At 67.4% G+C, this 115,343-nt stretch carries 96 protein-coding genes and 2 pseudogenes (2 of these 98 running past the window's edge); 47 read left to right on the top strand and 51 right to left on the bottom strand.

The window, feature by feature from the left end; translation table 11 throughout:
- The 7 genes from SY91_RS27235 to SY91_RS27270 form a co-directional block, all read right to left on the bottom strand.
- Positions 1-1,060 carry the 5' portion of a flavin monoamine oxidase family protein gene (locus SY91_RS27235; protein WP_260632455.1) on the bottom strand. The gene continues 899 nt to the left of window position 1, outside the view, so 1,060 of the gene's 1,959 nt are visible here — the first part of the coding sequence; its start codon is at positions 1,058-1,060; the stop codon falls past the left edge of the window.
- A gap of 311 nt (positions 1,061-1,371) precedes the next feature.
- A complete protein-coding gene (locus SY91_RS34895; protein ID WP_023474825.1) occupies positions 1,372-2,607 on the bottom strand; it encodes a Photopexin A in 1,236 nt (411 codons plus the stop codon).
- A 283-nt stretch (positions 2,608-2,890) separates the two neighbouring features.
- A complete protein-coding gene (locus SY91_RS27250; RefSeq protein ID WP_023474824.1) occupies positions 2,891-3,283 on the bottom strand; it encodes a fucose-binding lectin II in 393 nt (130 codons plus the stop codon).
- Between the two features lie 635 nt (positions 3,284-3,918).
- The gene (locus SY91_RS27255) at positions 3,919-4,266 is read right to left on the bottom strand and encodes a hypothetical protein (RefSeq protein ID WP_185921235.1); all 348 of its coding nucleotides are present in this window, start codon (positions 4,264-4,266) and stop codon (positions 3,919-3,921) included.
- 241 nt (positions 4,267-4,507) lie between these two features.
- Positions 4,508-5,242, bottom strand: a complete 735-nt coding sequence (locus SY91_RS27260) for a fucose-binding lectin II (RefSeq protein ID WP_011548596.1) — start codon at positions 5,240-5,242, stop codon at positions 4,508-4,510.
- A 162-nt stretch (positions 5,243-5,404) separates the two neighbouring features.
- Positions 5,405-6,226 (bottom strand): fucose-binding lectin II, encoded by an 822-nt coding sequence (locus SY91_RS27265; RefSeq protein ID WP_023474823.1) that lies wholly within the window; start codon positions 6,224-6,226, stop codon positions 5,405-5,407.
- A 117-nt stretch (positions 6,227-6,343) separates the two neighbouring features.
- Positions 6,344-6,733: a fucose-binding lectin II gene (locus SY91_RS27270; RefSeq protein WP_023474822.1), complete on the bottom strand. Its 390-nt coding sequence runs from the start codon at positions 6,731-6,733 to the stop codon at positions 6,344-6,346.
- Between the two features lie 959 nt (positions 6,734-7,692).
- Here SY91_RS27270 and leuA point away from each other — a divergent pair.
- A complete protein-coding gene (leuA, locus tag SY91_RS27275) occupies positions 7,693-9,402 on the top strand; it encodes a 2-isopropylmalate synthase (protein WP_185642966.1) in 1,710 nt (569 codons plus the stop codon).
- Positions 9,403-9,473: 71 nt separating this feature from the next.
- Here the strand turns inward: leuA and SY91_RS27280 are convergent, their stop codons facing one another.
- On the bottom strand, positions 9,474-10,187 hold the full coding sequence (locus tag SY91_RS27280) for an autoinducer binding domain-containing protein (RefSeq protein ID WP_011548593.1): 714 nt from the start codon (positions 10,185-10,187) through the stop codon (positions 9,474-9,476).
- A gap of 196 nt (positions 10,188-10,383) precedes the next feature.
- Here SY91_RS27280 and SY91_RS27285 point away from each other — a divergent pair, with 196 nt between their 5' ends.
- A complete protein-coding gene (locus tag SY91_RS27285; protein ID WP_027810160.1) occupies positions 10,384-11,199 on the top strand; it encodes an AraC family transcriptional regulator in 816 nt (271 codons plus the stop codon).
- A gap of 23 nt (positions 11,200-11,222) precedes the next feature.
- Here SY91_RS27285 and SY91_RS27290 read toward each other — a convergent pair whose 3' ends face one another.
- Both SY91_RS27290 and SY91_RS27295 read right to left on the bottom strand, forming a co-directional pair.
- On the bottom strand, positions 11,223-12,569 hold the full coding sequence (locus tag SY91_RS27290) for an aspartate aminotransferase family protein (protein WP_034175040.1): 1,347 nt from the start codon (positions 12,567-12,569) through the stop codon (positions 11,223-11,225).
- Between the two features lie 56 nt (positions 12,570-12,625).
- Positions 12,626-13,987, bottom strand: a complete 1,362-nt coding sequence (locus SY91_RS27295; RefSeq protein ID WP_112750900.1) for a condensation domain-containing protein — start codon at positions 13,985-13,987, stop codon at positions 12,626-12,628.
- 397 nt (positions 13,988-14,384) lie between these two features.
- Here SY91_RS27295 and SY91_RS27300 point away from each other — a divergent pair, with 397 nt between their 5' ends.
- From SY91_RS27300 to SY91_RS27320, 5 genes are read left to right on the top strand one after another with little or no spacing between them, the layout of a single operon-like run.
- A complete protein-coding gene (locus SY91_RS27300) occupies positions 14,385-15,167 on the top strand; it encodes a DUF3050 domain-containing protein (protein WP_006479991.1) in 783 nt (260 codons plus the stop codon).
- A complete protein-coding gene (locus SY91_RS27305) occupies positions 15,164-15,553 on the top strand; it encodes a hypothetical protein (protein ID WP_006479990.1) in 390 nt (129 codons plus the stop codon). The genes SY91_RS27300 and SY91_RS27305 overlap by 4 nt, the downstream gene beginning before the upstream one ends.
- Positions 15,550-16,476: a diiron oxygenase gene (locus SY91_RS27310; protein ID WP_006479989.1), complete on the top strand. Its 927-nt coding sequence runs from the start codon at positions 15,550-15,552 to the stop codon at positions 16,474-16,476. Before SY91_RS27305 ends, SY91_RS27310 begins: the two co-directional genes overlap by 4 nt.
- Positions 16,477-16,485: 9 nt before the next feature.
- Complete coding sequence (locus SY91_RS27315) at positions 16,486-20,052, top strand: amino acid adenylation domain-containing protein (protein WP_185921236.1); 3,567 nt, start codon at positions 16,486-16,488, stop codon at positions 20,050-20,052.
- 55 nt (positions 20,053-20,107) lie between these two features.
- A complete protein-coding gene (locus tag SY91_RS27320) occupies positions 20,108-20,596 on the top strand; it encodes an SRPBCC family protein (protein WP_006479988.1) in 489 nt (162 codons plus the stop codon).
- 28 nt (positions 20,597-20,624) lie between these two features.
- Here the strand turns inward: SY91_RS27320 and SY91_RS27325 are convergent, their stop codons facing one another.
- Together SY91_RS27325 and SY91_RS27330 are read right to left on the bottom strand one after the other, a co-directional pair.
- Entirely contained in the window at positions 20,625-21,611 is a 987-nt protein-coding gene (locus SY91_RS27325; protein ID WP_023478068.1) for a LysR family transcriptional regulator, read from the bottom strand.
- 119 nt (positions 21,612-21,730) lie between these two features.
- Positions 21,731-22,504, bottom strand: a complete 774-nt coding sequence (locus tag SY91_RS27330) for an AraC family transcriptional regulator (protein ID WP_006494477.1) — start codon at positions 22,502-22,504, stop codon at positions 21,731-21,733.
- Between the two features lie 116 nt (positions 22,505-22,620).
- On the opposite strand from SY91_RS27330, the gene SY91_RS27335 reads away from it, so the two are divergent.
- From SY91_RS27335 to SY91_RS27350, 4 genes are all read left to right on the top strand, one after another.
- Positions 22,621-24,114, top strand: a complete 1,494-nt coding sequence (locus SY91_RS27335; protein ID WP_185921237.1) for an efflux transporter outer membrane subunit — start codon at positions 22,621-22,623, stop codon at positions 24,112-24,114.
- 59 nt (positions 24,115-24,173) lie between these two features.
- Positions 24,174-25,298 (top strand): HlyD family secretion protein, encoded by a 1,125-nt coding sequence (locus tag SY91_RS27340; RefSeq protein WP_023477893.1) that lies wholly within the window; start codon positions 24,174-24,176, stop codon positions 25,296-25,298.
- A complete protein-coding gene (locus tag SY91_RS27345) occupies positions 25,295-26,878 on the top strand; it encodes a DHA2 family efflux MFS transporter permease subunit (protein WP_023477894.1) in 1,584 nt (527 codons plus the stop codon). The genes SY91_RS27340 and SY91_RS27345 overlap by 4 nt, the downstream gene beginning before the upstream one ends.
- 213 nt (positions 26,879-27,091) lie before the next feature.
- The gene (locus tag SY91_RS27350; RefSeq protein ID WP_052335012.1) at positions 27,092-28,087 is read left to right on the top strand and encodes a beta-xylosidase; all 996 of its coding nucleotides are present in this window, start codon (positions 27,092-27,094) and stop codon (positions 28,085-28,087) included.
- 7 nt (positions 28,088-28,094) lie between these two features.
- Here the strand turns inward: SY91_RS27350 and SY91_RS27355 are convergent, their stop codons facing one another.
- The 10 genes from SY91_RS27355 to SY91_RS27400 form a co-directional block, all read right to left on the bottom strand.
- Entirely contained in the window at positions 28,095-29,144 is a 1,050-nt protein-coding gene (locus SY91_RS27355; RefSeq protein ID WP_023477896.1) for a hypothetical protein, read from the bottom strand.
- Positions 29,134-30,429, bottom strand: a complete 1,296-nt coding sequence (locus tag SY91_RS27360) for a lipopolysaccharide biosynthesis protein (protein WP_023477897.1) — start codon at positions 30,427-30,429, stop codon at positions 29,134-29,136. Before SY91_RS27360 ends, SY91_RS27355 begins: the two co-directional genes overlap by 11 nt.
- Positions 30,426-31,589: a polysaccharide pyruvyl transferase family protein gene (locus SY91_RS27365; RefSeq protein ID WP_043888605.1), complete on the bottom strand. Its 1,164-nt coding sequence runs from the start codon at positions 31,587-31,589 to the stop codon at positions 30,426-30,428. Before SY91_RS27365 ends, SY91_RS27360 begins: the two co-directional genes overlap by 4 nt.
- Positions 31,589-32,809, bottom strand: a complete 1,221-nt coding sequence (locus tag SY91_RS27370; protein WP_023477899.1) for a glycosyltransferase family 4 protein — start codon at positions 32,807-32,809, stop codon at positions 31,589-31,591. The genes SY91_RS27365 and SY91_RS27370 overlap by 1 nt, the downstream gene beginning before the upstream one ends.
- Positions 32,806-35,079 (bottom strand): polysaccharide biosynthesis tyrosine autokinase, encoded by a 2,274-nt coding sequence (locus SY91_RS27375; protein WP_023477900.1) that lies wholly within the window; start codon positions 35,077-35,079, stop codon positions 32,806-32,808. Before SY91_RS27375 ends, SY91_RS27370 begins: the two co-directional genes overlap by 4 nt.
- Positions 35,076-35,561 carry a low molecular weight phosphotyrosine protein phosphatase gene (locus SY91_RS27380; RefSeq protein ID WP_185921416.1) on the bottom strand — a complete coding sequence of 162 codons (486 nt, stop codon included), beginning with the start codon at positions 35,559-35,561 and terminating at the stop codon, positions 35,076-35,078. Before SY91_RS27380 ends, SY91_RS27375 begins: the two co-directional genes overlap by 4 nt.
- A gap of 19 nt (positions 35,562-35,580) precedes the next feature.
- On the bottom strand, positions 35,581-36,837 hold the full coding sequence (locus SY91_RS27385) for a polysaccharide biosynthesis/export family protein (protein WP_124477773.1): 1,257 nt from the start codon (positions 36,835-36,837) through the stop codon (positions 35,581-35,583).
- Positions 36,838-36,963: 126 nt separating this feature from the next.
- On the bottom strand, positions 36,964-38,355 hold the full coding sequence (locus tag SY91_RS27390) for an undecaprenyl-phosphate glucose phosphotransferase (RefSeq protein WP_023477304.1): 1,392 nt from the start codon (positions 38,353-38,355) through the stop codon (positions 36,964-36,966).
- Positions 38,356-38,678: 323 nt separating this feature from the next.
- Entirely contained in the window at positions 38,679-39,533 is an 855-nt protein-coding gene (locus SY91_RS27395; protein WP_023477306.1) for a hypothetical protein, read from the bottom strand.
- Positions 39,534-39,561: 28 nt separating this feature from the next.
- Entirely contained in the window at positions 39,562-41,136 is a 1,575-nt protein-coding gene (locus tag SY91_RS27400; RefSeq protein ID WP_023477307.1) for a hypothetical protein, read from the bottom strand.
- A 351-nt stretch (positions 41,137-41,487) separates the two neighbouring features.
- On the opposite strand from SY91_RS27400, the gene SY91_RS27405 reads away from it, so the two are divergent.
- The 3 genes from SY91_RS27405 to SY91_RS27415 all read left to right on the top strand — a co-directional run bounded on the left by SY91_RS27405 (position 41,488) and on the right by SY91_RS27415 (position 43,982).
- Positions 41,488-41,802, top strand: coding sequence for a hypothetical protein (locus tag SY91_RS27405; protein WP_023477308.1), 315 nt, complete (start codon positions 41,488-41,490; stop codon positions 41,800-41,802).
- 2 nt (positions 41,803-41,804) lie between these two features.
- Complete coding sequence (locus tag SY91_RS27410; RefSeq protein WP_260632456.1) at positions 41,805-42,605, top strand: glycosyltransferase family 25 protein; 801 nt, start codon at positions 41,805-41,807, stop codon at positions 42,603-42,605.
- 534 nt (positions 42,606-43,139) lie between these two features.
- Entirely contained in the window at positions 43,140-43,982 is an 843-nt protein-coding gene (locus SY91_RS27415; RefSeq protein ID WP_023477310.1) for a peptidyl-prolyl cis-trans isomerase, read from the top strand.
- A gap of 66 nt (positions 43,983-44,048) precedes the next feature.
- On the opposite strand, the gene SY91_RS27420 is transcribed toward SY91_RS27415, so the two are convergent.
- The 5 genes from SY91_RS27420 to SY91_RS27440 all read right to left on the bottom strand — a co-directional run bounded on the left by SY91_RS27420 (position 44,049) and on the right by SY91_RS27440 (position 49,346).
- On the bottom strand, positions 44,049-44,531 hold the full coding sequence (locus tag SY91_RS27420) for an RES family NAD+ phosphorylase (protein ID WP_043888297.1): 483 nt from the start codon (positions 44,529-44,531) through the stop codon (positions 44,049-44,051).
- On the bottom strand, positions 44,528-45,034 hold the full coding sequence (locus tag SY91_RS27425) for an antitoxin Xre/MbcA/ParS toxin-binding domain-containing protein (protein ID WP_124477778.1): 507 nt from the start codon (positions 45,032-45,034) through the stop codon (positions 44,528-44,530). Before SY91_RS27425 ends, SY91_RS27420 begins: the two co-directional genes overlap by 4 nt.
- Positions 45,035-45,308: 274 nt before the next feature.
- Positions 45,309-45,701, bottom strand: a complete 393-nt coding sequence (locus tag SY91_RS27430) for a helix-turn-helix domain-containing protein (RefSeq protein WP_260632457.1) — start codon at positions 45,699-45,701, stop codon at positions 45,309-45,311.
- Entirely contained in the window at positions 45,701-46,036 is a 336-nt protein-coding gene (locus tag SY91_RS27435) for a SymE family type I addiction module toxin (protein WP_023477315.1), read from the bottom strand. Before SY91_RS27435 ends, SY91_RS27430 begins: the two co-directional genes overlap by 1 nt.
- 328 nt (positions 46,037-46,364) lie before the next feature.
- Positions 46,365-49,346 (bottom strand): sensor histidine kinase, encoded by a 2,982-nt coding sequence (locus SY91_RS27440; RefSeq protein WP_023477316.1) that lies wholly within the window; start codon positions 49,344-49,346, stop codon positions 46,365-46,367.
- Positions 49,347-49,833: 487 nt separating this feature from the next.
- Here SY91_RS27440 and SY91_RS27445 point away from each other — a divergent pair.
- From SY91_RS27445 to SY91_RS27455, 3 genes and pseudogenes are all read left to right on the top strand, one after another.
- Positions 49,834-59,409: pseudogene (locus SY91_RS27445) on the top strand (beta strand repeat-containing protein); the annotation flags it as partial.
- A gap of 95 nt (positions 59,410-59,504) precedes the next feature.
- Entirely contained in the window at positions 59,505-60,218 is a 714-nt protein-coding gene (locus SY91_RS27450) for an OmpA family protein (protein WP_077180427.1), read from the top strand.
- Positions 60,219-60,511: 293 nt separating this feature from the next.
- Positions 60,512-61,231, top strand: coding sequence for a response regulator transcription factor (locus SY91_RS27455; RefSeq protein ID WP_043888301.1), 720 nt, complete (start codon positions 60,512-60,514; stop codon positions 61,229-61,231).
- A 133-nt stretch (positions 61,232-61,364) separates the two neighbouring features.
- On the opposite strand, the gene SY91_RS27460 is transcribed toward SY91_RS27455, so the two are convergent.
- From SY91_RS27460 to SY91_RS27475, 4 genes are all read right to left on the bottom strand, one after another.
- The gene (locus SY91_RS27460) at positions 61,365-62,057 is read right to left on the bottom strand and encodes a response regulator (RefSeq protein ID WP_023477321.1); all 693 of its coding nucleotides are present in this window, start codon (positions 62,055-62,057) and stop codon (positions 61,365-61,367) included.
- 233 nt (positions 62,058-62,290) lie between these two features.
- Complete coding sequence (locus SY91_RS27465; RefSeq protein WP_185921238.1) at positions 62,291-67,255, bottom strand: ESPR-type extended signal peptide-containing protein; 4,965 nt, start codon at positions 67,253-67,255, stop codon at positions 62,291-62,293.
- 200 nt (positions 67,256-67,455) lie between these two features.
- Positions 67,456-70,491 (bottom strand): ATP-binding protein, encoded by a 3,036-nt coding sequence (locus SY91_RS27470; RefSeq protein ID WP_260632458.1) that lies wholly within the window; start codon positions 70,489-70,491, stop codon positions 67,456-67,458.
- A 96-nt stretch (positions 70,492-70,587) separates the two neighbouring features.
- Positions 70,588-71,382 (bottom strand): winged-helix domain-containing protein, encoded by a 795-nt coding sequence (locus tag SY91_RS27475; protein WP_023478174.1) that lies wholly within the window; start codon positions 71,380-71,382, stop codon positions 70,588-70,590.
- A gap of 412 nt (positions 71,383-71,794) precedes the next feature.
- Here SY91_RS27475 and SY91_RS27480 point away from each other — a divergent pair, with 412 nt between their 5' ends.
- The 12 genes from SY91_RS27480 (at position 71,795) to SY91_RS27535 (ending at position 81,043) form a co-directional block, all read left to right on the top strand.
- Positions 71,795-73,243: a sensor histidine kinase gene (locus tag SY91_RS27480; RefSeq protein WP_185921239.1), complete on the top strand. Its 1,449-nt coding sequence runs from the start codon at positions 71,795-71,797 to the stop codon at positions 73,241-73,243.
- The gene (locus SY91_RS27485; RefSeq protein WP_023478111.1) at positions 73,240-73,884 is read left to right on the top strand and encodes a response regulator transcription factor; all 645 of its coding nucleotides are present in this window, start codon (positions 73,240-73,242) and stop codon (positions 73,882-73,884) included. The genes SY91_RS27480 and SY91_RS27485 overlap by 4 nt, the downstream gene beginning before the upstream one ends.
- 107 nt (positions 73,885-73,991) lie before the next feature.
- A complete protein-coding gene (locus tag SY91_RS27490) occupies positions 73,992-74,708 on the top strand; it encodes an outer membrane protein (RefSeq protein WP_023478112.1) in 717 nt (238 codons plus the stop codon).
- A gap of 28 nt (positions 74,709-74,736) precedes the next feature.
- Positions 74,737-75,207 (top strand): hydroxyisourate hydrolase, encoded by a 471-nt coding sequence (locus SY91_RS27495; RefSeq protein WP_023478113.1) that lies wholly within the window; start codon positions 74,737-74,739, stop codon positions 75,205-75,207.
- A gap of 31 nt (positions 75,208-75,238) precedes the next feature.
- Positions 75,239-75,574, top strand: a complete 336-nt coding sequence (gene uraH, locus SY91_RS27500) for a hydroxyisourate hydrolase (protein ID WP_023478114.1) — start codon at positions 75,239-75,241, stop codon at positions 75,572-75,574.
- A gap of 233 nt (positions 75,575-75,807) precedes the next feature.
- On the top strand, positions 75,808-76,809 hold the full coding sequence (locus SY91_RS27505; protein WP_260632459.1) for a serine protease: 1,002 nt from the start codon (positions 75,808-75,810) through the stop codon (positions 76,807-76,809).
- Between the two features lie 102 nt (positions 76,810-76,911).
- Positions 76,912-77,259: an ArsR/SmtB family transcription factor gene (locus SY91_RS27510; protein ID WP_023477190.1), complete on the top strand. Its 348-nt coding sequence runs from the start codon at positions 76,912-76,914 to the stop codon at positions 77,257-77,259.
- A gap of 22 nt (positions 77,260-77,281) precedes the next feature.
- A complete protein-coding gene (locus tag SY91_RS27515) occupies positions 77,282-77,776 on the top strand; it encodes an arsenate reductase ArsC (RefSeq protein ID WP_043888202.1) in 495 nt (164 codons plus the stop codon).
- Between the two features lie 62 nt (positions 77,777-77,838).
- Positions 77,839-78,936: an ACR3 family arsenite efflux transporter gene (arsB, locus tag SY91_RS27520; protein WP_023477192.1), complete on the top strand. Its 1,098-nt coding sequence runs from the start codon at positions 77,839-77,841 to the stop codon at positions 78,934-78,936.
- Complete coding sequence (gene arsH, locus SY91_RS27525; protein WP_023477193.1) at positions 78,933-79,655, top strand: arsenical resistance protein ArsH; 723 nt, start codon at positions 78,933-78,935, stop codon at positions 79,653-79,655. The genes arsB and arsH overlap by 4 nt, the downstream gene beginning before the upstream one ends.
- A gap of 113 nt (positions 79,656-79,768) precedes the next feature.
- A complete protein-coding gene (arsN2, locus tag SY91_RS27530; protein ID WP_023477194.1) occupies positions 79,769-80,221 on the top strand; it encodes an arsenic resistance N-acetyltransferase ArsN2 in 453 nt (150 codons plus the stop codon).
- 150 nt (positions 80,222-80,371) lie between these two features.
- A complete protein-coding gene (locus tag SY91_RS27535; RefSeq protein ID WP_023477195.1) occupies positions 80,372-81,043 on the top strand; it encodes a MarC family protein in 672 nt (223 codons plus the stop codon).
- 72 nt (positions 81,044-81,115) lie between these two features.
- On the opposite strand, the gene SY91_RS27540 is transcribed toward SY91_RS27535, so the two are convergent.
- From SY91_RS27540 to SY91_RS27555, 4 genes are all read right to left on the bottom strand, one after another.
- Entirely contained in the window at positions 81,116-81,604 is a 489-nt protein-coding gene (locus SY91_RS27540; protein ID WP_023477197.1) for a GlcG/HbpS family heme-binding protein, read from the bottom strand.
- 204 nt (positions 81,605-81,808) lie between these two features.
- Positions 81,809-82,675 (bottom strand): ion transporter, encoded by an 867-nt coding sequence (locus SY91_RS27545; protein WP_023477198.1) that lies wholly within the window; start codon positions 82,673-82,675, stop codon positions 81,809-81,811.
- 295 nt (positions 82,676-82,970) lie between these two features.
- Positions 82,971-83,780: a TlpA family protein disulfide reductase gene (locus tag SY91_RS27550; protein WP_043888208.1), complete on the bottom strand. Its 810-nt coding sequence runs from the start codon at positions 83,778-83,780 to the stop codon at positions 82,971-82,973.
- Between the two features lie 541 nt (positions 83,781-84,321).
- Complete coding sequence (locus SY91_RS27555) at positions 84,322-85,326, bottom strand: hypothetical protein (protein WP_043888210.1); 1,005 nt, start codon at positions 85,324-85,326, stop codon at positions 84,322-84,324.
- 184 nt (positions 85,327-85,510) lie between these two features.
- Between SY91_RS27555 and SY91_RS27560 the strand changes: the two genes are divergently transcribed.
- The 3 genes from SY91_RS27560 to SY91_RS27570 all read left to right on the top strand — a co-directional run bounded on the left by SY91_RS27560 (position 85,511) and on the right by SY91_RS27570 (position 87,028).
- On the top strand, positions 85,511-85,762 hold the full coding sequence (locus SY91_RS27560) for a type II toxin-antitoxin system Phd/YefM family antitoxin (RefSeq protein WP_043888212.1): 252 nt from the start codon (positions 85,511-85,513) through the stop codon (positions 85,760-85,762).
- Positions 85,762-86,181 (top strand): type II toxin-antitoxin system VapC family toxin, encoded by a 420-nt coding sequence (locus SY91_RS27565; protein ID WP_023477201.1) that lies wholly within the window; start codon positions 85,762-85,764, stop codon positions 86,179-86,181. Before SY91_RS27560 ends, SY91_RS27565 begins: the two co-directional genes overlap by 1 nt.
- A gap of 121 nt (positions 86,182-86,302) precedes the next feature.
- Positions 86,303-87,028 (top strand): class I SAM-dependent methyltransferase, encoded by a 726-nt coding sequence (locus SY91_RS27570; protein ID WP_023477202.1) that lies wholly within the window; start codon positions 86,303-86,305, stop codon positions 87,026-87,028.
- 37 nt (positions 87,029-87,065) lie between these two features.
- Here SY91_RS27570 and SY91_RS35240 read toward each other — a convergent pair whose 3' ends face one another.
- The 3 genes and pseudogenes from SY91_RS35240 to SY91_RS27580 form a co-directional block, all read right to left on the bottom strand.
- Positions 87,066-87,245, bottom strand: a complete 180-nt coding sequence (locus SY91_RS35240; protein ID WP_023477203.1) for a hypothetical protein — start codon at positions 87,243-87,245, stop codon at positions 87,066-87,068.
- A 74-nt stretch (positions 87,246-87,319) separates the two neighbouring features.
- A pseudogene (locus tag SY91_RS35615) lies at positions 87,320-87,769 on the bottom strand (HipA N-terminal domain-containing protein); the annotation flags it as partial.
- Between the two features lie 2 nt (positions 87,770-87,771).
- On the bottom strand, positions 87,772-88,035 hold the full coding sequence (locus SY91_RS27580) for a helix-turn-helix domain-containing protein (protein WP_043888214.1): 264 nt from the start codon (positions 88,033-88,035) through the stop codon (positions 87,772-87,774).
- 224 nt (positions 88,036-88,259) lie between these two features.
- Between SY91_RS27580 and SY91_RS27585 the strand changes: the two genes are divergently transcribed.
- Complete coding sequence (locus SY91_RS27585) at positions 88,260-89,924, top strand: ABC transporter ATP-binding protein (RefSeq protein ID WP_023477205.1); 1,665 nt, start codon at positions 88,260-88,262, stop codon at positions 89,922-89,924.
- Positions 89,925-89,942: 18 nt separating this feature from the next.
- On the opposite strand, the gene SY91_RS27590 is transcribed toward SY91_RS27585, so the two are convergent.
- Positions 89,943-90,980 carry an aldo/keto reductase gene (locus tag SY91_RS27590; RefSeq protein ID WP_023477206.1) on the bottom strand — a complete coding sequence of 346 codons (1,038 nt, stop codon included), beginning with the start codon at positions 90,978-90,980 and terminating at the stop codon, positions 89,943-89,945.
- A 127-nt stretch (positions 90,981-91,107) separates the two neighbouring features.
- Between SY91_RS27590 and SY91_RS27595 the strand changes: the two genes are divergently transcribed.
- The 7 genes from SY91_RS27595 to SY91_RS27625 all read left to right on the top strand — a co-directional run bounded on the left by SY91_RS27595 (position 91,108) and on the right by SY91_RS27625 (position 101,041).
- Positions 91,108-91,989: a LysR family transcriptional regulator gene (locus SY91_RS27595; protein ID WP_023477207.1), complete on the top strand. Its 882-nt coding sequence runs from the start codon at positions 91,108-91,110 to the stop codon at positions 91,987-91,989.
- Between the two features lie 179 nt (positions 91,990-92,168).
- Positions 92,169-92,468: an ArsR/SmtB family transcription factor gene (locus SY91_RS27600; RefSeq protein ID WP_023477208.1), complete on the top strand. Its 300-nt coding sequence runs from the start codon at positions 92,169-92,171 to the stop codon at positions 92,466-92,468.
- A 20-nt stretch (positions 92,469-92,488) separates the two neighbouring features.
- A complete protein-coding gene (locus SY91_RS27605) occupies positions 92,489-93,841 on the top strand; it encodes a pyridoxal phosphate-dependent decarboxylase family protein (protein ID WP_023477209.1) in 1,353 nt (450 codons plus the stop codon).
- A 187-nt stretch (positions 93,842-94,028) separates the two neighbouring features.
- Positions 94,029-94,499 carry a cupin domain-containing protein gene (locus SY91_RS27610; RefSeq protein WP_023477211.1) on the top strand — a complete coding sequence of 157 codons (471 nt, stop codon included), beginning with the start codon at positions 94,029-94,031 and terminating at the stop codon, positions 94,497-94,499.
- A 333-nt stretch (positions 94,500-94,832) separates the two neighbouring features.
- Positions 94,833-97,325, top strand: coding sequence for a GH92 family glycosyl hydrolase (locus SY91_RS27615; protein ID WP_043888215.1), 2,493 nt, complete (start codon positions 94,833-94,835; stop codon positions 97,323-97,325).
- Between the two features lie 64 nt (positions 97,326-97,389).
- Positions 97,390-100,068 (top strand): GH92 family glycosyl hydrolase, encoded by a 2,679-nt coding sequence (locus SY91_RS27620; RefSeq protein ID WP_023477213.1) that lies wholly within the window; start codon positions 97,390-97,392, stop codon positions 100,066-100,068.
- Between the two features lie 151 nt (positions 100,069-100,219).
- A complete protein-coding gene (locus tag SY91_RS27625; protein WP_023477214.1) occupies positions 100,220-101,041 on the top strand; it encodes an SDR family NAD(P)-dependent oxidoreductase in 822 nt (273 codons plus the stop codon).
- A gap of 88 nt (positions 101,042-101,129) precedes the next feature.
- Here the strand turns inward: SY91_RS27625 and surE are convergent, their stop codons facing one another.
- From surE to SY91_RS27640, 3 genes are all read right to left on the bottom strand, one after another.
- A complete protein-coding gene (gene surE, locus SY91_RS27630; RefSeq protein WP_023477215.1) occupies positions 101,130-101,909 on the bottom strand; it encodes a 5'/3'-nucleotidase SurE in 780 nt (259 codons plus the stop codon).
- Between the two features lie 191 nt (positions 101,910-102,100).
- Positions 102,101-102,409, bottom strand: coding sequence for an AzlD family protein (locus SY91_RS27635; protein WP_023477216.1), 309 nt, complete (start codon positions 102,407-102,409; stop codon positions 102,101-102,103).
- Positions 102,402-103,136: an AzlC family ABC transporter permease gene (locus SY91_RS27640; RefSeq protein ID WP_023477217.1), complete on the bottom strand. Its 735-nt coding sequence runs from the start codon at positions 103,134-103,136 to the stop codon at positions 102,402-102,404. Before SY91_RS27640 ends, SY91_RS27635 begins: the two co-directional genes overlap by 8 nt.
- A gap of 125 nt (positions 103,137-103,261) precedes the next feature.
- Between SY91_RS27640 and SY91_RS27645 the strand changes: the two genes are divergently transcribed.
- Positions 103,262-103,720 (top strand): Lrp/AsnC family transcriptional regulator, encoded by a 459-nt coding sequence (locus SY91_RS27645; protein WP_006486309.1) that lies wholly within the window; start codon positions 103,262-103,264, stop codon positions 103,718-103,720.
- A gap of 235 nt (positions 103,721-103,955) precedes the next feature.
- Entirely contained in the window at positions 103,956-104,525 is a 570-nt protein-coding gene (locus SY91_RS27650; protein ID WP_011548437.1) for a hypothetical protein, read from the top strand.
- A gap of 82 nt (positions 104,526-104,607) precedes the next feature.
- Here SY91_RS27650 and SY91_RS27655 read toward each other — a convergent pair whose 3' ends face one another.
- From SY91_RS27655 to SY91_RS27685, 6 genes are all read right to left on the bottom strand, one after another.
- A complete protein-coding gene (locus tag SY91_RS27655) occupies positions 104,608-104,895 on the bottom strand; it encodes a helix-turn-helix domain-containing protein (RefSeq protein WP_012338842.1) in 288 nt (95 codons plus the stop codon).
- Complete coding sequence (locus SY91_RS27660; protein WP_310642881.1) at positions 104,882-105,160, bottom strand: type II toxin-antitoxin system RelE/ParE family toxin; 279 nt, start codon at positions 105,158-105,160, stop codon at positions 104,882-104,884. Before SY91_RS27660 ends, SY91_RS27655 begins: the two co-directional genes overlap by 14 nt.
- A 277-nt stretch (positions 105,161-105,437) precedes the next feature.
- Positions 105,438-106,070: a LysE family translocator gene (locus tag SY91_RS27665; RefSeq protein WP_023477219.1), complete on the bottom strand. Its 633-nt coding sequence runs from the start codon at positions 106,068-106,070 to the stop codon at positions 105,438-105,440.
- Between the two features lie 141 nt (positions 106,071-106,211).
- Complete coding sequence (locus tag SY91_RS27670) at positions 106,212-107,081, bottom strand: hypothetical protein (RefSeq protein ID WP_023477220.1); 870 nt, start codon at positions 107,079-107,081, stop codon at positions 106,212-106,214.
- Positions 107,082-107,190: 109 nt separating this feature from the next.
- Positions 107,191-107,523 carry a DUF2322 family protein gene (locus tag SY91_RS27675; RefSeq protein ID WP_023477221.1) on the bottom strand — a complete coding sequence of 111 codons (333 nt, stop codon included), beginning with the start codon at positions 107,521-107,523 and terminating at the stop codon, positions 107,191-107,193.
- Between the two features lie 207 nt (positions 107,524-107,730).
- Complete coding sequence (locus SY91_RS27685; RefSeq protein WP_023477223.1) at positions 107,731-108,435, bottom strand: flavin reductase family protein; 705 nt, start codon at positions 108,433-108,435, stop codon at positions 107,731-107,733.
- A gap of 231 nt (positions 108,436-108,666) precedes the next feature.
- Between SY91_RS27685 and SY91_RS27690 the strand changes: the two genes are divergently transcribed.
- Both SY91_RS27690 and SY91_RS27695 read left to right on the top strand, forming a co-directional pair.
- On the top strand, positions 108,667-108,993 hold the full coding sequence (locus SY91_RS27690; protein ID WP_006485487.1) for a thioredoxin family protein: 327 nt from the start codon (positions 108,667-108,669) through the stop codon (positions 108,991-108,993).
- Positions 108,994-109,003: 10 nt separating this feature from the next.
- Complete coding sequence (locus SY91_RS27695) at positions 109,004-109,423, top strand: secondary thiamine-phosphate synthase enzyme YjbQ (RefSeq protein WP_043888223.1); 420 nt, start codon at positions 109,004-109,006, stop codon at positions 109,421-109,423.
- Between the two features lie 38 nt (positions 109,424-109,461).
- Here SY91_RS27695 and atsR read toward each other — a convergent pair whose 3' ends face one another.
- The 3 genes from atsR to SY91_RS27710 form a co-directional block, all read right to left on the bottom strand.
- Positions 109,462-111,282: a hybrid sensor histidine kinase/response regulator AtsR gene (atsR, locus tag SY91_RS27700; RefSeq protein ID WP_023477225.1), complete on the bottom strand. Its 1,821-nt coding sequence runs from the start codon at positions 111,280-111,282 to the stop codon at positions 109,462-109,464.
- 1 nt (position 111,283) lies between these two features.
- A complete protein-coding gene (locus SY91_RS27705; protein WP_023477226.1) occupies positions 111,284-111,787 on the bottom strand; it encodes a molybdopterin-dependent oxidoreductase in 504 nt (167 codons plus the stop codon).
- 62 nt (positions 111,788-111,849) lie between these two features.
- A complete protein-coding gene (locus SY91_RS27710) occupies positions 111,850-112,722 on the bottom strand; it encodes a response regulator (RefSeq protein ID WP_023477227.1) in 873 nt (290 codons plus the stop codon).
- Between the two features lie 363 nt (positions 112,723-113,085).
- On the opposite strand from SY91_RS27710, the gene SY91_RS27715 reads away from it, so the two are divergent.
- From SY91_RS27715 to SY91_RS27725, 3 genes are all read left to right on the top strand, one after another.
- Positions 113,086-113,673, top strand: coding sequence for a tetratricopeptide repeat protein (locus tag SY91_RS27715; RefSeq protein ID WP_023477588.1), 588 nt, complete (start codon positions 113,086-113,088; stop codon positions 113,671-113,673).
- A gap of 120 nt (positions 113,674-113,793) precedes the next feature.
- Complete coding sequence (locus tag SY91_RS27720) at positions 113,794-114,621, top strand: hypothetical protein (protein WP_034175555.1); 828 nt, start codon at positions 113,794-113,796, stop codon at positions 114,619-114,621.
- Positions 114,622-114,757: 136 nt separating this feature from the next.
- Positions 114,758-115,343, top strand: the 5' portion of a protein-coding gene (locus SY91_RS27725; RefSeq protein WP_043888005.1) for a hypothetical protein. Its footprint extends 434 nt past the window's final position; the window shows 586 of its 1,020 coding nt (coding positions 1-586); the start codon lies at positions 114,758-114,760; its stop codon lies off the right edge, out of view.

The following is a 115,343-nucleotide window of genomic DNA, read 5'->3' on the forward strand; positions in this document are numbered from 1 at the left end:
TGCCGTCTTCCAGCCGCTGGAAATGCCGGACTTCTTTGTTGAGCGGTGTCGGGTCGTCCGGAAACTCATTCTGTAAATTTTCCCGGGTTGTTTCCCATACGGAAGTATTCGATGTGGCCGGATCGGATGGATCCCCGAGCTGTGCTGGCGTTTTCCGTATGAGACTGTCCGGCAGCGTGGTCGTGCCGTCGTACATCAGTTGGTGATCGACGTCGAGCCCGGTGTAAAGCACTCGCAGTACTTCGAGGAATCCATTCGGATAGTCGGTATTCCATCCGCCCGTGCCGAAGCCGATCTGGCCAAACAGGTCGATTTGGGCTTTGGTCCAGCGAGACTGGTTGATCAGTCCGCCGTAAAAGCTGACGTCGTCCCACCCGTGATCGTTGATCAGCGCGTTCCATACTTGTTTGATTTTCGCCTCATCGGGTGCCGCTGCCGACATGGCGTCCTGAACTGCGTAGAAGTCGATCGGCTTCTGGTCCAGCCAGCCGTCTCCTTCGCCGAACATCGCATTTTCGAGAGCATCGTATTCCGGCGGTTTCGGATACTCGGCGGCCCCTTCTTCATCACCGACTTCGTAGTACTTCGTCTCGCCCTGATAGTCGACGACCGTGCAGACCGCAGCCGGACTACCCGGATTTGGAAAATCCGCACATCTTCCGGGATCGGTCATGCCAGCTTTCCCGAAATAATGCAGACCGGCTTTGCCCGATTTCGGGAAGCGCATCGCACCGAGTTCGGCGATGACTTCTTCCGGCGTATCCGGTGCGCAGCGATGTGCGTTGAGGCGACCGCCGATGCGACCGGACCCCTCAACAAGAATCGGCTTTAGCCCCATGCGCAGCAATTCGTAGGCAGCGATTGCGCCAGCGACGCCGGCGCCGACGATGAGCACTTTTTTTTCTTTTCCGCCCGGTGGAAGCTCGAAAAGCGGCTTGTCAAGTCTTTTTGCCTCATCGAGAAAGGCGCCGTAGTGAAATGGAAAATCAGGAATCAGCGCTGCGATGTCAACTTTGCGGGCACGCGGGGTGTTCTTTTGGTGTGACGGGATCGACGACATCTGACCACTCCTGAAAGTGAAAATATCGATTTGATTGTCTAAATTTAAAGCATTGTGTCATTCAAGACTCATTCGATAATTTTCGATTTGTGAGTCAACGAAGCTTGGAAAATTGTTGTGTAAGTTTCAAGTTGTAATCGCTGATGCTGGTCGGCATTGAAATAAGAAACTAAACCTTTCGAGAGGCTGTTGTGCTGTTGTGAAATGTGAAGGTCAGCGCGGCGCTCGAAACCAATACAGAGATGACGGAAGTGATGCGGCCATTTCCGTCATTAACATTTCTCAATTAACGGGAAATAGAAATTAACGCGCTATATCGTCGATCGCAAGAATTTCCAGCTTCCCGTGCCTTGTCCTGCGCGATTCGAAGTGGCGTGCGTGTACACCGCATACTTCGTATTGGTTCCCCTGCGGAAGGCCTTGGTGGTTTGCCCCTCGAAGACATGGCAGGTGTCCAGGAAGCCGCCTTTGGCGTGGTTGTATTCGTTGCGTAACGTGACCTGGTCACCAATCTTCACCGGGGCACCCGCGGCACCGGAAAGCACGACCCAGTCCAGGGTCTTGTGGGCGCCGCGGCTTGTCTTGTCCGCGGTAGAGACGTTATAGAGTTCGGGGGCGCTGGCATGCCCGTTCGTGTCGAGATAGCCGCCGTTGTTGCCGTACGCGTTGAACAACCGGATGGCGTCGCCGCTGAGGACTGCCGTGCCTTTTGCCTTTCCGGTCACGGATTCGACGATCCAGGTGCCGCTGCCGCCATCCCGGGTCGGTGAGCCGGACGTGATGACGCCGTGTTTGGCGCCAGCTTGCCTGGCGTAGTCATAGGTATCGAGATAGCCGCCATTCCAGTTGTTGTAGCCGTTCAGGAGGTGAACCCTGTCGCCGTACTTCAACGTATTGGCGTCGATTTGCGGGACGCCGCCAGCTTGAGCGCCCGGACTTGTGCCGCCAGGCTGGGCTGGCTGACCTCCGCCGGCGACCTGATCTGCCGGACCGTTGCCGCCTGGCTGGGCCGCCGGGCCTTCACCCGGTGCTTGCGCCGCCGGCTTGCCATCGCCTGCCTCAGCCTGCTGACCTCCACCGGTTGCCTGGTCTGACGGACTTTCACCGCCTGTTTGCGCTTCATGCTCTCCGGTCGATTGCTCGACCGCTTTGTCGATCGGCCACTGGAGCAGGACGATGCCGTCGTTATAGTCGATGCCGGTCTGGCGATCCTCCGTGACGACGATGCCGAAATTGACGGTGAACGGCGTGCCATTTGCGGATTTGCCGCTGATGGGCGCCAGCCGAGCGTCGGCGGCGGACAGTTTGCCGTCGACCCACACCTCCACCCGGATCTTGCCGTTGCCGGAATTCAGGGTGGCCTCGCGCGTGCCGTCACGCGTGGTCAGTGTGTAGTCCGCGGCCGGTTCCGTGCTGTCGGCGATAAACAGCTTGATGTGCTGCTGCTGGTCCGGCGGCGAGTTGGCAAAAAAGATCGCGCGAAAATCGGTGTTGGGTGGCAGCGTGAAGTTGGCGTTGCGATCCGAGAACGGTTTGAATTCGGACATGATGGGCTCCGGAAATGGATAGGCGCGATACGGTCGGGTACCTGCTCGAAGGACCGCTGCTCATTGACGTTGCTGTCGTGGGCCTGGCGTGTCGGCACGTTTCTGGCCCGCGGCTTGCCGTCGTCAGTCGCTGCCTTGGCTATGTCGACATCCGCGCTGCAATCGGTCGACACCACAGGGAGCGGCGTGCGTCTTGAATGGAGACGCGGTCTTCGACGGCGTTGCATGGCTGCAATACCGCTGACCTGCCCGGGCAACTGACAGGTCAGCGGTCGTCACTCGGTCAGCCAATCGGCCACTGGAGCACGACGATGCCGTCGTTGTAGTCGCTGTCGTGGCGGTCCTCGGAGACGGTGATGCCGAAATTGACCTCGAAATCCTTGCCGTCTTTGGACTTGCCCTTGATCGGCGCGAGCCGTGCGTCGGTGGCGGACGGCTCGCCGTTGACCGACACCTCCACCCGGACCTTGCCGTCGCTGCCGGAATCCAGCGTCGCTTCGCGCGAACCGTCACGGGTGGTCAGCTTGTGATAAAGGGCCGGCGTTTCGCTGTCGCCGATAAAAATCTTGATGTGCTGCTGTTCCGCGGCATTGGCCCAGAGAACGGCCCGGAATTTCGTGTTGGGCGGCAGCGTGAAGTTGGCGTTTCGATCGGAGAACGGTTTGAAGTCGGACATGATTGGCTCCGGAAGTGGATACGGGTAATGCAATGGCGTTCGTGCCTGAAGAAGGATTGCCGCTTGACGTGGCTAGAGAAAACTATATAAAAAAATCGAAAAAATATTCAATTCTCCGATTAATTGCTTTTCCGATTGAAATGAGTCGGTGGATTGTTGCTCCTTTGTGATTGTTTTTCTGCCGTAAATGCGAGTTCTGGAATTCGCTATTCGACACGACCGATTATTCAATTTCTCTGAATGCTGACCGAGGGTGTTTCGATCTGGCAGCGCCATGCTCGAACGCATGCCATCAAGCAACGAAGCCTGCCTTGATGGTGGACGCTCGTCTCGCGACGACTATCAAGGGCCTCTTTTTCTGTCGAATTGAGCGATACCGCGGTGCTGGCTGGTTTAAGCCGGATAAACTGGATGTGGACTGACAATCATTGCCGCCTGAACATGACCCTGGCCGGATTTACCCCAAAGCGGCGGCTGGCCGTGGCCGCTTGGTTCCTGCTTCCGGGCACGTCGCAAAGGGATTGCCGGCGCGTCCCGCGACATCATGTAGCCGATGTGTTCCGATTGCGAAAAGGATACGTCGGAGGCGGTCGGAGCCCGGGACGGGTCGGTGTCCGGTGGGGCACCCTCGTATGTCATGATTTTTTTGTTAATCGTTTGATCGACGAATAAATTATGCCGAGCAGAGAAAGAAGGGTTCCGATACAGATGAGTTGTATCGAAATGATCGCCGGATGTGCTATTGATAAGGAATCGTCGGTGCTGCTGGCATATCTCAATGGGAACATCAGGATATAAGCCATACCTGTCGCTCCGGCGAGTGACATAAATGCGCATGTCAGCCAGTACCATCTACCCGGACCAGCGTGGCCGATAGCCTCGATGATCGATTCGATGATGATCAAGGCAACGAAGAGTATTTCAAAAATGAACAATGCTCCTTTGAACATCGGTTTTCCTTGTGATTGGCGTGGAATGGCCATGTCCGGCGCGACCGGCTGGGGGATGATTATCGTGCCAGCATGTCTCCGGGAAAGAATAGAGTCTCGGGGTCTACGCGTCCAACTCGTACGGCGGATTAAACCGGCCGATGCAATCCATCGGGCACCGCGTAAGCAGCGGGGGCTGAAACCGGATTTCCCGCACGCCCGGGGCGCGGATGCCGGACGCGCAGACCAGTCGCCACGCCGCGCGGCGTGGCGACGCTCATCACGCGGCCGCGACTCAACCCAGCGGCCAGTTCAGGATCGCAATCCCGTCGTTGTAGTCGCCGTCGCCGCCATCTTCCGATCCGACCAGCCCGAAGTAGGTCTTCTTGAAGATGTCGACCTGGCGCGAGCCGATCTTCGACGGCTTGCCGTTCGCCGTCACGACTACCCGCACCTTCCCCTTGCCGGAGTTCACGATCTGCGTGTTCAGGTTCGCGTCCTGCGTGCCGGCGCCCTGGAACGTCGCGGCGGGTTTCGGATTGTCGTCGACGAAGACCTCGATCGTCTGCGGGGCGGACGAATTGACCAGCGCGGTCACGCCGAATGCGATGTTCGGCGGCAGGTTGAAGACGCCGTCGCGTTCACCGCCGCCGGTCGGTACGGGCGCGGGCTGCACGGGTTGCGGTGTCGCTTTCGAGAAGTAATTGACCACCGCGCCGACGCCGAACTTCGCCGCGGCACCGGGCAACACGCCCGGCGCGCCGGCCCACGTCACCGTGCAGGCAACGACCTCGCCTGCCGCATCGGTTTTCACCTTGTTCTGCCAGCTGCCGACGTCGAAGCTGTACGGGATCGTCGCGATATCGACGAACACGTCGTATTGCGGCAGTTTCTCGACGAGCTGCGCGGTCATGAACTGACGCATCCGGTCGAGCACGGCCTGATCGCCGTTGGCCTGCACGGCAGTGGCGTCGTTGCCCGCGAGTTGCAGCAGCGCGTACAGGTCGTCGTGGGTAAAGGGTTGTGACATGTCGTCCTCGTCTGAATGGAAGGTTCCGCATCGCGTGACCGGCGAACGGATTTCACCGGACCGCGCGCGGTGTACAGCAGTGGGACTGCAAATGACTGCTCGAACGATGCGCAATGCGTGAATGGCCCCGTCGCCATTGCGATGTTTCGTGATGGCCGTCGATCAACCCAGCGGCCAGTTCAGGAACACGATGCCGTCGTTGTAATCGTCGTCGGCGCCGTCTTCCGATCCGACGATCCCGAAGTACGACTTCTTGAAAATGTCGACCTGTCGCGAACCGAGCCGAGACGGCTTGCCGTTCGCCATCACGATCACGCGCACGCGGCCGTTGCCGGAATCGAGCACCTTCGTGCCGAGGTTCTGGTCCTGTGCGCCGGCGCCCTTGAACGTCGCGGCCGGCTTCGGGTCGTCGTCGATGTAGATGTCGATCGTCTGGTCGTTCGCCGCGTGGGTGAGCGCGGTCACGCCGAACTTGATGTGCGGCGGGAGATTGAACGTGCCGTCGCGTTCGCCGCCGCCGCCGATGTTGCCGGCCCCGGTGCCACCGGTTTCGGTGCCCGGATTGCCGCCGCCTTGCGACGACGAGGGCGCGGCCGTGTCCCCGATCGCGGACAGGCTCGCGTACGAATCGATGTGCATCGCGCTGCCGCGCACGCTTTTCCACTGGCCCTTCACGAACGTGACGCCGCTGCCGACGTCGATCGTCGCGACGAGCGTGAATGGCATGCGGCCGGTGCTTTCGGGCACTTTCGACGAATACGTGAAGCAGCCGTCCGCGACGACGCCCTGGTTCGTCGCGATCGCGAAATAGATGCCGGGGAAGTTGTTGCCGGTCGCATAAGGCGTCGGCACGTTGAGGATGACCTGCAGTTTCCCGTCGCGAATCCCGGCCTTCGCGATGTCGATGTAGAGGCCGGGGATGTCGACGTAAGCCTCGGACGTCACGACGGGCGCGCTGACGATCGAAGCCGAAAGGAGCGGCATGGAAGTCTCCGGTGATGAGGCGGTTCTGGATCGGATGAGATCCCGCTGAACGCGACGCAAACCCGCCAGCCGCCAGGGAGGCGGCCGGCGGCGGTCGGTCGTCGAACGAGCGTCAGGTCAGCCGATCGGCCACTGGAGCACGACGATCCCGTCGTTGTAGTCGCTGTCGTGGCCGTCTTCCGACACGACGATCCCGAAGTTGACCGTGAACGGCGAGCCGTCCGACTTCTTGCCGTTGATCGGCGCGAGGCGCGCGTCGGTCGGCGACGGCTTGCCGTTCACCGACACTTCGAAACGGATCTTGCCGTTGCCGGAATTCAGCTTGGCTTCGCGCGGGCCGTCGCGCGTCGTCAGCTTGTGATACGCGGCGGGTTCCTGGCTGTCGCCGATAAACAATTTGATGTGCTGTTGCTCGGCGGCATTCGCGAAGAAAATCGCGCGGAAATCGGTATTCGGCGGAATCGAAAACTCGCCGGCGCGGTTGGATGACGTTTGAGAGTCGGCCATGCTGTTCTCCTGTGACTTGTTAGATAAGGCCAGGGGCCTCGTCGCGCAAACGTTTGCCGTTTGAAACGCGACATGCCGAGCATGACGAAAAATAAATAAAAAAATATTCGGATGAGAATGGTTATTGTTCAGTAATTCGAAAAACAGCGATAATCGATTTAATGAAATGTGTTTAATGGGGCGGGTTTCGATATATTTGAGAAATTATATCGATGCGTGTATCGCTTTCCTGAATGATGCGAGGGCGCGCAACGCGAGGGGGACGGGAGAGGCGGGGAGCAATCGGACTTCGGAGCAGACGCTCGGCGTTCGCATATGGCAGCGTTTCGTTTCAACATCGGCATCTCTGTCGTGGCCGCGCCCACCGGCCACCGTCGAACGCCCACACCGAAGCCCGATTGCAAGGAGGGGTGTGCGGCGCCGGCGAAGAGGATGGACCGACTCACTCCGAACATGAATAGGACCTCACCGGCACCGCACCCGTGAAGCATATCGACCGGGCAAGCCGCCGCCTATCGGACGGGACTGATTTTGCGCAAACGCGCGCATCGAGGGACGGAGCGGGATGGATGCGTACCGGGTTGACAGCTGCGGTCACCCTGTGATTTGATGCCGGTCATGCACGCCGCCCAGTTCCTCTTCTCGCTACGACTACTAGCCCGCTTCTCCGGGCTGGGTCTGCGGCTGCGCGCTTTCCATCTGCTTCTTTCCTGAAGCGCCAGATTTTCCCCGCATCACCGACCTGGCCCCGGTTGTCGACCGGCGCCTGAGTTCGTCTTTCTTCCGTCACCACTCCGCTCCGTCCCGGTCGCTCAACCGCCAAGGCCGTCGTTTGCCGTACCGCTTTGCCGTTGTGCCGCTTTTTTGCCGTTTTCACCGCTGCGCACGTAGCCGGCTCCCGATGCCGATGGCTGCCGCGCCGCGCTTCACCGACAAACAGACCGAGGACCGACATCATGATGCTGAAGAACCCCGCGACGAAATACCGACCGTTCACGCCCGTCAACCTGCCCGACCGCACGTGGCCGTCGCGCACGATCACGCAGGCGCCGATCTGGATGAGCACCGACCTGCGCGACGGCAACCAGGCGCTGTTCGAGCCGATGGACGCCACGCGCAAGATGCGGATGTTCAAGACGCTGGTGGCGATCGGCTTCAAGGAGATCGAGGTCGCGTTCCCGTCCGCGTCCGAAACCGACTTCAACTTCGTCCGCGAACTGATCGAGGGCGGCCACATTCCCGACGACGTGACGATCGAAGTGCTGACGCAGGCGCGCGACGACCTGATCGAGCGCACCTTCGCGTCGCTGCGCGGCGCGAAGCGCGCGATCGTGCACCTGTACAACGCGACCGCACCGGAATTCCGCAAGATCGTGTTCAGCCTCGATCGCGACGGCGTGAAGCAGCTGGCGGTGAACGCGGCGCGCACGATCAAGCGATGCGCCGATGCGGCGACCGACACGCAATTCACGCTGCAGTACAGCCCGGAAACGTTTACCGCGACCGAACTCGATTTCGCGAAGGAAGTCTGCGACGCGGTGTTCGACGTGTGGCAGCCGACGCCCGAGCGCAAATCGATCGTGAACCTGCCGGCCACGGTGGAAATCGGCACGCCGAATTACTATGCGGACCAGATCGAGTGGATGCACCGCAACCTCGCGCGTCGCGATTCGCTGATCCTGTCGGTGCACCCGCACAACGACCGCGGCACCGCGGTCGCGGCGGCCGAGCTCGCGGTGATGGCCGGCGCCGACCGGATCGAAGGCTGCCTGTTCGGCAACGGCGAACGCACGGGTAACGTCGATCTCGTGACGCTCGCGCTGAACCTGTACACGCAGGGCGTCGATCCGGGCCTCGATTTCTCGCAGATCAACGAAGTCGCGCGCACGTCGGAGGAATGCACGCAGTTGCCGGTCCACCCGCGTCATCCGTATGTCGGCGACCTCGTGTTCACCGCGTTCTCCGGCTCGCACCAGGACGCGATCAAGAAGGGCTTCGCGGTACAGCGCGCCGACACCGTATGGGAAGTACCGTACCTGCCGATCGATCCGAACGATCTCGGCCGCACGTACGATTCGATCATTCGCGTGAACAGCCAGTCGGGCAAGGGCGGCATCGCGTACCTGCTCGAACAGGGCTACGGCGTCGCGCTGCCGCGCCGCATGCAGGTCGATTTCAGCGCGGCCGTGCAGCGCCTGACCGACGAGAGCGGGCACGAGGTGACGAGCGCGCAGATCTGGGCGCTGTTCCAGCAGGAATACGTCGAAAGCGACACGCCGCTGCGTTATGTCAGCCATGAGCTGACCGAGCGCGACGGCCGCGAGACGATCGTGCTGACCGCCGACGTGCACGGCGAGCGCCGCGTGCTGCGTGGGGAAGGCAACGGCCCGCTCGACGCGCTGATGCATGCATTGCACACGCCGCTGCGGATTCAGCATTACGAGGAACGCGCGCTGTCGCAGGGCGCCGATGCGAAAGCGATCGCGATCGCCGAGCTGGCTGGTACGGGCGTGCGCGGCAGCGCGTTCGGTGTCGGCGTCGATGCGAACCTGACGACGGCGTCGATTCGTGCGGTGATCAGCGGCGTGAACCGCGCGTATGCCCGTGCGGATGAAGTTGTGCAGGCAACCTTCTTTGCCGGACAGCCGGCGGTGCAGGCCGTCGCATAAGCGGGTCGAAACCCGGGCGGGCGAGCCGGCCCGGGTTTTCCTTTCAGATCACGGCGTGCGCCTGCGCGCCCTCAGGGCAGCAGCCCGAGCATCGCGGCCTTGGTGGCCGCATGCGTCTTGTTCATCGCGTCCAGCTTCACGACGGCGTTCTGCAGGTGGAACTTCACCGTTCGCTCCGCGATTCCGAAGATCATCCCGATCTCGTAGGCCGTCTTGCCGTCGGCCGTCCACGCCAGTACCTCGCGCTCGCGCAGCGTCAGTCCGGTGCCGACCGGCGCGATCGGATCGGCGAGGCGCGGCATCAGGTATGCGTGCGCCGCATGCGCGAGGCTCGCGCAGGGTGCGCGCAATCGCGAGATTTCATCCGCGTCGAGCGGCGTCGTGTCGCGCACGAGCGTCAGCACGCCGAGATTGCCGGCCCGGTCGTAGCCGCCGTGCGACCAGCCGTAACGCATCCCGAAGCACGCCGCGTCGTGCCAGAACGCGGTGTCGCCCGGCTCGTCGAAGGCATTCCATACGACCGGCCGCGGCTGGCTCGCGACCCGCTTGATGATCGGATCGATCGTCACGTAGCCGAATTTCACATAACGGTGTTCCCATTCGCGTGGATGATTGCCGACGATCTGCAGGTCGGGCCGGGCGAGCGGCAGCGTGCGGCGCAAGCCGTACACGCAATACCGGAACCCGAGCGCGGCCGCGGCGGCGGCAATCGGCGGAAACGCGGCTTCCGCGGTGGGCGCGCGTTGTAGTGCGTCGAAACAGTCGTGCAGTATTGTCAGGTCCATCGGTGATCCTCGTCGGTGTGGGCGGGCCGTGCATTGCGCCCCGCGCGTATCCTGTTCAAAAGGACAGTTTTGAGGCGAAGCCGACGCCGGTTTAATGGCGGCTGTTCGCACGACGGGCCCGCTTGTGCGGGCACTGTCCCCCCGTCGTTTCACGTGTTGCGGTACCCCTCCGGTTTCGTATCAGGACTGATCGACCATGACCAGCGTTCAAGACGTGCCTCTCCTCGCGCGCGCCGGTGCGCGCGCGTTCGCCTTCGGCGGGATCCGCGCGATCGAACCGCCCTGCGCATCGGCCCCCGCCCGCGCGCTTGCTCACGAGTATGCGCCGCACGCGCATCAGGCCGGGCAACTATTGTTTACGACGCGCGGCGTATTGGTACTCGACGTCGAAGGCCAGCGCTGGATCACCCCGCCGCTGCGCGCGATCTGGATTCCGGCGCGCACCGTCCATGCGATGCGCGTGGCCGACGACGTCCAGCTCTACTCGCTTTATCTCGGCGATGCACTCAGCGCGCGGCTGCCGGCCACGCTGTGCGCGATGACGGTATCGCCGCTGCTGCGCGAACTCGCCACGCGCGTGTCGCATCCGTTCGATTGCAGCGTCGACCACGATCCGCTCGCGCGCCTGTTCGCCGACGAGCTGAGCGAACTCGCGCAGACGCCGCTCACGCTGCCGCTGCCGCGCGACCGGCGCTTGCTGAAGCTGTGCGAACGGCTGCAGCGCGAGCCGCACTGCGAGTTGCCGCTCGACACGCTCGCACGCGACGCCGCGCTGAGCGCGCGCCACCTGGCGCGCCTGTTTCGCAGCGAGACCGGCATGAGCGTGGCCGCGTGGCGCCAGCAACTGCGGCTGTCGATGTCGCTCGCGCTGCTCGCGAGCGGCATGCCCGTCACGCAGGCCGCGCACCAGGTCGGCTATCGCAGCCCGACTACTTATGCGGCCACCTTCAAGCGCGCGTTCGGCGTCACGCCGAGCCAGTACCTCGCGGCCGCGGAAGCGGCGGCGCGCTGACCGCCGCCGCCCCGCTGCCGCGCTCAGCGTGCGGTCCAGCGCGGCACCGTTTCGAACGCGTGCTCGACCGCATGCACGATCCGGTCGACGTCCTCGCGACCGATCACGAGCGGCGGCGCGATCGCGAGCCGGTTGCCGAGCGAGCGGATCAGCACGCCCGCATCGCGCGCCGCGTCGGCGAGCGCGGCCGCATAGCCGTCCGACGGCTCGATCGATTCGCGCGTCGCCTTGTCCTTCACGAGGTCGATGCCAACCAGCAGCCCCTTGCCGCGCACGTCGCCGACCACCGGATAGCGGTCGACGAGCGGCTGCAGCCGCTCCAGCAGGTACGCGCCTTCGCGCGCCGCGTTGCCTGCGAGATCCTCGTCGACGATGATCTGCAGGTTCGCGAGCGCGGCCGCGCAGACGATCGGGTGGCCCGAGTAGGTGTAGCCGTGCATCAGCGTGCCGATGCCGCCCGGGTTGGACGCGAACGCGTTCTCGATGCGGCGGTTGACGACGGTCGCGCCGAGCGGCAGATATCCCGACGACACGCCCTTCGCCAGGCACATGATGTCCGGCGCGACGCCCCAGCCGCGGCTGCCGAACGCGGCGCCGGTCCGGCCGAAGCCCGTCACCACTTCGTCGGCGATCAGCAGCACGCCGTGGCGGTCGCACACCTCGCGCACCAGCGGCCAGTAGTTCGCGGGCGGGACGATGATGCCGCCGGTCGCCTGCACCGGTTCGGCGATGAAGGCGGCCACGGTGTCGGGTCCCTGGAACAGGATCTCGCGCTCGACGAGCGACGCGCACAGCCGGCCGAGTTCCTCGGGGTCATGCGTGAACGGGTTGCGATAGATCCACGGCGTCTCGACGTGGAAGCAGCCGGCGAGCGTCGGCTCGTAGTTGCGCCGGTAGACGGTGTTGCCGGTGACGGAGCTGCCGCCGAAGTGCGAGCCGTGATAGGCCTGGCGCAGCGCGATGAACTTGGTGCGCTCGGGTTGCCCGGACACCTTCCAGTACTGCCGCGCGATCATCAGCGCGGCCTCGACGGCGTCCGAGCCGCCGGAGCCGAAGATCACGCGGCTCATGTCTTCCGGCTGGAGCATGTCGATCAGCCGCGCCGACAGTTCTTCCGCGCGCGGATGGCTGAACCCGGCGAACACCGGGTGATATTCGAGTTCGTCGAGCTGCCGGACGATCGCTTCCTTGATTTCCCGCCGGCCGTGGCCGACGTATACGTTGAACAGCGACGCGACCGCGTCGAGATACGGCCGGCCGGTGTCGTCGTACAGGTAGCAGCCTTCGCCGCGCGTGATGCGGATCGGCGAGCGCGACGCTGCCAGCGGATGTTGCCGGGGATGCCAGAAGCGCGATTCCGAATAGGACATGACAGGACTCCGTAGTGATTCGGTTGGATGGGGCAACACGGTGACGCAGACGATTTTCAGCCGGCGAGCGCCGCCGGCTGGAAGTCGAGCCGGCTTTCGAGCGCGCCGAGCGTCGCGAACGGCTCGTCGAGCGCGACGCGCATGAACGTCAGAAACTGGCCGACGTGGGCGTTCAGCGCTTCGCGGCTGTAGTACTGCGGGCTCGCGTCGAAGTCGAAGCGCAGCGGTTCGCCGTTGCGGCGGTCGGTCAGGTTCACCATCAGGTCGTCGGTGGTGCCGACCGACAGGTTGTGCGACGTCGTCACGCAGTCGCCGAACCGCAGGTCGTAGTCGAACGCCATGATGTTGATCTCGGGGCCGAACACGCCCTGGCCGTTGTCGAGCGACGTCAGTTCGCGATGCAGGTCGCCCATCCGGTAGCGCTGGTGCTGGCGCAGCGCGGTCATCTCGCGGTTCGCCTGGCGGCACAGGTCGTCGAGCGTGTGGCCCGGCTCGACGTGCAGGCGCAGCGGCAGCATGTTCGCGCACTGCGTCGGCGTGCGGCGCTCGCGCGCCGACGTGCGCGCCATCGCGGCGACCGACAGCACGATGTCGTGCGCGCCGGTGTTCAGGTACAGGTAGGCGGCGGTCAGCGCGGTGACGAGCCGCGGCACCGTCGACGTGAACAGCCCCTTGGCGACCGCCTCGATGCGTGCGCTCTCGTTCGCGCTCGCGATGCGCGTCTCGCGCAGGTCGGGCCCGTCGTCGCGCTCGGGAAAGCGCGCGGGGCCGGCGAGCGTGACCGTGCGCGGCTGGTCCGCGAAGCGTTCGAGCCAGTAGCGGCGATCGTGCGCGAACTGTTCGGACGCACGGTACGCGTCTTCGTCGAGTTGCAGCTCGGCGAGCGACGCGAAGCGCGCGGGCGGCGCCTTGGCGCCCGCCGCGAACGCGCTGTACAGCTCGGCGGCGCGGGTGGCGATCAGGCTGCCCGAATAGCCGTCGACCAGAATGTGCGCGTAACCGTGATACCAGTAGTAGTGATCCGGTGCGATGCGGTACAGCGTGTGACGGAAGAACGGCCCGCGCGCCAGTTCGATCGCACCCGTGCAGTGCGCGCGCATGCCGGCGAGCGCGACGGCGTGCGCGTCTTTCGTGCCGGCGAGGTCCACGCGTTCGAGCGTCCAGTCGTCGGCGAGCGCGGCGTCGAGCACGCGCACGGGCGTGTCGCCATCCAGCACGATCCGCGTCGTGTGCAACGTCTGCGCCTCGCGAATCACCTGCCGCAGCGCGCGTTCGAATGCGTCGGTGTCGAGTGCGCCGCGAATCTCGAAATACTCGGCCGCGTAGATATGCGTCGACGGAACGGGATACGCGAGGGCGGCCTCCCAGAAATCCCGCTGCGGCGCGGACAGCGGCAATTGAAGCGTCGAATCGATCACGTCGTTTCTCCTGGAAAGCTTATTCCGGTGGATGAATTAAATGCGTGTATTTGTTTAATGAAAAATACATATTCGCATCGTGCATTTCATTTTCTGATGAATCGCAATTCTTATCCTAGACAGTCCAATTTGCGGCTGTCAATTCCGTGCGGTTTTGTCGGTAATTCGTAAAGTCCTTGCCAGTAAAGGATTTGATGGGTGAGTGAATAGTCTGGTCCGGAAAGAATATGAGAATGTCCGTTTTGAATAGGCGGCAAATTGACAGCTTATTTAGCATCGACGCCTGAAATTGCTGCGCAAGCCGAAAACGGCCTGCCGGCAATTCGCCGGAAACGGTTTCCGGCGCCGGAAGCCGGCGCAATGGGCTGGCGCGAGCGGACATTACTAGGAGAGTCCCGTGAATCAACTGGAAGGGCTGGAGCGAAAAATCGGCGAGCAGCACGAGCGGCTCGCGCATCATCCGGTGTTCGGATCGATCCGTACCATCGACGAGCTGCGCGTGTTCATGGAATGGCACGTATTCGCCGTGTGGGATTTCATGTCGCTCGTGAAGCGGCTGCAGCAGGACCTGACGACCGTCGCGGTGCCGTGGGTCGCGCCGCGCAACGCGAACGCGTCGCGTCTCATCAACGAGATCGTGCTCGGCGAGGAATCGGACGAAACGCCGAACGGCCACATGAGCCACTACGACCTGTACCTGCACGCGATGCGCGATGTCGGCGCGTCGACCTCGCGCATCGAGGAAATGGTGTCGCTGGTGCGCTCGGGCTTCTCGGTGTCGGCCGCGCTGAAGGCCGTCGATGCGCCGGAGCCGGTGATCCGCTTCGTCGAGGCGACGATGGCCGCGTGCACGTCGGGCGCGACGCACCAGGTGCTCGGCAACTTCTTCTACGGCCGCGAGAACGTGATTCCCGACATGTTCCGCACGCTGCTCGACGAATGGAAGATCGAGCGCTCGTCGATTCCGCTGCTCGTGTATTACCTCGACCGCCACATCGAAGTGGATTCGGGCGAGCACGGGCCGGCGGCGCGCGCGATGATCCGCGAGGCGGCCGACGGCGACGCGGCGAAGCTCGAGGAAGCGCTGCAGGCCGGGCTCGATGCGATCGACGAGCGCATGCGCCTGTGGGACGGGCTGCTCGCGCATCTCGGCCAGACCCGCAACGTGGTGCCGGCATGAACGCGCGCGGGCTGTCGGAGCGCATCGTCGATTTCGCGGCGCTCGAGTGGGAGCACCCGGCGGCGTTCGACGACGGCATCGACCAGGTCGTGCTCGTCGATACGCTGGACGAGCACGCGAAGCGCGGCATCCGGACCCGGATCGTGCGGTTCGATCCGGGCGCGGGCACGAGCGTGCCGTTCCTGCACGACTACCACGAGGAAGTGCACCTGATCGACGGCGACCAGAGCCTGGTCGACGTCGCGACGCGCGAGTATCGCGCGACGTATCGGGAAGGCAGCTACTTCGTGCGCCCGGCCGGCACGCCGCATGGCCCGTTCCGCAGCGACGCGGGCTGCCTGCTGCTCGAAATCCATTACTACGGTTCCCCGGAGGACACGCGATGACGACCGCCGTCACCTACGTGAGCCACGTCGATCGCTGGGAGGCGCGCGCGACCGTGCGATCGCGCCCGCGGCGGATCGTCGAGGACGACGAACTGCGCTACTACCCGCTCGAACGCCAGCCGCTGTGCGCGCACCCGGCGATCGTCGACGCGGGCGATGCGGTGCGCGATTTCGTCCTGCTGCAGAGCTTCTACAAGTACATCCAGGACGTGATCATCTTCGAGACGGAGATCGTCAACGCCACCGCGTTGCGGATCGCGCGCGGCCGCTTCGCGCATCCGTTTCCGTTCGCGTGCCGGCAGGATGCGATGACCGTCGTGATCGACGAGGACTACCACGCGTACGTCGCGATGGACTACCTGCGGCAGGTCGAGGAGGCCACCGGCATCGCGCCGCTGCCGCCGAACAGCGAGATCGAGCTGTCGCGGGCGATTCCGCGCGCGGTCGAGCGGGTCGGCGCGCAGTATCGCGACGGCATGGAGCTGCTGTGCGTCGCGATCTCGGAGAACACGGTCACGGCGGAAGTCGCGGCGTTCTCGCGCGACGCGACGCTCAAGCGCTCGGTGAAGGGCGTGATGGCCGATCACCTCGCGGACGAAGGCCGTCACTCGGCGTTCTGGATCAATCTCGTGAAGCTGTACTGGTCGGAGATCGACGAACCCGCGCGGCTCGCGCTCGGCGAAGGGCTGCCGTGCTTCCTGCGCGAGTACCTGAGCGCCGACCTGCAACTGCAGTTCGATCGCCGCCTGATCGATGCGCTCGATCTGCCGGCCGCCGAGCGCGCGCGGATCGCGGACGACATGGTCGGCGCCTATCCGATCACGAGCCAGCATCCGATGATCGTCAACATCCGGCAGTTCTTCCGGATGAGCGGCCTGCTCGATCACGCGCCGACCCGCGCGGCCTTGTCCGACTACCTGTGAGTCACGTCGATGAAAGCGATCATCATTGCGATCGGCGGGCAGACCCGTCTCGCTGCACGGCTGGCGGCTGAACTCGAGGCGACCGGTCATACCGTCTGTATCGCCGACGGACGCGACGGCCCGCTGCGCGACGCGGCCGATGCGCTGCTGCTGCCGGCGCCGGCACCCGAACCGTTGCGCAACGCGGCCGAGTGGTCGATCGTCTGCGGCGCGCCGGACCCCGCGGTGCATTGCGCCCACGCACGGCCGCTGCATTGCGAGATCGTCGCCGATGCGTTTCCGCCGCGCGAGGTACGCGTCGCGTGGCTCACGGACGCGGCGCCCGGCGATACGCGCGTGCTGGCCGACGCGACGCTCGCGTTCGGCGCGGCGCTCAACGGCGCCGACCTCGCGGACGAGATCGCCGCATGCGCGGTCGATCTGATGCACGAAGTCGCGAGCGGGATCGCGCGCGAGCTGAGCGATCCGAACGACGCGCCGCGCGCCACGCCGCCGGGGCCGGCCGATATCGTGCTCGATCTCGAACGGCTGGCCGGCTGGCATGCGTCGAACGACACGGCGGCCGAATGGCCGTGCGAGCCGTCGCTGCCGGAACTCGTGTCGCGTGCGGCGGCCGCTGCGCCGGACGCTTGCGCGCTCGTCGCGGTCGATGGCCAGCTGACCTATCGCGAGCTTGTCACGCGTGCCCGCCAGGTTGCCGCGCGCATCGCCGCGCGGCCCGCCGCGCCGCGCGTGGTCGCGGTGCGGCTCGACAAGGGCGTCGCGCTGTACCCGGCGATCGTCGGCGTGCTGGGCGCCGGCGCGACCTGCGTGCCGCTCGATCCCGCGTTTCCGCCCGAGCGGGCCCGCACGATCCTGCGTGAATCGGGGGCGCAGGCGCTCGTCGTCGGCGGGGCGGTCGAACCGGCGCTGCTCGACGGATTCGACCTCGACGTGATCGACTGCGGCGCGCACGCGGAAGCAGACGCGGACGCCGTGCCCGATGCGCTGGCCGGCCAGTGGCCGCTCGAACGGGATGCGGACCGCGATGCGCGCTGCGCGGTCGCGATCTACACGTCGGGGTCGACCGGCGTGCCGAAGGGCGTGATGCTGTCGCACCGGAACCTCGTGCAGTTCTGCCACTGGTATCGCGCGCACGTGTCGCTCGATGCGTCGTCGCGCGTGCTGCAGTTCTCGACGGTGGCGTTCGATGCGTCGCTGCTCGACATGTTCCCGACCTGGCTCGCCGGCGCGACGCTGGTCGCGCCGAGCGAAGCGCAGCGCCGCGAACTCGACGCGCTCGCGACGCTCGTCGCCGACGCGCGCATCACGCACGCGTTCCTGCCGCCCGCGCTGCTCGCGGCGCTGCCGGATTGCGACTGGCCCGCGCTCGCGCATCTCGTCACCGGAGGCGACGTGTGCGACCCCGACACGATCGCGCGCTGGAGCGCGAACCGGCGGCTGCACAACATCTACGGGCCGACCGAATGCACGGTGCTCGCGACGACGGGCGAACTGCGCGCCGGCGACAGCAACCGGCGCATCGGCCGGCCGATCGCGAACGCGCGCTGCCATGTGCTCGCGGCCGATGGCCGTCCGACGCTCACCGGCGAGGAGGGCGAGCTGTGCATCGCCGGCGCGGGCGTCGGGCTCGGCTATCTCGGCCGGCCCGACCTGAGCGCCGAGCGTTTCGTCGCCGATCCGTACGGCGCGCCGGGCGCGACGATGTACCGGACCGGCGACATCGCCAGCTGGGAGCCGGACGGCACGCTGCGCTACGTGGGCCGCCGCGACACGCAACTGAAGATTCGCGGTTTTCGCGTCGAGCCGGGCGAGATCGAGACGGCCGCGCTGGCGGCGGGGCTGTACCGCCAGTGCGCGGTGGTGCCCGACGAGCGCAAGCGCATCCGCCTGTTCGCCGCGAAGCCGGTCGACGCGGCGGCGACGCCCGATGCGCTGCGCGCCGTGCTGGCCGCCACGCTGCCCGACTACATGGTGCCGTACGACATCACGACGCTCGACGTGCTGCCCGCGACGCCGAACGGCAAGATCGACCGCGCCGCGCTGGCGCGCCTGCCGGTGTCGCGTGCGGGAAGCGACACGCGCGATGCACCGCGCGGCGCGCTGGAGATGCGTCTCGCCGCGATGTGGGCGACGCTGCTCGAACTCGCGCCGGACGAGATCGGCCGCGATGCGTCGTTCTTCGAACTGGGCGGCCATTCGCTGCTGGTGTCGCGGCTGATGCTGGCGGTGAAGCGCGAGCTGGGCGGCAACGCGGCGCTCGCGCGTTTCATGGAGCGGCCGACCATCGCCGCGCTCGCGGCGCTGCTGACCGACGAGTCGGGCGAGCGCGGCGCGAACGTGCCGGCGCGCGTGCACGACGATCGCCGCCTGCCCGACGACGTGCGACTGCCGGCCGACCAGCCGGCGGGCGACGGCCCCGGCGCGGTGCTGCTGACCGGCGCGAACGGCTTCCTGGGCAGCTTCATCCTCAGCGAGCTGATCGGCCGCACGAACCAGATCGTCTATTGCGTCGTGCGCGGCGACGACGATGCGAGCGCGCGCCGGCGGCTCGACGAAGCGGCGTTCGTCAACGGGCTCGGCCATCTGTGCGGGCATCCGCGCGTGCGGGTGCTGCGCGGCGATCTCGGCGCGCCGCGCCTCGGGCTGCCGGATGCGGTGTGGCAGACGCTCGCGGCCGAGGTCGGTGCGATTCATCACAACGGCGCACACGTGAACCACGTGTACGACTACCCGTACCTGCACGCGGAGAACGTCGGCTCGACGCTCGAACTGCTCCGCCTGTGCTGCAGCGGCCGCCGCAAGGCGCTGCATTTCGTATCGACGCTATCCGCGGCGAGCGCGACGGGCCCGACGGGCCGCCTGATCGAGGCGGCCCCGTCGGAGGCCGGCCCTGCCTTCGTCAACAACGGCTACAACCTGACGAAGTGGGTGTCCGAGCATCTCGTTGCCGAAGCGGCTGCGCGCGGGATCGACACGACCATCCTGCGGCCCGGCAACATCACGGGCCATTCGCGCACGGGGCTGTGCCAGCCGGGACGCAACCGGATCCTGCTGCTGCTCAAGGGTGCGGTGCAACTGGGCTGCGCGCCGCTCGCGAGCGAGGGCGGGCTGTTCGACCTGAGCCCGGTCGACTACCTGGCGCGGGCGATCGTCGCGTGCACGCTCGACGGTGCGCGCACCGAGCGCGTGTTCCATCTGCACAACCCGCGCCCGCTCGACTGGGCCGGCTATCTGCGCGCACTCGCGCGGCGCGGCTATCCGCTGCGACTCGAGGCGCCCGAGGTCTGGCGCGAGCGGCTGTTGTCGATCGACGAATCGAACGCGCTGTTCGACGTCGTCGCGTTCTATCTCGACGACCGGCAGGACGATATCGGCGACATGGCCGTGATCGACCACGCGCGCACCGAAGCGACGCTGCGCCGGCTCGGCGTCACGTATCCGGACAAGGACGACGCGCTGCTCGATGCGCATTTCGGCTATCTCGCCGAATGCGGCTTCATGCCGCCGCCGCCCGAGCCGGCGCCGCGCGCGAACGACGCCCGCCGCGACGCCGAGCCCGAACCCGCGTGGTGAAGACGCACCCCGTTCGATCAATCGCTGTCATCGCATCATTCATCAAGGAGGCATCATGCTGCAACGTACTGCAACGCAACCCCGTCCGTCCACGCTCGTCTACGCGCCGCAAACGCCGATCCTGTCCGGCTCGGCCGATCTCGACGTGCCGGCGCGCGACGCGTGGCGCGTGGTCGGCGATTTCGCCGGCTTCTCGCGCTTCATCACGGGGCTCGACCATACCGACATGATCGGCGAAGGCGTGCGCTCGCTGCGCATCAAGCATTTCGCGGACGGCAACGTCGTCGTCGAACAGCTCAACAGCCACGACGACGAAGCGATGGTGATGACGTGGAGCCTGATCCACACGTCGTTCGACATCGGCAATCTGTGGGCGCTGATGCGCGTCGAGCCGCGCGGCGACCAGGCCTGCACGGTGACGTGGGACATCGCCGGCGAACCGTCGCACGGCGGCGCCGCGCGCCAGCCGGAATTCGACGCGTTCGTCACCGGCTTCCTCGACATGGCGATGACGAACCTGCGCGCGCTGTTCAAGCCGCAGTAACCGTGCATCGCCCGCCGGCGCCGTGCCGCTATGCGGCGGCGCCGGCCCACGCGCCGGCGTTGCCCGGCGCGTGGTTTTTCTTCCCGGCCGGTGGTGCGCACGCGTCGTCGTGCACCTGCGCGAACGCGTCGCGCAGCGCGGCCTTCATGAAGTCGACCCAGGCGCGCGTTTTCGCATCGAGATGCTGGCGCGACGCGTACACCAGGAACACGCCGATTTCCTCCGCCTGGTAGTCGGGCAGCACGCGCACCAGCGCGCCCGAGCGCAGGTCCGCCGCGGCGACGAAGTCCGGCAGCAGCCCGATCCCCGCGCCTTCGCGCACCGCGATCGCGAGCGACGCGGCGACGTCGGCCGTCATCGACGGATCGACGTCCACCGTTTGCGCTTCCGCACCGTTCCAGAGCGTCCAGATGCGCTCGTGATAGGCGGGCGCGACCAGTTGCACGCAGCGATGGTGAACCAGCGCGCCCGGCGAATCGGGCATGCCGTGCGCATCGAGATACGCGGGCGACGCGCACAGCACGCTGCGGATCCGGCCGACGTCGATCGCGACCTGCTCGGAACTCGGCAGGCTCGGCATCGCGATCACCGCGACGTCGTAGCTGTCGCGTACCAGTTTCGGCAGGTGCGGCGCGAGCGTCAGGTCGACGCTGACGTCCGGGTAGCGCGCCTGGAATTGCCCGATCAGCGGAATCACGAAATGGTTCGCGATGCTGGCGCTGCAATGCGCGCGCAGCCGGCCGTGCGGATGCACGCGCGCGTCGCGCGCCTCGCGCTCGCTCGCATCGACGGCCAGCGTGATGTCGCGGGCGCGCGCCAGATAGCGTTCGCCCGCTTCGGTCAGGCACATCGAACGCGTCGTGCGGTTCAGCAACCGGATGCCGAGACGATGCTCGAGCGACGCGACGAGCCGGCTGACGTGCGCGGTCGTGATGCCGAGCCGTTTGCCGGTCTCGGTGAAGGTGCCCGCGTCCGCGAGCGTGACGAACGCCTGCATGCTTTGAATCAGATCCATCGGGATAACGAAACCTCCGGCTGGCCGTATGGCAATGCCGCTACTGTAGCGACGGCCACGGCACGCCGCGCGCGCGCATCAGCGATCGATCGTCGCAAAACGGACAATCGACGCCCGGGTCAGCGCCGCCGGAAGTATTCGCTCGGCGCGACGCCGAGCGCCTTGCGGAACATCGCCGCGAACGCGCTGGGGCTGTCGTAGCCGTGTTCGAGCGCGAGTTCGAGGATCGGCGTGCCGGCGGCGAGGCGCGGCAGGCTCAGCAGCAGCCGCGCGTGGCGGCACCATGCGCCGTGCGTCATGCCCGTCTCGCGTTTGAACGCGCGGGCGAGCGTGCGCTCGTTCATGTGCGCGTCGCGTGCCCACGCCTGCAGCGTGACGGCCGACGACGGGTCGTTGATGAGCCGCGTGCACAGCGCGACGAGCGCGGGATGGCGCGGCATCGGCACGTGCAGCGACAGCGACGGCGCGATCTCGATCTCGTCGAGGATCAGCGCGAGCACGCGGCCTGCGCGGTGCGACAGGTCGTAGTCGGCGGGCAGGTCGCAGGCCGTCACGATCAGTTCGCGCAGCAGCGTGCCGACCTCGATCACCCGGCATTCGGTCGGCAGGCTCGGCCGCACTTCCGGGCCGACGAACACGGTGCGCATCTGCACGTCGCCGGCCGAGCGGATCTCGTGCTGCGTGCCGCCCGGCACCCACACCGCGCGGCCCGTCGGCACGACCCAGCTGCCCGCGTCCGCGTGCACGATCATCACGCCGGAAATCGCGTGGATCAGCTGGCCCTGGCGGTGCGAATGCGGCGGGTACGCCATGCCCGCCGGCGAGTCGGAGGCGACGACGGCGATCTGCTTGTCGCGCGCCTGGCGCTCGAGTGCGATGAAGAAATTTTCCAATTGGTCGGGATTGTCCTTTTCTCGACGACGAATGCGCTTTACGCGCGAGATCGACCGCATAGGTCGAAATTACCATAAGCCCATCGTTTGTTCGACCTTCTTGCCACTGCCACCCGATGCGCGTTCCGTCCATTCCGTCCGCTTCGTCCGTTTCTTCCGCCGTCGAGACACGCTTGCCGCGCGTGCGGCGCGCCACCTGTGCGGCGGTGCTGCTGGCGTCGGCCGCGCTGGCCGCGTGTTCGGTCGGCGAGCCGTATCGGCCGCCGGTGTCCGACGCGACGCGCACGGGGCCGTTCGACGCGGTGGCCGACGTGCCGGCCGCGGCCGCCGGCGAACCGCCGCAACGCTGGTGGCGGCTGTACGACGATCCCGTACTCGACGGTCTCGTGCGCGATGCGCTCGCGCAGAACCGCGATCTTGCGGCGGCCGTGGCGCGGGTCGAGCGCGCGCGCGCCGTGTTCGACGAGGCCGGTGCCGCGCGGCTGCCCGACACGACGGCCGGCTTCGGCGTCGACTACGGCAAGCACGCGCCCGACCAGATCGTCGCGGCGGCCAAGGACACCGATGCGCGCACGCGCTGGGGTTTCGCGCCGTCGTTCTCGCTGTCGTGGGAAGTCGATCTGTGGGGCCGCGTGCGCCATCTGGTCGATGCCGCGCAGGCCGACGCCGACGCGGTGCAGGCCGCGTCCGATGCGATGCGCGTCGTGGTGGCCGCCGAGACGACGGCCGCGTATGCGCAGGTGTGCGCATACGGCGAGCGGATCGACGTGGCCGAGCAGTCGGTCGGCATCGCGGACCGGCTGGCCGCGCTGACGGCGAAGCAGCGCGCGCACGGGCTCGTGTCCGACCTCGAAGTGGCGCGTTCGCGCGCGTTCGCCGACGACACGCGCGCCGACCTGCCGGCGCTCGTCGGCTCGCGGCGCGCGGCGCTGTACGAACTCGCGGTGCTGACCGGGCGCGCGCCCGGTGCGCTGCCCGACGCCGCCGCGCATTGCCGCACCGCGCCCGTACTGGCGCGGCCGTTCCCGGTCGGCGACGGCGCGTCGCTGCTGCGCCGCCGCCCCGACCTGCGCGAGAGCGAGCGCCAGCTGGCCGCCGCGAATGCGCGGATCGGCGTGGCGACGGCCGAGCTGTATCCGTCGATTTCGCTCGGCGGCTCGGTGAACTGGCTGTCGACCGGCGGCGATCCGTCGACGCTCGGCGACAAGTACGCGATCGCCTGGGGCGTCGGCCCGCTGATCACGTGGCGCTTTCCGAACATGGCAGCGAGCCGCGCGCGGCTCGCGCAGGCTCGCGCCGACGACACGCTCGCCCGTGCGCAATTCGATGCGCAGGTGCTGCGCGCGCTGAAGGAAACCGAGCAGGCGCTGGCTCGCTACGGCGCCGCGTGGCGCCGCCGCGCCGCGCTCGAAACCGCGCGTGCCGAACATGCGCGCGCCTATCGTCTCGCCGAGCTGAACTACGAAGCCGGCGCCCTCGATTTCCTCGGCGTGCTCGACGCGCAGCGCAGCCTCGTCGCGGTCGATTCGGCGCTGGCCGAGTCGACGCAGCAGGTCTCGCTCGACCAGGTCGCCGTGTTCAAGGCGCTCGGAGGCGGCTGGCAACCGTAGCCGGCCGCGTTCGCAGTGTCCCTGTCCGTTCTCTTGCACGCCAACTCATCATTCCGATCATGAGCACGACTGCCGTACCCGAAAAAGCCAAAACCGCCCGGTTCTCCCGGCGCCAACTGATCGCCGCGGGCGTCGTGCTCGCCGTCATCGCGCTCGCCGTGTTCGGCTGGCACTGGTGGACCGTCGGCCGTTTCATCGAAAGCACCGACGACGCGTATGTCCGCGCCGACGTCGTGACCGTCAGCTCCCGCGTGTCGGGTTACGTCACGCAGGTCGCCGTCGACGACAACCAGCCGGTGAAGCGCGGCGACGTGCTCGTGCGGCTCGACGATCGCGACTATCGCGCGAAGGTCGACGATGCGCAGGCCGCCGTGGCAGCGGCCGACGCGACGCTGCAAGCCGAGCAGGCAGCGGCTTCGACGCTCGACGCCCAGATCGGCCAGCAGCGCAGCCAGATCGCGCAGGCCGATGCCGACGCGGCCGCCGCGCGCGCCGAAGCCGCGCGGCGCGACGCCGATGCGACGCGCTACAAGCAACTGCTGGCCGAATCCGCCGCGAGCGGACAGCGCTGGGAACAGGCCCACGCGGATGCGCTGAAGGCGCGCGCCGAACTGGCCCGCGCCGGCGCCGCCGTGCGCGTGCAGACCGACCAGCAGACCGTGCTGCAGCGCCGCCGCGAACAGAGCACGGCCGCGATCGCGCAGGCGCGTGCGCGGCTTGCGGCGGCCCAGGCGAAGCTGGCGCTCGCGCAGCTCGATCTCGACCACACGGTGATCCGCGCGACGCGCGACGGCAGCGTCGGCCAGCGCGCGGTGCGGGCGGGCCAGTACGTCGAAGTCGGGATGCCGCTGCTCGCGGTGGTGCCGCTGAGCGACGTGTACGTGGTCGCGAACTTCAAGGAAACGCAGTTGGGCGCGATGCACGACGGCCAGCCCGTCCAGATCGACGTCGACACCTATTCGGGCCATACGCTGCACGGCCGCGTGATCGGCCTCGCGCCGGGCTCGGGCGCGCAGTTCGCGCTGCTGCCGCCGGACAACGCGACCGGCAACTTCACGAAGATCGTGCAGCGCATCCCGGTGAAGATCCGCGTCGATGCGCCGCCGGCCGGTGTCGTGCTGCGACCCGGGATGTCGGTGATCGCGCGCGTCGACACGCGCGGCACGCAAGGGGCCGGCACGTGAGCACGACGACCGCGCAGGCTGCGCACGAAGACACCGTTTCGCTGCGCGCGTGGGTCGCGGTGCTCGGCGGCGTGTTCGGCTGCTTCATGGCCGGCATGAACGTGCACGTGACCAATGCGTCGCTGCCCGACATCCGCGGCTCGCTCGGCGCGAGCTTCGAGGAAGGCTCGTGGATCACCACCGCGTACCTCGTCGCCGAGATCGTCGTGATTCCGCTCACCGGCTGGCTCGTGCAGGTGTTTTCCGCGCGACGCGTGCTCTTGGTCGGCGCGACCGGCTTTCTCGCGTTTTCGCTCGCGTGCTCGGTCGCGCCGAGCATCTCGACGATGATCGTCGCGCGGGCGCTGCAGGGCGCGTTCGGCGGCGTGCTGATCCCGCTGTCGTTCCAGCTGATCGTCACCGAATTGCCGCCGTCGAAACATCCGCTCGGGATGGCGCTGTTCGCGATCGCGAACAACGTCGCGCAGGCGGCGGGGCCGTCGGTCGGCGGGTGGCTCACCGACATGTATTCGTGGCGCTGGATCTTCTATCTGCAGATTCCGCCGGCGATCGCGCTGGTCGCGGCGATCGGCTGGGCGATCCGGCCCGTGCCGGTGCAGCTCGGGATGCTCAGGCGGGCCGACTGGTTCGGCATCGCGACGATGGCGGTCGGCCTGAGCGCGCTGCAGATCGTGCTGGAGGAGGGCGGGCGCAAGGACTGGTTCGCGTCGGACCTGATCGTCGAGCTGTCGATCGTCGCGGCGCTCGGGCTGGCGGCGTTCGTCGCGATCGAGCTGCGGCGCAAGGAGCCGTTCATCAACCTGCGGCTGCTCGGCCAGTACAACTTCGGGATCGCGAGCCTGATGCAGTTCCTGTTCGGCGCGGTGGTGTTCGGCGTGGTGTTCCTCGTGCCGAACTACTTCGCCGAGCTGCACGGCTACAGCGCGCGCGACATCGGCCTCGCGATGATTCCGTACGGGCTCGTGCAGTTCGCGATGTCGTTCCTGACGCCGCCGCTGATGCGCCGCACCAGCCCGCGCACGACGATCGTGCTCGGCTTCGTGCTGGTCGCGGCCGGCTGCCTGATGAACATCCACCTCGACGCCGATGCGGCATCGAACGTGATCGTCCCGTCGCTGATCGTGCGCGGGATCGGGCAGTCGTTCGTCGTGATCGCGCTGGCCGTGATGGCCGTCGACGGGATCGAGAAGGCGCAGCTCGGCTCCGCGTCGGGCGTGTTCAACATGGTCCGCAACGTCGGCGGCGCGATCGGCATCGCGGTGATGAGCCAGATCGTCGTCGAGCGGCAGAAGCTGCACGCGATGCGCATCGGCGAGACGGTCACGCCGTTCTCCGAGGCGTTCCAGGAGCGCATGGCGATGCTTGCGCGGCTGCTTTCCCGCGTGCATGCGCCGCGCGCGGACGTGCTGCCCGGCGGGTCGATCTCCGGCGTGCAGGAGATGGCGCTCGGGCTCGTGAACCAGCGCGTGATGCGCGAGGCGCTGCTGATGGCGTACAGCGATACGTTCCTGATCGCGGGCATCGCGATGATCGGGTGTACGGCGGCGGCGTTCGTGTTGAGGGGGAGGAAGAAGGTGTAGTGGCGGGGGCCGCAACGGGCCGGGCAGGCGTGCCCGCGGGCGGTGCGGCGGCACGGAGACGAACGCGCTCGGACCGGTCCGATGGTGGCGAGCGCGCGGCTTTGCAACAATGCACGATCGGCCACGATGCCCTGTTTTCCGCCGGCCGTGCGCGTGCAGGTTCGTTGCGCAACGCGTCACATGCTGCCGGCATGCCCGATCGTTCTCCTGCCCATGCTCCGGATTTCCACGCTGTTCGTCGCCGTCGTACCGTGTTTCGTGGCACTTCCGCCCGCCCATGCCGACGACCGCGCGCGCTGGCCGGCCGCGTCCGAGGGCCGGCCGCTTGTCGGCGTCCAGACGAAGATCCAGTCGTTGACGCCCGCCGATGCGCGGCAGATCCGACAGACCGGCTTCGACTTCATCCGCTTCGGCGTATGGACCGATCGTCTCGATCGTGCGGACTACCGTCGCCAGGTCGACGAGGCATTCGCGGCGGCGCGCGCGGCTCGGCTGCCGGTGTTGCTGACCGTGCGTATGCTCGCGCCGCTGGGGCAAGACGATGGAGCGCGCGAAGCGAAGACGGACCGCCCGTCGCTCGTGGCGTCCGGCGCCCGTTTGGCCGGCGCGGTGGCGCAGCTCGCCGCGCGATACGACCGCGCGCTGGTGGCGATCGAGCTGTGGAACGAACCGGATCTGGGCCGTTATTGGCCGACCGGCGACGTCGCGCACACCTTCCCGCCGTTTGCCGAAGGCGTGTGCCGCGGCCTGGCCGCGCGCCGGCCGTCCGCTCCGGTCGTCGGCTTCGGCTTCGCACGGCCGCCGCTGCCCGGCAGCGTGCCCGACCGCCTGCTGGCCGGCATGGTTGCCGCGTCGCCCGCGTGTCTCGACGCCGTGTCGTACCACGCGTACGGGATGACGCCGCCGCAGATCCGCGATGCCGCGCGCGACATTCGCGCACGTTACGGCCTGCCGGCGCTCGTGACCGAAGACGGCGCGGCGTCGGCGGGCGTCGACGGCGACGCGCGGCAGGCGCGCCGTGTGCGCATGCTGCTCGATGCGCGCGCGACGCTCGGCACGCCGCTGCTGTCGGTCTACGAATGGGCCGATACGGCGAATGCGCGCGATGCGGCGCAGCGCAGCTACGGGCTCGTGCGCGCGGACCGGTCGCCGAAGCCCGCGCTCGAGGCGGCCCGCGCGTCGCTGCGCGCGACGACGTCGAAGCCGTAGCCGGCCGTCAAGCCGGCTCGCGCGTGCGGATCGACCACAGCGCGACGGCGAACAAGGCGACGCTGGACAGGTGCCGCAGGTAGCTGCCGAGATCCGGCTCGAACAGCATCGAGACCGCGACATGGCCGAGCACCAGGCACGCGAGCAGTTCGCCGTTGCGGGGCAGCGCGTTTCCGCCTTCCCCGGCACGCCGCCCGGGAACGCGTCGCCATGCGGCGCAGAGAAACAGCGCGACCAGCGCCTGCATCGCGACTCCCTTCGGATCGAACAAGAACAGCACCGGCAGGTTGAGCCGCACGAGCGAATACGCATAGTTGCCCGCGAAATGGACGAACGAATCGGGCGGAAACGGATTGTAGAAACTCGTGCGCGCGCCGAACGGCGACGCATACACGAGATAGTCGACCGCGAGGTCGCGCGGCTGCTGAAGCAGCGTATAGGCGGCATTCGGCAGCGCGACGAGCACGGCGACGACCAGCAGCGCGCCGGCCAGCCTCGGCAGCGTCGATACCCGGCGCAACACCCATGCCGCGAGCGCGATCGCGACGATCAACGCGAAGTAGCTGCGGATCGTCGCCGCATAGCCGAGATACAGCACGACGGCGATCGGCATCGCGTCGGCCGGCCCGCGTACGCGCGCAACGGCGAGGACGGCGATCGACATCGCGACGACGAGCGTGTCCTTGCTCGCGACGAACAGGTTGAAGAACAGGCACGGCGCAATCAACGCGAGATGGGCGACCAGCGCGCCGAGCCGCCGTGTCGCGCGTAGCGCGATCCAGATCGTGGCGACGCCCAGCGCGACGACGAACACGGCCGTGCCGGCGCCGCCGAGCGCCTGGTACAGCTTGCCGACCGCGTCGAACGACGAGCCGTCGTAGGTCGAGCCACCGCCGATCTGCGTCTGGATCTTGTCTGCGTCGCGGAAGATGAATTCCGGCAGCAGCGCGCGCGCATTCGCATAGACGCCGACGTACAGCAGCGCGAGACACGCGGCGACGGCATTGCGCAAGCCGCGGCTCAGCAGCGGACCGCTCGCGATCAGCTTACGCAGCATCGGCCGCTCCCGGCCGGATGGCGCGGCGCGCTGTCGGGGCGCGCGACGACACGATCCATGCGAGCCACGCGAACACCGCGATGCTCGCGACGAGATGCGCGACGGCTGCGCCGATCGCGTGCCCGTCATGCACGAGCGCGATCGTCATCGGTACGCACGCGAGCGTCAGCACGGCCATCACGCACGCGACCACGCGGCCTGCCCGCAACGCGACGGCGGCGGCCCACAGCACGTCGCACGCGGCGCGCAGTACGAAAGACAGCAGCAGGATCGCGAGGATGACGGTCGACGGCAGATCGTTGCCTTCATGCGCGAGCCGGAACAGCCACGGATGCACGGTGACGATCGCGAGCGCGGCGGCGCCGGTCAGGATCACCGACCCGCGCAGCGCCTGCGCGAGTTCGCCGCGAAATGCCTTCGGCGCGCTGCGCGGACAGTCGAGCGCACGCACGAGGCGCGGCGCGGCGACCGCCGCGACGGTGGCCGACGCGATCGTCTGGATCGCGTTCGCGATCGACCAGACGAACACGTAGCGGCCGAGCTCGCCCGCATCGAGCATCGCGGATGCGACGAAGCGTTCGAGATACTGCAGCACCGACAGCAGCAGCAACGCGACGAAGAACGGCGCGCCGCTGCGCCAGACCGTCGCGAGCGGCAAGCGCGTGGCCGATAGCGCGGGCATCGCCGGCAGCCGGCGCGCGGTGCGCGAAATCAGCAGCCAGCCGAGCGCGACGACGAGCACGTCGCCGGCGAGCCAGATCGCGAACACGCCGTCGATCGACCCGACCACGCGCGTCGCGAGCGCGGCGACCGCGACGCCGGCCCACGCGCCGGTCCGCACGAACAGCAGCCATGACGCCGCGCGGGCGCGATGCAGCGAGAACAGCCACGTGTTGACTTCGAGCGCCGCATGTTCGGCGCATGCGACGAGCGTCACCAGGACGAGCGGCACGTCGGCCAGCGCGCCCGCCCGCGGCCGCCCGAAGAACGCGCCGACCGGCAGCGCGGCCGCGCCGCACAGCACGACATAGACGCCCGCATACAGCACGGAGAGCCGCATGCAGGTCCGGATCGCGTCGCGCGGATCGGGGCCGGCGAGCCGCCGGTTGATTTCGGTGCTGAAGCCGAGGCCGAGTACCTTCGACGCGACGACCGACACCGCGAGCGCGACACCATAGACGGCTACCGCATCGAAGCCGAGCGTGCGCGCGACGACGATCGTCAGCACGAATTTGAGGCCGAGCGCACCGACCCGCAGCGCGAGGCGCGACGATGCGGCCTTCATCGCGCCGCTCCGTCGTGGAGCGCGGCCCGCAGCGCGGCGACGATTCGCTCGCGTTCGCGGGCGAGCCGCGCGATGCCGGTGTCGGTCTGCGTCCAGAAGCGGCGCAGCGCGTCGGGGGCGAACAGCGTGTCGCATACCGCATTCGCATCGAAATCGGCCGCGTTCGCGACCCAGTGGCCGACGCCGAGATCGGCATACGCGCCGAACCCCTTGCGCTCGTAGCTCAGGTGATAGGCCGGCACGCCATGCAGGATCGACTCGAGCGCGCCGTGCAGGCGCACGGAGACGACCGCATCGGGCGTGTCGCCGGCGAGCACGTCCTTCAGCGTGCGCGTATCGTCGAAGCCGCGTTCCCGGTAGTACGCGGCGTCGTCGTTGCCGCGCCCCGTGCTTTGCACGGCGAACGTGATGCGGCAGAACGCGCCGAGCCGTTCGATCAACGCTTCCGTCTGCGCGTGGTAACGCGCGCATTGCGCGGCGTTCCACGCGGGCGGACGGCGCAGCACCAGCGCGATGTGGCCGGGGCGGGCCGGCGGCACATGCGCGTGCTCGCGCAGGCCGGCCGCCCGACGGCCGAATTCGAGCACCGCGAGATCGGGCGCCCGCCGGGTGTTCGGGTTGGCGGCGAGCAGCGCCATCGAACGATCGTCGCGCACGAACACGGTGTGGAAGCCCGCGAGCAGCGACGTCAGGTGGCCGGCGAGCATCGCATTGCCGGCAGCCGGGCCGATGCTCTGCGGCAGATAGACGGCCGGCTTGCGCGCCGCGCGTGCCGCACGCATCTGCACGAGGTGCCCGGCTTCGAGCTTGAGCGCCTCGACGCTGTTGCGCGCGCGCAGGTAGCCGCCGCCGACGCCGACGATCAGGTCGACCTGTTTCAGCAGGCCGCGCAGGTCGGCCAGCGCCGGATTGGCGCCGACGGGCAGCGCCGCCATCGCCGCGCCGATCAGCCGCCCGGCGGCGCCGGCGGCGAGCACGGGCGCGGGCCGCACGTCCGGATGAGCGGGGAACGACGCGGGATCGGCCGCGACGACGGACACGCGCGTGTCGGCGCCGAACGCGCCGCGCAGCAGCCCGACCGACAGCTCGACGAGCAGCCCGTCGCCGGAATTGCGTGCGCTGTACGCGTGCAGCAGCGCCACGTGAACGGGGCGGCTCATCATGCGTTCTCCCGCAGCAGGTCGCGATAGACGGCGAGCGTGCGATCGACCATCGCGTCCGCCGAGAAATGGGGGTAGGCGCGTGCGCATTGTTCGCGCATCAGCCGGTGCGCGGCCGGATGCTCGACGAGCCGGCCGACCATCGACGCGAACGCGGCCGGATCGTCGCTGTTCGATACCGTCAGCCCGACGCGGTGGTCGGCGATCAGCTCGGTCGCGCCCGACACCTGCGTCGCCACGATCGGCACCCGTGCGGCGACGGCTTCGAGGCACACGTACGGAAACCCTTCGTAGCGGCTCGGCAGCGCGAGCAGGTCGAACGCGGAGAAGTAGCGGCGCGCGGCGTCGACGCGGCCCGCGATGCGCAGGTTCGCCGGCAGGTCGTGCGCCTCGTCGCCCGCTGCCCGGTCGAAGTCGCCCGAGCCGACCGCGACGACCTGCACGCGGTTGCCGAAGCGTTCGTCGAGTACGCGCGCGATCCGCACGAGGCGGTCGATCCCCTTCTGGTGATCGAACCGCCCGACGAACCCGACGACGAACGGGTGATCGGCCAGCCCGAGCGCGATGCGTGCCGCCTGGCGCGCGAGCAGCATCGGCGGCGTGACGCCGTTCTCGACGAGCCGGATGCGCTCGCGCGCGATGCCGAGCGCATGCAGGTGATCGGCTTCGTCCTGCGACACGGCGATCACCGCGTCCGAGCACGCATTGCCGAGCACGCGCTCGACGCTGCCGTAGAACGCGCGCTTCGCAGGCGACAGCGTCGGGTTCAGCGTATAGACCGCATGCGGCGTGTAGACCTGCTTCCAGGGCCCGCGGCACAGGCGCGCGAGCGCGCCGGCCTTCGAGCTGTGGCTGTGCACGATGTCGGGCCGGATCCGGCGCAACAGCCGGCGCAGCACGAGCATGCCGCGCAGGTCGTGTGCGCCGACCGCGCGCCGCAGCGGCAGCCGGTGCACGGTCTTGCACCGCGCGGCCGCGTCGGCCAGCATCGCGTCGTCGAAGCGCTCGCCGAGCGGCGCGATCAGGTGGATGTCCGCGTAGCCGCGTGCGTGCAGACCGGCGATCAGGTCGGTCAGGTGGACGGCGACACCGCCGCCGGCGGCTTCGACGACGAGCGCGATGCGCAGCGGCGGCGCGGCGGGGGGCGAAGCCGCTGGGCGCGTGTCGGGTTGAAGGGGCGCGCGCTCGTCGAATGACGGCGCGAATGCGATGTCGCTCATGCGGACCTCCGCAGCAGACGTTGAAGTGCCGCGCGCAGGCGGGCGAGGTGCGTACAGCGCCGCGCGTCGCACGTGTAGCGGTACGCTTCGTAGCGGTAGCCGCCGTATTTCGAGCCGAAGGCCGATGCGCCCGTGCGCGGATCGAGGCCGTTCAGCACGACGCCGGGCTGGGCGTCGGGCTGCTGCGGCAGGCGCTTCGCGGCTTCGACGAGTTCGCCGGCCCGCGTCGAGCCCGCGCGTGCGACGAGGAGCGTCGCGTCGGCATGGGCGCCGAGCCAGGTCGAGTCGGTGGCGGCGAGCAGCGGGGCGGAATCGACGACGACGAGGTCGTAGCGCGCGCGCAGCGACGCGAGCAGCGCGCCGAGGCCGGCCTGCTGCAGCAGCGCGGTCGGCGCGCTCGGCAGTTCGCCGGTCGGCAGGAAGTCGAGATTCGGCGCGACGTCGCGCCGGATGGCGTCGTCGGCGTGCGCGCGGCCGGCGAGCAGCGCCGCGAAGCCCGCGCCGCGTTCGAGTCCGAAGTACTGGTGCAGATAGCCCTTGCGCAGATCGCCGTCGATCAGCAGCACGCGCCGGCCGCTCGCCGCATGCACCGCCGCGAGGTTGACCGATACGAACGACTTGCCGGTGCCGGGTGCGGGGCCCGTGACCAGCACCAGCGGATGCGCGCGATCGGCGAGCGCGAAGTGCAGTGCGGTCTGGAGGCTGCGCAGCCCTTCGATCGCCGGTTCGTACGGATCGTCGTACGCGAGCACGTGCAGGCCCGCGTCATGACGTTCGACCGCGCGCATCAGCTTGCGCTGGCGGGCGGCGGCAGGCAGCACCGCGCGCACCGGCAGCGACGTGTGGCGCTCGATCTCGTCGACGGCGGTCAGGCCGCCGTACAGGAATTCGCGCGCGAATGCGGCGATCAGCCCGAGCGCGAGGCCGGCCAGCGCGGCGGCGGCGATCACGACCGGCCGGTTCGGCCGCACCGGATCGGCCGGCGCGACGGCCGCATCGACCACGCGCACGCTCGCCGTCCTGCCGGCCTGCACGAGTTCGAGTTGCTGGGTGTTGTTCAGCAGCGCGGTGTACAGGTCCGCGTTCACCTTCACGTCGAGCCGGGCGCGCACTTCCTCGCTTTGCTGGGCGGGCAGCCGGGCGATGCGCGCGTCGAGCGCGCCCTGCTGGCGCTTCAACGTCGCGAGCTGCGCGTCGAGCGCGGCCATGTCGGGGTGAGTCGGCAGGAAGCGGCGGGACAGTTCGTCGTGTTTCTGCTGCAGTTCGAGCAGGCGCGTCTGCAGGTCGGCGCCTTGTTGCAGGACGACCTTGCCTTCTTCCTCGAGATCGACCGAGCCGGTGCGGCTGCGCAGGGTCGCGTAACGCGTTTCCGCGCGCTCGAGCTGGCCTTTCACGATCGGCAACTGCTCGTTCAGGAACGCGAGCGATTGCGCGGCCTCGGCCGTGCGGCGCGCGATGTTCTGTTCGACGTAACGGTTGGCGATCGCGTTGAGCGTCGCGCTGATGTCGACGGGATCGTGGCCGCGTAGCGACGCGACGAGCACACCCGATTGCTTCACCTTCTCCTGGACGTCGAGCGCGGTGCGCAGCGTGTCGATCGTTTCCGCGCGCGATTGACGCACCAGCGTGAAGCGCGTGCCGGGCAGCGCGTCGAAGCCGGTGATGTCGAGGTGCAGCGGGCCGTAGCGCGTGTCGAAGGTTTCCGTGCGGCCGATCGTGCCGACCGCATCGGCCGTCAGGTTCGCGCCGGTGAGCCGGTAACGCGTGTCGTCGAGCCGCACGACCTGGAACGTGTCGCCTTCCGCGCGCGTCGGTACGTCGAAGCGCACGACGTCGATCCGCTCCTGGCCCCACGCATAGCCGCCGAAACCGAACAGGCCGGGCTTCACCGCGCCGTCGTTGAAGCGCGCGACGAACGCGCCGATCACCGGCACGCGGGCGGGGGCCGCGACGATATAGGCGCGCAGGTCTTCCACCGCGCGCGTGACGACGAGCCGCGACGACAGGATCTGCGCCTCGGCCGACGCGGGCGACGCGACGTTGAAGAACGACGCGGCATCGCCGAGCAGGTTCTTCGACGCGGCGTCGGTCGCATCGTCGGTCTGGATCATCAGGTCGGCCTGGTAGATCGGCGGCGCGACGAACGCATACAGCGCGCCGGCGGCGACGCAGGCCGCCGTGATCGACGCGATCGTCCAGCGTGCCTGGCGCAGGACGTCGAGCACGCGGATCAGGTCGATCTCGCGTTCGGGGGAAGCGGTACTCGTCATGGCTGGGGTCCGGAGAAGGAGGCGGTGATGTGCGGCCAGCGCGCGGCGAGCCGCGGCAGCCAGCTGCCGACCGCGAGATCGATCAGCGCCGCGCAGCGCACGAAGTCGTCGCGCGTGCCGCGGTAGGGGTCGGGGATGTCGAGGCCGAGCGGCGCGCCGTCGGCGATCCGCGCGTATTCGCCGAGACGGAACACGCGGCCGCGCAGGAACGGGTGACGCGCTTCGAGCACGCGGCGCTGCCCGCCGTCCATCACGAAGATCAGGTCGGCCTGCGCGCACAGCGCGGCCGTCACCGGCCGGGCCGCATGCGCGTCGAGGTTTAGCCCGCGCGCGGCGGCCATCTCGCGGGCCAGCGGGTCGGCCGGCCGGCCGTTCGGCGGCGCGAGGCCGGCCGAGCCGGTCCGCGCGTGCGGCAGCTTCGCCGCGAGCAGCGCGGCCGCGAGCGGGCTGCGGCACACGTTGCCTTCGCAGACGGCGAGCAGGAAGGGGGCGGGGTCGGCCTCATTTCGTGGCGATCCCGGCGGCGACGCCCGTGTTCACGCTGGGCAGCAACAGGCTCAGCACACGGCTGATGCGGACGAGCCCGTTGCCGTCGACGTAGACGATGTCCTTCGGCTCCAGCTCGAACTGGTTCGCGAGCACCATCGCGACCGGCGAGCGCGCGTCGAGATGGAATACCGTCGGCGTGCGGCCCTGCGCGCCGCGGATCACGAACATCTGCGCGGCGTCGGCGGTATTGGAATTGATGCTGCCGGCCTGCAGCAGTGCGTCGCTCAACGTCAGGCGGCCGTCGCGCTTCGGCAGCGCGAGCATCGGCCGGTTGACTTCGCCCATCACGTACACGCCGTTGCTGTCTCGCGCGCCGACGCGCAGCAGGTCGCCGCCGCGCAGCACGATGCGCGACGGGTCGCGGTGGCGCTCGATCAGGCGCGCCAGGTCGATGCGCACGGGCGTGTCGTCGCGCACGATCGTCACGTCGCTCTGGTCGGCGCCGGGCGTGAAGCCGCCGGCGCGCGCGATCGCGTCGGCGAGCGTCATCGGCACGTCGTTGACGGGCAGCGCGCCCGGCGTGTGGACTTCGCCGTCGACGTACACCTGCTGCGAACGGAACGATGCCACGCGCAACGTGACCTGCGGGTCTCGGTAGATCTTGCCGAGCGCCTGCTTCACGCGCGCCTGCGCGTCGGCGGCGGTCAGGCCGGCGACCTTCAGCGCGCCGGCATACGGGAACGTCAGGTTGCCGCGGTCGTCGACGACGAAGCCGGCAACCGGGTCGGCCGCGCGCGGCGGCGTCTGCTGTGCGCCGCCTTGGGCCGCCGCGAGTTCCGGGTGATCCCACACGGTGATCTGCAGCACGTCGCCCGGGCCGATCCGGTAGGCCGACGACGCGCGCGATGCGGCCGGCGTGTCGAACGCCGCCGCGGCCGCATCCCGGGCCGCGCGTTGGCGTGCGATCAGCGACGGATCGATGTCGACGATCGGCGGCGTGGCGACGGCATCCCCGCCCGCGAGCGGCGCGCGAACCGGCGTGCCGGCCGTGGTCGACGCGGCCGCGGCGCGTGCTTCGGCCACGCGCGAGTCGGCCGCGGCCGGCGCGGGCGCGCCGTCATCCGGCGCGTCGGCGAGCCAGCCGAGATACGACGTGTTCATCTTCATGCCGGGCGCGAACGCGCATCCTGACAGCGCTACGCAGGCCGTCAGGACGAGCGCGAGCGCACCGTGGCGGCGCGCGGCCGCCGATGCGATCGAGGGTGTCATGAGTTCCTTCCAGTTGCGCCGCGCGCCGGAGACGGCGGCGCGGGAGCGGGCTGCCGAAGCAGGGGCCGCCGGGTCAATCGAAGCAGCCGCGGCGGCGATGCCGCGGCGCCGAACGGCATGCGCCGTTCAGTACGCGTTGGGATGCACGATCCCTTTCAGCACCGTCGCGCCGATGATTCGCAGGTCGAGCGCGAACGACCAGTTGCGCAGGTAGTACAGGTCGTACTCGACGCGCGACTGCATGCTTTCGAGCTGTTCGGTCGCGCCGCGCAGCCCGTTGACCTGCGCCCAGCCGGTGATGCCCGGCTTGATCCGGTAGCGGTGGATGTAGCCGTCGACGAGCGTGCGGTACTGCGCGTCGTGTTCCACCGCGTGCGGACGCGGACCGACCACCGACATGTCGCCGAACAGCACGTTGATGAACTGCGGCAGTTCGTCGAGGCTCGTGCGGCGCAGGAACGCACCGACCTTCGTCACGCGCGGGTCGTTGCGGGTCGCCTGCTCGACCTTGCCCGGCTGTTCGACATGCACGCGCATCGTGCGGAACTTGTAGATGTCGAACGTGCGGCCGTCGCCGCCGCGCCGTTTCTGCGTAAACATCACCGGGCCCGGCGAACTCAGCTTGATCGCCACGGCGATGACGAGCAGCAGCGGCATCAGCAGGATCAACACGGCAGCCGCGAACACGCGATCGAAGACGGTCTTCACGCACAGCGCGCCGCGCGACAGCGGCGGCGCGGCGAGCGAGATCGCCGGCTCGCCGAGGATTTCGTCGACCTGGCTGCCGAACAGCGCGTGATGACTCACGTCGGGCATCAGGCGCAGTTCGACGAAGTCGCTGCGGAATTCGTCGATCACGCGCGTGATCGCGGCGTCCTCCGCGAGCGGCAGCGCGATCCACACTTCGTCCGCGCGCTGGCGGCGCGCACACGCGGCGAACGAGGCGAGATCGGTCGTGACGAGCGCATCGCCGGCGAGCGTCGTCGCGCGGCCGGCCGTGCAATACGCGCTGACGAGCCGGTAGCGCGTATCGCCGGCCGCGTCGAGCGACGCGACGATCCGCGCGAGGCGCTCGCCGCTGCCGACGACCGCGATGCGGGCGGGTGTCGCCGGCACGCGCAGGCTGCGCCGGCGCGCGATGCTCAGTGCGACCCGGAATACGATCAGTACGATCCCGACCTCGATCGTCCAGTCGAAGAACCACGTCAGCATCATCACGGTCGCGGTGGTCAGCGCGATCATCTTCAGGAACACGAAACCCTGCACGACGAGCCACAGCGCGAGCGTGCGAACCGCATAGCGCGTCGCGGGGCGCGGCCGGCCATCGAGGCCGATGCCCGCCAGGCGCAGCAGGAACGCCGCGAGCAGCGCGCTCACGCCGATCAGCAGCCATTCGATCGCGAGCGCGTCGAGATTCCACAGCGAACCGTGGTGCGTGAGTACCGCGATCGCGACGATCGCCGCGACATCGACCATGCAGACGACGATCTCGCTGCGCGGCCCGTGCTTCTTGTTCATTTCATCCGCCATCCTTGCCGTCGCGCACCGTCCGGAATGGCGGCGCGTCCGCGTTCGTGCAACGCTCCGCAGAGCGAGGTGCTGCCCGGCGCGTTGCACGGTGCGTTCGGGCAGTACGGCGAGTCTAGGAGCGATGACGGGGCGAGACCATCGGACTGCGGGTGATCAGAAAGGGCACTTCGATCGGACTGCGCTTCAACGGGTTAGGACTCGTGCCCGATGGCGTCAGGGATTGTCAAACCGCCTGTGGACAGGCGACCAGCACACGCCGTCGGCGCGCTGTGGCGATCGCGCCGACGACGGCGGCTCGCGATGCGGCGTCGTCATGCCGCCACCGCGTGCGCGGCCAGCAGCGGCGCGAGCGACCGGGCCTGCGGATGGCGGCCGATCGTCGCCAGCGCGTCGGCTTCGAGCCGGCGGCGTTGCGCGGGATCGCGGACGAGTTCGACGCACGCCTCCACCAGCGCGTCGTACGGCGCCGCACGGAAGCCGTTGGCGTAATCGGGATCGACCGACGTCGTCGGCGACACCTCGCCGACGATCGCCTTGCCGTTCGTCATCAGATAGAACGCGCGCACCACCTCGAAAATGTGCGACGCGTAGTGATGCAGGTTCAGCACGACCTTCGCACGCGCGATGAAGGCGTCGCGCTCGGCGCCGTAGAGGCCGCCGCTGACGATCCCGACGTTCAGCCCGCGCGCCTGCAGCGCATCGAGGATCGCCGCGCGGCGCGGACCGATCGTGCCGTAGAACAGCACGTCGATGTCCTGTTCGACGTCATCCGGAATGCGACGCAGCTTCGGATGGAAGCCGAGCTTCAGGTAGCGCGCGTGCCCGATGCCGAGGCTGTGCAGCTTCGCGAGGTTGCGCTCGCTGTAGTCCCAGGTTTCGTATCGCGACGCCCAGCGGTAGATGGCCTCGTTCCACGGCTGTTCGTCGACGTGCAGCTGCTCGGTGTTGACGACGATCGTGTCGGCCGGCACGTGCTCGGTCGCGCGTGGATCGGCGAGATGGCAGCCGATCAGGATGTTCCGCGCATCCGGCATCATGTTGTTCTCGTTGACGTGCACGACGTGGCCGAGATCGCCGAGCCCATACGCGATCACCTCGGCGAGTTCCGTGAAGGCGCCCGAATGCGCGTAGCCGGGCGGGCGGACGATGCAGAGGTTGTAATCCATGACGAATCTCCTGTCGGCGTGGCGGCGGTCAGCCGGCCAGCCGACGAAGATCGGCGGCGACCGCGTCCATGACCGGCTGCCAGTCGGCGAACGTCGTCTGCCGATACAGCGACGCGCTCGGGTAGAACGGGCTGTCGCGGCGGTCGTGCTGCCAGACCCAGTGCGGGTTCGCATCGAGCAGCACCCACGTGCGCCGGCCGAGCGCGCCGCTCAGGTGCGCGGCCGACGTGCAGACGGTGATCACGAGATCGAGTGCGCCGATGAAGGCGGCGGTATCGTCGACCGTGCGCCATTCGCGCGTGCAGTCGTTCACGACGAAACCCGCTGCGCGGGCGGCTTCGATGTCGTGCTGCGCGCCCGGTTGCAGCGAGTAGAACGCGACGTCCTGCTGCAGAGGGTCGAACGCGTCGGCATAACGTTCGAGCCCCACGCGGCGAAAGCGGTTGCGCTGGTGCGACAGACTGCCCGTCCACGCGAGGCCGACCTTCAGCCGCTTTTCGCCCGCGAGCGCCGCGCGCCACGCGTCGACGGCTGCCGCGTCGGCGTGGAGGTACGGCGCCGTCGCGGCGAGCGCGTCGCCGTCGAGGCCGAGCATCCCGGGGATGCTCATCAGCGGCAGCTCGACGTCGAACGCGGGCAGATCCTCGATGCGCGTGCCGGTGTCGAACACGTCGACATGCGTTGCCAGACTGCGCCCGAACAGGCCGCCCATCACCGGAAACGCGTTCCACACGATCCGGCCGCCTTCGCGATGCACGCGTTCCGCGAGCAGCGGCACGTAGCGGCAGAACTGCAGTGCGTCGCCGAGGCCCTGTTCGCCCCACACGAGCAGCGTCTTGCCCTTCAGCGATTCGCCGCGCCAGCGCGGCCCGGGAAACACCGGCAGGTTGCCGCGCAGTTCGGCCGAGCCTTCCCAGCGCGCTTCGTAATGGGGCCAGCCCGACGCGAAATCGCCGCGTGCGAGCTGGAGTAGCGACAGATTGTGGCGATACGTCGGGTTGTGCGGCGCGAGTTCGACGGCGCGTTGCGCATGCGTTTCGGCCTGGCCCCACCATTGCGCTTCCTTCATCGCCGTCGCCGCGTTGTTCACGGCCAGCGCGCTGTCGGGCGCCAGCGCGACCGCACGGGTGGCCGCGCGCAATGCGCCGTCGAGATCGAAGCGGTCGATGCGCGTGACCACCGCATTGGTCCACGCGCGTGCGTCGTCGGGATCGTCGTCGAGCGCACCTTCGATGAGCGCGAATTCCAGATCGGGATCGCCTTCCGTCAGCCGGATCGCGAGCGCGAGATTGTTCTTCAGCGACGGCCACGCGGGCGCGAGCTCGAGCGTGCGGCGATAGGGCGCGATCGCCTCCGCGTGGCGTCCCGCCATCTGCATCGCATAGCCGCAGTTGAATGCCGCTGCCGGCGACGCCGGACGCAGTTTCCAATGGGCGGCGGCCAGTTGGGCGGCGGATTCGACTTCGCCGCGCTCGATCAGCGTTTGTGTGGCGGTGGAGACGGCGTCGTCATCGACATCGACCGAGGCGGCATCGGCCTGCGTGGCGAGCATCGTGTCGTCGGTGTCGGCGAGCGTGGGCGTGTCGTGAGGCGAGATCTGCATGTCGGGGCTCCGGAGGGCCGGCCGCGTTCGAGGCAGCGGCCGGTGGCGGGGTTCGTCGTGAGGGCGCCAGCGGCTTGCACGCATGGGCACAAGCAGCATGGCGCCGGCTTGACGTCCACTTTATGGATCCGCACCCGGCAACTGAATAAGACTAGTCCGAATCGATGAGGCTCCGCGATGCATCCCCGGTAACGAACGCGCCGTTCGGTCACGTTTGTAGTCCCAGTCCTATTTTTGGGTTCGCCGTTCGCCAATAAGACTCGTCTGATAGAGATCGCGTGCAGCGATCTTTGTAATACGCAGTATTCCGGCCGACGTCGTTCGGCAACTATCAGACAGGGAGTACTGACGATGAGCGCAGCAGATTTTCTGGTGAAAGGCACCGTGATCGGGATGGTCGCGAGCGCGGCCACGGTCGGGATGGTCCACGTGGCGGTCGAGTTCGGCACGCGCTGGTCGTCGAGCGGCATGGTCGTGACGATGGCGACCGCGTTGCTGATGGCGATGCTGCTGCTCGTGCCGCCGCTCGTGACCGCATGGCGCAACCGCAACGATGTGGTCGATCCGTTCTACGAGCCGGCGGCGTTGAAGCCGATGTTGCAGGGACGGACGATCGGCATCGTCGTCGGCATCGTGTTCGGCATTTCGATCGTGACGGGGTGGTGACGATGTCGACGCCCGTTACCGATCTTCGCGATGCAACCATCGCACCTGTACGCGCTTGCGCCGTCGATGCGCCGTCCGTCGGCAAGACGCTTCGCGTGATCTCGCTGCACGGCGAGCGTGGCCGCCGCGACGCGTTTCGTGCGAACAATCCGACGCTCGCATTCGAATTCGTCGACGCGATCGACGGTCGGGCGCTGTCGGACGACGATATCGCACGAAGCGGCCTGTTCGCGCCGGCGTTGCCGTACACGCGCGGCGCGATCGGCATCGCGATGACCACGCATCGCCTGTGGACCGACATCGCCGCAGGCAACGAACTCGTGACGATCGTCGAGGACGACGCGATCTTCCGCCCGGACTTCGACGAAACGGCGATGCAGTTCCTCGCCGAGCATGCCGGCCGTTACGACTTCGTCGCATGGGGCTACAACTTCGATTCGATCCTGCGCGGCGCGATCTTCAACAGCCGCACGCCGGTGACGATGCGCTTCGACGAAGCGGCGCTCGCGCAGGCCGTCGACGATTTCCGCACCGACCGCGGGCCCGTGCTCGTGATGGACCTGCTCGAGTTCTACGGGATCTGCGCGTACACGATCTCGCCGGCTGGTGCGCGCTTCCTGCTCGATCATTGTTTTCCGCTGCGACCGGAGACGCTGTTCTCCCACGGGCTCGGCCGCACGCTGCCGAACTACGGGATCGACGTTGCGATGAACAAGTTCTATGGCGCGATGCGCAGCGTCGCTGCATTTCCGCCGCTCGCCGTGACGATGAACGCGCGCGAGACGTCGACGATTCAACGGTGACGTCGTGCGGAATAGGACCAGGCTGATTGTGCGGATGCCGTATGCGCTTCGACAATGCGTAGGTCGGGCAGCTGCATGGTACGCGCCCGATACCTCGTATCCGAAGCCACGCTTCGTTGGACGCGCTGCCCGTTCGCCGGGCAGCGCATTTTTCTCCGCGCGAGGCCGGCACGAGCGACGTTGCCGGCGCGGCCCGGTCAGGATGGCGAGAGGTGAATGCCTTGCGGCGACCGGTGGGCTCGGTCGCATCTGCACCGTTCGGGTCGCAGGTTGGGAGAACGCTGCCACATGCGAGCGCAGGGCATTCATCTCTGTCGTTCCCTCCGTCGGTCACCTGTGCCTCGCAGACGGCGGTGACTCTGCTCGGCAACGCGCGGCCGGCTCGACCGGCTCGCGCTTCAGGTCTGGTCGTGACGCGATCGCGCGCGCGGCCTGTCAGACACCGACCCGGTCGGTTGTCCGCGGTGAAGCTGCCGCACCTCCACACGGCCGCCATCGCGTGCGGCACCTCCCTCCATCGATGAAGGAATCGTCATGAAGAAGCATCACATTTCCATTGTTTCCACCCTGATCGCACTCGCGTGCGCCTGCGGCGCCCCTGTCGCACGCGCCGCAGGCACGAAAACCGAAACGCCGCTGCCGCCGGGCGTCGAAGCGGTCGTCAACGACACGCCCATCGCGCGCAGCGACGTGGACGTCCTGATCCATCAATGGGGTCAGGCGGATACGCCGGCGCTGCGCGAACAAGCCAGGCGCGAGCTGATCGCCCAGCACCTGGTCGAGCAGGCAGCGGAAAAGGCCAACTACGGTAGCCGCCCCGAAGTGAATCGCGTCGTGATGCGGGCGCGCACGGTCGCGGCGACGGATCTCTACCTGCGCGACAACCTGCACCCGCAAGCGGTGACCGACGCGCAGGTGAAGGCGCGTTACGACGACGTCGTCGCGAATGCCGCGCAGTTCGAATATCGCGCGGACGTGATCGCCGTGGCCGATCCGGCCGAAGTGAACGCGCTGGTCGCGGAGCTGAAGCAGGGCGCGGCGTTCGACGCGGTGGCGAAGAAGTACAACACGACGCCGAACGGCGGCGTCGCGCAGTGGGTCGAGTTGCGCACGCCGGTGGCCGAGGGGAAGACGGGCGGTTTGCCGTTGCCGCTCGCGCAGGCGATCACGTCGCTGCAGCCGGGCGCCGTCGCGGGCCCGATCCGGGTCGGCAACGCGTTCGCGATCGTGAAACTCGACGAGAAGCGTGCGACGGTCGTGCCGACCTTCGAGGCGGCGAAGAACGTGCTGCGTCAGCAGCTGGAAGCGCAGGCGCAGCAGCGCGCGATGACGGCGCTGGTCGACAAGCTGGCCGGGCAGGCGACGATCCAGCAGTAAGCGGCTCGCGGTGCAGGTATGCCGCCTGAATATCGGCCCGTTGCTCGAATCGAGTACGGGCCGATTTTATTTCGGCGCGTGGCCGAACAGTCTCGGGTCGAGTGTGAAGGGCACAGTGCCGACTACCTTGACGGCTTTCATGTCCGGATGCGACGGGTTCAACAATAGATTGAAATCGATCGAACACACTACCGACGGCACACGCATAGCCAGCTGTTTGCCGGCCTCCAGCCACTGCTGACCCAGCTTCATCGTGGTTTCGGGATCGCGCGTCAAGTCTGCCCAGCCATCCGGCGGTGTCGGAGTGAACGCCTCGTCATAAATGGCGTCTGGCAACTCCAATGTCACCAAGTGATACCCGCCGGCCGGCATCAAGCCGGCCATGTGCACTAGCGCTTCGAGCAGTGCAGTTGAAGCATGAAGACATGTGTACACAACGCGCATTCCGTGTGGGCTCCAACGTCCGCCGGCCAACGCGGCGCCATTGCCGCTCAAGTCGTCGGCCCGATAGTAGCCGCGCCGCTCCTTGGCGAGTCGATACAGTTTCATGCGCCGATTCCGTAAATGACGCGCATCAGCAGATCCCGTACTCGGTCATACCCAGGTTGGGAATCCAGGACTTCGAGCGGCCGCAACCCGGCAAGCTCGGCATGTGGAAGTTGCATCCATTCAGCGGCGAGCGTTTCGTTCTCGAATACGTCCATCGCGAGCCGAAAGACGTAGAGCACGCGTGCGACACGATCGGATTCTGCAGGGGATAGACGTTCCTCGCGCGCTATCTTGCGCAGGATCGTGGAACTCGGAAGGCCGAGTCCAGCAAGCAGCGTTTGGACTGGCACATTCAAGAGATTCTTCGCGACACGATCGATAATGTTGGCCTCCATCCCTTCACGAATTTGCCTGCGTTGCTCAAGGGCATCGAACTGGCCGAGGAACATCTCGATATCGCGACCGTGAGGGCCGAGTTGTTTAGAGTCGACGGTCGGCTTGGCCGCTTTCACGGCAGCGGGGCGAGTAGCTGATTGTCGGCCAGCGGATTGATTCCGTGCCATGGTGATGTTCCTCTCAAATGAGAATCTCAATGTTCTCATTGTAGATTCGTTCAAGTGAGAGTCAAGACTTTCCCGTTTGGCAGGCATGCTGATGCTCCAGAGGTGGGGGCAACCGACTATGGCCAAGTGCAGCACTGTGGGAGAAGAATCAGTCCAGTCCGATTGGTTGTAACGATCGTTCACGTTAAATTGAACGAGTGTGGCGCCGGATCCGCTTCGGCGGCGGCCGTTGGGCCCGGCCGTCGTCATGCTATGTATTTGATAGCACCTACTCCTAACGCTGCCTCATGCGAGCGCCGAGGCGCTTCCGGCCGCCACACATTTCTTTAAGCCTGCGTCGCAGCCCGTCAGACCGAAACCGTAATCCCCGCCGGCCCGAATTCCCCGCCGGCTTCACCACGATCTCCACATGCTGGCCGAACGACGCCAGCGTCAGCATCAGTTGATCCAGCGTTACATTCCGGAGCCGCTCGCGCTGCTCGGGCGTGACCACCGGCTGTGCCATTTCGGCGAGCGCCGCCGCCTCTTCCTCGGTCAGGCCGCGCGACGCCATCAATGCATTGAGTTTCAGTACGAGCACGGATTTGGCCGCCAGTTCGCCGACGTCGTAATAGTCGAAATCGTCCGGCACGTTGTCGGAGTGTTGATTCGATGTGTCGTAGTTCATTACGCTTCCTCCGTCATCACCGACAGTTGCCGCTGTTGCCCGGTGCCGCAATCGACATCGGGAAGTCCATCCTTTCCGACAGGGCTCGGGTCCGCCTCATCGATCGGCGTGATCACCAGCCGCTTGTGCGACACCTCGATATGCAGACGCTGTTCGGGATCGAAACCCGCCGCCTCGATCCATCGGCCAGACAATTTCATCCACAGATGCACGACAGGCGGCGCCATTTCAGCGAGCCGGATATGCGGAACGATACGGCGGGATTGAAGAGACGAACGAGGGGAGACAAAACGATCGCGGAAATACGTCGGTGCGTTATGATTCGCGCCAGCCATGATTAACTCCTGGGAAGTTGGTTGTGGTCAGCGGCCCGCAGGTGCTGTTTCACCTGCGGGCCGCGCTCGTTTACGCAACGGATTTCGAGTACCGCTCCGTCACATGCATCGCATGTCGAAGCGGCCTGAGAACCCTGGCGAAAACGTGCAACCACTGTAGCCGAGAACATCCGGCGTCATGGATCGGTCACGTACGAATTTATCGATGTTGGCCATCCGGCCTATGCATCGACGCTTGCTGCATAAAGAATCCGGCGCGATCGCGTCGGCTGGCTGCGTCGTCGATTCATTCCCGATGTGTCAGAAATCGTTTCAATCGACGATTCGATCAGCCCGCCGCACGCCGCATCAGGATCTCGTTCGCGCTCTGTCGATAGCGCTCGAACTCCCGCGCGAACGCCGCCGCATCCCCGGCCAGCGCCAGCGCTTCCATCGACGCGCAGAGCCCTGAAATCTCCCGCTCGCCGATCATTGCGAACGCACCGCGCATGCTGTGAATCTCCGATCGCGCAACCTTCAGATCGCCGTCCTGCAACGCCCGCGCAATGGTCGCGCTCGAACGTCGCGTCGCATCGACGAGCACCGTGTGCAGGTCTTTCGGCAACGGGCCGGGCGCGCGCGCGGGTACGGGCGGATACGTCGGCCGCCGCCACGTCCCCGCGTACTTCGCGATCGCCTGCTCGAGCGATTTCAGCGACGTCGGCTTCGTGACGATCTCGTCGATACCCGCTTCCCACGCCAGCCGCAACTCGTCCGGTTCGGCATGCGCGGTGACCGCCAGGATCGGCTGCACGCGGCCGCGCTCGCGCAGCACGCGGGCGAACGCATAGCCGTCGAGGCCCGGCATGTTCAGGTCGGTGAGCACGACCGCGTAGTCGTGGCGGTCCACGAGGTCGAGCGCGTCGGCGACGTTCGACGCGATATCGGCCTGATAGCCGAGTACGTCCAGCTGATCGTGGACGAGCGAACGGTTGACCGGATTGTCGTCGACGAACAGCACGCGCACGTCCGGCGCGTCGTCGCTTGAAAGCGCCTGGGCGGCGCCCGGCTGGCGGTCGAGCGGCAGCGGCAACGTGACGACGAACGTCGAACCCACGCCCGGCACGCTGTTCGCGTCGATGCGCCCGCCCATCGATTCCGCGAGCTTGTAGCTCAGCGCGAGGCCGATGCCGGTGCCGCCGAAGCGGCGCGCGATCGATTCGTCGGCCTGCGCGAACGGCTCGAACACGTGCGCCAGCTGATCGGCCGTCATGCCGATGCCCGAATCGCTGACGCGGATCGTCACGGGCGTCGCGTCGCCCGACGGCGCCGACACCGACAACGCCACCGCGCCGCGGTCGGTGAATTTGATCGCGTTGCTGACCAGGTTGACGACGATCTGCCGCACGCGCATCGGGTCGCCGAGGTACGTGTGCGCGACCGCAGGATCGACGTCGATGCGCAATGCGATGCCCTTCGCGCCGGCCACCGGCTCGAACAGGTCGGCGACGTCGCGCATCAGCTCGTCGATCCGGAAGCCGGTCGCTTCGAGCGTCATCCGGTCGGCTTCGATCTTCGTCATGTCGAGCACGTTGTTCAGCATGTCGAGGAGCATCCGCGCGGCCGACGTGACCGCATGCAGGCGCGGCTTCTGCCGGCTCGGGTCGGGCGCCTTGTCGAGCAGTTCGAGATTGCCGAGCATCGCGTTCAGCGGCGTGCGGATCTCGTGACTGATCGTCGCGAGGAACGTCGACTTCGCGCGATTCGCGCTGTCGAGCGCGCGTTCGGCGTCGGCGCGCGTCGTGATGTCGGAGAAGCTGCACAGCAGCGCGTTCTTGCCCTTGTAGCGTACGCGTACGAAATTGACGAGCAGGTCGCGCGCGCGGCCGTCGCCGAGCGTCAGCGGCAGTTCGACGTCGAGCTGGACGGGCGACGCGTCCGCGTGTTCGCGATAGCGGGCCAGCAGCCGCTCGTGCAGCGGCGGATCGCCGGCCTCGCGTTCGTACAGTTCGAGCATCCGGTTGCGCAGCAGCACCTGTCGCGTGTCGGGCGATACGAGGCCGATGCCGAACGGCGCGGTCGCGACGATCGTGCGGCTCATCCGCTCGCTTTCGAACACGCGGCGCGAGCGGCGGAACAGCGGCGCGAACACCCGCAGGTCGAACGCGATCACGAGCGTCCACAGCACGATGAGGATCGTCGCGGTCGTACCGAACTCGCGCAGCATCGTCGACCAGATCGCAAAGGCGATCGTGCGCCACGAGTACGCATAGACGATCGCGTAGCCGGTGTCGGAAATCCGGTCGCTGATCGTGAACACGCCGTGGCGATAACTTTCGTCGAAATGCGCGAGGCCGCGCCGCCACGTGCCTTCGGCTAGCGCGTGCTTCATCAGCGCGGCGCCGTCCTCCGCGTCGCCGGTGCGGTCGACATCGAGCAGCACGCGGCCGTTTTCGTCGATCAGCATCGCGACCGCATCGGCCGGCGCGTGCTTCATGCGATCGGCGATCACGTCGACGTCGAAGTCACTCACGAAGGTCATGAAATGCTGCTGACCGTCGAAGGCGGGCTCGACGAGACGGAAGACCGTCTTGCCGGTCAGCGGGTCGATCGCCGGCGCCTGCCATGCGATCCGGCGCGACAGGCGCCAGTAGCGCGCGACGGCCGGATCGGACCAGTCGGCCACGTCGAATGCGAGGTGCTGGATCAGCGCATGCGTGTCGCGTACGCCGATGCGCGCGAGCAGGTCGGGATACGGCATCGACGGCGGCGGCGTGATCGCGATCACGTTGCGGTCGGGGCTGTATGCATAGCCGCGCACCGCGCGGCCGGTCTGCCGCTCGGCAGCCGCGACCGAAATCGTCTGGCGCTCCATCAACTGCACGTAGCGATCGGTTTCGTGGTCGGCGAGCGCCTTCGGCGATGCTGCCACGAAAATTTCGCTCACGCCGGGCATCGGGGCGAGCAGCACGTGCCCGTCTTTTCTCAGTGCATCTGAGGCTTCGCGCGCATGCGGCGGATGGCCGTTCCACAGCAGCTCGGCGTTGATCACCGCGCGGCGCATCGACGCCTGTTTCGCATCCATTTCCAGTTGCACGAGCGCCTTGTGCGTCGCGAACAGGTCGCGGCGCTCGGCGATGTAGTCGCGCACCGAGCCGACGAGCAGGATGCCGGCCGCGATCAGGATCACGAGCGACAGCACGACCGCGCCGCCGTACAGCGTGAAGCGCTGATACCGGTTCAGCAGGCTCAGGTCGTGCGCATCGTCGTCGATCGACGCGAACGGCGCGCTGGCGTCCGTATGGGACGCGAAGAGATGGCGGATGGGCATGAGACGAAGACCGGTGAATCAATGCGCAAATCGGGAGACGCGCTACGGCGATGCCGGAACGCGGACGATATCCGCGAGCCGCACGACGGCGGCGCGATGCGCGGCCGGCTCGGGGAACGGGAAAATTATCGGGATAGCGGGCGGGTCTGTATGTAGGGCAGTCCGAAACACTCGCGCGCGATGGATAGGACCAGTCCTATTCAGGCAATCGGCGGCGCGGTGCGTATATAAGGCTTGCCGCGCGCTCGTGTCAAACGGAATCGTTCGAGAGAACGGCGTGCCGTGCCGTGTCTGGCACGGCCGATTGTCAAGCAACGTCATGTTAGGACTGGGCCTACGAAATAAGTCGCCGCACGTCCAGCCGTCTGATTATCGAAATGACAGGCGATCAATACATTGGCATCTGTGGACGAGGAGCGTCCTTCTCCCCTTTTTCTCTACAGAGGCAATCAGCATGAACAAGAGTTATCGCACCGTCTGGAACGCGACGACGGGTACATGGACGGCGGCGGCCGAAACCGCGCGGATGCGTACGAAATCGAAGTCGAATACCGCGATGCGGTCGTCGGTGACGGCGGCGGTGGCGGTGATGGCCGGTGTGGGCGGCGGTGCGATGTCGGCCGATGCGAATGCGCAGGCCACGACCGGAGGCGGACTCAATTTGTGTATGAACACGACCGCTGCGAACGGCGTGAGGTACGGGCAGACTTTCGGTTCGTTGAGCAACACGGTCAACGCAAACTGTGCGCCCATCAATACGAGTCTGCCCGCGTATCAAGGGCATGCCCCGTCCTTTATCCTTGGCAACAATGCCAATACGAATGGTGCTAGCGGCTTGGCTCAAACTGCGTCTGTAATGGGAAGTACGGACGGCCATCTGGTCTTGTACGGCCAGAACGGGGTTCATGTCAGCGGCCCCGCCGATTTCAACAGCAACGTCAACATGACGAACCACCGCATCACGGGGCTGGCTGCCGGGACGGCGGGGACGGATGCCGTTAACCTCAATCAATTGAATTCGGCGATCGCTGCGGCTGCAACGACGTCGAACCCGTACGTCGTGACGAATACGGGTACATATGCGGCCGCAACGGCGGCGCGCGCAGGCGGCAGCGCGACGGCAATCGGGGCGAACGCGAATGCCGGCGGTACGTCGGCCGTGGCGCTGGGCGGGAATACCGTTGCGACCGGCCAGAATGCCGTGGCGCTCGGCACGCTCGCGAATGCGACCGGCAGTGAAACCGTCGCGGTTGGCGTGAGCGCACGCGCGACGGGGAACAATTCGACGGCGATGGGCCGGGGCGCGGCGGCGGTGTCGTCCAATGCGACTTCCGTCGGCTATAGCGCCTATGCGGGAGCCGACGGCGCCACGGCGCTCGGCACGACGGCGAGCGCGGTGGGTGCGAATGCCATCGCAGTCGGTCGCGGCGCGAGCACCAGCGGAACCTACGGCTCCGCGATCGGCTATTCCGCCAATGCAACCACGAACGCCGTTGCGATCGGCGTGCTCGCGAATGCGACGTCGGCGTCGAGCGTTGCATTGGGCGAGCGCGCGAGCGCGACGGGCGCGACTGCGACCGCACTCGGTCGCGGGGCGCTGGCCAGCGGTACGAACGCGGTTGCGCTCGGCGCGAACTCGGTTGGCGATCGCAACAATGCGGTGTCGGTCGGGTCGACGTCGCAGCAACGGCAGATCGTCAACGTGGCTGCCGGTACGCAGAATACGGATGCCGTGAATCTCGGCCAGATGAATACGGCGCTGTCGACGAAGGCGGACAACACGTATTTCAAGGTCAATTCCACCGGTGCGGCAGCTGATGCGGCGGGCGGCAATGCGACGGCAATCGGCCAGAACGCCAAAGCGAATGGCCGCAGCAGTATCGCGATGGGCATCAATGCACGGGCAGACGGCATCGCCACCACCGTGATCGGTACGGATGCGGTGATCGAGGAAGGCGCAAACCCGGCCGGCGGTACCTACAGCGCCCAGAACAGTCTGGCGCTGGGCAACGGCGCGCGCGTGTCGGCCACCAGCGGCAATGCGCGCAACAGCGTCGCGCTGGGTAACGGCTCCCGTGTCTCGGCGGACAGCGCGGTGGCAATCGGCAACAGCTCCGTGGCCGACACGGCCAATACGGTCTCCGTGGGTAACAGCACCACGCAACGTCGTATCGTGAACGTCGCGGCCGGCACGCAAGCCACCGACGCGGTCAACGTCGGTCAGCTGTCCGGTGTGACGAAGGCACTCGGCGGCGGCGCGGCGGTCGACGGCAGCGGCAACGTCAAGCAGCCGACCTACAAGGTCGCCGGAACCGACTACCACAATGTCGGCGACGCGCTCGATGCGCTGGCCGCGAACGGCGGCAGCGATCCGAACGCTGTTACCTATGACAGTGCGACGCAGGACAAGGTCACGCTGAAGGGCGCGGGCGGCACGACGCTGTCGAACGTGAAGGCCGGTGTGGCGGACATGGATGCGGTGAACGTTTCGCAACTGAAGGGTTCGGGCCTGATCGGCGACGACGGCAAGTCGATCGCCGCGGTGACGTACGACCGTAACGCGGACGGCACGCCGAACTACGGCACGGTGACGCTGGGTAACGGCGCAGGTCCGACGCAGATCAAGAACGTCGCGGACGCAACGGACGATCACGACGCACTGAACCTCGGCCAGCTGAAGGACGCGGGCCTGGTGGGCGACGACGGCAAGGGCAACCTGACGTCGATGGCGGTGACGTACGACGGCGCGGCGAAGGACAAGGTGACGCTGGCCGGTGCGGACGGCACGACGCTGTCCAACGTGAAGGCCGGCGTGGCGAACATGGACGCGGTGAACGTAGGCCAGCTGAAGGATTCCGGCCTGATCGGCGACGACGGCAAGTCGATCGCCGCGGTCACGTACGACCGTAACGCGGACGGCACGCCGAACTACGGCTCGGTGACGCTGGGTAACGGCGCGGGTCCGACGCAGATCAAGAACGTCGCGGATGCGACGGACGACCACGACGCGCTGAACCTCGGCCAGCTGAAGGACGCGGGCCTGGTGGGCGACGATGGCAAGGGCAACCTGACGTCGATGGCGGTGACGTACGACGGCGCGGCACGCGACAAGGTGACGCTGGCCGGCACGGACGGCACGACGCTGTCGAACGTGAAGGCCGGCGTGGCGAACATGGACGCGGTGAACGTAGGCCAGTTGAAGGGCTCGGGCCTGATCGGCGACGACGGCAAGTCGATCGCCGCGGTGACGTACGACCGTAACGCGGACGGTACGCCGAACATGGGTTCGGTGACGCTGGGCGGCGCGGGTGCAACGACGCCGGTGGCGCTGAAGAACGTCGCGGACGCGAAGGACGACCACGATGCGCTGAACCTCGGCCAGCTGAAGGACGCGGGCCTGGTGGGCGACGACGGCGCGGGCAACCTGACGTCGATGGCGGTCACGTACGACGGCGCGGCGAAGGACAAGGTGACGCTGGCCGGCGCGGACGGCACGACGCTGTCGAACGTGAAGGCCGGCGTGGCGAACATGGACGCGGTGAACGTAGGCCAGTTGAAGGATTCGGGCCTGATCGGCGACGACGGCAAGTCGATCGCCGCGGTGACGTACGACCGTAACGCGGACGGTACGCCGAACATGGGTTCGGTGACGCTGGGCGGCGCGGGTGCAACGACGCCGGTGGCGCTGAAGAACGTCGCGGACGCAACGGACGATCACGACGCACTGAACCTCGGCCAGCTGAAGGATGCGGGCCTGGTGGGCGACGACGGCAAGGGCAACCTGACGTCGATGGCGGTGACGTACGACGGCGCGGCGAAGGACAGCGTGACGCTGGGCGGCGTCGGCGCGACTACGCCGGTGGCGATCCACAACGTCAAGGATGGCGAACTGTCGGCGGCGAGCAAGGACGCCGTGAACGGTTCGCAGCTGTTCGCGACGAACCAGAACCTGAGCGACCTGAAGGATTCGTTGAAGGATGGCGGCGTGATCGATCCGATCACGGGCGAATCGCTCGCGGTCGTGTACGACGGCACCGCGAAGGACACCGTGACGCTGAAGGGCACGGACGGCACGACGCTGTCCAACGTGAAGGCCGGCGTGGCGAACATGGACGCGGTGAACGTAGGCCAGCTGAAGGATTCCGGCCTGATCGGCGACGACGGCAAGTCGATCGCCGCGGTCACGTACGACCGTAACGCGGACGGCACGCCGAACTACGGCTCGGTGACGCTGGGTAACGGCGTGGGTCCGACGCAGATCAAGAACGTCGCGACGGGCGTCGACGACCTCGACGCGGTCAACGTCAAGCAACTGAACACGGGCCTGTCGGACCTCCGCGACGAGTTTTCCGGCGGCAACCTGCGCTTCGTCAAGGTCAACGCCGACCCGGTCACGGGCACGCCGGCTGTCGCCAGCGGCGCGCTCGCGGTCGCCATCGGTTCCGACGCACGGGCGACCAGCGCCAACTCGCTGGCGCTCGGCAGCGGCGCACGTGTGACCGGCAACGGTTCGGTCGCGATCGGCTACAACTCGGTCGCGAACCAGAACAACGTCGTGTCGGTCGGCGACGTGGGCCGCGAACGCAAGATCGTCAACGTGGCGGACGGCGACGTCGCATTCCAGAGCACGGACGCGGTCAACGGCGGTCAGCTGTATGCGGCGCTGAACGACCTGTCGACGTCGGTGAGCTCGAAGACGCAACAGGCAATCGACAGCTTCTCGTCGGAGATCGACAAGAAGACGAAGGCCGCGATCGACGAGGTGAGCTCGCGCTCGATGCAGACGATGGACGTCAGCGACCCGCTCGTCGCGATCGAAGGCCTGCAGGGCAACAACGTCGCTTCGCTGAACGGCGCGGATCCGGCTACCGCAACGGCGGCCGCGATCGGCTCGTCGACGGCGGCAAGCGGCGCCAATGCGGTGGCCGTCGGCCTGCAAAGCGGCGCGGGTTCGAACAACTCGGTCGCGATCGGCAGCTTCGCGCATACCGGCGCCGGCCAGGACTACTCGGTCGCCATGGGTTCGAACGTCCAGACGAACGGCACGCAGGCCGTCGCGCTGGGTGCGAACGCACAGGCGAATGGCGACTACGCGCTGGCGGTCGGCAACAACGGCGCGCAGGCGATCGGCGACGGCTCGATCGCGGTCGGTAACGCCGCGAACGTGCGGGCCGGCTCGACCAACGCGATCGCGATGGGTACCGGTGCGAACGTCGCACGCGGCGTCGAAGGCGCGATGGCGCTCGGCGCGAACACGACCGCGGGCGCGGCCAACAGCGTCGCGCTCGGCGCGAACGCGTTCTCGAATCGTGCGAACTCGGTGTCCGTCGGTCGTGCGGGTGCCGAACGCCAGGTCGTCAACGTCGCGGCAGGCACGCAGGCGACCGATGCGGTCAACGTCAGCCAGTTGAAGGGCGTGACCGACGTGCTCGGCGGCGGTGCGGCAGTGGGCGCGGACGGCACGGTGACGAGCCCGACGTACTCGCTGGCGGACCCGGCGGATGCGTCGCAGTCGAAGTCGTACAACAACGTGGGCGACGCGCTGTCGAACCTCGACGGCCGTACGACGACGAACACGCAAAACATCACCGTGATCAACAAGCAGCTGGCCGATTCGGGTCTGGTCGATCCGGTGACCGGCCAGTCGATCACCGCGGTGACGTACGACCGCAACGCGGACGGCACGCCGAACCTCGGTTCGGTGACGCTGGGCGGCGCGGGCGCGACGGCTCCGGTGGCGCTGAAGAACGTCGCGGACGCGAAGGACGACCACGATGCGTTGAACCTCGGCCAGCTGAAGGATGCAGGCCTGGTGGGCGACGACGGCGCGGGCAACCTGACGTCGATGGCGGTCACGTACGACGGCGCGGCGAAGGACAAGGTGACGCTGGCCGGCGCGGACGGCACGACGCTTGCGAACGTGAAGGCCGGCGTGGCCGACATGGACGCGGTGAACGTTTCGCAGCTGAAGGGCTCGGGCCTGATCGGCGACGACGGCAAGGCGATCGCGGCGGTCACGTACGACCGTAACGCGGACGGCACGCCGAACTACGGTTCGGTGACGCTGGGTAACGGTACGGGCCCGACGCAGCTGAAGAATGTCGCGGATGCGACGGACGACGGCGACGCGCTGAACCTCGGCCAGCTGAAGGATGCAGGCCTGGTGGGCGACGACGGCACGGGCAACCTCACGTCGCTGGCGGTGACGTACGACGGTGCGGCGAAGGACAGCATCACGCTGGGCGGCGTTGGCGCGACCACGCCGGTGGCGATCCACAACGTCAAGGATGGCGAACTGTCGGCGACGAGCAAAGACGCCGTGAATGGTTCGCAGCTGTTCGCGACGAACACGCGTGTCGGCGATCTGGAAGACTCGCTGAAGGATGGCGGCGTGATCGACCCGGTCACGGGCGAATCGCTGGCCGTGGTGTACGACGGCAATGCGAAGGACACCGTGACGCTGAAGGGCACGAACGGCACGACGCTGTCGAACGTGAAGGCCGGTGTTGCCGACATGGACGCGGTGAACGTGAGCCAGCTGAAGGGCTCGGGCCTGATCGGCGACGACGGCAACGCGATCGCCGCGGTCACGTACGACCGTCTCGCGGACGGCACGCCGAACTACGGCTCGGTGACGCTGGGTAACGGCGCAGGCCCGACGCAGATCAAGAACGTGGCGGATGCGACGGACGACCATGACGCGATCAACTACAACCAGTTGAAGCAGTACGTCGCGGACAACTCGGGCGGTCCGGGCAACCCGCTGGCCGTCGGCTATGACGACGACACCAAGGCTCGTGTCACGCTGCAAGGCGGCGCGGACGGCACGACGATCACGAACGTGAAGGCGGGTGCGGTCACGGCCACGAGCACGGATGCGATCAACGGTGCGCAGCTGCACGGCACGGCGCAAAGCGTGGCCGATTCGCTGGGCGGCGGCGCGACCGTGGGCGCGGACGGCAAGGTGACGAACCCGACGTACTCGCTGGCGGACCCGGCGGATGCGTCGCAGTCGAAGTCGTACAACAACGTGGGTGACGCACTGTCGAACCTCGACGGCCGTACGACGACGAACACGCAGAACATCACCGTGATCAACAAGCAGCTGGCCGATTCGGGTCTGGTCGACCCGGTGACGGGCCAGTCGATCGCGGCGGTGACGTACGACCGCAACGCGGACGGCACGCCGAACCTCGGTTCGGTGACGCTGGGCGGCGCGGGCGCGACGACGCCGGTGGCGTTGAAGAACGTCGCGGACGGCGTGGATCGTCACGACGCGATCAACGTGGGCCAGTTGCAGGACGCGGGCCTGGTCGCGCCGGTCGATCCGGCGAACCCGGGTGCGGGCCTGACGTCGCTCGCCGTCGCGTACGACGGTGTCGCGAAGGACACGGTCACGCTGAAGGGCGCGGACGGCACGACGCTCGCGAACGTGAAGGCCGGTGTGGCCGACATGGACGCGGTGAACGTGAGCCAGCTGAAGGGCTCGGGCCTGATCGGCGACGACGGCAAGGCAGTCGCTGCGGTGACGTACGACCGTAACGCGGACGGCACGCCGAACTACGGTTCGGTGACGCTGGGCCACGGCACCGGCCCGACGCAGATCAAGAACGTTGCGAATGCGACGGACGACGGCGATGCGTTGAACCTCGGCCAGCTGAAGAGCGCGGGCGTGGTGGGCGACGACGGCAAGGGCAACCTGACGTCGATGGCGGTGACGTACGACGGCGCGGCGAAGGACACCGTGACGCTGGGCGGTGCGGGCGCGACGACGCCGGTCGCACTGAAGAACGTTGCGGACGGCACGGAGCGTCACGACGCGATCAACCTCGGCCAGTTGCAGGATGCGGGCCTGGTTGCGCCGGTCGACCCGACGAACCCGGGTGCGGGCCTGACGTCGCTCGCCGTCGCCTACGACGGCGCCGCGAAGGACACGGTCACGCTGAAGGGCGCGGACGGCACGACGATCACGAACGTGAAGGCGGGCGCGGTCACGGCCACGAGCACGGATGCGATCAACGGTGCGCAACTGCACGGCACCGCGCAGAGCGTGGCCGATTCGCTGGGCGGTGGCGCGACCGTGGGCGCGGACGGCAAGGTGACGAGCCCGACGTACTCGCTGGCGGACCCGGCGGATGCATCGCAGTCGAAGTCGTACAACAACGTGGGTGACGCACTGTCGAACCTCGACGGCCGTACGACGACGAACACGCAGAACATCACCGTGATCAACAAGCAACTGGCCGATTCGGGTCTGGTGGATCCGGTGACCGGCCAGTCGATCGCGGCGGTGACGTACGACCGTAATGCGGACGGCACGCCGAACCTCGGTTCGGTGACGCTGGGCGGCGCGGGCGCGACGACGCCGGTGGCGTTGAAGAACGTCGCGGACGGCGTGGACAAGCATGACGCGGTGAACGTCGGTCAGCTGCAGAGCGCGGGCGTGCTGACGCCGATCGACCCGACGAATCCGGGCAAGGGCCTGACGTCGCTCGCCGTGACGTACGACAAGCATGCGGACGGTTCGGCGAACTTCGACCAGATCACGCTGAAGGGCGCGAACGGCACGACGCTGTCGAACGTCAAGGCCGGCGCGGTGAACGCGACCAGCATGGACGCGGTGAACGGCTCGCAGCTGTACGGCGCGTCGAAGAGCGTGGCGGATGCGCTGGGCGGCGGCTCGACCGTCGACGCGAACGGCAACGTGACGAACCCGACGTACACCGTCAACGACAAGACGTACAACAACGTCGGCGACGCGATCGAGAACATCTCGAGCAGCCTCGTCCACGGCTCGATCGGCCTCGTCCAGCAGGACGCGGACACGCGCGAGATCACGGTCGCGAAGGACACGGACGGCACGTCCGTGAACTTCACGGGCACGGCGGGCGACCGCGTGCTGACCGGCGTGGGCGCCGGTGCGGTGAGCGCGACGAGCCGCGACGCGATCAACGGTGCGCAACTGCACGGCACCGCGCAGAGCGTGGCCGACGTGATCGGCGGCGGGACGACGGTCGATGCGGACGGCAAACTCGCGGATACGTCGATCGAAGTGAACGGCAGCAAGTACAAGACCGTGGCCGAAGCAGTCCAGGCGGCGGCGCAGTACGGCGCGACCGATTCGCTCGCGGTGCGTTACGACCTGAACAAGGACGGCACGCCGAACTACGGCTCGGTGACCCTCGGCGGCTCAGGCGCGGCGCCGGTGCGCCTCGGCAACGTCGCGGACGGCTCGAGCCGGTATGACGCGGTGAACTTCGGGCAGTTGAGCGAACTGAACGACAAGATCGGCGGCCTCGACGACCGTGTCGGCGAACTGGAGCGGAACCCGGGCACGGGCAATCCTCCGGGCGACGGCGGCGCCGGCAACGACTACTTCGCCGGTACCGACGTGGGCACGGACGGCACGACGAAGGCGAACGCGGGCAGCGGCACGGGCAACACGGCTGCCGGTTCGGGCGCGACGATCGGCACGGGCGCAAGCAACGGCACGGTGATCGGGTCGAACGCGGGCGTGTCGCACAACAACGGCGTGGCCGTCGGCTCCGGGTCGAAGAGTTCGGCCGAAGGCGCGACGGCGATCGGCTCCGGGTCGAATGCGTCGGGCAACCAGTCGGTCGCGATCGGTCAGGGCGCGAATGCGTCGGGTTCGAACTCGGTCGCGCTGGGCGCTGGCTCGACCGCGTACAGCGACGACACCGTGTCGGTCGGCTCCATCGACCGGACGCGCACGATCTCGAACGTGTCGGACGGTGTGAACGCAACCGACGTCGCGACGAAGGGTCAGCTCGATCGCGCGCTGGGCGGCGTCCAGGGCCAGATGAACGACCTGTCGCGCAACGCGTACTCCGGTATCGCCGCGGCCACCGCGCTGACGATGATCCCGGGCGTCGATCCGGGCAAGACGGTGTCGTTCGGTATCGGCGGCGCGACCTACAAGGGCTATCAGGCGGTGGCGTTCGGCGGCGAAGCCCGCATCACGCAGAACCTGAAGATGAAGGCCGGCGTGGGCATGTCGAGCGGCGGCAACACCGTCGGCGTGGGCGCTTCGTATCAGTGGTAAGCCGCCGGGCGGGGCCTCGCGCCCCGCCTGCGCAGGCGATCCGACTGACTCCATTCAACTTTTTCAGGCGTCCGCTTCACGGCGGACGTTTCACCATGACCATGAAAACCTTGTTGTTGCGCGCCGCATCGATCGGCGCGATCGCGATGGCGCTCGGTGCGTGTACGACGCAATCGGGCGTCACCTACGACATCCGTGCGGTGTCGATTCCCGGCAAGCCGGACACCGTATTCCGCGTGAGCTGCGACGGGCTGCTCGGCAGTGCGAACGCCTGCGCCCGCGCGGCGGAGGAATTCTGCCAGGGCAAGGGCTTCACGCCGCTCGAGATGATCGACCGCGTGTACAGCCGCGCGCCGATGAAGGACCCGCGCGAGATCACGTTCATGTGCGGCAAGCCGCAGCCGGTCGTGCAGGCCGCGCCGCCGGCGCCGCAGCCGCAACCGGCGCCGCAGCCGGTCCAGCAGCGCCAGGTGCTGCTGCAGGGCGACGCGAACTTCGCGTTCGACAGCGCGGCGTTGACGCCGGAAGCGCGCAGCCAGCTCGACCGCTTCGTGCAGATCAACAGCGGCGTCGAATTCCGCCGCGTGGCGATCACCGGCTTCACCGATTCGACGGGCAGCGACACGCACAATCTCGCGCTGTCGGCTTCGCGGGCCCGCAACGTGATGAACTACCTGCGCGGCAACGGCCTGAAGGCGCAGTCGTTCGTCTCCGAAGGCCTCGGCGCCGCCGATCCGGTCGCGTCCAACGCGACCGCGGAAGGCCGTGCGCAGAATCGCCGCGTCGAGATCCGGATCGATGCGAAGTAACGCGCAACGGATGACGCGCCACCGGTACGCGCGGGGACCCGGTCGGCGCTGAGCCGACGGAAGGACGCTCCCACCCGCCCGCCCTGTACCTGGAACCGCCCGCTCGTCACGAGCCGGCGGTTTTTTTCATGGCGGTGCGCGGCGCGCCCGCCGCCGCCGGCCGGGCGATGGCTGATGCGCCCGTTTTCGTGCGAAGATAGCGCCCAATTACGATCCACGACGCCGCGATGCGCGCCGTCGCCGCCCGCCGGGCGGCGCCGGCCGCGACGATTGCCGCGCAAATCTGGACGACTATGGGAAGCTATCTGATACGCGTGGTACTGGCCGACGACCACCCGGCGATGCTGGTCGGTGTCGAGCACGGCCTGTCGTCGGTGCCGACGATCCAGTTGACCGGCAAGGCCGTCAATTCGACCGAGTTGATCCGGCTCGTCGAGGCCGGCGTGTGCGACGTCGTGGTGTCCGACTATGCGATGCCGGGCAGCGCGCACGGCGACGGCATCACGCTGTTCTCCTATCTCCAGCGCAATCACCCGGCCGTGAAGCTGGTCGTGCTGACCATGCTCGACAACCCGGCCGTGATCGGCGCGCTGACCCGGCTCGGCATCGAGTGCATCGTCAGCAAGTCCGACACGATCGATCACCTGATTCCCGCGATTCATGCGGCCGCGACGGGCGGCACCTATTACTCGCCGTCGGTGGAGAAGGTCGTGCGGACGCTCACGTCGCATTCGAGCGCGCGGGCCGCCGACCAGAAGCGCGATCTGAGCGACCGCGAGCTCGAAGTCGTGCGGCTCTATGCGTCGGGCCTCACGGTCAACGAGATCGCGGACAAACTCAGCCGCAGCAAGAAGACGATCAGCACGCAGAAGGCGCGCGCGATGGAAAAGCTCGGGATCGACAAGGACATCGATTTGTTGCGTTACGCGATCGAGCACGGGATCGTCGCCGCATCGGCCAGCGAAGGGCGGGGCGGCGACGCGAAAGAGGAAGGCGGCGTCGATCCGGCCTGACGGCGCGCGACGAGGCCGGCCGCGCGGGATGGCGGCCATGACGGAAGGTGAGCGCGCCTGTTCGTACCGACGCACCGATGCCCCGGCACCGTCAGGTTGCCGGGGCTTTCCGTTTCAGATCGCGGCAGCGGCGTTACGCGCTGGCTTCGTCGCCGCGCACCGGCGGCGCATAGCCGTAGTCGGTCACGAGCCCGCAGGCGATCGCATAGCGCACCAGGTCGACGTCGCGCTCGATGCCGAGCTTCTGCATCGCCGAGCTTTTCTGCGTGCTGATCGTCTTCTTGCTGCGATTGAGCTTCTCCGCGATCTCGTTGACCGACAGCCCCGATGCGAAGAGGCGAATCACCTCCACCTCGCGCACCGACAGCGCGGGCGCCTTGCCGCCGACGCTGCCGGTGTTGCGCAGGATCCGGTCCATCGACGGCGACAGGTAGCGTCCGTTCGTATAGGCCGCGTGGATCGCCATCGTCAGGTGATTGGGCATGTCCGACTTGCTGACGATGCACGCGATGCCGATGTCGATCAGCGCGCGCAGCGCCACCGCGTTCTCCATCATCGTCATCACGACGATCTTCAGCCCCGGAAAGCGCTTGAGCAGGGTCGTGAACATCGCGAGGCCGTCGCCGTATTCGGTGCCGGGCATCGCGTAGTCGGACACCAGCACGTCGCACGGATGGGTCGACAGCGCGTCCATCAGCTCCGTCGAGTTGTGCGCGGTCGCGACCACCGCGACGGTGTTCGTGGCCGACAGTTCGTAGCGGGCGCCGATGACGACGGCCGGATGGTCGTCGGCGATCACGATGCGAATGGGGAAGGTTCTGTTCATGTTGGTTTCACGCGTCGCGCCGCACCCGGCGGCGCGCGTGTCTCGCTCGGTTGAAAGAAGGAAATCGGCGTATGCGGGCCACCGCGGGGCGCGCGATGAAAAGCCGCGCGTGAGGCGGACGCGCCGACGGCCGGTGGCGACTCCTGGCGGAATCGGCACCGGCCGTCGGCCGAACGGCGGGGGAGGACTCCCCCGCGTCGGGTCGATGCTCCGCGCGAGGCGGAGCGATCGGGTCAGAACTCATAGCCGACCTGGGCACGCACGCCCACGTCGCCGACCGACGTGATCGACGTCGCGCCGTTCACGAGCCAGTTGCCGCTGCGCGACCGGTAGGTGGCGCCGGCGGCGATCGCCGAGCCGCTCTTGAAGTTCGCGGCGCCGACCGCGACGACGGTCTTGCCCGGCTGCGACGGCGTCATGTTCGGCATCGCCATCGCCGCCGCGATACCGGCGTACGCGTTCTTCGCGACGTCGTTGATCGCGCGGTTCGTGTCGTTGAAGCGCTGGTCGACCGATTCCATCGCGCGGTCGAGCTGGCCCTTCGTCGCCGCGTCGGACGCGTTGATGCCGTCCGCGATGTTGACGAGCCGGCGGTTGCCTTCTGCCGTGCCGTCACCGAACGACACGGTATTGGCTTCCGTCGCGACCGAACCCTGACCGATCGCGACCGAGCCGCTGCCGGTGGCCGACGCGCCCTGGCCCAGCGCCGTGCTGTCCTTGCCGGATGCAACCGCGCCCTGGCCCAGCGCCGTGCCGTTTTCGCCGGACGCGACCGCGCCCTGGCCGACGGCCGAACCGTTGTTGCCCGACGCGACCGCACCCTGGCCGACGGCCGAGCTGTTGCTGCCCGATGCCGTCGAGCCCTGGCCGATGGCCGACCCGTTGCTGCCCGATGCGACCGCACCCTGGCCAACGGCGGAACTGTTCTCGCCCGACGCGAGCGCCTTCTCGCCGAGTGCCGAGCTGTTCTCGCCCGAAGCCACCGCGCCCTCGCCGACCACCGTCGAGCCGTCGCCCGTGCCCGGGCCGCCCGTGCCGGGATTCGTCTCGAGTTCGCCGAGACGGTCGGACAGATCGTCGAAGCGGTTCGACAGGTCGCCGAACTGGCCGCTCAGCTCGCCGTACTGCTTCGCGAACTGCTCCTGCAGGTCGAACAGCTGGCTGCCGTTGATTGCGTCCATGCTCGTCGCGCTGATTTCGCCCGCGGCGACGCGCTGCAGCTTCGTGCCGAACGTGCCGGCGAACGTCACCGTGTCGAAGTTCAGGCCAGAGTCGTACGTGACCGCGCCGACTTCCTTGCCCGTGTAGTCGATCAGGCCGGTGGCGCGGAGCTGCGACACCGTCACGACGTCGTCGTCGTCCACGCCGTTCGCGACGCCGGACAGCACGCGCGCGCCGCCGGTGCCCGCGAAGTTCACCACCGAGCCGCCCGTATTCGCGCCGACCGTGATGCCGCCCGTCATCGCGTCCTGCTGGACGAGGCCGAGCGTGCCGCTTTCAAGCTGCTCGGAGAGCTTCTTGAGGCCGCCTTCGTTGGTCGTGACACGGCCGTCGAGGTTGGTGACGACGTCGCCGACCGAGTTGACGATCTTCGTGCCGCCGCTGCCGTCACCGACGGTGAAGACAGGCGCAGAGATCGAGCCGTCCGGGTTCACCGTCGCGCCGCCGCCGATCGCCGAAGCGACGCTGTCGGACACGCCATGCAGCTGCGAACCGTTGACGGCTTCGGTGCTCGTCGCCGACACGTCGCCGGCCGCGACACCCTTGAGCGTGCGTGCACCGGTCTTGCTGCTGAAGTCCACGGCGTTGCCGTCGGTGTTCGCGCCGACCGTGATGTCGTCGCCGGGTTTCGCCTGCTGGACGAGACCGAGCGTGCCGCTGCCGATATCGTCGGCCAGCTTCTTGATGTCGCCTTCGTTGGTCGTGACGCGGCCGTCGAGGTTGGTGACGACGTCGCCGACGGAGTTGACGATCTTCGTGCCGCCGCTGCCGTCGCCGACGGTGAAGGACGGTGCGGAGATCGAGCCGTCCGGGTTCACCGTCGAGCCGCCGCCGATCGCCGACGCGACGCTGTCGGACACGCCATGCAGCTGCGAACCGTTGACGGCTTCGGTGCTCGTCGCCGACACGTCGCCGGCCGCGACGCCCTTGAGCGTGCGTGCGCCGGTCTTGCTGCTGAAGTCCACGGCGTTGCCGTCGGTGTTCGCGCCGACCGTGATGTCGTCGCCGGGCTTCGCCTGCTGGACGAGACCGAGCGTGCCGCTGCCGATATCGTCGGCCAGCTTCTTGATGTCGCCTTCGTTGGTCGTGACACGGCCGTCGAGGTTGGTGACGACGTCGCCGACCGAGTTGACGATCTTCGTGCCGCCGCTGCCGTCGCCGACGGTGAAGGACGGGGCGGAGATCGAGCCGTCCGGGTTCACCGTCGCGCCGCCGCCGATCGCCGAGGCGACGCTGTCGGACACGCCATGCAGCTGCGAACCGTTGACGGCTTCGGTGCTGGTGGCCGACACGTCGCCTGCCGCGACACCCTTGAGCGTGCGCGCGCCGGTCTTGCTGCTGAAGTCCACGGCGTTGCCGTCGGTGTTCGCGCCGACCGTGATGTCGTCGCCGGGTTTCGCCTGCTGGACGAGGCCGAGCGTGCCGCTGCCGATGTCGTCGGCCAGCTTCTTGATGTCGCCTTCGTTGGTCGTCGTGCGGCCGTCGAGGTTGGTGACGACGTCGCCGACCGAATTGACGATCTTCGTGCCGCCGCTGCCGTCGCCGACGGTGAAGGACGGTGCGGAGATCGAGCCGTCCGGGTTCACCGCCGCGCCGCCGCCGATCGCCGTGGCGACGCTGTCGGACACGCCATGCAGTTGCGAGCCGTTGATGGCTTCGGTGCTGGTGGCCGACACGTCGCCTGCCGCGACACCCTTGAGCGTGCGTGCGCCGGTCTTGCTGCTGAAGTCCACGGCGTTGCCGTCGGTGTTCGCGCCGACGGTGATGTCGTCGCCGGGCTTCGCCTGCTGGACGAGACCGAGCGTGCCGCTGCCGATGTCGTCGGCAAGCTTCTTGATGTCGCCTTCGTTGGTTGTGACGCGGCCGTCGAGATTGGTGACGGCGTCGCCGACCGAGTTGACGATCTTCGTGCCGCCGCTGCCGTCGCCGACGGTGAAGGACGGTGCGGAGATCGAGCCGTCCGGGTTCACCGTCGCGCCGCCGCCGATCGCCTTCGCGACGCTGTCGGACACGCCGTGCAGTTGCGAGCCGTTGACGGCTTCGGTGCTCGTTGCCGACACGTCGCCTGCCGCGACGCCCTTGAGCGTGCGTGCAGTGCCGCCGGTCGCGCTGAAGTCTACGGCGGTGCCGTCGGTATTCGCGCCGACGGTGATGTCATCGCCCGGGTTGGCCTGCTGCACGAGGCCGGTGGTCCCGCTTTCGAGCTTGCTCAACTTGTCGTCGAGGTCGCCGATCTGCTTGGTATGGCCGGCGACCGTGCTGACCGTCGACGACAGGCCGGTGCTCAGGCCCGCGACGGTGCTGTTGGTCGACGAGAGTCCGGTGCTCAGTCCCGCAACGGTGCTGTTGGTCGACGACAAGCCGGTGCTCAGGCTCGAGACCGTGACGTTGGTCGCGGCGATCGCGTTGTTCGTCTTCGTGAACTCGGCCGTCATCTGGCCGAGGTTCACGGCGTCCGTGGGCTGCGTGCCGTCAGCCACGTTGGTGATCTGCCGACGCAGCGTCGACGAGCCGACCGATACGCTGTTGTCGCGGTCCGTGGTCGCGCCGGCGCCGAGCGCCACCGAATCGGTATGGGACGCCTTTGCGTTGACACCCAGTGCAACGCCATGCGAGCCGCTAGCGTTCGCACCATTGCCGACCGCGACGGCGGCGCCGCCTGCGCTGCTGGCCTGGAAGCCGAGTGCCGTGCTGTTGTTGCCACTGGCCAGTGCGCTGTTGCCGAAGGCCGTTGCGTATGTTCCCGAGGCGCTGGTTTTCGTGCCGATGGCGAGCGAGGCCGTGCCGGCTTGCGCGGCGTCCGTGCTGTTGCTCGTGTCGATCTTGACGTACGTATCGTCGACCTTCGTCGACAACGCCTTATTCATCTGGCCGACGTTCACGGCGTCGTTGTCTTCCGTGCCCGCGGCGACGTTGACGATCTGGCGCGTGAACGTGCGGCCGTCGGCGTTCGCTACACCGGCGCCAACCGATACGGAATTGGCGCGATCGGCCACTGAGCCATAGCCCAGCGCGACGGCGTCCGTCGCCGAGGCGCTGGTGAGTGTGCCAATTGCAACGGAGCGCGCGCCGGTGACGAGTGCCCCCCGGCCGCTGGTGGTCGCGCCGCCGAGCGCAACGCTGTAGTCGGCGCTCGCCGTGGAATTGCTGCCGATCGAGATCGAACTCGAGTTGTTCGCGGTGGCCAGTCGGCCGAGCGCGACAGAATAGCCCCCTGCGGCAGAAGAGTCGGCACCGATGGCGGTCGAGTTCGAATTTGCCGCTCGAGCGTTCACACCAAGCGCCATGGCATTAGTTGCCCCGCTGACGACAGCCGCCGACTGACCGATCGCGGTCGAGCCCGTACCGCCCGATGTCGCGCTCGCCCCGATCGCCACCGCGCCGGTGTTCGTTGCGGAAGACGCGCGTCCGAATGCCAGCGCATCTTCGACCGTTGCCGACGCTTGATATCCGATTGCGGTCGTGTACCGCCCGGCGGTTTGCGCGGCACTGCCGATCGCAATCTGCCGGTCGCTGATGTCGTTGTTCTTGGCGCTCGCGCCGATTGCAATCGAATGTACGCCACTCGCAGTCGTGGCCGAGCCCACGGCAACCGAACTACCACCGGCACCGACCACGGTCTGACCGATGGCGACCGCATTGGCGCCCGATGCCGTTGCGCCGGCGTTGGTGCTATTGACCTTCACATACGTCGTGTCGTCCGCCGCCATCGTGCCGATCAGGCCCATCGTCCCGATCGCGCCGTCATTGGCCGCCTTGCACACCCCCGCCGCATCGACCGTCCCGCTCGATCCGTCTTCCGTCGTGCACGTTTCCGCCGCGGCCGCGCCACCGATCGCCGCGCCGCCCAGCGCGATCGCGATCACCGCTTGCCGTGCCGCGCGCGCCGAGCCCTTCGAATGCGACTTCGCCGTTTCGGCCGCGGCCGTCCACGTGTTGGTCACGGCATTCCAGACGCTGCGATAAGTCTTGTTCATGTCCCTACTCCTTACAGTTTGTCAGTTCACAAACCGATGGTAGGGATCGGCCTCGTCCTAATCAGTCGTCCCTGGCTGATTCGAGATAGCGACCGTGTAGGCCCAGTCCTACGCGCGTGACGACGCGCCGCGGGCCTGCGCCGCGGAACGAAAGGCGATGGAGGGAGGAGGCCGGCGCGCGAGGGCCGGCCGTGCGGGATTCAGGTAGCCGGCGCCTGCGTCGCGCGCCGCTGCAGCGCTTCGCGCGCGAGCGCGTCCGCTTCGGCGAGCCGCGCATCGAACGACGTCAGGTCGCCGCCGTGCACGATGGCCTGCAGTTCGCCGATCGCGTCGGCCACCGCATGTTCGTGAATCGTCGCGAACGCGCCGCGCAGCGAATGCAGTTCGTGACGCAGCGCGGCGATATCGTTGCGCGATGCCGCGTCGTGCATCGCCGCGACCGATTGCGCGCGACTCGCTTCGAGCAGCGCATGCACGTCCGGCGGCAGCGGACCTTGCGCGAGATCGACGAGCGTGTGCCGGGCTGGCGCCTGCGCAGCGGCCGTCTGCGCGTAACGCCGCACGGTGCGGTCGATCGTATCGAGCAGCACCGGCTTGACCAGCACCGCGACGATCCCCGCTTCCGCACAGCGCGCATGCTCGGCCGCGCTCGCATGCGCGGTGACGGCGACGATCGGCAGCCCCGGATACTGCGCACGCAGCACGTGCGCGAGCGTATAGCCGTCCATCCCCGGCATGTTCAGATCGGTCATCACGAGGTCGTAGCGCGTGTCCGCGCAGCGCCGCAACGCCGCCGCGCCTTCGTCGGCCGCATCGGCCGCGTAGCCGAGCGTGACGAGTTGCCCTTGCAGCAGCGTGCGGTTCACGGGGTGATCGTCGACCACCAGCACGCGCGCGGCGACGCTCGGCAGCGCCGCATCGCCGGCCTGCGCGGCATCGTGCTCGGCGATCTGCGCATCGGTGGCCGCGCGCAGCGGCAGCGTGACGACGAACGTGCTGCCCTTGCCGGGTTCGCTCTTCACGTCGACCGTGCCGTGCATCATCTGCGTGAGCTGCTTCGTCAGCGCGAGCCCGAGGCCCGTGCCGCCGTAGCGGCGCGTGATCGACGTGTCGGCCTGCGTGAACGGGCGGAACAGCGCCGCGCGCTGCGCGTCGGTCATGCCGATGCCCGTGTCGCTGACGCCGATCGCGACCGGCGATTCGGGATCCGTATCGTCGCGCAGGTAGACCTCGAGCGTGATTTCCCCGTGGTTCGTGAACTTGATCGCGTTGCCGACGAGGTTCGCGGCGATCTGCCGGATGCGCGTCGGATCGCCGACGTAGCGCGACGCGAGCGCGTCGTCGACGAACACGTCGAACTGCAACCCTTTCGCGGCCGCGAGCGGCTCGAACATCGCGCCGGTTTGCCGGATCGTCTCCGCGAGATCGAACGGGATCGCCTCGATCGTCATCTGGCCGGCCTCGATCTTCGACAGGTCGAGAATGTCGTTGATCAGATCGAGCAGCACCGACGACGCGCCCTCGACCGTATGCAGCCGCTCGAGCTGCGACTCGGCGAGCGGTTCGCGGCCGATCAGTTCGAGGTTGCCGAGGATCGCATTGAGCGGCGTGCGGATCTCGTGGCTCATCGTCGCGAGGAACGCGGACTTCGCGTCGTTCGCGGCGTCGGCGGCGCGCGCCGCTTCGTCGAGCCGGCGCTCGATGTTCTTCTGCGACGTGATGTCGGAGAAGTTGCACAGCACGACGTCCCTGTCGCGAAAGCGCGTGCGCACGAGGTTGACGAGCAGGTCGACCGCCTCGCCGGCGGCGGTGGGCAGCGTCACGTGCAGATCGGGTTGCCACGCGGCGGCGGTGGGCGAGCGGTCGAAGCGTTCGAGCAGCCGCGCCGGCAACGATGGTTCGCCCGCGCGGCGCGCATCGTAGTCGCGCATCGTGTCGTTCTGCAGCAGCACCGCGCCGTCGGCCAGCGACAGCAGCGCGATGCCGGACGGCGCGGCTTCGACGATCGTCCGGTTCAGGTTCTCGCTGTCGATCACGCGCCGCGTGCGCGCGTCGTCGGGTTTCAGCACGCGGCGGTCGAAGCGCACGAGCAGCCACCAGACGAGCGCGATCACGGCCAGCATGACCGCGATGTACCAGCCGGCGCGCAGACCGATCGTCGCGAGCAGCGAGCGCAGCGTGAACGCCTGCACGAGCGTCCAGTCGGTTTCGGCGATCGGCTGGCTCAGCGAGAACAGCCCGTCGCCGAACGCGGTGCGCGGCCCGCCGCGCCGGACGGCTTCGCGCGTATGCGCGCCGAGCCGCTCGACGGCCGCGCGCGTGGCATCGTCGTCGGCCGCGGTGCCGGCGCGCAGCAGCGTGCGGCCGTGCGCGTCGACGACGATCGCGGCGTCGGTCGTGTCGCCCGTCGACAGCCGCGTGCGCAACACGTCGACCGGCAGCGTCGACAGGAACACGGCGCGCGGCGTTTGCGCGTCGTACACGGCGCCGGCGATGCGGAACACGTCGCGCCGCTGCACGGGGTCGTAGACGGGCGGATGCCATTCGTATTGCCCGGGCGGCGGCGTGCCGACGCCAGCGGCGACCTTGGCGACGAGCGTGGCCGCATCGGTGGCGGGCGACGCGGTGAGCGGATCGGGCGGCACCGGTTCGGGAATCACGACCGCGAAGCTGCGGTCGGGGCGATAGGCGTAGCCGGCGATCGCGCGATCGGCGTCGTGCTTCGCGACGTACGCGCCGACGCGATAGCTCATGTCGCTCGCCATCGCCAGATCGTGCGCGTAGCTGTCGGCCGGGTGCGCGGGCGACAGGTCGGCCAGCACGAGCGTCGGCGGGAAGGCCGGGCTGCCCTGGATGATCAGCCGGCCGCGGCCGGCCGCGAGCGCGGCGACGCGCGCCGGATCGGTCGCGCGCGAATTCCACACGGCTTCGTCGTGCGTGACGAGCGTGTCCATGCCCGTCGTGCGCATCTTGAATTCGATCTGGACCAGGAACTGGCGCACCGCGAAGGTCGTATAGCGCGCCTGGATCGCCTCGCGCGCCATCGTATACAGCATCAGGCCGCTCGCGAGCAGGATCGCGACCGTCACGGCCGCGCCGCCGGCATACAGCAGCGCGCGCTGGCGGCGGCCGACGCGGGTCGGCGCGGCGGACGCGGGCGCGGCGGCGGAGCGGGCGGGATCGGGTGCGGCGCGGTGGTCCATCGGGAGCGGGGCGGTCGGCCAGGGTGCCCCCATGATAATGGAGTCCGATCAGCGCGCAATGGGGGCTGTCAGGTTTGCGGGGTGCCGGCGAACCGGTCGGCGCCGCGGCGCGCCGCCGGGCCAGGCCGGCTATCGTCGCGGCGCCGCTTCGTCGTCGTCGGGCTCCGCGCCCGGCTCGCACGTGACGAGCCGATAGCCGAACCCGTACATCGTCATCATCTTCACGCCGTGCCGCCCGTCGAGTTCGAGCCGATCGCGCAGATACGCGACGTGCGTGTCGAGCCGCCGGCTGGACGCCGCGACGAGCGAGCCCCACACCAGCTGGCTCACATGCGCACGGTCGAGCGCGCGGCCCATGTTCAGGAAGAACGCGGTCGCGATCTGGAAATGCTTCTCGGTCAGCACGTGCTCGCGGCCGGCCACGGTTACGCTGCGCGTGGCCGTATCGAATTCGAACGCGCCGATCCGCCAGTGGCGATGATGGGTCGCACGGTGATGCGACCAGCGCAGCCATGTCGCGATGCTCGCGATCAGCGTGTCCGGCGGCACGGCGTACGGGTGATGCTCGTTCGCCCCGGCGATGAAACACGCGGAGCGTGCGAGTTCCGCGTCGCGCTGGCTGATCGACACGATCGCGACGGTGCCGGCGAACCGCGCGCGCAGCGCCTGGATCGCGTCCGTCGTGCGCCGGCAGGCCGTTTCGCATTGCACGACGAACAGATCGAACGCGCGCGTGTCGCAGGCCGCGAGCAGGTCGGGCAGATACTCGAAGCGCGACGGCCGGTAGCCGGCGCGGCGCAGGATGTCGTCGATGCGCAGGCGGTCGTAGCCGTAACCGGCGCGACGCAGCCGGTCGTCGAACGTGCCGCGGCTCGGATGGTCGATCGTCAGGATCGCGATGGCGGTGGATGGGGCGTCGGTCACGATGCGGGCGGGCGAAGCCGGTGCGGCGCGAGTGCGGCGTGCGTACGCGGTCGGACGAAAAGAGGCGGGATCATGGCCGGACAGGTTCCGGGCAGCTAGCGGCGTGACGCCGTCCAAAAAAAGTCCCGCCGGGAGGGCGGGAAAAGTATCGACTATGGAGCCTGTACTCCAGGAGGCAACGGAGAACAAGCAAGCCGATTCTGGTCGGTTCGGAGTCTGAAGAAAATCAGCCCAGTCTGAAACTGCAGGCGGTGCAATCGATGCCGCCGCGGTTTGGGACTGGGCTGACATCCGGCATAACCGGATTCGGACCACGGGCCGTGTCGATTTGTCGACAATGACGGTCCCCGGCGCCGGGTGCGGCAATCGTTTCGTGCCGTGCGCCGGCCCGCTTTCCCGCTTGCCATCGAACATGAAACCGTCTTTCCGAATCGCCGCGCTGGCCGCGTGGCTCGCGCTGAGCCTTGCAGGCACCGCGTTCGTCGTCTCGCGCGCCGTGTCCGACGCGTACGGCCGCTTCTTCCAGGACTCGAGCATCACGATCCGCCTGCTTGCGCAGAAGGCCGCGCAACACGAGGCGATCCTCGCGACGCTCGGCGCGTCGTCGCTCGCGGCGCCACCCGCGCACATGCTCGATAACCTGCGCGAACGGATGCCGCAGCTCGACGGGCTCGCGTACTGGCGGCCCGGTACCGGCTGGCAGACCGACGGCGGGCCGGTTCCCGACACGCTGCCGCGGCAACGGCCCGGCAAGCCGTTCACGCTTGCGTTCGACGGCCCGGCCGCGTACTGGCTCGTCGCGGGAACCGGCTGGGCCGTGCGCGTCGATCCTCGGCAGATGCTGCAGCCAGGCGATTGGTCGACGGCGATTTCGTCGGCGGCGCTCGAATTGCGCGACCGCCGCGTCGAGTTGCTGCAGCGCGTGAGCGGCGACGCGACACCGTTGTGGACGATGCATCTCGAGAAACACCTGCCCGCGCAGCCGCAGGCGTTCGTGCTGCGCACCACGCGCACGCTGACGGCCGCCGACCTGCCGTGGCTGCCGATCGCGCTGTGGAACGCTGTGGCGGCGCTGCTCGCGGCGGGCACGCTCGGCGCGTGGCGGCTGCGCGAGGCGCGGCGGCGCGAGGATGCGCGGGCGCGCCTCGATCGCTTCGGCCGGCTCGACACCTTCGGCGAAATGGCGGCCGGCCTCGCGCACGAGCTGAACCAGCCGCTGACCGCGATCGTCAGCCACACGCGGGCGGCCGAACGCCTGCTCGACCAACCGGCCGAGCGCGACAGCGTGCGCCGCGCGCTGCAGACGAGCGTCGCGCAGGCGAAGCGCGCGGCGGCGATCCTGGAGCGCATGCGCGACGCGGTGACCACCGCGCATGGCGGCGAGCGTCGCGCGCTCGATCCCGACGCGATCATGAATACGCTGCTGTTCCTGTACCGCGACGAGTGCGCGCGCGAGCACATCGCGCTCGGCTGGCACAACGCGGCGGCGCGCGAGCGGCCGTTCGCGGAGCCGATCGCGGTCGAGCAGATCCTGCACAACCTGATCCAGAACGCGCGCGACGCGCTGGCGGGCGCGGGCGTCGGCACGGTCGCATCGCGCGGCGAGATCCGCATCAGCGGCGCGCGCGTCGGCCGGCATTACCGTTTCAGCGTGACCGACAACGGCCCCGGCGTGCCGGAAGACGCGCTGCCGCGCCTGTTCGAACCGTTTTTCACGACGCGGGCGCGCGGCCTCGGCCTCGGGCTGCCGCTGTGCGACACGCTCGCGCAGCGCCAGGACGGCACGCTGACGGTGCGCAATCTGCCGTCGGGCGGCGTTGAAGCCGCGTTGCTGCTGCCGTTGGCCGGGGGGGCCGCATGAACGATTCGCTTCAACCCTCTACAACGCGCGCCGCGTCGGTCGTCGCGATCGTCGACGACGACGAAGCCGTGCGTGACGGTCTCGCGTTGCTGCTGCGCACGGTCGGCGTGCCGACGCGCTGCTACGCGGACGCGTCGGCCTTTCTCGCCGATGCCGACGACGCGGCGCTCGGCTGCGTGCTGCTCGACATCCGGATGCCGGGGATGAGCGGCCTCGATGCGCTTGACGAGCTACGCGCGCGGCGCGACCTGCCGGTGATCGTGCTGACGGGCCACGGCAACGTCGACGCGTGCCGGCGCGCGTTCAAGCGCGGCGCGCTCGATTTCCTGCGCAAGCCGGTCGACGACGACGAACTGATCGACACGGTGCAGCAGGCGCTGCGCCGGCAGGCCGCGCAGCGCGGCCAGGACGACGTCGACCAGACTCGCGCGGCCCGCCTCGCGACGCTGAGCGCGCGAGAACGCGAGGTGCTGGAAGGGATCGTGCGCGGCGGGAGCAACAAGGAGATCGCCCGCGAACTCGGGCTGTCGCCGCGCACCGTCGAGACCTATCGCGCAAATGTGTTCGACAAGCTGCGGGCCGCGTCGCTGGTCGAGCTCGTGCGCGATTACGCGGCGCTCGCGGGCGGCTCGCCTCCGTAGCGCTACGGAGGTGCCACCCGTAGCCGAACGGGTTCAACGATCGCGGCGCGATTCCTACGATGACGGCTTCTCCGACAAGTCATTCATCGTCAAGGATTCGATTCATCATGATCAAGCGCTTTGCCCTGCCGTCCACGCTCGCCCTGCTGTTCTCGGGCGCCGCCTTTGCCGATACCGTCGCCGCACCGGAGACGAAGAGGACCGCCGACGCGGGCGACGCCGGCTACTACGCGACGGGCCGCGTCATCGGCGCGTTCGACAACGCGGTGAACATGGAGCTGACGAGCCCGCGCGTCGCGAGCCGCGTCGGCGGCCCGGAGACGGGCTCGAACGTCACCGGCTCGCTCGGCCTCGGCTACCAGTTCGGCAACGGCTGGCGCGCGGAAGGCGAATACGTGTTCAAGCGCACCAACAACTTCACGAGCTACTGGGCGCCGTTCGACGCGAACGCGAACGAATTCCACGTATCGGCGCAGCGCCTGATGCTGAACGGCTACAAGGACTTCGATCTCGGCCGCGGCTTCTCCGTGTACGGCACGCTCGGCATTGGTGTCGCGATCGTGTCGGCCGACGGCTGGCAGACCAACGATACGCGCCGCTTCGCGTCGAAGACGCAGACCAACCTCGCGTACTCGGCCGGCGCGGGCGTCAGCTACGCGATCAACAAGCGCTTCTCGATCGACCTCGGGTATCGCTATGTCGACATGGGCAACGTCGAGACCGGCTTCAACACGTTCGCGAACCGCATCAACGCGCGCGACGAACAGTTGAAGTCGAAGCTGTCGTCGAACGAAGTGTTCATCGGCCTGCGCGGCCGGTTCTGATGGAAGACGCGGCCGGGAGACGCATCGCATGACGAACGTGATCGATACGGGGCGACGCAGGCTCGTGCTGGCGACGACCGCGCTGGCCGCCGTGCCCGCATGGGCTGACGGCGCGCGTGTGCCGCGCGTCGCGCCCGGTGTGCGGCGCGGTGCATCGCCCGACCTGACGGTGCGCATCGTCGACCTGCTGCACGGCGTCGCGGCCGAAGGGATGCGCGTCGAGCTGTCGCGTGTCGACGGCGCGCAGGACGTGCCGCTGGTCGATGCCACCGTCGATGCGCGCGGCGGCACCGGCACGCCGTTGCTGGCCGGCGACGCGTATCGCGCGGACACGTACACGCTGATGCTGCATGTCGGCGAGTACTTCCGTGCGCGTGGCGTGCAGTCGCCGTTCCTGACGGTCGTGCCGGTCCGCTTCCGGATCGCGCGCGACGACGAGCGGCTGCATGTCGCGGTGCAATTCGGCCGCTGGAACTACACGTATTACCGCGGCACGTGATGCGGCCGCACCTGCGCAAAGGGAGGACGACATGACGGGCATCAGCACGCATTTGCTGGACGTCGCCACCGGCCGGCCGATCACCGGCGTGCGGATCGAGCTATTCGACGTGGGCGAGCAGCCGCCGGCGCTCGTCGCGCGTGCGGTCAGCAACGCGGAAGGGCGCAACGACGCGCCGATGCTGGACGGCGAGCTCGCGCGCCGCGGCGAGTTCGAACTGCGGCTGCATCTCGGCGCGTATTTCAAGGTGGCGGATGCGCTGACCGACATCGTGCCCGTGCGTTTCACCGTGACCGATCCGGCGCGACACCATCACGTGCCGGTGGCGTGTTCGCCGTGGTACGTGTCGGTGTATCGGGGCAGTTGAGCGTTCGACGGACGGTGCGAGGCGGCGATGCGCGGTACGCGCGGGGCGTGCGCCGTCCGTTCGGGTGCCCGGGCGCGACGGTAGGACCAGGCTGACCGCCGTATCGGACCGAAGGTGACGCAGTCCGATTTACCGGAACCGGGGCGACGGCGATACTCGGAGCCATTCGTTCAACTACGGGAGCACGGATTGCCGCGGCGGATGTCGCGCAATGCGTCGTCGACATCATGAGCATGCAGGACATCACCGGGCATTACGCGATTCCGCTCGCGCATCCGTTCTCGGATGTGCCGCCGCCGTACGGCCGGCGACGCCGGCCGTTCGTGGCGAGCCGGCGGGCGCGGCAACACGTGTTCGATATCTACGGCGCGCCTCGCGTGCCGGCCCCCGCGACGGACGGCGGCACCGTCGCCAAGGCCGCACGGCCCGCCAAGGCCGTTCGCGCGGCCGACTTCGGTTCCGACAACCGCGCGTGGGTGCGCCCGCATCCGCTGCGCCGCCGCTGGCGGCTCACGCTGATGGCGTGCGCGTTGTTCGGCGCGACGTGCATCCTCGCGACGCATCTGGTCGACGAGCGCCAGCACGCGGCCGAGCACGACGCGGCTTACTCGGCGGCGATCGCGGCCGCGCCGACCGCGGCCGTCGCGGCGACGGAAGTCGCGCGGGCGACGGGCCACGCCGCGGAAGTCGCGATCGTGCAGGCGGATCGGGCGGCGCCGACGGATGCGCAGATGAAGGCTGCGGCGACGGTGGTGGCGGAAACCGCGTCCGCGCAAGCGCGTGCGTTGCACGTCGCGGGGAGCGGCTCGGCGGGTGAGCCGGTGGCGGTGGCGATGGCGGTTGCGTCGAATGCCGTCGTCGCGGAAGCTGCGCCGGCGCGTGCCGATCGTGCATCGTCGGCGCCCAAGCCGGTTGCGGCGCCAGCGGCGCGGCCGGCGGCGAAATCCGCCGGGGCGTCGCGCGGCAAGGCGGCGCGTCAGGCTGCGGCGAATGCGTCTGTCGCGCAACATGCGGCGATCGCGGCGCGTGGTGCGACGCCGCGTGCGCAGCCGGCAGCCCGCGCGGCCGATACGCCGCCGGCCACGCCGGTATCGAGTTCGGCCCAGGCCGTCGGCATGACCGCCACCGAGTTCACGCAATGGCTTGCCGCGACGCGCGATACGTCGCGGTCCGCCGCGGGCGGCACCGATCTGTCGGTCGAACTGCCGAGCCACACGCGGTTGATCGGGCACTGACCGGCGAGCGTCGCGCGGCGTATATCGACGGACAGACCGCACCGGCGACGCCCTGTATCGGCGTCGCTTTTCCGATTTCCATATTTCGACTATTATCGAAATATGGAAACGAATGAAACCATTGCCGCCCTCGCGGCGCTCGCGCATGAATCCCGCCTCGCGGTTTTCCGCGCGCTCGTGCAGGCCGGGCCACAAGGTATGCCGGCCGGCCGGATCGCCACGCTGCTCGACGTGCCGCCGTCGTCGCTGTCCTTTCATCTGAAAGAACTCGCGCACGCGCAACTCGTGACGAGCCGCCAGGACGGTCGCTTCGTGTTCTATTGCGCGAACTTCGACACGATGAACGGGCTGCTCGGCTATCTCACGGAGAATTGTTGCGGCGGCAATCCATGCTCGCCGGTGTCCGGCTGCTCGCCTTCCGGAAAGATCAACAGCCCCCGTCAATCTTGACGCGCATTCGCGCGCCCCGCCGATGACCACGAACGTCCTGATCCTCTGTACCCACAACTCGGCGCGCAGCGTCCTGGCCGAGGGCATGCTCAATCACTGGGCCGCGAAGCTCGGCAAGGATGTGCGGGCCTATAGCGCCGGCAGCGCGCCGAGCGGCCGGCTGAATCCGTTCGCGCTGGAAGCGCTGACGCATGCCGGCGTCGACGTCGGCGGCTATCGCAGCAAAGGCTGGGACGAATTCGTCGGCGACGGTGCGCCGGAAATGCGCGTCGTCATCACGGTGTGCGACAGCGCGGCGTCGGAGACGTGCCCGTACTGGCCCGGCAGCCCGGTCAACGTGCATTGGGGCTACGCCGATCCGTCGAACGCGACGGGCGGCGACGAAGGCAAGCGTCTCGCCTTCGAACTGACACGGCAAGCGATCGGTTACCGGATGCTGCAGTTGCTGGCGCTGCCGCTCGACCGCATGAGCGACGATGCACTCCGGGCCGCGCTGATCGAGATTGCGCAACACTGATCGCACGCTGCGATGCGCCGAGACGCGCAGCCGCCCACGACTACAAGACCGACGCTCGTCCGATGAATACGTCCAACATCACGCCGCCCGGTACGGCGGTCGCGAAACCCGCCATCAACTTCTTCGAACGCTATCTGTCCGTCTGGGTCGCGTTATGCATCGTCGCGGGCATTGCCCTCGGCCAGTCGCTGCCCGGCCTGTTTCAGGCGATCGGCCGGATGGCGTATGCGCGGGTCAATCTGCCGGTCGGGCTGCTGATCTGGGTGATGATCATCCCGATGCTGGTCAAGGTCGACTTCGGCGCGCTGCACGAGGTGCGTCGGCATGTGAAAGGCATCGGCGTCACGCTCGTCGTGAACTGGCTCGTCAAGCCGTTCTCGATGGCGTTTCTCGGCTGGCTCTTCATCCGCCACCTGTTTGCACCGCTGCTGCCGGCGGAACAGCTCGACAGCTATATCGCCGGGCTGATCCTGCTGGCGGCCGCGCCGTGCACGGCGATGGTGTTCGTGTGGAGCCGGCTCACGGGCGGCGATCCGCTGTTCACGCTGTCGCAGGTCGCGCTGAACGACAGCATCATGGTGATCGCGTTCGCACCGCTGGTCGGCCTGCTGCTGGGGATGTCGGCCATCACGGTGCCGTGGGCGACGCTGGTCACGTCGGTGGTGCTCTACATCGTCATTCCGGTGATCCTCGCGCAGATTCTGCGCAAGCGGCTGCTCGCGAACGGCCAGGCCGCGTTCGATGCCGCGATGATCAGGATCGGCCCGTGGTCGATCGCCGCGCTGCTGGCCACGCTCGTGCTGCTGTTCGCGTTCCAGGGCGAAGCGATCCTGAGGCAGCCGCTGGTGATCGCGCTGCTCGCGGTGCCGATCCTGATCCAGGTGTTCTTCAACTCGGCGCTTGCGTACTGGTTCAATCGCGCGGTCGGCGAAAGGCACGACATCGCGTGTCCGTCGGCGCTGATCGGCGCATCCAATTTTTTCGAACTGGCGGTCGCGGCCGCGATCAGCCTTTTCGGCTTTCATTCCGGCGCAGCACTGGCCACCGTCGTCGGCGTGTTGATCGAGGTGCCGGTGATGTTGCTGGTCGTGCGCATCGTCAACCGGTCGGAGGGCTGGTACGAGTGCCGGGTTCGAGATCACGAGAGAACCGCCCCATGACCGACTCCCTGAACGACCTGCCGCAACTCGACGCCACGCTGTTTCGCGTGCCGGACGTCGGGCAACTGCGGCCTGCGGCGCCATCCACGCATCCGCCGCGGTTCCTGCTGCTGTATGGTTCGCTGCGCGAGCATTCGTTCAGCCGTCTGCTGATCGAGGAAGCCGCGCGATTGCTCGCGGCGATGGGCGCCGAAGTGCGCGTGTTCAATCCGAGCGGCCTGCCGCTGCCCGACAACGCGCCCGACAGTCATCCGAAAGTGGTCGAGCTGCGCGAGCTCGTGATGTGGTCGGAAGGGATGGTGTGGTGTTCGCCGGAACGGCACGGCGCGATGACCGGAATCATGAAAGCGCAGATCGACTGGATTCCGCTGTCGGTCGGTGCCGTCCGGCCGACGCAGGGCAAGACGCTCGCGGTGATGCAGGTGAGCGGCGGCTCGCAGTCGTTCAACGCGGTGAACCAGATGCGCGTGCTCGGGCGCTGGATGCGCATGCTGACGATCCCCAACCAGTCGTCGGTGGCCAAGGCGTTCATGGAATTCGACGAGGCGGGGCGCATGAAGCCGTCCGCGTATTTCGATCGCGTCGTGGACGTGATGGAAGAACTCGTGAAGTTTACGCTGCTCACGCGCGATGTTGGTCCCTATCTGGTCGATCGGTATAGCGAGCGGAAGGAAAGCGCGGAAGAACTTTCGAAACGCGTCAATCAAGCGCGTATCTAGCATCGCCATCGAATGAACGCGGGGGCGATCGGGCACGTTCCGGTGCGGCGCATCGGGCTTGTGCGAGCGTGTTGGGCGCAGGGATTGATGTCACCGCAAACCGGGGTGGAACCATGGCACTTCTTCGTCAAGCGACCGAATCCGATCTGACCTCGATCGAGGCGCTGCTTCGTGCCAGCGGTTTGCCGACCGCCGGCGTCGCCGTGCACCTGCCGCATTTTGTCGTTGCCGGTGGGGTATCCGGCATCGTGGGGTGTGGTGGCATCGAATTCCACGGACGCCATGCGCTCATTCGCTCGATCGCTGTCGTCGAACACGCGCGTCGCGCCGGGGTAGGGCGGCTGCTGGTAACGCGCTTGCTCGCGCAATGCCGCGCGCATGCCGTCCAGTCGGTCGGGCTGTTGACCACGACGGCGGAAGACTACTTCGCCGGGCAGGGTTTCGTCCGTATCGCCCGCGAAGCGGTGCCGGAGCCGTTGCTGGCGTCCAGCCAGTTTCAGGGTGTCTGTCCGGGATCGGCCGTCGCGATGCTGATGGTCTGCGACGACAAAATCAGACTCGACTGATTCCCTTCCCGGTTCACATTCCCGACAATCAAGTTTCTGCGGCCCGGCATACCCCCGTGTGCCGGATCATGGAGATATCTCCTCTTTGCGGCCGGTCTTCTCGACTGGCCGCTTTTTTATTCCCGTTCGTTACCGGAGAGCACGATCGCGATGCAGCTCGACCGCCTGATCCCTGAAATCCTGTTCGGCTTCACGGGCCTGATCGGCATCATCAACCCGTTCGGCATGGCGTTCGTGTTTCTCGAACGCACGCAATCGCTGAGCGAAGCCGAGCGCGCGATCCTGTCGAAGCAGCTCGCGACGAACGTGTTCTTCACGCTGCTCGTGATCTTCTTCGTCGGCGCGCCGGTGCTGAACTTCTTCGGGATCTCGATGGAGGCGTTGCGGATCGGCGGCGGCTTCGCGGTGGCGGTGGCCGGCTGGTCGATGCTGAACGCGCCGGACGTCCCGGCCGGCGGCGACGTCGCCATGCATGGCGACGATCTGCAGAAGCTGATGTCGCGCGCGTTCTTTCCGCTGACGGTGCCGCTGACGATCGGCCCCGGCTCGATCGCGGCCGGCATCGCGCTGCATGCCAATCGTGCGCATACGGCGAGCGATTACCTGGTGTCGGGTGTCGTGTCGGTGGCGGTCGCGGCGCTCGTCGCGTTCGCGATCTGGCAGATCTACAGCCGCGCGACGACGCTCGCGCGCTATCTCGGCAGCGAAGGGACGAAGGTCGCGATGCGCGTGTCCGCGTTCCTGCTGCTGTGCGTGGGCGTGCAGATCATGCTGACGGGCTTGGCCGCGTTCGTGCAGATGCTGGGCGGGCAGGCGGGGTGAGAAGCGGGCGCTTTCACGGTTTGTGTCGGCGCCCGATAAAAAAGCCGCTCCGTCAGGGAGTGGCCGGTTGCGTTACATCAGCTTCGCTTGTACTCGCGCAATCCCCTGCAGCGCACATGCTTCGTCGAGATGCCCGCCCGGCGCACCGCCGACACCCACGGCGCCGATCACCTCATCGCCGGCCTTGATCGGCACGCCGCCGCCGAGCACCAGGAAGCCGTCGATGGCCGCCATCTGCGCGGCGGCCGGGTTCTTCTGCAGGTTCGTGGCCAGCGTGGCGGTCGGCGTTTTCGTCGACAGCGCGGTATAGGCCTTGCGCTTCGACGCATCCACGGTATGCAGCCCCGCGTTGTCGCCGCGCAGCACCGCGCGTTCGATACCGCTGCGGTCGACCACCGTGACCGCCACGTCGTAGCCGCTGGCCGAGCATGCCTGGATCGTTTGCTGCGCGATGTCGGCGGCGAGATTCAACGGCAGGTTTTTCTCGTGAAGCACCTGGGCGGAAGCGGCGGTCGTCAGCGTGGCGGCGACGAGCGTCGCGAGGGTAGCGCGAATGATCATGTGAACTCCTCGATGAAATGACGGATGCGAGCGGGGCATTGGGCGGGCGGTTTCATGCGAACTTTCTTGAAAACCGCCGGCGCTTGCGACCGATGCGCAGGCCGTTACGGCCCGGGGCGATCGGTCGCGGTCGTCCGCTCGATGAGTTCAGTGTCGGCCAGCGGGAAGGGAAGCTGAATAGGACAGGGCTTATTCTTGCCGCGGCTATCGCGCGTCGCGGCCTTTGGCGGACACGCGGCCGTGCGCATGAGTATCCGCCGCACGTTGCACGGGGAGCGCTCCGCCGCAATGCGGGCAGCACGGCCCGTCGCCGTCGGCCGGCCGCGCGTTCGCCCTGTTGCGCTCCATCGCCGATGCAACGAGTTCCGCGCCCATGATCCCGGTCGGAAACGCGATGATCCCGTAGCCGAGCAGGATCGCGCACGACGTGATCAGCCGGCCGAGCGGCGTGACGGGCGTCAGGTCGCCGTAGCCGGTCGTGCTCATCGTCACCGCCGCCCAGTAGACGCCCACCGGAATGCTCGTGATCCCGTGCTCGGGCCCTTCGACCAGAAAGATCACGGTGCCGAGAATCACGACGAGCACGAACATCCCGCCGATGAACACGAAGATCTTGCGCCGCGCGCGCGTGAGCGCCCGGATCAGCATCTGCCCTTCCTCGAGATAGATCGACAGCCCGAGGATGCGGAACACGCGCAGCAGACGCAGCAGCCGCACGTCGATCAGCGCATGCAGGCCGGGGAAGAAGAACGCGAGATAGGTCGGCAGCACCGACACGAGATCGACGATGCCGAAGAAGCTGCGCGCATACGCGACCGGCTTCTTCGCGGTGCAGAGGCGCAGCAGGTACTCGGCGGAAAACAGCAGCGTGAACGCCCATTCGGCCGCGTAGAGCGCGTGGCCGTATTGCTGGTGCAGCGCCTGCACGCTGTCGGCCATCACGACGAGCACGCTCGCGACGATGAGCGCGAGCACCGCGATGTCGAGCTTGCGCAGGAACGAAGGGCGGCGCGCGACATGCGTGACGGCATCGCGCGCCGTATCGAAGGAGGACTGGATCAGCGAAATCATGCGCCCGAGTGTACGAGCCGCGTATCGCCGGGCCTATCGGACGAGTCTGATTCCGGCGTTGCGCGTCACGCGGGCAGCACGACTCTCCACCTGCGCGGGTTTCCCGGCTCGGCGTTGAAACCGCGCGGTTTCATGTCAGCACCTTCGCGCAGCGCAGCACATGAGGCAGTGCGCTGTCCGGCACCGGCAAGCCGTCGGCGTGGCTGGTGGCCGTGCGCTCGGCGAGGAACGTATCGATCGGCGTACCCGTTTGCGTCGACGCGGTGTGGCGCCGCTTCCCGTCATCCCCGGGGCATCATTTCCCGAAGCGTTGCGTGATGGTGTCCTTCAGCCGCGCGGCGGTCAGCTCGCCCATGTGCGATTCGACGAGTTCGCCTGTCGCGTTGAAGAACAACGTGGTCGGCAGCCCGCGCGAGCCATACGCGTGCATCGCGTGCAGCGAAGGGTCGAGCAGCACGTGATCGAAGCGCAGGCTCTGCTGTTCGAGGAACGCGCGTACGGCTTGCGCGTTTTCCCCCTGGTTGAGCATCAGCACCGTGATGCCCGGATGGTCGCGCTGCGCCTGTTCGAGGATCGGCATTTCGCGGCGGCACGGCGCGCACCACGTCGCCCACAGGTTCACGACGACCGGCTTGCCGACGAAGCCGGCCGGCATCACGGGCGTCGAATCGAGTGCCTGGAGCGGCATCGCGGCAAGCGGCGGCGCGCCGCGCTGCAACGTCGTCAGCGTGCCTTGCGCGATCCCCCACGCACCGAGGCCGGCGACGATGCCGGCCAGCACCGGCCGACGCAGCGCGGGCAGGCGGCGCAGCCGCCAGGCGGCGAACACCAGCGCGGCCGCGATACCGATACGCGTGTCGAAGCCGCCATCGCCGAGCGCGACGATCGCGCGCGGCGACGCCGCATAGTCCGGCCACCATTGCGCGACATAACCGGCCCGCGCCGCAATCAATCCGAGCAGCAGCACGTCGAGGATCAGGCTCGACGCGGTCTTGTGATGCCCGTCGGGCGGACGGCGCTGGATGAAGCGCGCGACGAGCCACGCCAGCAGCGCGGCGATGGCTACCGCGACGACGCGGATCGAGAAGGGACCGATGCTCAGCATGAGAGAGGGAAGAGTGGACGTGATCGAGCGGGACGGGAGAGCCGGTGGTCCGCCGCGGCGATCGAGCCGTCGACGGTCGTGCGGCGTTTCGACCGGTTGCCGCGCATGGGGGTTCCGTCGGAGAACGTAACGGCGTGTTGCGGATCGCGACAGGCGCCCGGGCAGCTCAGGCGTGCGCGATGTTCACGCCAGCGTACCGCGAATCAGACCGGTCCGATGGTCAACGGCATACCGTTCATCAACAATATGCAGGCCGGTCTGGTGTGGTGTCCGCCGGTATCCCGCCTAGGGATCTCTCCTTGACGGCCGCTCCGCTTCGGAGCGGCCGCTTTTTATCGACATGCGTGCGCGCGTGAATGCCTTGTGGCGGTCGGTGGGCGCGGCCGCACTCCGATGCATATCGGCTGATTTAACGGAATAGGACCGCTGCCAGATGCGAGCACAGGGTATTCACGCGTGCGTGACATGAGCGATGACGCGGATGGCCGCTGTCGCGCCGTGCGTTGGCCGTTCGTTTCGTTCGCACGCGCGAGGCCGTGCGTTACGGGGCTTTGCCCGAACCTGCACCGCCAAGCCGATACGCGGTAAAGAACTCGTACCACGGCGACCCTTGCACGACCGGCACGCCGAGCGCGGCGGTCCGCTGTCTCAGCGCACCGAATACATCGTTGATGAGCGCATTCAGCGTCCTGTCGGGGAATGGAACCGGTTGCGTCCGCCCGGCCGCGAACGCGCCATACGCGATCGCGAGCAGGCGGGCGCGGTCGTCGGTGCCCGCGATCGTCGCGTTGATTGTTTCGACGAAGCGCGGCCGGTCTTCGTCGCGGGCTGCGGACAGGCACAGGAACACGATCGCCGAGAGTTCATGCCGGTCCTTCACCCGCAGCAGCGCGGGTAGCCGCGCAATGATCGGTTCCACGGGTTCGTCGCGCAGCGCATCGCCGAAGTCGAACACGGCGGTCATCGGGTTCGTGTCGGCTTTCAGGCGGTCGAGCGCCGGTTGTGGGGCCGACGATGCGCCGTCCTGCACCGCGGCGGGCGCGGACCGCAACGCATCGGCCACCTGCTGCGTCCACTCCGGAAAGATCATCCGCACGTTGCCGAACTGCTCGCCGCCTTCCGCGGACGGATTCCACCGATAGACGATCGTGCCGCCGCGAATGAACGGCGAATACAGATGCTCGGGCGTTTGCGGCAGCGGCCGCCGGTTGATCGGCAGCCACGCGAGCGTGAGCCAGTCGTAGCGGCCCGTCGCGGGCACCGCCGGGCTCGAACTCGCGACGACCTGCCACGTGCCGCGATTCGCATAGCGGCGGCGCGCGTCGGGTACCGGCACGGTCTGGCCTTTCGCGGTGTCGAAATACGTCGTGCCGGTGACTTTCTCTCCGCTGTCCGCGGCTGGCGTGATCGTCGAGATGACCCACGAGGCGCCGTCCGCCGAGCGGTAGTCGGACAGCTTCAGCGTCGCCACGTCGTGCACCATGCGCGTTTCCGCTGCGACGGGGCTCGGGGGGAGATGGGCAGGCGCGGCCAGGATGCTCGGCATGGATTTTCCTCGGAATCTGATACGCATCGTCGAGCGGGGGCGATGCGCGGCGGTGCGGGGCGTTTCTCGTAACTGTAGGACGTTGCTACAGGTATCGCGAGGAACCCGCCGCGCAGCGTGAGGAATGACACGCAGCCATATATTGTAGTAACATACCTACATATATGGTTTCCAGGAGTTCATCGTGACCATCACCACACTCTCGAGTCGTGAGCTCAACCAGGACGTGACCAAGGCAAAGAAGGCGACAAAGGACGGCCCCGTGTTTATCACCGACCGCGGCAGGCCTGCCCACGTGCTGCTGAGTTTCGAGGAATACCAGCGTCTCACCCGGGAGCGGCGCAACATTGCCGACTCGCTCGCCATGCCAGGTGTCGAGGACATCGAATTCGACCCGCCGCGTGCGAACGTCAAGATCAAGGAGGTCAATTTCTGATGATGTTCGTTCTCGATACCAATGTGGTTTCGGAACTCCGGAAAGTGCGGGCGGGCAAGGCGGACAGGAACGTGGCAGCCTGGTGTTCGACCGTCGATGCGTCGGTGCTGTTTGTCTCGGCGATCACGATCATGGAGCTGGAGACAGGCGTCTTGCAGATCGAGCGCAGAGATGCGGAGCAGGGCGCGCTGCTCAGGGCATGGCTTGACGGGCACGTCCTGCCCGAGTTCGCTGGTCGCGTGTTACCGGTCGATACTGCTGTCGCGCAACGATGCGCACGGCTCCATGTGCCGGACCGGCGATCCGAGCGGGACGCGCTCATTGCCGCCACGGCGATCGTGCACGGCATGACGGTCGTGACGCGCAACGTTGCCGATTTCGTTGAAACCGGTGTCGCGATCCTGAATCCGTGGGATTGAGCGAAACAACCAGCGTGCTCACGAGGGAAATCGGATGCCGCTTGCATGCAAGCGCGTGCCGATTCGCTTCGGCTTGCCATGCGCATCCTGAGCCAACGATGCATACCGGGCAGGAGTACGCATGACCGACACGAAAGCCATTACCGAACACTGGACGCGAGTCGCCGACCAATGGATCGACTGGGCCGGCAAGCCCGGCCACGATGCGTTCTGGAAATATCGCGCGGGGCTCGCCGCCTACATCGGTCGCGGCGCCGGCGTCGCGCTGGAGATCGGCTGCGGCGAAGGCCGCGTGAGCCGCGAACTGAAGGCGCTCGGCTACGACGTGACCGCGAGCGACGCGGTGCCCGCGATGCTCGACGCCGCGCGCCACGCGGATTCCGCGCATCGCTATCGGCTGGCGGACGCGGCGGCGCTGCCGTTCGACGCGGCCAGCTTCGATCTCGTGATGGCGTACAACGTGCTGATGGACCTTGACGACATGCAGGGCGCCTTGCGCGAGGCGCGCCGCGTGCTGAAGCCGGACGGCACGCTGTTCATCTCGATCGTGCATCCGTTTCGCGATCGCGGCGGCTTCGCCGGGCCGCAGCCCGATGCGCCGTTCGTGCTGACGGGCAGCTATTTCGGGCGCGAGCATTTCGACGGCGTGGAAACGCGCGACGGGCTGTCGATGCACTTCGCGGGCTGGTCGCTGCCGCTGCAGGCGTACATGGAGGCGCTGGAAGCGGCCGGGTTCGCGATCGTGTCGCTGCGCGAGCCGCCGCCCGATCATGCCGACACGGATCAGCTGAAGCAGTGGGCGCGCGTGCCGCTGTTTCTGTGGATCAAGGCGCGGCCGCTGGGGTGAGCGCGGCCGTGCTCGGGTGGATTGAATTGGGCGGACGTCAGTGCTTCTTGTCGTGATTTGCCAGCAATTCCGAGCGACCAATGATCGCTTTCGCGTTATCGGCCTGATCGGCGTCTGAAAAACCGGCGGCCTCGATGACTGGCGTGAGCGCTTTGAGTACGACCTGCGGTTTGGCGCTGCGGAGCGATCCCATTCCTTCGTTCCATGCGTGCAGCATCTGCTTGGCGATCCAATGCCATCGCGTTGCGTTTTTTGCTGCTTCGACGATATCTTTTCCCGTCGAAGGGGACTCGGCGCGAGGAATTTGGGGACGGCGCCGGAAATTGCCGCGCGCGCGTAGTACCGAACAAGGTCCGCGAAGCGTGCGGTCGTCATGTCTTCGTGCAGCAAGCTTTTCAGGTCGAGCGGATCGAGTTTGCCGCCTGGCGTACCGCTTTCGGGTGTGACGGTTACGCGGCCGATGCCGGAGCCGCCGATGATGGCCAGGAGCGAAAGATCGGTTCCGTCGAGATAAGGCCCGAACTCCTCGCGAATCACTTGAAGGAGAAATCCTTCCGGCAGATTCTGCCGGAAGAAGGGATGCAGGTCGCGAGGCCAAATCCAGGCATCATCGCGAACGGGCATGATCAAACTGGCAAAATCGGCGTCGAGGGCGTCTGCGGCGTAGCGCAATGCATAGTCGTCGGCCTGGCGATAGAGATGAGCAACGTATTTGCCCTTCACGTACACGTGAAGCCGCATGATCACGCGTCTCCCATCGTGCGCTGTTCGGCCAGCACGTCGTCTAGCGTGCGCCCGTGTCCCCGCTTCACCACGCGCAGGTCATAGCCGGCAGCCTCGAGAAGGCGAACGAGCGCGGATACGCTCATGTCGCCTCGCGCCAGCGTCTCCATGCGTGCAAGCGTCGTACGTGCGACACCGGCGTGCTCGGCCAGTTCTTTTTGTGAAAGTCCCGCGGAATGGCGAACCTCTCTCAGCATTTCTCCTACATCTGCCAATGTCGTCATTTGTAGCTCCAGGGCATCCGAAATTGCCGCGTTGACTAATATTGGAGCCCTTGTGCTACAAATTCGCATGCAGAAAAATTGTATCCCGAGGGCTACAAATCAAGACGGACAGACTGGTTTTGTGGCCCGTGGGCTACTGCGTGACGCGTCAACGCGCAGCCTTTCACTCTGCTAGACTTTTCCGCCGTCAGTCGCCGTCCGGGCCGCGCCCGGCTTCTCGTGCCATGAACGCACACCACGCGCCGAATCCGATCACCGAGGTGCTGCGCGCCTACTGGAAGGCCGATCGCCGAATGCTGCTGACGGTCGCGGCCGTCGTCGTGCTATCGAGCGTCACTGCCGTCGCCGCGCCCTATCTGTTCTCGCGCCTGATCGACGTGCTGTCGCATCGCGGCGCGCCGCACGCGCTCATGGCGGGCTTCGTGGTCTACGCGGTGCTGATGGGCCTGTCCAGCGCGCTGCAACGCGTCGTGCAGTACCTTGCCTTCATGAGTTCCGGGAATCTCGGATTCATCACCAGCACGCGCTTTTTCGAGCGCATCCTGAAGAAGACCACGGCGTTCTTCGTCGAGCACAATCCGGCGGAAATCCAGAGCGCGAACACGCGCGGGAGCCGGGCGCTGTCGGTGCTGGTGCAGCTTGCGCTGATGGACTTGATCCCCGGCACGCTGCAGATCGTCTTCACGCTCGTCACGCTGGGCGCGCTGATCAACCTCGAAGTGGCGGCCATCACCGCTGTGTATGGCGCGATCGCGGTGACGATCGCGATCGTGTCCGCGCGGCGCTCGCGGGTGTACCTCGATCGCGCGATCGAGGCCGGGCAGGAGAATGCGCGGTTCGTCGGCGGCGCGATCAACGCGATGGAAACGCTCCGGCATTTCGGCAGCCATCGCTGGATGAGCGAGCGTTTCGCGGAGAAGGCGCGCGCCGAACGCGACAACTGGCGCGCGTACGTGATGCAGCATGTCGGCTTTCTCGCGCTGCTGGGGCTCGGCCTCGCGATCCAGTTCTCGGTCACGTTCTGGCTGCTGTTGCCGCGTCATGCGGCCGGCGCGCTGTCGATCGGCGACATCGTGCTGTTCAATACGCTGCTGCTGCAACTGAACCTGCCGTTCGACATGCTCGCGCGCTCGATCGACGAGAGTGTGCGCTCCCGCGCGGCACTCGTGCCGTTCACCGCGCTATGGACGGCGCCCGAGGAGCGGCAGGTCTCGCACGCGTCGGCATTCGTGCCGCGAGAAGGGCGCATCGTGTTCGAGCGCGTCGGCTATGCGTACGGCAACGGACGCGGCGTGCGCGACGTCGATTTCGTGGCCGAGCGCGGCGGCATCACGTTCGTCGTCGGCGAAACCGGCGCGGGGAAGTCGACCGTCTTCAAGCTGGCGCTGAAATCGATCGAGCCGACCGATGGCCGCATTCTGGTCGACGGCGTCGATCTCGCGACGATCGATCGTGCCGACTGGTACGGCGCGGTGGCCGTCGTGCCGCAGGATGTCGTGCTGCTGAACGAAAGCCTGGAGGACAATATTCTGCTCGGCCGGCCGCGCGATGCGAAGCGCCTGCGCGACGCGGCCGCGAAGGCCACGATCCTGCCGTTCATCGAGGGCTTGCCGGACGGGTTTCGCACGACGGTCGGCGAGCGTGGGCTGAAACTGTCCGGCGGCGAGCGTCAGCGCATCGCGATCGCCCGCGCGCTGTACGGCGATCCGACAGTGCTGTTTCTCGACGAAGCGAGTTCCGCGCTCGACGAAGCCACCGAGCGCGACATCATGGAGCACGTGCGGCTGCTGGCCCGTGACGTCACGGTAATCGCGATCACGCACCGGCGCTCGGTCATCGGGCCGACCGACAAGGTCGTGCGGCTTGGCGCGGCACGCGAGCCGGCCTGATGCCCGTACCTCGACGACTTACCCGCGCATCGGCGGATTGAGCCGCGCGAACGCCGCCTGCCGACGATACGGGAAGTACGGATACGGCGCTTCCACCGCGCTCGCCGCATCGAGTGTCGCGACCTGCGCGTCGGTCAGCGCCCAGCCGACCGCGCCGAGGTTCTGCCGCAACTGTTCCTCGTTGCGCGCGCCGACGATCACCGACGACACGGTCGGCCGCTGCAGCAGCCAGTTCAGCGCGATCTGCGGCACCGTCTTGCCGGTTTCCTCCGCGATCGCATCGAGCGCATCGACCACGTCGTACAGGCGCGCGTCGTCGACCGGCGGCCCGTAGCTGGCCGTTTCATGCAGGCGGCTGCCCGCGGGCAGCGGCGCATTGCGCCGGATCTTGCCGGTGAGCCGGCCCCAGCCGAGCGGGCTCCACACCAGCGCACCGAGGCCCTGGTCGGCGCCGAGCGGCATCAGGTCCCACTCGTAGTCGCGGCCGACGAGCGAGTAGTACACCTGGTTCGCCACGTAGCGCGACCAGCCATGCCGGTCGGCCGCCGCGAGCGACTTCATGATCTGCCAGCCGGCGAAGTTCGACACGCCGATGTAGCGCAGCTTGCCCGCGCGCACGAGATCGTCGAGCGTCGACATCACTTCCTCGACCGGCGTGCCCGCGTCGAACGCGTGCAGTTGCAGCAGGTCGATGTAGTCGGTGTCGAGGCGGCGCAGCGCGTCGTCGACGGCGCGCACCAGCCGGGCGCGCGACGTGCCCGCGTCGTTCGGGCCGTCGCCGGTCGGCAGACCCGTCTTGGTCGAGATCAGCACCTGGTCGCGACGCCCCTTGAGCGCGGCGCCGAGCACGCGCTCGGACGCGCCGTCCGAATACACGTCGGCCGTGTCGAACAGGTTGACGCCGGCTTCGAGACAGATGTCGATCAGGCGGCGCGCTTCGTCGACGCCGGTATTGCCCCATGCACTGAACAGCGGGCCGGTGCCGCCGAAGGTGCCGGCGCCGAAGCTCAGGGCGGGGACCTTGAGGCCGGAGCGGCCGAGCGTACGGTATTCCATGTGCGGTTCCTTTCGTCGTGTGAGCGCGGCGCGGCCGCGCGTCGATCGTCAGGCGACCAATGTACCGTTTGCGCCTTTCCCGGATAATCCAGAAGATGGCGAAAATATCCTTCGGAAGGAGCGAACAATGCTGCTCGACAACCTCGCGCTGTTCCTGCGCATCGTGGAGAAGGGCGGGCTGGCCGCGGCGGGCCGCGAGGTCGGCCTGTCGCCGGCCACGGTATCCGAGCGGCTGACCGCGCTCGAGCGCCACTACGGCGCGGCGCTGCTCACGCGCACGACGCGCGCGATCAGCCTGACCGACGAGGGGCGCACGCTGGCGGACGGCGCGCGGCGCCTGCTGGCCGAGGCCGACGAACTCGAAAACCGGGTGCGGCTGGGCGTGCAGACGCTGTCGGGGCCGGTACGGCTGAGCGCACCGGCCGATCTCGGGCGCGAGCGCGTGGTACCCGTCGTCGACGCGTTCCTGGCCGAACATCCGGGTGTGACGGTCGACCTGCATCTCGGTGACGGGTATGTCGACCTCGTCGGGCAGGGGCTCGATTTCGCGATCCGCCGCGGCATGCTGGCGGACAGTTCGTTGCGCAGCCGTTCGCTCGGCCGGGCGCGGCGCGTGGTGTGCGCATCGCCTGCGTATCTCGCCGCGCATGGCACGCCCGCACATCCGGACGAACTCGCTTCGCACGACTGCATCGTGATGCGCTTCGGCCAGGAGCTGTATGCCGAATGGCCGTTCAGCATCGACGGCGTCTTGAAGCGGGTGGTGGTGCGCGGTCGGCGCGTCGCCAACGACGGGGCGCTCGTGCGCGCGTGGTGCATCGCGGGGCACGGCGTCGCGCTGAAGTCGCTGGTCGACGTCGAACGGGATCTGGCCTCGGGCTTACTCGTCGAGATCCTTCGCGACTTCTCGCCGGGTGAAGTCGATCTGCAGATCGTCTATCCGGGCAGCGTCGCGCAGCCGCGGCGCGTGCGGGCGTTGATCGACCGGCTGGCGGAGGCGCTGGCGTAGCAGCACGTTGCCTGCGCGCGGCCTGCGAGACGTTGCAACGACGATTCAGCCGCGATCGCAGCGAATGCCGAAGGTGCATACCGACGAACGACATCACGCACGAAAATCGTTCTTCAAATCATTTGCCCACATTTCGTCATTTAGCTAATATTCAAAACGTCAAACGAATCCGAATCCCGATGGACGACGTCACTCGCATCAGCGCCCTGGCCAACGAAAGCCGTCTGGCCGTGATGCGCTGGCTCAGGCAGCCGCGCAAGCATTTCCCGCCGCAGCCGCATGGCGACTTCGACGAGCTCGGCGTGTGCTGTACGTACATCACCGAGAAGCTCGGCATCGCGCCGGCCACGACCACGCGCCACATGCGCATCCTCGCGGATGCCGGCCTCGTGCAGGCGACCCGCGTCGGCAAGTTCACGTACTACAAGCGGATCGACGGCGCGCTGCAGCAGCTCGGCCGCGATCTCTCGCAACTCTGACCCTGACCGAGGCACCCGACATGGACGAACTGGCACTGCTGGCCGACGCCGACCGGCGCGCGCACGCGTATCTGGCAGCAACGAACGAACGGCGCGCGTTTCCCGATGCGGCAGCACTCGCCGGCCTCGCCGCGTTCGACGAGCCGCTGCCCGATACGGGCCGCCCGGCGGACGACGTGCTGCGCCTGCTGGACGAGCACGGTACGCCCGCGACGGTCGCATCGAACGGCCCGAACTACTTCGGCTTCGTGATCGGCGCGACGCTGCCGGCCGCGGCGGCGGCCGAGCGGCTGATGCTCGCGTGGGACCAGTGCGCGTCGTCGTACGCGAATTCGCCGGTCGCCGCGACGCTCGAGCGCCAGGCCGCGCGCTGGGTCGTCGATGCGCTCGGACTGCCCGAAGGCAGCGCGGTCGGCTTCGGCACGAGCGCGACGGCCTGCACGCTCGTCGCGCTGGTGGCCGCGCGGCGGGCGCTGCTCGCGCGCAAGGGCTGGGATATCGATGAAGACGGCCTGATCGGTGCGCCCGAGGTGAAAGTCGTGATCTCGGCGCTTGCGCACATCACGGTGAAGAAGGCGCTGCGCGTGCTCGGCTTCGGGATGAAGCGCATCGTCGTCGCGCCGGTCGATACACACGGCCGGATCGACCCGGCGCAGTTGCCGCCGCTCGACGACATGACGATCTTCTGCGTGCAGGCGGGCGAAGTGAACACCGGCGAGTTCGATCCGTTCGCGGCATTGATCCCGCCTGCGAAGGCGGCCGGCGCATGGGTGCACGTGGACGGCGCGTTCGGCCTGTGGGCGCGGGCCTCGTCGAAGCGTGCATTGACGGACGGCATCGACGGCGCGGACAGCTGGACGACCGACGGTCACAAATGGCTCAACACGCCGTACGACGGCGCGATGGTGATCTGCCGCGACGCGGCCGCGCTCGCCACCGCGATGAACAGCGACGCGGTCTACCTGAGCGGCGCGCAGGATGCGCAGAAGAACCTGAACCTCGAATTCTCGCGACGCGCGCGCGGCATTCCCGTATGGGCCGCACTGCGCTCGCTCGGCCGCGCCGGCGTGGCGACGATGGTCGAGCGGCATTGCGCGCAGGCGGCGCGCGTCGCGGACGGCTTGCGTGCGGCCGGCTACGACGTGTTGAACCGCGTCGTGCTGAACCAGGTGCTCGTGCGCGCCGGCACCGACGAGGAAACGGCGGCGATCCTCGAAGCCGCGCAGGCGTCGGGCGACGTGTGGTTCGGTGCGACGGTGTGGCAAGGGCGGCCCGCGTTCCGGATCAGCGTATCGTCGTGGCGCACCGAGGACGCGCACGTCGATCGGCTCGTCGCGTTGCTGACGAAGCTGCGCGGCGTGCACGTGGGTTGAGCGTCACACGTCGTCCGTGGTCGTAACGGTTGCGCAAGCAACGTTATGACAGTCGATGAAGTGCGATGCGCCCGGCGGGATCGCGACACCTCCGCAAGCGTGAAAATATCGGACAATAGCCGCTGCGCGGGCCGCGCCGGCATCGCGTCCAACAGAAAACAGCAGCATTCACGCTTGCGAGATCCCCATGTCGACTCCCTTTCCCCGGGAACTGCTGAAGGCCGCCGATATCGCGAAGATGGAACCATCGCGCGAGGTGCATTCGCTCAATCCCAATGCCGTGCGTCTGAAGCGGCAGCTCAGCGACCTGACCGGCCTGACGCAATTCGGCGTTCATCTGCTCATGCTGATGCCCGGCCACGAATCGGCCGAATATCACCGTCACCTGTACGAAGAGGAATTCGTGTACGTGCTGTCCGGCACCGGCACGGTGACGATCGGCGAGCACGCCAGTGAAATCGGGCCCGGCGATTTTCTGGGCTTTCCGCGCGGCGGCGAAGCGCATACGGTGCAGAATACCGGCGATGCGCCGCTGCAGTTGCTCGTCGGCGGGCAGCGGCTCGAACATGACGTGTGCGAATACCCGCGCGTCGGCAAGCGGCTTTATATCGCGGGCGAGCTCGAGGATTATGTCGAGCTGCAGCGATCCAGCGAATGATTCGCTTCTCGCAAGCAGGAGCGACCACGGATTCCATATAAAAATCGAATCAACCGCCTTTTGTTTAGATAAACAAAATAAAAATTCGTAAAAACACGGGGTAGAGAAAACGCGTTTATTTGGGCACGCTGGTGCCCATTGTCCGTTCCCGGGCGCCGGTATTTCGACATGCCGGCACATCCTTTTCCGGACACCGGCATACGGAAATAAATACACGCGCCCGGCATTTTCGACCGACTGCCCGGGTAGGCGACAAGTCACGAAAAGATTCCTGATTGAAAGCTAAGTAGTTCGAACCAATGGCTTGATTCAAGAACGAAACGGAGACAGGCGATGTCGAGGAACTGGGGGTTGGGAGCGGCGCTGCTGGCGCTGTGCGTGGCCGTGGCTTCATGTGGCGGCGATGGCGATTCGCCGGCGGCCGTGGCGGCAAACATGTCGACGTCTGCGCAGTCGCAGGGCAACGAAGACGGCAACGGCGGCAACGGCAACAGCGGCAACGGCAACAGCAACGATAACGACAACGAACGCGGCAACGGCACCGAAGCGTCGAAGAAAAACGCCGACATGCGCGTTGTCCAGTACGTCAACCCGCTGATCGGCACCGACTACGCGACCGACCAGCCGGCCGACCCGGTCGGCTCGGGTCTCGGCGGCGGCACGTTCCCCGGGCCGACGGTGCCGTTCGGGATGATGCAGTGGAGCCCGATGACACCCACAGCGCAATACGACGGGCGCAAGGGCGACGGCTCAGGCTTCTCCGGCGGCTACTGGTACGGCGACGCGTCGATCACCGCATTCAGCATCCTGCACCTGAGCGGCACCGGCTGCTGGGCGAATGGCGGCTATCTGAACGTGATGCCGCAGCTCGCGCCCGGCGACGCCGGCACGCCAGCCGCGTTCGATCACGCGAATGAAACCGCGCAGGCCGGCTATTACGGCGTCACGCTCGGCAACGGCATCAAGGCCGAACTGACGACGACGGTGCGCACCGGCTTCGCGCGCTTCACGTACCCGGCGCTCGCGCAGGGCCAGCAGGCGACGATCGCGATCGATCCGACCGTGCTGAACAACCGCGCGCAAGGCACGACGAGCGACACGGTCAGCCAGGTCGACGATCGCGCGCTGTCGGGCACGATCGCGGGCGGCGGCTTCTGCTGGGCCGGACATGCGGTGCCCGTCTACTACTACGCGGAATTCAGCCGGCCGTTCGCGGCGAAGCCGGCGCTGTCGAACGACCACCCCGTCACGCTGACGTTCAATGTCGACAGCAAGCATCCGGACGTGATGATGAAGCTCGGCATCTCGTTCGTCAGCGAAGCGAATGCGAAGGCGAACCTGCGTGCGGAGAATCCGGAAACGGATGCGCGAGGCGACCGGAACTGGCGTTTCGACAAGGTGCGCCGCGCGGCGAGCGCCGCATGGAATGCCCGCCTGAACGCGATCCAGGTCACGGGCGGCAGCGATGCCGACAAGACCAAGTTCTATACCGCGCTGTATCACGCGTCGCTGCATCCGAACGTGTTCAACGACGTGAACGGCCAGTATCCGGATTTCTATGCGTCGAACGACGCATCGAGCGCGCCGACGCGTCAGGTCGAAAACGGCCGCACGATGTATGCGAATTTCTCCGGCTGGGACATCGACCGCTCATTCATCCAGTTGCAGGCGTTGCTCGATCCGGTGCGCACGAGCGACATCGTGCAGTCGCTCGTGCTCGATGCAAAGGCCTGCGGCGCGTTCCCCCGCTGGGCGTACTTCAATACGGAGACGGCCGTGATGCCTGGCGACGCGGGTTCGATCATTGCGGCGAACGCGTATGCGTTCGGCGCGACGCACTTCGATACGCAGGCCGCGCTGTCGATCATGAAGTCCAGCACCGCGCCGGGCGCCGCGTGCGCCGGCACGCCGGTGATGGGCAGCCGCGCGGACTACGACAACCTCGGCTACGTGCCGGCGTCGGGCAGCGGCGACAACCAGACCGCGTCGAACACGCTCGAATACGCGCTGCGCGATTTCGCGGTGTCGCGCTTCGCGACGGCGCTCGGCGACACGGCGACCGCCAGCACGCTGCTGAAGTCGAGCGGCAACTGGCAAAACCTGTTCGATCGCAGCGCGATCCAGCCGAAGACGTCGGCCGGCGCGTGGGTCACCGACGGGTCGGGCTTCATGGAAGGCAATTCCGAGCAGTACACGTGGTACGTGCCGCACGACCTCGCCGGCGTGATCGCGCAGGCGGGCGGCGCCGAGTCGGTCGTCAAGCGGCTCGACACGTTCTTCACGCACCTGAACATCGGCACCGAGCAGCCGTATTTCTACGTCGGCAACGAAGTGACGATGGCGGTGCCCTGGGTCTACGCGTGGGCCGGTGCGCCGTCGCATACGCAGCGCGTGCTGCATGCGTCGCTCGCGAACGAGTTCGGCGCCGGCGCGGCCGGGCTGCCGGGCAACGACGATCTTGGCGCGCTGTCCGGCTGGTACGTGTGGGCCGCGCTCGGTCTCTACCCGGTCGTGCCGGGCGTGAGCGGCGTCGCGCTGTCGAGTCCGCAGTTCGAGAAGATCACGGTGCGCGTCGGCCAGCAGGACGGCAGCTACCGTCTACTGCACATCGCCGCGCCGGGCGCGGGTTCGGGCGACAGCGCATCGTTCTACGTGAAGTCGCTGACGCTGAACGGCACGTCGTGGCCCGCCGCGTGGCTGCCGCTCGAGCACATCGCGAAGGGCGGGAAGCTGACGTATGCGATGACGGCGGATGCGAGCGCCGCGACGTGGGGCACCGATGCGGCCGCGATGCCGTCGTTCCCGCAGCCGGCCGGCACTCGGTAAGCCGGAGGCGTAACGAGTGGTTCTTGCCGACAGAATCGACGCAGAGAGAGGGAGGGACGAACGGATGAAGCTACGTCACGTGGTGGGTATCGGGTGCCTTGCCGTGTTGTCGGGATGCGGGGGCGATCAGGGTTCGACGGACGCGAGCGTGCTCGCGCAGATGTCGAACGCACAGGGCAACCAGAACGATCAAGGCAACCAGAACGGCCAGGGTGATCAGAACGACCAGGGCGAGCACGGCGACGCCCGCAAGCGCGCCGTGCTGCGCAGCGTCGATCCGATGATCGGCACGGCGAACCTCGACATCAATGCGGACTGGAGCAGCGGCGTGCGCGGCCACGGCCACGTGTATCCGGGCGCGACCGTGCCGTTCGGGATGGTGCAGCTCGGGCCGGACACGACCGGCGGCGCACATACGCTGCCGTGGAACTGGGATCGTACGTCGGGCTACCAGTACGACGATCCGTTCATCACCGGCTTCACGCATACGCACCTGTCGGGCACCGGCATCGGCTCGGGCGGTGAAGTGCGGTTCCTGCCGACGCTCGCGCCGGTCGACACCGCGACGCTGGCCAAGGTCGCCGCCGATGCGTCGATCACCTACGACGCGTCGTTCAGCCACGACGACGAAACCGCGAGCCCCGGCTATTACCGCGTGAAGCTGGCGCCGGTCGGCAGCGGCAACACGCCGTGGAACGTGCAGGGCGCGAAGATTCTCGCGGAGATGACGGCAACCACGCACGCGGGCGTGCATCGCTACACGTATTTCCCGAGCGCGGCGAGGCAGAAGCGCAGCATGATCGTCAGCATCGACAACCCGATCGGCGGCTCGACCGCGAGCGGCAAGATCCAGGTCGTCGACGCGCAGACGATCGCCGGCTGGCAGTTCACGAACAACTGGGCGAACGACAAGCCGACGTATTTCGTCGCGCGGTTTTCGAAGCCGTTCGATACGCAGCACGTCGCGTTCAGCGCGGACGGCTTCAAGGCGTACCTGACGTTCGCCGACGGCGGTAATGGCGGCGCGGTCACGGTGAAGGTCGGCATCTCGCCGTCGAGCATCGCGGATGCGCAAGCCAATCTGGCGGCGGAAGTGGGCACGAAGTCGTTCGACCAGGTGCGCGGCGCGGCGGAGCGCGTGTGGAGCGCCGCGCTCGACCGGGTCCGGATCAAGGGCGGCACTGCCGACCAGCGGACGATGTTCTACACGTCGCTGTACCGCACGATGCTCGCGCCGACGGTCTACAACAACGCGGACGGCAGCTACGTCGGCATGGATTCGTCGAACGACGGCACGACGTCGCCGCCGACCACCAGCAAGCATGCGAACCCGGGCTTCGACTATTCGTCGACGTTCTCGCTGTGGGACACGTTCCGCGCCGAGGCGCCGCTGATGACGCTGGTTCAGCCCGAGCGCGTCGACGGCTGGGTCAAGTCGCTGCTCACGCAGTTCGCGCAGAACGGCAAGGGCGAACTGCCGGTGTGGCCGCTCGCGCAAACGGAAACCTTCACGATGGCCGGCCACCCGTCGATTCCGATGATCGCGGATGCGTACCTGAAGCACCTGACGAGCGCGGGCATCGATGACATCTGGACCGCGTTGACGACCACGCAGCGCGCGAGCGCGCACGGCTTCGACCAGTATCGCCAGCGCGGCTACGTCCATGCGGGCGACAACGCATCGGTGTCGACCACGCAGGACTATGCGTTCGACGACTGGGCGACGGCCGCGGTCGGCAAGGCGGCCGGCAAGGGCACGGCCGACTACCAGCCTTATCTGACGCGCAGCCAGAACTACCGGAACGTGTTCAACCCGGTGCCGAACAACGGCTGGAAGTTCTCGCAGCCGAAGGACGCGCAGGGCAACTGGGTCGCGGGCTTCGATCCGACGGCCGCCGAGAAAACCGACTTCTCCGAATCGAATTCGTGGGTCGACACATGGAACATCTTCCACGACTTCCCGGGTCTCGTCGCGCTGCTCGGCGGCAAGAGCCAGTTCGTCGCGCAGCTCGACCGCACGTTCGATCCGGCCAACCCGCTGACCTTCCAGTACAACCAGGGCTTCCCGGACCTGACCGGCCGCAGCGGCCAGTTCTTCGCGGGCAACGAACCGGCGAACCACCTGCCGTACCTGTACGACGTCGCCGGCATGCCGTCGAAGACGCAGGACCGCGTGCGCACGGTGATGGACGACATGTACTCGCTGACGCTCACGGCCGGCGATCGTGCATTGCTGAGCAGCGACAGCCTGAAGGCCGCGCTGAACGATCCACGGCGCGTGCGCGATGCGGCGATTCCCGGCAACGACGACTGCGGCCAGTTGTCCGCATGGTACGTGCTGTCCGCGCTCGGCATCTATTCGCTGAATCCGGTGGGCGGCGTGTTCTATTTCGGCACGCCGCTGTTCGAGGAAGCATCGATCGACATCCCGGCCGCATCGGGCGGCGGGGCCGGCGGCGCATTGAAGTTCGGCGACGCGCGACGCTTCACGATCACCGCGCATACGGCGTCCGGCGCCGCGCCGTCGTCGGTCAATCGCTACGTGCAGTCGGTCAGCCTGAACGGCACGCCGCTGCATCGGCCCTACATCACCTATGACGAGATGAGGGCCGGTGGCAGGCTCGATTTCGTGATGGGCTCGACGCCGAACGATGCGTGGGTCAGTCAGTGGAACGGTCAGGACCCGAACAGCGCGCTGGGGCCGTCGCTATTGGCGACCGGCGGCACGGCCCGCGCACAGTAGCAGCACGTGCGCCGTCATGGCGCGCCGGTAGCGCAGCCCGATTCATCGGGCAGCGCCGCCGGCATGCAGGAAGGGGCCGGATCGATTGCGCTTCGGTCCTGTGCCCCGTCGCGCTTATGATGCGGGAACGCCACTGACAGGGTTCCACGCCATGGACGCGCCGCTTCCGCCGATGTCTGCCCCGATTGCCGAAACGGCACCTGAAACCGAAACCGCCGGCGAGCCGCGCGCGGCGCGCGTGCATCGGCCGGTCGCGCTCGTCACCGGCTCGACGTCGGGGATCGGCGCGGCCGTCGCACGGCGTCTCGCGGCCGACGGCTACGCAGTCATCCTGCATTCGCGCAGCTCGGCCGACACCGGGCGGGCGATGGCACGCGAACTCGGCGGCGCATATGTGCAGGCCGATCTCGCCGACGATGCCGAGCGCGTGCGGCTGATCCGCGATGCGCTCGCCGTGCACGGGCGGCTCGACGTGCTCGTCAACAACGCGGGCGCCAGCCGCGTGATTGCGCATGACGACCTCGCGGCCGCCACACCCGACGTGTGGCGCGAGATGCATGAAATCAACGTGATCGCGCCGTTCCGGCTGGTGGCCGAAGCGGAGGCGGCGCTGCGCGAAGCGGCGTCGCACGGGCGGGCCGGGTGCGTCGTGAATGTCAGCTCGCATGCGGGCGTGCGGCCGAAGGGCGCGTCGATTCCGTATGCGGCCGCGAAGGCCGCGCTCAATCACACGACGCGGCTGCTCGCCCGCACGCTCGCACCGGCGATTCGCGTCAACGCGGTCGCGCCGGGGCTCGTCGACACGCCGCTGACCGCCGACTGGACGGACGCGCAGCAGCTCTGGCGCGAGCGCGCGCCGATGCGTCGCGCGGCGACGCCGGACGATATCGCGCAGACGGTCGCGATGCTCGTCGCCTCCGATTACGTGACGGGCGAGATCGTGATGCTCGACGGCGGGTTGAACCTGACTTGATGGGGTGACGGGCGACGGCTGACGCGGTGAACCGGCGGCGCGCGCATCGTATGCGCCGCCGCCGGGGGTTGTTCGAGCGGGCGATCGATCAGCCGAGGTTCGACCGCAGCCGTGCGAGCGCCTGATCGTGCGTGCGCTCGAACTTCAGCGGCGTGACCGAGATATACCCTTCGCCCAGTGCGACCGTTTCCGAATCCGCATCGTCGTCGCGCGGTGCACGCGCGAGCTTCAGCCAGTGATAGTCGATCTCGCGCGGATCGCGTCCCGACACGATCTCGACGCCCTGCAGCGTGCCGGCGCCCTGGTTCGTCACCTTCAGGCCGCGCACGTCGTCGGCCGGCCGCGGCGGGAAATTCACGTTGAGGCACGCGTCGCTGTCCCAGCCGGCCGCGACGAGCCGGCGGACGACGTCCGGTGCATGCGCGAGCGCGGTGCCCCACGGCACCGCGTTGCGATCGGTGAAGGCCTGGCTCAGCGCGATGGCCGGCACGCCGACCAGCATGCTCGTCATCGCCGCGCCGACCGTGCCGGAAAACACCGTTTCGGTGCCGAGGTTCGCGCCGCGATTCACGCCGGACAGCACGACGTCGGGCCGCGCGCCCTTCATCAGGTGGCTGACCGCGATCGCGACGCAGTCGCCGGGCGTGCCGCGCACCGCGAAGCGGCGCTCGCCCTTGCGATGCACGCGCAGCGGTTCGTGCAGGCTCAGCGAATGCGACGTGCCGCTCTGGTCTTCGGCTGGCGCCACGATCCACACTTCGCGGGCGAGTTGCGTGGCGACCTGTTCGAGTATGTCGAGGCCGGGAGCGTCGAATCCGTCGTCGTTGGTGAGCAGGACACGGTCGAACAACGGGCGGGTTGCTTGCATCGGAACGATCCTCGTGAAGGGCAATGACAGGGGAAGTACGGCATGTCGCAAGCCACAAGGCTAGCACTCCGGCGTGAGGGGCGTCGTGTCGCGCCCGTGGCGCCGGTCGGCGCGGACGTGAAAACGGGCGCATCGTGCGCCCGTTCGTCGTGTCGTGGAATGTGCGTGCCGGTGTGGCGGGCCGGAACCGTTCAGCCGAGCAGGTAGCGCAGCAGGCCGGCCGACACGACGCCGACGATGACGGTCGGCAGGATCGACAGGCGCGTCGCCGCGATGAGCGTGATCGCAAGCGCGAGCAGGTCGGCCGGGCGCGTCGACACGAAGGCCGGCGCGATCACCGAGATCAGCACGCAGCCCGGCACGTTCTCCATCACCGACGCCATCCGCGGGCTCAGCGTGCGGTTGCGCAGCAACACGTAGCCGAGGATGCGCGACAGGTAGGTGGTCGACGCCATCAGCACGATCGTCGCGACAGTGCCGAAATCCGGAAGCTCAGGCATCGCGCGGCTCCCACAGCAGTGCGGCGATCAGCCCCGCGCAGGCGCCGGCCGCGACGTACCACGCGCCGGGCAGCGCGAGATGGGTAGCCGCCGCGACGACGAGGCTCACGAACCACGGACCGCTCGCGCGCACCCCTTTCCACATCCCGCGCAGCAGCACCAGAAACACGGCCGTGAACGCCATGTCGAAGCCGTACTGTTCGACGTCGCCGATCGTCGGGCCGACCGCCGCGCCGAGCGTCGTCATCGAGATCCACGTCAGGTAGAGCCCGATGCAGATGCCCGCGTAATAGGGCACGCTGATGTGCGTGGCCGAGCGCTCGCGCGCGTCGGCGAGCGACATCGCCCAGCTCTCGTCGCACATGAAGAACAGCGCGACGAACGCGCGGCGGCACGGCAGGCGGCGGATATACGGCTCGAACGCGGCGCCCATCAGGATGTGGCGCGAATTCACGAGGAACGACATCGCGACGATCAGCGCGATGTGCGGCGGCGACGTCCACAGATGGATCGCCGCGAATTCGGAGCCGCCGCCGAAGTTCAGGCCCGTCATCATCGGCACCTCGAACAGGCTCAGCCCTTTCTGCGCGGCCTGCGCGCCCAGCACCAGCGCGAACGGCACGAAACCCAGCATGACGGGCAGCGCCGCGCGCAAACCGCGACCCATCTCGGCGACATAGGCGGGCTTGTCGCGAAGCCCGGACGACGTTGAAACGCTACTGCTCATCACTCCTCCTTCGGGGGAGGGATTGTCTGCTTTTTTGACTCGAATCGGGTTGCGTTGTCGCCAGATTTTTCTCAAAATTTGGCATCGAACGCGTGATACGCGAATTTTTTGGAATCGGATGCCACATGAAGCTTGACGCTATCGACCGCCGGATCCTGAGCGCGCTGCAGCGCGACGGCCGCATGCAGAACGTGGAACTCGCGCACGAGGTCGGGCTGTCGCCGTCGCCGTGCCTGCGGCGCGTGCGGCTCCTCGAGGAAGCCGGCGTGATCGAGAAATATGTGGCCGTGCTGAACCCGGCGAAGGTCGGCAAGGGGCTGACGATCTTCACGCGCGTGTGGCTGAAGGGGCAGGACGCGGAATCGGTGAACCGTTTCGCCGAGGCCGTCCAGCAGATGCCGGAAGTCGTCGAATGCCACCTGATGGCCGGCGACTGCGATTTCCTGCTGCGCGTCGTCGCGGCCGACATCGACGATTACCGGCGCTTTCAGATGGAATACCTGACGCGCATCCCCGGCGTGCTCAGCGTGAAGACCGACATTCCGATGCAGAAGGTCAAGCTCACGTCGGCGCTACCCACCTGAAGCGGGGCGACGCGCGGGGCGCGTGACGATGCGTCGACGACGAGCGGTCATTGCACGGTGACAATCGCCCGATACACTGACGGAGTGAGTCGCATCGCCTGCATTGCCGGCACGGTCATGCGGTGTTCGATGTGCAAGCAACTAACGGTCAATGCCGACGCGCTCGGCCGAGCGGCGCTGCGTTGCGCGCCGGGTTACGCGTCGCGCGAATGCGTTTCTTCCTGTCGAGCCCTACATGCAGCCATTCAATACGCCGTGGAATTCGCTGGAAATCGTCAAGCTCGTGCTCGGCGTGCTGACGCCGTTGTCGGTCGCGTGTCTCGGCTGGCTCGTCGCGCGCCGGCTGAAGCGGCTCGAGCTCGTGCAGTGGACCAACCAGCGGTTGATCGAGAAGCGGCTCGCGCTGTACGACGCGGTCGCGCCGCAGCTCAATGCGCTGCTGTGCTTCTACACGTGGATCGGCTACTGGAAGGACATCTCGCCGGACGACGTGATCCGCGCGAAGCGCGACCTCGACCGCACGTTCCACATCTACCGCTACCTGTTCGACGACGACGTGTACGACGCATATCACACGTTCATCCACGCGCTGTTCGAGATGCATACGGGGCCGGGCCGCGACGCGCGGATCCGCTCGCTGATCCAGGCGCCCGACGGCGATCGCAGCGTGCACGGTTCGTATGAATGGAAGCCGGTGTGGTCCGAGCGTTTCTCGACCGCGAATGTCGTGTCGAAGGACGACGTGCTGCGGCATTACACGCGGTTGATGGAGCGGCTGCGCGTGGCGCTGGGGGCGACGCGCTGAAGGGTTCTGCGTTTGGGCGCCTCGCGCGTCATGCGGGTATCGAATCCGTCATGGACGGCCGACCGCCTTGAGCGCGCGTGATTCAGGCGAACGAGATCACGAGTGTCTTGCCGCAAGCCGCCGCATACTTGCGCAGCGTATCGACGGACGGGGAGTGCTGCCCCGTTGCGAGCGCGCGCTCGAGTCGGGTAATGGCGGGCGCTTTCGTGCCCATGCGTGCCGCCACATCGGCTTGCGACAAGCCCGCTTCTCGCCGCGCAGCCAGCATCGCGTCGAGCAGCGCGAATTCCTCGCGATTCAATCGTTCGTATTCCGTGCGCACCGCGGGATCGGCCAGTGCCCGCTCACGCAGTTCCTTATACGTTGCCATCTCGAACCTCCTTCAAGCGACGACGCGCGATTTCCAGTTCCTTCAGCGGCGTCCTTGGCGTCTTCTTCACGAAACAGTGGAGCATGACGATTCGGCGTTCGACGATCGCGCAGTAAAACACCCGCGCAATACCTTCCGCGCCTTTCAGTCGCCTCTCATACAGGCCGTTTCCCATCGATTGGGAGTGCGGCTCCCCGAGATTCGGGCCGTACCGTTCCATGCGGTCCGCGAGTGCAAAGTACCGGGCAAGCAGAGTCGTCGGCAATGACGCTACGCCTGCCGCTACACGCTCATTGAAGAACGGGATCTCGTAACCATGAGTCGGCATAGTAACAAATATGTTATATCGATACAAGAACGGTGACCGACCGCGGAAGCGGACACAGGCGGTGGGTCAGAAGTGAGGGGAGTTCGCGACCGTACTTCTTCGGTCGGAGAGATCGGTGGGGAGGTGCGGACCCGAATGCGCTCGGGAAATTCGGGTCCGGAAAGCAGTGTGGCCGAGTATCAGGGTGGACTGGGCGCCAGTAAATCGCGACGGGTTAGTTCCGCCCCGCCATCGCGAGCCGCGCCGCCAGCCCCACGAACACCGACCCCAGCAGATACTGCGGCACTTTCGACGGCCGGCGGCGCGCGCCGATCCGCTGGCTCAGCCGGCTCGCGGAGAGAATCACCGCGCCGTTCACGACGAGTCCGATCAGGTTGAGCACCGTCGCCAGCACGAGAATCTGCACGGCGATCGAGCCCTGCTCGGGCCGCACGAACTGCGGGAACAGCGCGAGCACGAACAACGCCATCTTCGGGTTCAGCAGGTTGGTCGTCAGCCCCTGGCGAAAGATCGTCGCAGTCGAATGGCGACGTTGCGACGCGACGGGCGACAGCGCGGTCGCGTCCGAACGGAACGTCTTCCAGGCGAGATACAGCAGATACGCGGCGCCGGCGAAGCGCACGACGTCATACGCGAGCGGCACCGCGACGAAGAGCTGCGACAGACCGAACGCGGCCGCGAGCGCATGACAGTAGGTGCCGGCCTGAATGCCCGCGAGCGTCGCGAAGCCGGCGCGCCGGCCCTGGCTCACGCTGCGGGACGCGATCAGCAACATGTCGGGGCCGGGCGTGATGGTCAGCGCGAGACACGCGCCGGAGAACAGCGCGAGCGTGGAGAGGTCGATCATGGCAGTCCCTTTTGCTGGTGCGGCGTAAAAGGGAACTCAGTTTAGGAGGGCGCGCGAGGCCGGTCAATCGAGCGAACGGACGATGGCCGGACGGCACGGATCGCGTGCGCATGCATCGCGCATGCGCCGCCTGCACGCCGCTCACCGCTTGCGACAGGCAACCTGATAGTCGATCACGGTGTTCTCGGAAGGCCGGTCCGGCTCGCCGCCCACCGTCGTCACGCCGAGCACGCCGGCCGCATTCCGGTAGCGCAGCGCGCAATATCCGACGCCGGTGCCCGAACATGCTTCGGCTTCGACGATGCCGTGCTTCGCGAGCGTCGCCGCGCCGTCCATCGCATCCGGCTTCTCGCGCGGTCGCAGCGGTTGCCAGCCATGCGCGATCAGGATTCGCCGTGCCACGTCGAGCGGCTTGCCATACACGTTCGGCACGACCGCGCGGCCGTCGCAGAACGCGCGCTCGGCTGCGACGCGGGTCAGCCGCAGGCCGCCGCTTGCTTCATGCAGCTCGCCGACGGGTGCACCGGGGCCGTTGCCGCCCCACACGAGCAGCGCGCCGTTTTCCATGCGGTCGACCGAGCCGAGCTGCCAGCCCGCCTTGCGTGCCGTATAGCCGAGCGCGACGAGCGTCGTGCCGTCGAATACGCCGATATTGCCGTTGCGCACGAAGCAGATCGCGCTCGTGCCGGCGTTGAATCCGCTCGCGAAGGTCACGACCGTGTAGCGGCCGAGCGGCGCCTCGGACGTCACGATCCAGTTGCGCTGCGCGACTTCGCGGCCGGCCGCCGTGGTCGCTTTCGCGCGATATTGCGTGCAGAACGGATCGAGCGAACCGCTTTCAGGCGAGTGCGGCAGCGTGCCGAGCGGCACGAGCGACGCCCCGGCGATATCGGAGGCCGTGCGCAGCGGCTCGGCCGATGCCGTGCCGCCGAACGGGGTACCGGCAAATATCGCGATCGAAACGATCGAAGCAAGATGGCGGGTGAACGGTGAGGCAACGGAAAGAAACACGCGGGCTTGCTCCGGGGAAAGTGGGACGGGCGTGGCAATCGTCTTTTTCGCCCGTCAGTCAAAGTCGCGCGCATCGCCCGGCGGCACGCGCGCGCATTTCATCGCCGACTCAGCCTTTCGCGACCACGTCGATGCGCAGCGCTTCGCCGCCCGCGACGATCGCCAGCAGACGATCGACGTTCGGGTGCGTGCCCGGACGATTGCGCGCGTCGGCCGTATGCTCCGCGAACACCGCGAGGCCGTGCTCGGCCGCTTTCGCGTCGAGCGTGCCGAATGCCTGCTTCAGATAGTGGTACACCGCGAGCGAGCCCTGCTTGCCCGGCTGGTTCTCGATGGTCGCGACCACGTCGCCGTTCGCGCCGACGAGATCGATGCGCGCGATGCCGTCGATGGCCGGCAGTTGCGCGAGGTTGTCCTTGAATACTTCGGTCGGTTGAATCACTGAAAACACTCCGTCGGTTCGGTCATGGGCCAAGGTGCGTGGCCGGCCGTATCTTATCCGATCGGCTTGGGCGCGCCGGCCCGCGTGCCCGCGCCGGCCGTGCGCCACGCGAGCGCCGCGCCCGCGAGCGGCAGCATCGCAACGCCGAATACCGCGCCGATCATCCGCGCCATGTTCTCATGTTCATCAGCGACGCCGCGTGCGGCGTCATGACCGTCCGGTACCGGTCAGCATGCCCGCCTCGCGCGAGCGCTCGATGTCGGGGCTGCGATACGCGTGTTCGGGAATCTCGGCGAGCCGCGACGCATGCACCTGCCGCGGCGCCAGCCCGTAGAACTTCTGGAAACTCATGATCAGCGGCGACCACTTGTCCGGATCGATGCGATCCGGATGACCGTCCATCAGCAGGTCGGGATGCGCGTGCACGCGCTGGATGCGCACCTCGAACACGCGGATGCGGCCGCGCAGGTCTGGCAGGTCGTCGCCGATGCCGTGCGTGGCTGCGACGACCGCCTCCATATGCACCGGGCATTCGAGCGCGCGCGGCGGTGCGACCGTGTGCGACGCGGCCTCGGTGAACCCGGCCGTGCCGAACTTGTCGGGTTCGAATACGTAGCCTTTCGCGCGCTTGCCGTCGGGCACCGGGTACGTGCCGGTCGTGCGCGCGATCCGGTCGACCGCGTCGGCCTGCGCCGACGACGGCAGGTTCAGCACGCATTCGCCGGTGCGCAGCAGGTTGCGGGTGGTCTGCGAGCTGGCGGCGATGCCGATCACGCCACGCCAGCCGAGCCAGAACGCCGACGAGATCGGCGCGAGATTGGCCGTGCCGTTTTCGTTCAGCGTGCTCACCAGCACGACGGGCGTGCCGAAGTACAGGATGTTCGGTTCGGTGACGCAATGCGGCGCATTCATGGTCGAGTCCTTCGTTGACGGGATCGGTTCCCATGCTGATCCCGTCGCGGCGGCGCGGCGCTCCGAATCTTGTCGTGTCATTCCCGAAGGCGCACAAAAGAGGGCCGGCGCCGCGCCGGGCCGAGCCGGCAGCACCCGGCCTTTTCCGCTACAGTAAGAAATCGAAGGCCGCACCCGCCCGCATCACGCCGGCGCGTGCAGTCACGTTCCGCCAACGCACACGAGGGCCTGATGGACACCGAGCAACGCTACACCGCCAACGCGCCGACCCGCGCGGAAGTCGACGCACTGGGCGGCGCAACCGTCATCGAATTCGGCGCGAACTGGTGCGGAATCTGCGCAGGCGCGCAGCCCGCGATCACGGCGTCGTTCTCCGCGCATCCTGCCGTGCGACACCTGAAGATCGAGGACGGCCCCGGCCGTCCGCTCGGCCGCTCGTTCGGCGTGAAGCTGTGGCCGACGCTGGTCTTCCTGCGCGATGGGGTCGAAGTCGCGCGCGTCGTGCGCCCCGCCGACGCGAAACAGATCGAAGCCGACGGCTTCGCCGCGCTGGCCTGAGGTCATGGCGATGCAACAGGCCATCACGCACGTCGGCGTCGATACGCGCGGCAGCGGCCTCGTCGAAGTCACGCCGCAGGTGCGCGCGTTCGTCGACCAGCAGGCGATCCGCACCGGCCTGCTCACCGTGTTCTGCCGCCATACGTCGGCGTCGCTGCTGATCCAGGAGAATGCGGACCCGTCGGTGCAGCGCGATATCGAACGCTATTTCGTGACACTCGCGCCCGAGGACGACACGCGCTACGAGCACGACACCGAAGGCGCCGACGACATGCCCGCGCATCTGCGCACGGCGCTCACGCAGGTGCAACTGTCGATCCCGGTCGAGCACGGGCGCATGGTGCTCGGCACGTGGCAGGGGATTTATGTGTTCGAGCATCGCCGCGCGGCGCACCGGCGTGACATCGTGCTGCATCTGATCGGCGAATAAGCGAGCAGACGAGCGGACGGAAACGCGTGACGCCGCGCTCAGGCGAGCAGCTTCTCGACGAGCGTGCCGAGCTCGCGCAGGTGAACCGGCTTCGGCAGGAACGCGTCGAACACCCGCTGGTTCTCGCGCAGCGCGGCCGATTCATACGCGCTGACGCCGAGGATCGCCGGATGCCGACCGTCGTCGTCGGGTTGCGCCATGGCGCGAATGCGCCGCGCCACGTCGAATCCGCTCAGGTCCGGCAGTTCGAGATCGAGCACGACGAGATCGTAGCGGCCCGTACCGAAGCGCGCGGCGCCTTCCTGTCCGGTGCCGCACAGATCCACCTCGAGGCCGAGCGCCGACAGCATCGCGCCGAGCGTTTCGCGTGCGTTGTCGTTGTCGTCGACTACCAGCGCGCGCCGGCCGCGGTGCGCCGGTACGGCCGGCAGCGCGGGCACGTCGCCAGCCGCGGTGCCCGCCGTATCGGCGCCCGGCACTTCGACCGGCAGCGTCACGACGAACTCGCTGCCTTCGCCGACCACGCTACGCACGTCCACATGCCCGCGCAGCGTCGTCACGATTTCGCGCACGACCGCGAGCCCCATGCCGATCCCGTCGACGTGCAACCCGACTGCGTCGTTCGCGCGATAGAACGGCTCGAAGATCTTCGACAGATGCTGCTTCGCGATGCCGGCGCCGGTGTCGCGCACGGCGATCCTCACCTGCTGGCCGGCCGGCGCGTCGGCGAGCGTGATCGCCACCGTGATCGAGCCGCCGGTCGTGTACTTGACCGAGTTCTCGATCAGGTTCGACAGTACCTGTCGCAGCAGCTTGCGATCTGAGCAGATCGCGAGGCCGGCCGGCTCGACGTGCTGCGTGACCGTGATCCGTTTCGTCGCGATCCTCTCGCGCAGCGGTTCGAGCACTTCGGCAAGCAGCGGCGCGATGCCGACGGTATCGAGTTCGGCGACGCGCTTCGTCGAGCGTAGCTTGATGTAGTCGGTGAGGTCCTTGACGAGCGCCTCCAGCGACAGCGCGGAATTCTGCAGCCGCCGGATCGTCTTCAGGTTCGCATCCGATTGCGGGCGCGCGAGCAGGATCTCGATCGATCCGCAGATCGCCTGCAGCGGCGTGCGCAGCTCGTGGCTGACCATCCCGAGGAACGCGTTCTTCGCCTCGATCATCTCGAACGCGCGGTCGGACGCCTTGCGCTCCGCATCGAGCGCCGCGTTTTGCCGCTCCAGCAGATCGTCGCGCGTGCGCATCGTATAGAACAGCAGCAGGAACAGCGCGCACAGGATCACGCCGAGCACGATGCCGAGGATCAGGATCGCGCGCTGCTTGTCCTTCAGTTGATGGAACGTGAAATCGCGCTGCGCCATTTCGATCGCGCGGAAGTAGTTCGCGAGGCCGTTGACCTTCGGCCAGTACGCGTTGACTTCATCGATCACCTGACGCGCCTGCTTCGGCGAGTCGCGCAGCAGCGGCACTTCGCGTTTCAGGCGCGTCATGAATTCGCCGAGCGCGTCGATCTCGTTGCGCGCGCGCGGGATGCGCAGCCAGTATTGGGACACTTCCGACGGCCGCTGCAGGAACCCGAACGACACCGACAGGCTGTCGAGCTGCATCTGCAGGTGATCGAAGTCATCGTCCTCGCGCGTCGCGTAGAGAATCAGCTGGCGATCGAAGCGGGTATACACGTTGCGGTATTGCGCGGCGGTCCAGAACACGCCTTCGCGCGGCCCCTCGAGCACGCCCTCGTTGACCGAGGTGGCGAGGAGATCCCACAGCAGGAACGCCCACGCGGCGAACCCCATGATCCACAGCGAGCCGAGGACCAGGATGATCTTTCTATTTTTCCATCGCCGCCGCGTCATGTCACTTCACGGTCAGACCGATGATCTGCCACGCGAACTTCGCTTCGCCGAGCGGCGTCTTCAGCTCGTCGGGATACTGGTCGCGCGGATACATGATCCACAGCGGGCCGTAGTTGTCGTTGCCGAGCACCTTGCCGTTCATCGTCCGCGCGAGGATCACGCCGTACTTGGCGGCATCGGATACGGGAATCGTGAACGTGTATTCGTCGATGCAGCGGAATTCGATCTGCGTGCCGTGCGCGCCGACCGTCTTCAGCACGTCGGACAGGCGCGGCCCGGTGAAGGTCGCTTTCGGCGTCCAGCTCGTCGACGTGACGATCGTATGCTGCGGCAGCGCCATTAGCGCCTGCTCGGAAAAGACGTAGGTCATTTTCCCCTGTTGGTTGCTCTTGCTGATCTTGCCGTCGACGGTAAACGTGAACGACGACGCGGCCCACGCCGCGACGGTCATCCCGAGCAGGCAGGCCGTCAGCAGGCTTTTGATCCAGATGGTTGAAACGCGCATGTCTTTCCCTCGGTCTGGTGGTGCGGGTAGCGGGTTGTCGTTCCGGCCGCGGTTTCCGGTTCTCAGTTCGCGGCCGACGCCGCCGGCAGCGTGAGTTTCAGTTCGCGGGCGACTTCCGCGAACAGGATCGGCAGGCGCACCGGCTTTTCTTCGCAGCGCGCGTTGTAGTGCGACACGATGTGCGCGATTTCGTCCTCGCTCGCTTCGCCGGTCGAGATCTTGCCGGTCAGCAGGAAGATCGGCGCGCCGCTGTTCTCGCTCGAGCGGATGCCGCGCACGAGTTCGGCGGCCGTCTGGTCGCCGAGCATCCAGTCGAGGATGTAGCCGTCGAAATCCTCGACTTCCAGCGCCTTGCGGAAGCTCGCGCCGTCGAAGTACGGAATCGCGTTCACGCCTTTCTCGATGAAATATTCACAGACCGTTTCGGCGACGTCGTGCGAATCGTCGACCACGGCGATCCGCGCCGCGTACACGTTCGGCTGCGCCGAGCGCAGCTCGATCAGGTCGACCGGATACGTGCGGCCCTCGCGTGCATGCTCGCGCTCGGTGACGATCCATTCGCCCTGCCACTGCAGCGCGACGAAATCCGTTTCGATCTGGCTGGTGGCCTTCGTCGAGATCGCGGCGCGGCAGCGAAAGCGCTTCGACTCGATCACGAACGTCGCGTCGATCATCTCGGCCGCGGCCGGCTGCGTGCCCTTGTCGTCGAGCAGGATCGCGGGCGGCACGCCGAAGTGCGTCGCGATGTCCTGCAACTGCGACAGGTTCCACGGAATCAGACCTTTCATCTTGCGCGTGACGACCGAGAAGCTCAGGCCGAGCACGTTCGCGATCGTCGTGTTGTGACTGCGCGGCGGAATGCCGTTCCGGTTCAGGAGATCGCGCACCTTGTTGGCGGTGATGAGATCGACGTTGGCCTGCTCGGTGGTGGACATCTCGATGGGGTCTCCAGGGGTTTTGGCGAGGGAGAGCATATCAAAGCTGACGCGTCACGCAAACTTTAAAGACGCGAAGGACCTTGACATGCCATTTTTCTCCATTATTATTGCTCACCACGTCACTATTGTTTTCCGCGTCATGTTTGGAGATCGATCCCGGCATAGTCGGGTCAGCGAAAAGCGGCAGCAATGAAATAGTGACGGAACGATTCGAAGAGAGAACCTGAGAGAGCCTAGGACTGCGTGTCGGCGTGGGCGGATGGAATTGTATCCGCTGCGCCGCGCGCAACCAGGTACGAGCTCACGGGGTGGGATAGCTCGAAGAATTGCGGCGCCAATAAAACTTGAGGAAAGTACCAAATGTATCGCCGTTTACTCGCACCGGGGCTGCTGTTGCTGTTGGCCGCGTGCGCGCAGGATCCGTCGGTGACTGCCGGCACGGTACGGATCTGCGACGACACCGGTTGTTCCGATCGCCCTAAAGATCAGGTCTCCTATCAAAAAAGGGACGATGCGGAAGACCGGGACGATCCGCGCATCGCCGCGCTCAAGCAAACCGCGAAGACCCAGCCGAAGGCCGCCTACGACCTCGGCCTGCGCTATTTCCGCGGCGACGGCGTGCGCCAGGACAGCTACCAGGCGCTCAAGTGGATGCGCGAGGCGGCCGAACGCGGCGACCTGAACGCGCAGAAGGCGCTCGGCAGTTTCTACCTGTTCGGCCTCGAGGAAATGGGCTCGGATGCGCGCGAAGCGGAGAAGTGGCTGTCGATCGCGGCCGCTCGCGGCGACAAGGAATCGAAAAAGCTGCTCGATCTCGCGCGCAAGGCGAAGAAAGAGGACGAAGAAGACTGGAAATGGCGCACGCAATGGCGTGACACCTATTACGGCTACTGGTACTCGGGCTATCCGTACTACGGCGTCTGGCAGCAGACGTACTGGTACTACTGACCGGGCATCGCAACGGGGGCAGCCGCGGGGAGACCACCATCGCGCGCCGCGCCGGGGGGCTTATCGAAGTTCGCACGGACACATAAGCCGAACAACGACTCTAATCGATCGACAACGACAATGAAGACCAACCTTCTCCAACGTCTCACTCAAGGTGCGCTGGTGGCAGCGCTTGGCGCGTCCGTCGCGGGTTGCGGCGGCGTGGTGACGCCCGGCGGGCAGAACGCCGGCGTGACGGGCGCCGCGGCTGGCGGCGCGAGCGCCGGCGCCGATTCGCAACTGCAGCGCTGCACGTCGCCGCTCGGCACGATCGCGGTCGACGACGGCCGCAATGCCGACTGGTGGGGCCAGTTCGGCAGCGCCACCAAGGTGACGAGCATCGATCCGCTGCTGCGGCTGGCGGTGCAGCAGTCGAACTGCTTCGTGATCACGTCGATCGGCAACCAGAAGAGCGACGCACGCCTGTCGCGCATCACGCAGCTGCAGCGCAACTCGGGCGAATACCGCGCGGGCTCGAAGCAGCAGAAGGGCCAGCGCGTCGCGGCCGACTACTACATGGAGCCGCAGATCGTGATCAACGATTCGCCGATCGGCGGGATCGGCAGCATGATCGGCGGGCTGATCGGCAACAGCGCGGTGGCGGCGGTGGCGGGCCATCTGCAGACGAAGGCGTCGGTGGTGACGCTGACGCTGTTCGACGTGCGCTCGGCGGTGCAGATCGCGGCGTCGGAAGGCAGCTCGACGGCGACCAACTACGGCGCGGCGCTGGGCGGCTTCGGCGGCGGCGTGGGTGGTGCGCTGGCGGGCTTCTCGTCGACGCCGGAAGGCAAGGCGACGGTCGTCGCGTTCATCGATGCGTACAACAAGATGGTCGTCGCGCTGCGCAGCTACAAGGCGCAGGACGTCAAGGGCGGGCTGGGCCGCGGTGGCCAGCTGCAGGTCAACTGACGTCGTCGGGCCGGCGGGGGGCGCCGGCCGATGGCTGATTCCCGATGTCTGATTCGTGATTCGTGAGGGTCGGTGCGCGCGGCACGATGCGCGCGCACTGGCTGCGTTCGTCCTGTTCGTTCGGAAGGTGATCCCGATGAAAGCCGTTGCACTGATTGCATTGACTTGCCTGGCGCTGACCGCTTGCGGCGGCGACGACAATTCCTCGCCCGCCGCGTCCGGCGGATCGGGCACGACCAACAACGGCGGCAGCGGCGGGACCGGCGGCACCGGTTCGGGCGGCACGGGTTCCGGCGGCAACGGCGGTTCGGGTGGCTCGGGCGGCAGCACGCTGACATGGCGCTACGAGGCGCAGCCTGTCGCGGCCGACAAGGCGAGCTTCCTGACGCTGATCAACAACGAAGGCGCGAAGGGCTATCGCTATCTGGGCGACTACTTCTACACGGCGGGCAACGGCGGAACGCAGTCGATCTTCGTGAACGACGGTACCGCGCAGACCTACACGTACCAGTTGCAGGCGGCGCCGGCCGACATGACGTCCTTCGTCAACGCGGCCAACGCGCAAGGGGCGAGCGGCTACCGCTACGAAGGGCCGCTCACGTACGGCGATCTCTATCGCAAGGATGGCGGTTCGTCCGCCACCTACACGTACACGACGACCGGCCTGCCTGCCGATGCCAACGCGTTCCTCACGCAGGCGAACGGCCAGGGCCAGTCGGGCT

Source organism: Burkholderia cenocepacia (genome assembly GCF_014211915.1).
In the GTDB taxonomy this organism is placed as follows: Bacteria; Pseudomonadota; Gammaproteobacteria; order Burkholderiales; family Burkholderiaceae; genus Burkholderia; species Burkholderia orbicola.

Excerpts from the sequence above, each read along its gene's own strand:
- SY91_RS27710 (WP_023477227.1), bottom strand. The coding sequence starts at position 112,722 with ATGTCCACCACCGAGCAGGCCAACGTCGATCTCATCACCGCCAACAAG.
- SY91_RS27360 (WP_023477897.1), bottom strand. The coding sequence starts at position 30,429 with ATGAAGGCCGCATCGTCGCGCCTCGCGCTGCGGGTCGGTGCGCTCGGC.
- SY91_RS27415 (WP_023477310.1), top strand. The coding sequence starts at position 43,140 with ATGAAGAAGCATCACATTTCCATTGTTTCCACCCTGATCGCACTCGCG.
- SY91_RS27270 (WP_023474822.1), bottom strand. The coding sequence starts at position 6,733 with ATGGCCGACTCTCAAACGTCATCCAACCGCGCCGGCGAGTTTTCGATT.
- SY91_RS27495 (WP_023478113.1), top strand. The coding sequence starts at position 74,737 with ATGACGAACGTGATCGATACGGGGCGACGCAGGCTCGTGCTGGCGACG.
- SY91_RS27515 (WP_043888202.1), top strand. The coding sequence starts at position 77,282 with ATGACCACGAACGTCCTGATCCTCTGTACCCACAACTCGGCGCGCAGC.
- SY91_RS27555 (WP_043888210.1), bottom strand. The coding sequence starts at position 85,326 with ATGCCGAGCATCCTGGCCGCGCCTGCCCATCTCCCCCCGAGCCCCGTC.
- SY91_RS27365 (WP_043888605.1), bottom strand. The coding sequence starts at position 31,589 with ATGAGCCGCCCCGTTCACGTGGCGCTGCTGCACGCGTACAGCGCACGC.
- SY91_RS27590 (WP_023477206.1), bottom strand. The coding sequence starts at position 90,980 with ATGGAATACCGTACGCTCGGCCGCTCCGGCCTCAAGGTCCCCGCCCTG.
- SY91_RS27355 (WP_023477896.1), bottom strand. The coding sequence starts at position 29,144 with ATGCTGCGTAAGCTGATCGCGAGCGGTCCGCTGCTGAGCCGCGGCTTG.
- SY91_RS27285 (WP_027810160.1), top strand. The coding sequence starts at position 10,384 with ATGACCAGCGTTCAAGACGTGCCTCTCCTCGCGCGCGCCGGTGCGCGC.
- SY91_RS27645 (WP_006486309.1), top strand. The coding sequence starts at position 103,262 with ATGAAGCTTGACGCTATCGACCGCCGGATCCTGAGCGCGCTGCAGCGC.
- leuA (WP_185642966.1), top strand. The coding sequence starts at position 7,693 with ATGCTGAAGAACCCCGCGACGAAATACCGACCGTTCACGCCCGTCAAC.
- SY91_RS27565 (WP_023477201.1), top strand. The coding sequence starts at position 85,762 with ATGATGTTCGTTCTCGATACCAATGTGGTTTCGGAACTCCGGAAAGTG.
- SY91_RS27715 (WP_023477588.1), top strand. The coding sequence starts at position 113,086 with ATGTATCGCCGTTTACTCGCACCGGGGCTGCTGTTGCTGTTGGCCGCG.
- SY91_RS27580 (WP_043888214.1), bottom strand. The coding sequence starts at position 88,035 with ATGACGACATTGGCAGATGTAGGAGAAATGCTGAGAGAGGTTCGCCAT.
- SY91_RS27375 (WP_023477900.1), bottom strand. The coding sequence starts at position 35,079 with ATGACGAGTACCGCTTCCCCCGAACGCGAGATCGACCTGATCCGCGTG.
- SY91_RS27400 (WP_023477307.1), bottom strand. The coding sequence starts at position 41,136 with ATGCAGATCTCGCCTCACGACACGCCCACGCTCGCCGACACCGACGAC.
- SY91_RS27480 (WP_185921239.1), top strand. The coding sequence starts at position 71,795 with ATGAAACCGTCTTTCCGAATCGCCGCGCTGGCCGCGTGGCTCGCGCTG.
- SY91_RS27505 (WP_260632459.1), top strand. The coding sequence starts at position 75,808 with ATGCAGGACATCACCGGGCATTACGCGATTCCGCTCGCGCATCCGTTC.
- SY91_RS27585 (WP_023477205.1), top strand. The coding sequence starts at position 88,260 with ATGAACGCACACCACGCGCCGAATCCGATCACCGAGGTGCTGCGCGCC.
- SY91_RS27695 (WP_043888223.1), top strand. The coding sequence starts at position 109,004 with ATGCAACAGGCCATCACGCACGTCGGCGTCGATACGCGCGGCAGCGGC.
- SY91_RS27605 (WP_023477209.1), top strand. The coding sequence starts at position 92,489 with ATGGACGAACTGGCACTGCTGGCCGACGCCGACCGGCGCGCGCACGCG.
- SY91_RS27535 (WP_023477195.1), top strand. The coding sequence starts at position 80,372 with ATGCAGCTCGACCGCCTGATCCCTGAAATCCTGTTCGGCTTCACGGGC.
- SY91_RS27650 (WP_011548437.1), top strand. The coding sequence starts at position 103,956 with ATGCAGCCATTCAATACGCCGTGGAATTCGCTGGAAATCGTCAAGCTC.
- SY91_RS27705 (WP_023477226.1), bottom strand. The coding sequence starts at position 111,787 with ATGCGCGTTTCAACCATCTGGATCAAAAGCCTGCTGACGGCCTGCCTG.
- SY91_RS27455 (WP_043888301.1), top strand. The coding sequence starts at position 60,512 with ATGGGAAGCTATCTGATACGCGTGGTACTGGCCGACGACCACCCGGCG.
- SY91_RS27465 (WP_185921238.1), bottom strand. The coding sequence starts at position 67,255 with ATGAACAAGACTTATCGCAGCGTCTGGAATGCCGTGACCAACACGTGG.
- SY91_RS27425 (WP_124477778.1), bottom strand. The coding sequence starts at position 45,034 with ATGGCACGGAATCAATCCGCTGGCCGACAATCAGCTACTCGCCCCGCT.
- SY91_RS27600 (WP_023477208.1), top strand. The coding sequence starts at position 92,169 with ATGGACGACGTCACTCGCATCAGCGCCCTGGCCAACGAAAGCCGTCTG.
- SY91_RS27340 (WP_023477893.1), top strand. The coding sequence starts at position 24,174 with ATGAGCACGACTGCCGTACCCGAAAAAGCCAAAACCGCCCGGTTCTCC.
- SY91_RS27385 (WP_124477773.1), bottom strand. The coding sequence starts at position 36,837 with ATGACACCCTCGATCGCATCGGCGGCCGCGCGCCGCCACGGTGCGCTC.
- SY91_RS27250 (WP_023474824.1), bottom strand. The coding sequence starts at position 3,283 with ATGTCCGACTTCAAACCGTTCTCCGATCGAAACGCCAACTTCACGCTG.
- SY91_RS27440 (WP_023477316.1), bottom strand. The coding sequence starts at position 49,346 with ATGCCCATCCGCCATCTCTTCGCGTCCCATACGGACGCCAGCGCGCCG.
- atsR (WP_023477225.1), bottom strand. The coding sequence starts at position 111,282 with ATGACGCGGCGGCGATGGAAAAATAGAAAGATCATCCTGGTCCTCGGC.
- SY91_RS27620 (WP_023477213.1), top strand. The coding sequence starts at position 97,390 with ATGAAGCTACGTCACGTGGTGGGTATCGGGTGCCTTGCCGTGTTGTCG.
- SY91_RS27640 (WP_023477217.1), bottom strand. The coding sequence starts at position 103,136 with ATGAGCAGTAGCGTTTCAACGTCGTCCGGGCTTCGCGACAAGCCCGCC.
- SY91_RS27665 (WP_023477219.1), bottom strand. The coding sequence starts at position 106,070 with ATGATCGACCTCTCCACGCTCGCGCTGTTCTCCGGCGCGTGTCTCGCG.
- SY91_RS27420 (WP_043888297.1), bottom strand. The coding sequence starts at position 44,531 with ATGAAACTGTATCGACTCGCCAAGGAGCGGCGCGGCTACTATCGGGCC.
- SY91_RS27335 (WP_185921237.1), top strand. The coding sequence starts at position 22,621 with ATGCGCGTTCCGTCCATTCCGTCCGCTTCGTCCGTTTCTTCCGCCGTC.
- SY91_RS27470 (WP_260632458.1), bottom strand. The coding sequence starts at position 70,491 with ATGGGGGCACCCTGGCCGACCGCCCCGCTCCCGATGGACCACCGCGCC.
- SY91_RS27430 (WP_260632457.1), bottom strand. The coding sequence starts at position 45,701 with ATGAACTACGACACATCGAATCAACACTCCGACAACGTGCCGGACGAT.
- SY91_RS27325 (WP_023478068.1), bottom strand. The coding sequence starts at position 21,611 with ATGGATCTGATTCAAAGCATGCAGGCGTTCGTCACGCTCGCGGACGCG.
- SY91_RS27410 (WP_260632456.1), top strand. The coding sequence starts at position 41,805 with ATGTCGACGCCCGTTACCGATCTTCGCGATGCAACCATCGCACCTGTA.
- SY91_RS27550 (WP_043888208.1), bottom strand. The coding sequence starts at position 83,780 with ATGCTGAGCATCGGTCCCTTCTCGATCCGCGTCGTCGCGGTAGCCATC.
- SY91_RS27315 (WP_185921236.1), top strand. The coding sequence starts at position 16,486 with ATGAAAGCGATCATCATTGCGATCGGCGGGCAGACCCGTCTCGCTGCA.
- SY91_RS27255 (WP_185921235.1), bottom strand. The coding sequence starts at position 4,266 with ATGGCCATTCCACGCCAATCACAAGGAAAACCGATGTTCAAAGGAGCA.
- SY91_RS27435 (WP_023477315.1), bottom strand. The coding sequence starts at position 46,036 with ATGGCTGGCGCGAATCATAACGCACCGACGTATTTCCGCGATCGTTTT.
- SY91_RS27720 (WP_034175555.1), top strand. The coding sequence starts at position 113,794 with ATGAAGACCAACCTTCTCCAACGTCTCACTCAAGGTGCGCTGGTGGCA.
- SY91_RS27490 (WP_023478112.1), top strand. The coding sequence starts at position 73,992 with ATGATCAAGCGCTTTGCCCTGCCGTCCACGCTCGCCCTGCTGTTCTCG.
- SY91_RS27545 (WP_023477198.1), bottom strand. The coding sequence starts at position 82,675 with ATGATTTCGCTGATCCAGTCCTCCTTCGATACGGCGCGCGATGCCGTC.
- SY91_RS27290 (WP_034175040.1), bottom strand. The coding sequence starts at position 12,569 with ATGTCCTATTCGGAATCGCGCTTCTGGCATCCCCGGCAACATCCGCTG.
- SY91_RS27320 (WP_006479988.1), top strand. The coding sequence starts at position 20,108 with ATGCTGCAACGTACTGCAACGCAACCCCGTCCGTCCACGCTCGTCTAC.
- arsH (WP_023477193.1), top strand. The coding sequence starts at position 78,933 with ATGACCGACTCCCTGAACGACCTGCCGCAACTCGACGCCACGCTGTTT.
- SY91_RS27690 (WP_006485487.1), top strand. The coding sequence starts at position 108,667 with ATGGACACCGAGCAACGCTACACCGCCAACGCGCCGACCCGCGCGGAA.
- SY91_RS27685 (WP_023477223.1), bottom strand. The coding sequence starts at position 108,435 with ATGAATGCGCCGCATTGCGTCACCGAACCGAACATCCTGTACTTCGGC.
- SY91_RS27350 (WP_052335012.1), top strand. The coding sequence starts at position 27,092 with ATGCTCCGGATTTCCACGCTGTTCGTCGCCGTCGTACCGTGTTTCGTG.
- SY91_RS27615 (WP_043888215.1), top strand. The coding sequence starts at position 94,833 with ATGTCGAGGAACTGGGGGTTGGGAGCGGCGCTGCTGGCGCTGTGCGTG.
- arsB (WP_023477192.1), top strand. The coding sequence starts at position 77,839 with ATGAATACGTCCAACATCACGCCGCCCGGTACGGCGGTCGCGAAACCC.
- SY91_RS27485 (WP_023478111.1), top strand. The coding sequence starts at position 73,240 with ATGAACGATTCGCTTCAACCCTCTACAACGCGCGCCGCGTCGGTCGTC.
- SY91_RS27610 (WP_023477211.1), top strand. The coding sequence starts at position 94,029 with ATGTCGACTCCCTTTCCCCGGGAACTGCTGAAGGCCGCCGATATCGCG.
- SY91_RS27595 (WP_023477207.1), top strand. The coding sequence starts at position 91,108 with ATGCTGCTCGACAACCTCGCGCTGTTCCTGCGCATCGTGGAGAAGGGC.
- SY91_RS27390 (WP_023477304.1), bottom strand. The coding sequence starts at position 38,355 with ATGAACAAGAAGCACGGGCCGCGCAGCGAGATCGTCGTCTGCATGGTC.
- SY91_RS27260 (WP_011548596.1), bottom strand. The coding sequence starts at position 5,242 with ATGTCACAACCCTTTACCCACGACGACCTGTACGCGCTGCTGCAACTC.
- SY91_RS27370 (WP_023477899.1), bottom strand. The coding sequence starts at position 32,809 with ATGAGCGACATCGCATTCGCGCCGTCATTCGACGAGCGCGCGCCCCTT.
- SY91_RS35240 (WP_023477203.1), bottom strand. The coding sequence starts at position 87,245 with ATGCTGCACGCATGGAACGAAGGAATGGGATCGCTCCGCAGCGCCAAA.
- SY91_RS27280 (WP_011548593.1), bottom strand. The coding sequence starts at position 10,187 with ATGGACCTGACAATACTGCACGACTGTTTCGACGCACTACAACGCGCG.
- arsN2 (WP_023477194.1), top strand. The coding sequence starts at position 79,769 with ATGGCACTTCTTCGTCAAGCGACCGAATCCGATCTGACCTCGATCGAG.
- SY91_RS27405 (WP_023477308.1), top strand. The coding sequence starts at position 41,488 with ATGAGCGCAGCAGATTTTCTGGTGAAAGGCACCGTGATCGGGATGGTC.
- SY91_RS27305 (WP_006479990.1), top strand. The coding sequence starts at position 15,164 with ATGAACGCGCGCGGGCTGTCGGAGCGCATCGTCGATTTCGCGGCGCTC.
- surE (WP_023477215.1), bottom strand. The coding sequence starts at position 101,909 with ATGCAAGCAACCCGCCCGTTGTTCGACCGTGTCCTGCTCACCAACGAC.
- SY91_RS27540 (WP_023477197.1), bottom strand. The coding sequence starts at position 81,604 with ATGATCATTCGCGCTACCCTCGCGACGCTCGTCGCCGCCACGCTGACG.
- SY91_RS27395 (WP_023477306.1), bottom strand. The coding sequence starts at position 39,533 with ATGGATTACAACCTCTGCATCGTCCGCCCGCCCGGCTACGCGCATTCG.
- SY91_RS27510 (WP_023477190.1), top strand. The coding sequence starts at position 76,912 with ATGGAAACGAATGAAACCATTGCCGCCCTCGCGGCGCTCGCGCATGAA.
- SY91_RS27655 (WP_012338842.1), bottom strand. The coding sequence starts at position 104,895 with ATGGCAACGTATAAGGAACTGCGTGAGCGGGCACTGGCCGATCCCGCG.
- SY91_RS27265 (WP_023474823.1), bottom strand. The coding sequence starts at position 6,226 with ATGCCGCTCCTTTCGGCTTCGATCGTCAGCGCGCCCGTCGTGACGTCC.
- SY91_RS27635 (WP_023477216.1), bottom strand. The coding sequence starts at position 102,409 with ATGCCTGAGCTTCCGGATTTCGGCACTGTCGCGACGATCGTGCTGATG.
- SY91_RS27625 (WP_023477214.1), top strand. The coding sequence starts at position 100,220 with ATGGACGCGCCGCTTCCGCCGATGTCTGCCCCGATTGCCGAAACGGCA.
- uraH (WP_023478114.1), top strand. The coding sequence starts at position 75,239 with ATGACGGGCATCAGCACGCATTTGCTGGACGTCGCCACCGGCCGGCCG.
- SY91_RS27460 (WP_023477321.1), bottom strand. The coding sequence starts at position 62,057 with ATGAACAGAACCTTCCCCATTCGCATCGTGATCGCCGACGACCATCCG.
- SY91_RS27450 (WP_077180427.1), top strand. The coding sequence starts at position 59,505 with ATGACCATGAAAACCTTGTTGTTGCGCGCCGCATCGATCGGCGCGATC.
- SY91_RS27310 (WP_006479989.1), top strand. The coding sequence starts at position 15,550 with ATGACGACCGCCGTCACCTACGTGAGCCACGTCGATCGCTGGGAGGCG.
- SY91_RS27570 (WP_023477202.1), top strand. The coding sequence starts at position 86,303 with ATGACCGACACGAAAGCCATTACCGAACACTGGACGCGAGTCGCCGAC.
- SY91_RS34895 (WP_023474825.1), bottom strand. The coding sequence starts at position 2,607 with ATGTCCGAATTCAAACCGTTCTCGGATCGCAACGCCAACTTCACGCTG.